General features: G+C 42.4%; 76 protein-coding genes and 1 pseudogene. 43 read left to right on the plus strand and 34 right to left on the minus strand.

Annotation, left to right across the window (positions count from 1 at the left end; genetic code table 11):
• Positions 1 to 141: 141 nt before the first annotated feature.
• Genes DP117_RS16470 through DP117_RS16480 form a run of 3 tightly spaced genes read right to left on the minus strand, consistent with a single transcriptional unit; the run spans position 142 to position 7,945 of the window.
• Positions 142 to 5,019: a CHAT domain-containing protein gene (locus DP117_RS16470; protein ID WP_169219372.1), complete on the minus strand. Its 4,878-nt coding sequence runs from the start codon at positions 5,017 to 5,019 to the stop codon at positions 142 to 144.
• A 20-nt stretch (positions 5,020 to 5,039) separates the two neighbouring features.
• Positions 5,040 to 6,269: a DUF1822 family protein gene (locus DP117_RS16475; RefSeq protein ID WP_169219373.1), complete on the minus strand. Its 1,230-nt coding sequence runs from the start codon at positions 6,267 to 6,269 to the stop codon at positions 5,040 to 5,042.
• A 26-nt stretch (positions 6,270 to 6,295) separates the two neighbouring features.
• Positions 6,296 to 7,945: a sigma-70 family RNA polymerase sigma factor gene (locus tag DP117_RS16480; protein WP_169219374.1), complete on the minus strand. Its 1,650-nt coding sequence runs from the start codon at positions 7,943 to 7,945 to the stop codon at positions 6,296 to 6,298.
• A 995-nt stretch (positions 7,946 to 8,940) separates the two neighbouring features.
• Between DP117_RS16480 and aroF the strand changes: the two genes are divergently transcribed.
• The 12 genes from aroF (at position 8,941) to DP117_RS16540 (ending at position 25,716) form a co-directional block, all read left to right on the plus strand.
• Positions 8,941 to 10,041: a 3-deoxy-7-phosphoheptulonate synthase gene (aroF, locus tag DP117_RS16485; protein ID WP_169219375.1), complete on the plus strand. Its 1,101-nt coding sequence runs from the start codon at positions 8,941 to 8,943 to the stop codon at positions 10,039 to 10,041.
• Positions 10,042 to 10,096: 55 nt separating this feature from the next.
• Positions 10,097 to 11,800, plus strand: coding sequence for an aromatic amino acid ammonia-lyase (locus DP117_RS16490; protein WP_169219376.1), 1,704 nt, complete (start codon positions 10,097 to 10,099; stop codon positions 11,798 to 11,800).
• Positions 11,801 to 11,813: 13 nt separating this feature from the next.
• A complete protein-coding gene (locus DP117_RS16495) occupies positions 11,814 to 13,343 on the plus strand; it encodes a long-chain fatty acid--CoA ligase (protein WP_169219377.1) in 1,530 nt (509 codons plus the stop codon).
• Positions 13,344 to 13,390: 47 nt separating this feature from the next.
• The gene (locus tag DP117_RS16500) at positions 13,391 to 14,425 is read left to right on the plus strand and encodes a methyltransferase (protein WP_169219378.1); all 1,035 of its coding nucleotides are present in this window, start codon (positions 13,391 to 13,393) and stop codon (positions 14,423 to 14,425) included.
• A 156-nt stretch (positions 14,426 to 14,581) separates the two neighbouring features.
• Positions 14,582 to 16,453 carry a ScyA-related TPP-binding enzyme gene (locus DP117_RS16505; RefSeq protein ID WP_169219379.1) on the plus strand — a complete coding sequence of 624 codons (1,872 nt, stop codon included), beginning with the start codon at positions 14,582 to 14,584 and terminating at the stop codon, positions 16,451 to 16,453.
• Positions 16,454 to 16,466: 13 nt separating this feature from the next.
• Complete coding sequence (locus DP117_RS16510; RefSeq protein WP_169219380.1) at positions 16,467 to 17,600, plus strand: 3-oxoacyl-ACP synthase III family protein; 1,134 nt, start codon at positions 16,467 to 16,469, stop codon at positions 17,598 to 17,600.
• A gap of 171 nt (positions 17,601 to 17,771) precedes the next feature.
• Positions 17,772 to 18,713: an SDR family oxidoreductase gene (locus DP117_RS16515; protein ID WP_169219381.1), complete on the plus strand. Its 942-nt coding sequence runs from the start codon at positions 17,772 to 17,774 to the stop codon at positions 18,711 to 18,713.
• A 112-nt stretch (positions 18,714 to 18,825) separates the two neighbouring features.
• Positions 18,826 to 19,896, plus strand: coding sequence for an aromatic ring-hydroxylating dioxygenase subunit alpha (locus DP117_RS16520; protein ID WP_169219382.1), 1,071 nt, complete (start codon positions 18,826 to 18,828; stop codon positions 19,894 to 19,896).
• Between the two features lie 333 nt (positions 19,897 to 20,229).
• Positions 20,230 to 21,300 carry an aromatic ring-hydroxylating dioxygenase subunit alpha gene (locus tag DP117_RS16525; RefSeq protein ID WP_169219383.1) on the plus strand — a complete coding sequence of 357 codons (1,071 nt, stop codon included), beginning with the start codon at positions 20,230 to 20,232 and terminating at the stop codon, positions 21,298 to 21,300.
• Positions 21,301 to 21,534: 234 nt separating this feature from the next.
• Complete coding sequence (locus DP117_RS16530) at positions 21,535 to 23,016, plus strand: NAD(P)/FAD-dependent oxidoreductase (protein WP_169219384.1); 1,482 nt, start codon at positions 21,535 to 21,537, stop codon at positions 23,014 to 23,016.
• A gap of 582 nt (positions 23,017 to 23,598) precedes the next feature.
• Positions 23,599 to 24,150 (plus strand): Uma2 family endonuclease, encoded by a 552-nt coding sequence (locus DP117_RS16535; RefSeq protein ID WP_169219385.1) that lies wholly within the window; start codon positions 23,599 to 23,601, stop codon positions 24,148 to 24,150.
• 276 nt (positions 24,151 to 24,426) lie between these two features.
• Positions 24,427 to 25,716 (plus strand): Glu/Leu/Phe/Val dehydrogenase, encoded by a 1,290-nt coding sequence (locus DP117_RS16540; protein ID WP_169219386.1) that lies wholly within the window; start codon positions 24,427 to 24,429, stop codon positions 25,714 to 25,716.
• 194 nt (positions 25,717 to 25,910) lie between these two features.
• Here the strand turns inward: DP117_RS16540 and DP117_RS16545 are convergent, their stop codons facing one another.
• Complete coding sequence (locus tag DP117_RS16545) at positions 25,911 to 28,043, minus strand: serine/threonine-protein kinase (RefSeq protein WP_248277687.1); 2,133 nt, start codon at positions 28,041 to 28,043, stop codon at positions 25,911 to 25,913.
• Positions 28,044 to 28,441: 398 nt separating this feature from the next.
• Between DP117_RS16545 and DP117_RS16550 the strand changes: the two genes are divergently transcribed.
• Positions 28,442 to 30,319, plus strand: coding sequence for a ShlB/FhaC/HecB family hemolysin secretion/activation protein (locus tag DP117_RS16550; RefSeq protein WP_169219387.1), 1,878 nt, complete (start codon positions 28,442 to 28,444; stop codon positions 30,317 to 30,319).
• Positions 30,320 to 31,140: 821 nt separating this feature from the next.
• Here DP117_RS16550 and DP117_RS16555 read toward each other — a convergent pair.
• Entirely contained in the window at positions 31,141 to 33,222 is a 2,082-nt protein-coding gene (locus tag DP117_RS16555) for a DUF1565 domain-containing protein (RefSeq protein ID WP_339381276.1), read from the minus strand.
• 134 nt (positions 33,223 to 33,356) lie between these two features.
• Between DP117_RS16555 and DP117_RS16560 the strand changes: the two genes are divergently transcribed.
• Positions 33,357 to 34,499 (plus strand): thiamine phosphate synthase, encoded by a 1,143-nt coding sequence (locus DP117_RS16560; protein WP_169219388.1) that lies wholly within the window; start codon positions 33,357 to 33,359, stop codon positions 34,497 to 34,499.
• Positions 34,492 to 34,704 carry a sulfur carrier protein ThiS gene (gene thiS, locus DP117_RS16565; protein ID WP_169219389.1) on the plus strand — a complete coding sequence of 71 codons (213 nt, stop codon included), beginning with the start codon at positions 34,492 to 34,494 and terminating at the stop codon, positions 34,702 to 34,704. Before DP117_RS16560 ends, thiS begins: the two co-directional genes overlap by 8 nt.
• Here thiS and DP117_RS16570 read toward each other — a convergent pair.
• The gene (locus DP117_RS16570; RefSeq protein WP_169219390.1) at positions 34,701 to 35,939 is read right to left on the minus strand and encodes a glycosyltransferase family 4 protein; all 1,239 of its coding nucleotides are present in this window, start codon (positions 35,937 to 35,939) and stop codon (positions 34,701 to 34,703) included. The genes thiS and DP117_RS16570 overlap by 4 nt on opposite strands.
• 824 nt (positions 35,940 to 36,763) lie before the next feature.
• On the opposite strand from DP117_RS16570, the gene DP117_RS16575 reads away from it, so the two are divergent.
• Positions 36,764 to 37,747, plus strand: coding sequence for a DUF1517 domain-containing protein (locus DP117_RS16575; protein WP_169219391.1), 984 nt, complete (start codon positions 36,764 to 36,766; stop codon positions 37,745 to 37,747).
• 274 nt (positions 37,748 to 38,021) lie between these two features.
• Here the strand turns inward: DP117_RS16575 and DP117_RS16580 are convergent, their stop codons facing one another.
• From DP117_RS16580 to DP117_RS16620, 9 genes and pseudogenes are all read right to left on the minus strand, one after another.
• Positions 38,022 to 39,890 carry a bifunctional serine/threonine-protein kinase/formylglycine-generating enzyme family protein gene (locus DP117_RS16580; protein WP_169219392.1) on the minus strand — a complete coding sequence of 623 codons (1,869 nt, stop codon included), beginning with the start codon at positions 39,888 to 39,890 and terminating at the stop codon, positions 38,022 to 38,024.
• Positions 39,891 to 40,372: 482 nt separating this feature from the next.
• Entirely contained in the window at positions 40,373 to 41,185 is an 813-nt protein-coding gene (locus DP117_RS16585) for an ABC transporter permease (RefSeq protein ID WP_169219393.1), read from the minus strand.
• A gap of 770 nt (positions 41,186 to 41,955) precedes the next feature.
• Positions 41,956 to 42,132 (minus strand): annotated as a pseudogene (locus DP117_RS16590) (3' terminal RNA ribose 2'-O-methyltransferase Hen1); the annotation flags it as partial.
• Between the two features lie 1,068 nt (positions 42,133 to 43,200).
• Positions 43,201 to 44,811 (minus strand): MFS transporter, encoded by a 1,611-nt coding sequence (locus DP117_RS16595; protein ID WP_248277688.1) that lies wholly within the window; start codon positions 44,809 to 44,811, stop codon positions 43,201 to 43,203.
• A gap of 142 nt (positions 44,812 to 44,953) precedes the next feature.
• Complete coding sequence (locus tag DP117_RS16600) at positions 44,954 to 45,658, minus strand: phosphorylase (RefSeq protein ID WP_169219394.1); 705 nt, start codon at positions 45,656 to 45,658, stop codon at positions 44,954 to 44,956.
• 47 nt (positions 45,659 to 45,705) lie between these two features.
• Positions 45,706 to 47,274 carry an FAD-dependent oxidoreductase gene (locus DP117_RS16605; RefSeq protein WP_169219395.1) on the minus strand — a complete coding sequence of 523 codons (1,569 nt, stop codon included), beginning with the start codon at positions 47,272 to 47,274 and terminating at the stop codon, positions 45,706 to 45,708.
• A 565-nt stretch (positions 47,275 to 47,839) separates the two neighbouring features.
• A complete protein-coding gene (locus tag DP117_RS16610; RefSeq protein ID WP_169219396.1) occupies positions 47,840 to 48,385 on the minus strand; it encodes a pentapeptide repeat-containing protein in 546 nt (181 codons plus the stop codon).
• Positions 48,386 to 48,758: 373 nt separating this feature from the next.
• Entirely contained in the window at positions 48,759 to 49,472 is a 714-nt protein-coding gene (locus DP117_RS16615) for a pentapeptide repeat-containing protein (protein ID WP_169219397.1), read from the minus strand.
• Positions 49,473 to 49,588: 116 nt separating this feature from the next.
• The gene (locus DP117_RS16620; protein ID WP_169219398.1) at positions 49,589 to 50,542 is read right to left on the minus strand and encodes an SGNH/GDSL hydrolase family protein; all 954 of its coding nucleotides are present in this window, start codon (positions 50,540 to 50,542) and stop codon (positions 49,589 to 49,591) included.
• A gap of 368 nt (positions 50,543 to 50,910) precedes the next feature.
• Between DP117_RS16620 and DP117_RS16625 the strand changes: the two genes are divergently transcribed.
• The 7 genes from DP117_RS16625 (at position 50,911) to DP117_RS16655 (ending at position 60,809) form a co-directional block, all read left to right on the plus strand.
• Positions 50,911 to 51,051, plus strand: a complete 141-nt coding sequence (locus tag DP117_RS16625; protein ID WP_169219399.1) for a hypothetical protein — start codon at positions 50,911 to 50,913, stop codon at positions 51,049 to 51,051.
• 299 nt (positions 51,052 to 51,350) lie between these two features.
• The gene (locus tag DP117_RS16630; protein WP_169219400.1) at positions 51,351 to 54,242 is read left to right on the plus strand and encodes a glycerol-3-phosphate acyltransferase; all 2,892 of its coding nucleotides are present in this window, start codon (positions 51,351 to 51,353) and stop codon (positions 54,240 to 54,242) included.
• A gap of 478 nt (positions 54,243 to 54,720) precedes the next feature.
• Positions 54,721 to 55,500, plus strand: coding sequence for an FHA domain-containing protein (locus DP117_RS16635; protein WP_169219401.1), 780 nt, complete (start codon positions 54,721 to 54,723; stop codon positions 55,498 to 55,500).
• Positions 55,501 to 55,795: 295 nt separating this feature from the next.
• Positions 55,796 to 56,674 (plus strand): lipid kinase, encoded by an 879-nt coding sequence (locus DP117_RS16640; protein WP_169219402.1) that lies wholly within the window; start codon positions 55,796 to 55,798, stop codon positions 56,672 to 56,674.
• Between the two features lie 79 nt (positions 56,675 to 56,753).
• Entirely contained in the window at positions 56,754 to 57,365 is a 612-nt protein-coding gene (locus DP117_RS16645; protein WP_169219403.1) for an exopolysaccharide biosynthesis protein, read from the plus strand.
• Positions 57,366 to 58,017: 652 nt separating this feature from the next.
• Complete coding sequence (locus DP117_RS35395) at positions 58,018 to 58,770, plus strand: DUF6174 domain-containing protein (RefSeq protein ID WP_211176153.1); 753 nt, start codon at positions 58,018 to 58,020, stop codon at positions 58,768 to 58,770.
• A gap of 650 nt (positions 58,771 to 59,420) precedes the next feature.
• Positions 59,421 to 60,809 (plus strand): D-alanyl-D-alanine carboxypeptidase, encoded by a 1,389-nt coding sequence (locus DP117_RS16655; RefSeq protein ID WP_169219404.1) that lies wholly within the window; start codon positions 59,421 to 59,423, stop codon positions 60,807 to 60,809.
• Positions 60,810 to 60,897: 88 nt separating this feature from the next.
• Here the strand turns inward: DP117_RS16655 and DP117_RS16660 are convergent, their stop codons facing one another.
• Both DP117_RS16660 and smc read right to left on the minus strand, forming a co-directional pair.
• Positions 60,898 to 61,893, minus strand: coding sequence for a PRC-barrel domain-containing protein (locus DP117_RS16660; RefSeq protein WP_169219405.1), 996 nt, complete (start codon positions 61,891 to 61,893; stop codon positions 60,898 to 60,900).
• A 58-nt stretch (positions 61,894 to 61,951) separates the two neighbouring features.
• The gene (gene smc, locus DP117_RS16665) at positions 61,952 to 65,623 is read right to left on the minus strand and encodes a chromosome segregation protein SMC (protein WP_169219406.1); all 3,672 of its coding nucleotides are present in this window, start codon (positions 65,621 to 65,623) and stop codon (positions 61,952 to 61,954) included.
• A 266-nt stretch (positions 65,624 to 65,889) separates the two neighbouring features.
• Here smc and DP117_RS16670 point away from each other — a divergent pair, with 266 nt between their 5' ends.
• The 12 genes from DP117_RS16670 to DP117_RS16730 all read left to right on the plus strand — a co-directional run bounded on the left by DP117_RS16670 (position 65,890) and on the right by DP117_RS16730 (position 76,951).
• On the plus strand, positions 65,890 to 66,066 hold the full coding sequence (locus DP117_RS16670; RefSeq protein WP_169219407.1) for a hypothetical protein: 177 nt from the start codon (positions 65,890 to 65,892) through the stop codon (positions 66,064 to 66,066).
• 360 nt (positions 66,067 to 66,426) lie between these two features.
• On the plus strand, positions 66,427 to 67,206 hold the full coding sequence (locus DP117_RS16675; protein WP_282440292.1) for a DUF4058 family protein: 780 nt from the start codon (positions 66,427 to 66,429) through the stop codon (positions 67,204 to 67,206).
• A gap of 18 nt (positions 67,207 to 67,224) precedes the next feature.
• Positions 67,225 to 67,341, plus strand: a complete 117-nt coding sequence (locus DP117_RS16680; protein ID WP_248277689.1) for a DUF4058 family protein — start codon at positions 67,225 to 67,227, stop codon at positions 67,339 to 67,341.
• Positions 67,328 to 67,813, plus strand: a complete 486-nt coding sequence (locus tag DP117_RS16685) for a hypothetical protein (RefSeq protein ID WP_169219409.1) — start codon at positions 67,328 to 67,330, stop codon at positions 67,811 to 67,813. Before DP117_RS16680 ends, DP117_RS16685 begins: the two co-directional genes overlap by 14 nt.
• Before the next feature lie 142 nt (positions 67,814 to 67,955).
• Positions 67,956 to 68,141, plus strand: coding sequence for a hypothetical protein (locus tag DP117_RS16695; RefSeq protein ID WP_169219410.1), 186 nt, complete (start codon positions 67,956 to 67,958; stop codon positions 68,139 to 68,141).
• Positions 68,142 to 68,510: 369 nt separating this feature from the next.
• Positions 68,511 to 68,864 carry a DUF433 domain-containing protein gene (locus DP117_RS16700; RefSeq protein ID WP_169219411.1) on the plus strand — a complete coding sequence of 118 codons (354 nt, stop codon included), beginning with the start codon at positions 68,511 to 68,513 and terminating at the stop codon, positions 68,862 to 68,864.
• A complete protein-coding gene (locus DP117_RS16705; RefSeq protein WP_169219412.1) occupies positions 68,839 to 69,201 on the plus strand; it encodes a DUF5615 family PIN-like protein in 363 nt (120 codons plus the stop codon). The genes DP117_RS16700 and DP117_RS16705 overlap by 26 nt, the downstream gene beginning before the upstream one ends.
• A gap of 18 nt (positions 69,202 to 69,219) precedes the next feature.
• Positions 69,220 to 69,870, plus strand: a complete 651-nt coding sequence (locus DP117_RS16710; RefSeq protein WP_169219413.1) for a restriction endonuclease subunit R — start codon at positions 69,220 to 69,222, stop codon at positions 69,868 to 69,870.
• Between the two features lie 174 nt (positions 69,871 to 70,044).
• Positions 70,045 to 73,029: an L-glutamate gamma-semialdehyde dehydrogenase gene (pruA, locus tag DP117_RS16715; RefSeq protein WP_169219414.1), complete on the plus strand. Its 2,985-nt coding sequence runs from the start codon at positions 70,045 to 70,047 to the stop codon at positions 73,027 to 73,029.
• Between the two features lie 132 nt (positions 73,030 to 73,161).
• Positions 73,162 to 73,602: a GNAT family N-acetyltransferase gene (locus tag DP117_RS16720; RefSeq protein WP_169219415.1), complete on the plus strand. Its 441-nt coding sequence runs from the start codon at positions 73,162 to 73,164 to the stop codon at positions 73,600 to 73,602.
• Between the two features lie 28 nt (positions 73,603 to 73,630).
• A complete protein-coding gene (locus DP117_RS16725; protein ID WP_169219416.1) occupies positions 73,631 to 74,293 on the plus strand; it encodes a glutathione S-transferase family protein in 663 nt (220 codons plus the stop codon).
• Positions 74,294 to 74,377: 84 nt separating this feature from the next.
• Positions 74,378 to 76,951, plus strand: a complete 2,574-nt coding sequence (locus tag DP117_RS16730) for a glycosyltransferase family 39 protein (protein ID WP_169219417.1) — start codon at positions 74,378 to 74,380, stop codon at positions 76,949 to 76,951.
• Positions 76,952 to 77,076: 125 nt separating this feature from the next.
• Here the strand turns inward: DP117_RS16730 and DP117_RS16735 are convergent, their stop codons facing one another.
• Positions 77,077 to 78,291 carry an HlyD family secretion protein gene (locus tag DP117_RS16735; protein WP_169219418.1) on the minus strand — a complete coding sequence of 405 codons (1,215 nt, stop codon included), beginning with the start codon at positions 78,289 to 78,291 and terminating at the stop codon, positions 77,077 to 77,079.
• Between the two features lie 173 nt (positions 78,292 to 78,464).
• Complete coding sequence (locus tag DP117_RS16740; RefSeq protein ID WP_169219419.1) at positions 78,465 to 80,120, minus strand: ATP-binding protein; 1,656 nt, start codon at positions 80,118 to 80,120, stop codon at positions 78,465 to 78,467.
• 382 nt (positions 80,121 to 80,502) lie between these two features.
• Here DP117_RS16740 and DP117_RS16745 point away from each other — a divergent pair, with 382 nt between their 5' ends.
• On the plus strand, positions 80,503 to 81,432 hold the full coding sequence (locus tag DP117_RS16745; RefSeq protein ID WP_169219420.1) for a cobalamin-binding protein: 930 nt from the start codon (positions 80,503 to 80,505) through the stop codon (positions 81,430 to 81,432).
• A gap of 112 nt (positions 81,433 to 81,544) precedes the next feature.
• Here DP117_RS16745 and DP117_RS16750 read toward each other — a convergent pair whose 3' ends face one another.
• The 6 genes from DP117_RS16750 to DP117_RS16775 all read right to left on the minus strand — a co-directional run bounded on the left by DP117_RS16750 (position 81,545) and on the right by DP117_RS16775 (position 89,394).
• Positions 81,545 to 81,832 carry a protealysin inhibitor emfourin gene (locus DP117_RS16750; RefSeq protein ID WP_169219421.1) on the minus strand — a complete coding sequence of 96 codons (288 nt, stop codon included), beginning with the start codon at positions 81,830 to 81,832 and terminating at the stop codon, positions 81,545 to 81,547.
• 212 nt (positions 81,833 to 82,044) lie between these two features.
• A complete protein-coding gene (locus DP117_RS16755; RefSeq protein WP_169219422.1) occupies positions 82,045 to 83,124 on the minus strand; it encodes a M4 family metallopeptidase in 1,080 nt (359 codons plus the stop codon).
• A gap of 210 nt (positions 83,125 to 83,334) precedes the next feature.
• Entirely contained in the window at positions 83,335 to 84,066 is a 732-nt protein-coding gene (locus DP117_RS16760) for a class I SAM-dependent methyltransferase (protein WP_169219423.1), read from the minus strand.
• A gap of 334 nt (positions 84,067 to 84,400) precedes the next feature.
• A complete protein-coding gene (locus DP117_RS16765) occupies positions 84,401 to 85,456 on the minus strand; it encodes a peptidoglycan recognition family protein (protein WP_169219424.1) in 1,056 nt (351 codons plus the stop codon).
• A 510-nt stretch (positions 85,457 to 85,966) separates the two neighbouring features.
• On the minus strand, positions 85,967 to 86,602 hold the full coding sequence (locus DP117_RS16770) for a hypothetical protein (protein WP_169219425.1): 636 nt from the start codon (positions 86,600 to 86,602) through the stop codon (positions 85,967 to 85,969).
• Between the two features lie 512 nt (positions 86,603 to 87,114).
• Complete coding sequence (locus DP117_RS16775) at positions 87,115 to 89,394, minus strand: bifunctional (p)ppGpp synthetase/guanosine-3',5'-bis(diphosphate) 3'-pyrophosphohydrolase (protein ID WP_169219445.1); 2,280 nt, start codon at positions 89,392 to 89,394, stop codon at positions 87,115 to 87,117.
• Positions 89,395 to 89,711: 317 nt separating this feature from the next.
• On the opposite strand from DP117_RS16775, the gene patD reads away from it, so the two are divergent.
• The 3 genes from patD (at position 89,712) to DP117_RS16790 (ending at position 93,267) form a co-directional block, all read left to right on the plus strand.
• Positions 89,712 to 90,062: a heterocyst frequency control protein PatD gene (gene patD / locus DP117_RS16780; protein WP_169219426.1), complete on the plus strand. Its 351-nt coding sequence runs from the start codon at positions 89,712 to 89,714 to the stop codon at positions 90,060 to 90,062.
• A gap of 929 nt (positions 90,063 to 90,991) precedes the next feature.
• Positions 90,992 to 92,671, plus strand: coding sequence for an ABC transporter ATP-binding protein (locus DP117_RS16785; RefSeq protein ID WP_169219427.1), 1,680 nt, complete (start codon positions 90,992 to 90,994; stop codon positions 92,669 to 92,671).
• Positions 92,672 to 92,913: 242 nt separating this feature from the next.
• Positions 92,914 to 93,267, plus strand: coding sequence for a Spy/CpxP family protein refolding chaperone (locus DP117_RS16790; protein WP_211176154.1), 354 nt, complete (start codon positions 92,914 to 92,916; stop codon positions 93,265 to 93,267).
• Positions 93,268 to 93,469: 202 nt separating this feature from the next.
• Here DP117_RS16790 and DP117_RS16795 read toward each other — a convergent pair whose 3' ends face one another.
• The 4 genes from DP117_RS16795 to DP117_RS16810 form a co-directional block, all read right to left on the minus strand.
• Positions 93,470 to 94,438 (minus strand): hypothetical protein, encoded by a 969-nt coding sequence (locus tag DP117_RS16795; RefSeq protein ID WP_169219428.1) that lies wholly within the window; start codon positions 94,436 to 94,438, stop codon positions 93,470 to 93,472.
• A 236-nt stretch (positions 94,439 to 94,674) separates the two neighbouring features.
• Positions 94,675 to 95,457 carry a class I SAM-dependent methyltransferase gene (locus DP117_RS16800; protein WP_169219429.1) on the minus strand — a complete coding sequence of 261 codons (783 nt, stop codon included), beginning with the start codon at positions 95,455 to 95,457 and terminating at the stop codon, positions 94,675 to 94,677.
• Between the two features lie 49 nt (positions 95,458 to 95,506).
• Positions 95,507 to 96,151, minus strand: a complete 645-nt coding sequence (locus tag DP117_RS16805; protein WP_169219430.1) for a Uma2 family endonuclease — start codon at positions 96,149 to 96,151, stop codon at positions 95,507 to 95,509.
• 177 nt (positions 96,152 to 96,328) lie between these two features.
• Positions 96,329 to 97,099 (minus strand): SDR family NAD(P)-dependent oxidoreductase, encoded by a 771-nt coding sequence (locus DP117_RS16810; protein ID WP_169219431.1) that lies wholly within the window; start codon positions 97,097 to 97,099, stop codon positions 96,329 to 96,331.
• 258 nt (positions 97,100 to 97,357) lie between these two features.
• Here DP117_RS16810 and DP117_RS16815 point away from each other — a divergent pair, with 258 nt between their 5' ends.
• The 3 genes from DP117_RS16815 to DP117_RS16825 all read left to right on the plus strand — a co-directional run bounded on the left by DP117_RS16815 (position 97,358) and on the right by DP117_RS16825 (position 98,690).
• Entirely contained in the window at positions 97,358 to 97,564 is a 207-nt protein-coding gene (locus DP117_RS16815; protein ID WP_339381280.1) for a BrnT family toxin, read from the plus strand.
• Positions 97,545 to 97,769 carry a CopG family transcriptional regulator gene (locus tag DP117_RS16820; protein WP_169219433.1) on the plus strand — a complete coding sequence of 75 codons (225 nt, stop codon included), beginning with the start codon at positions 97,545 to 97,547 and terminating at the stop codon, positions 97,767 to 97,769. The genes DP117_RS16815 and DP117_RS16820 overlap by 20 nt, the downstream gene beginning before the upstream one ends.
• A 72-nt stretch (positions 97,770 to 97,841) precedes the next feature.
• Complete coding sequence (locus DP117_RS16825; protein ID WP_169219434.1) at positions 97,842 to 98,690, plus strand: alpha/beta hydrolase; 849 nt, start codon at positions 97,842 to 97,844, stop codon at positions 98,688 to 98,690.
• Positions 98,691 to 98,710: 20 nt separating this feature from the next.
• Here the strand turns inward: DP117_RS16825 and DP117_RS16830 are convergent, their stop codons facing one another.
• Positions 98,711 to 100,657 (minus strand): GTPase family protein, encoded by a 1,947-nt coding sequence (locus DP117_RS16830; protein ID WP_169219435.1) that lies wholly within the window; start codon positions 100,655 to 100,657, stop codon positions 98,711 to 98,713.
• Positions 100,658 to 101,173: 516 nt separating this feature from the next.
• Here DP117_RS16830 and DP117_RS16835 point away from each other — a divergent pair.
• Entirely contained in the window at positions 101,174 to 101,764 is a 591-nt protein-coding gene (locus tag DP117_RS16835; protein WP_248277690.1) for a PrsW family intramembrane metalloprotease, read from the plus strand.
• Positions 101,765 to 102,098: 334 nt separating this feature from the next.
• Here DP117_RS16835 and DP117_RS16840 read toward each other — a convergent pair whose 3' ends face one another.
• The 4 genes from DP117_RS16840 to DP117_RS16855 all read right to left on the minus strand — a co-directional run bounded on the left by DP117_RS16840 (position 102,099) and on the right by DP117_RS16855 (position 105,663).
• On the minus strand, positions 102,099 to 103,637 hold the full coding sequence (locus tag DP117_RS16840; protein WP_169219437.1) for a formylglycine-generating enzyme family protein: 1,539 nt from the start codon (positions 103,635 to 103,637) through the stop codon (positions 102,099 to 102,101).
• A 100-nt stretch (positions 103,638 to 103,737) separates the two neighbouring features.
• Positions 103,738 to 104,229, minus strand: coding sequence for a DUF3368 domain-containing protein (locus DP117_RS16845; protein ID WP_169219438.1), 492 nt, complete (start codon positions 104,227 to 104,229; stop codon positions 103,738 to 103,740).
• On the minus strand, positions 104,219 to 104,473 hold the full coding sequence (locus DP117_RS16850) for a UPF0175 family protein (RefSeq protein ID WP_169219439.1): 255 nt from the start codon (positions 104,471 to 104,473) through the stop codon (positions 104,219 to 104,221). The genes DP117_RS16845 and DP117_RS16850 overlap by 11 nt, the downstream gene beginning before the upstream one ends.
• Before the next feature lie 119 nt (positions 104,474 to 104,592).
• Entirely contained in the window at positions 104,593 to 105,663 is a 1,071-nt protein-coding gene (locus DP117_RS16855; RefSeq protein WP_169219440.1) for a hypothetical protein, read from the minus strand.
• Positions 105,664 to 105,735: the final 72 nt, after the last annotated feature.

Here is a 105,735-nt window from a genome sequence, read left to right on the forward strand (position 1 = left end):
GCTTTGGGTAGGTTTTATGTAACGGTTATCTGTAGCGATCCCAGGGCAAACGCATTTTGTCAATAAGAATACTTTAATCTCAATAAAGGCGGAATGAATTGCATTAGTGAAGTAGCACCGCATGGCGGATCAAGCGTAGTTTCAATTGATGTCATCACAAATCCGCCGCTGGGGGTCATCTTTACTCATACCGTTGTTAGGGTTTTTCAGGTACTCACGCGCCCAATAGCAACCGCGCTTTAACAAATCATCAAGATTGAAATTCCACAGAATCACTTTTCCGTCTGCACCTGCAGAAGCAAGCATCTGACCATTGGGACTGAAACTGACGCCAACAACCGGAGCGTTATGTCCAGTGAGGGTTGCAATCAAACTACCATCCCGCCTCCAGAGTTTGATAGTATTGTCAAGACTTGCAGAAGCGATGGTTTGCCCACCTGGGCTGAAACTGACGCCAATCACTGGAGCGTTATGCCCAGTGAGGGTGGTGAGCAATCTGCCATCTCGCCTCCAGAGTTTAACAGTTGTGTCCTGACTTGCAGAAGCGATGGTTTGCCCATCCGGGCTGAAACTCACACTATTAACCCAATCGCTATGCCCAGTGTTAGCGTAGCGTTCCGCAGGAAGGGTGTTAATTAAGCTGCCATCTTGCCTCCAGAGTTTCACGGTTTTGTCATAGCTTGCAGAAGCGATGGTTTGTCCATCGGGACTAAAACTAACGCTATTAACCCAATCGCTATGCCCAGTGAGAGTGGTGAGCAATGTGCCATCTCGCCTCCAGAGTTTGACGGTTTTGTCATAGCTAGCAGAAGCAATGGTTTGCCCATCTGGACTGAAACTGACGCCAATCACCTGAGCGTTATGCCCAGTGAAGGTGGTGATTAATGTGCCATTCCGCCTCCAGAGTTTGACAGTTTTGTCAAAACTTGTAGAAGCGATGGTCTGCCCATCCCGGCTGAAACTAACGCCAATCACCGGAGCTTTATGCCCAGTGAGGGTGGTGAGCAATCTGCCATCTCGCCTCCAGAGTTTCACGGTATTGTCAACACTTGCAGAAGCAATAGTCTGCCCATCTGGACTGAAACTGACGCCAATCACGTGAGCGTTATGCCCAGTGAAGGTGGTTAGAACGCGCTCATTCCACTTCCAGGGTTTGACGGTATTGTCAACACTTACAGAAGTCATTAACTGTCCATCTGGGCTGAAACTAATGCCAATCACCGGAGCTTTCTGACCAGTGAGGGTGGTCAGAAAGCTGGCATCGTGCCTCCAGAGTTTGACGGTATGGTCCCAACTTGCAGAAGCGATAGTTCGTCCATCTGGGCTGAAACTAACGCCACTCACTGGAGCTTTATGTCCAGTGAGAGTGGTAATCAAGCGACTATCTCGCCTCCAGAGTTTGACGGTATGGTCTGAACTTGTAGAAGCGATGGTTTGCCCATCCGGGCTGAAACTGACGCCAGCCATCGGAGCATGCCCAGTGAGGGTGGTGAGCAAGCTTCCATCCCGCCTCCAGAGTTTGACGGTTTTGTCATAGCTTGCAGAAGCGATAGTCTGCCCATCTGGACTGAAACTAACGTTCATCACCGGACCTTTATGCCCAGTGAAGGTGGTGAGCAAGCTGCCATCTCGCCTCCAAAGTTTCACGGTATTATCAAGGCTTGCAGAAGCGATGGTTTGTCCATCTGGACTGAAACTAACGCCAGTCACTGGAGCTTTATGTCCAGTGAGGGTGGCAATCAAGTTGCCATCCTGCTTCCAGAGTTTGACGGTTTTGTCATAGCTTGCAGAAGCGATGGTTTGCCTATCTGGGCTGAAACTGACGCTACTAACCGCAGCTTGATGCCCAGTCAGGGTGGTGAGCAAGCTGCCATCTCGCCTCCAGAGTTTGACGGTTTTGTCAAGACTTGCAGAAGCAATGGTCTGCCCATCAGGACTGAAACTAACGTTAATCACCCAAGCTTGATGCCCAGTCAGGGTGGTGAGCAAGCTGCCATCTCGCCTCCAGAGTTTCACGGTGTGGTCAAAACCTGCAGAAGCAATGGTCTGCCCATCTGGGCTGAAACTAACGTTAATCACTGGAGCACTATGCCCAATAAAGCGGTTTTGCTCTCTCACATCGTAAACGACTTTTAGCAACCCCGTCACGACCTGCATCTGGGTATAGGGTTCTGCTTCACCTGAGTTTATCAACTGGCGCAGTTTTTTCCCTGCCTTGATGTTCTCTATCAACCCGTCAAGTTGTAAAATTTCACTAGCAGTCTTACTTTCTGCTTGGAGTGCCGCATTTTTGTACTGCTTTTGCACTTGATTCCACTGGTTAATGGCAAAAATAGCTGCTGTACTCACAAGTATAGTAGAAGTAATGGCAACTGTAGTTCTGGTTTGAGCTGCTTTTCGCGCTTTCCTTTCTTGCTCTAGCTCTCTTTGTCTACGTTCTTCCTCTTCTCGCCGCAAGCGATCGCGTAACCCCAAACTCAACTCAATAAACACCCGCTCAGATGGACTAATCTCCTCGCGTCGCTGTTGCAACCAATCCTCAGCTTCCGCTAAAGGTATACCATGCAACAGAGCTCCCTCATCATTATTGGTAACCTCCCATTGACGAATTGCTCCGCGTAACCGCTCTTGCCAAGTGCGAAAAGTGCGATCGCTCTTCATCCACTCCCTCAAGCGTCCCCAACCCAGAATCAAAGCCTCATGCACCACCTCCACTGTTTCTTCAGAGGTTGCTTCGTCATAACCAATCACCACCAGACGCATATCCTCACTGTTGAGGCGCGTCACCAACTCCCAGTTTTCTTCTCCTATCTCTTGGCGCGTGGCTAGACGACGGGTATCTTCCGTCCCCGTTGTTTCCCCTGGATGCACCAGTTGTGTGAACACTCGCCGTATCTGCTTTGGATGATACTCTTGAGCTATCTTGTCGTATACTTCTTCTGCGTATTTCCCTAGTGCCTCTTGGATACCGCCAATTTCATCGTAAGCTTGATTCGTCAGTTGGCGAGTTCTGTGTTTTATTGCTTCTGTCCAAAGCTGTTTTAGGGCAAATTCCAGTAAAGGCAGTTTGTCTGGTGGCGATTTATGTTGCGAGTTTTCCGCTTGATTATGTGTTTTTTTACCAACATCATTGAGAATCCGCTCTATCAGTCCTGTCTCTAGTGTGACACCTAAGGAACATGCAGGATGTGCGATCGCTTCCCCTAATTCCTGCTCATTCATCGGTCCCAGGTTCAAACAGTTATTTTCCAAGGCATCGTTAAAAGCGCGGTAGGATTGAGCATAGCCATAAAAGTCCGACCGCAGCGTTAACACCAGTTTGAAACAAGGCGCATTATACACCGCCCCCAACACACAATCCAGAAAACTCTCGCGTTCCTCAAAATCTGGGCAGAGTGTGTAGAGTTCCTCAAATTGGTCAGCCACCAACACAATCGATTTGGGATTGGTTGATGATATCCTAACTATAAATTGAGTTAAAGCATTCTTGTTTGAGCGCAGTTCCGTTGCCAGTTGGTGAATTTGAAAGAGGCGATGCTCCATCTCTGAGCTGCCCAAAGGGCGATGATCTCGGTTTATCTGAAGTTCAGCCTCATGATCACCACCCGCCTGAGTTGATTGCAAAGTTAAAAGTGCCGCAGCTAGGGCATCCAACGGACGCTTCCCAGGACGGAAATGGGCAATTTGCCAGTTATCCGATTCCTTAAGCAGATAGGGAATCAGTCCAGCAAACACTACCGAAGACTTACCCCTACCGCTTGGTCCAATCACCGCCACGAGTGGCTTTTTTTTCACCGCCTCTAATAGCCGCTGTGTAAAAGCTTCCCGCCCAAAAAACACCGACTTATCTTCTTGTCGGAAAGCGGATAATCCTTTGTACGGGGAACGAGGAGTACCTCCCAAATCTATCCATCTTGGTGGTAATTCTGCGGGATTCTGGCAAATCACAGGTAACCAGCTTGCACCAGGAAATTCATTTTCCAAACCCTGCAACTGTTCTCGCGCTTCCCGCACTGCTAAATAAAACGACTTACCATCAGCAAACCCCTTAAGAAAGCGCTTCAAAAACTCTTGTGCCACTTTATCTGGCACTGGTTCCCGCATGACAATCATTTGGGGAATATGCAAATCATCCAGCTGCTGTGCTAATCCCAAGCCATCACAAGAGTTAAAAATTGCCAACTGCAACCCGCGTTCTATCGCTTTTTGAAGGGCATTTTTAAACTGGGGAATTGTTAAATTTTCGGTAGGATTTATATATATGTGACCTGTTTGTCCATCATTTCTGCTAGAACTATGTCCAGCAAAAAACAAAATATCCCATCCCCGCTTATCCCAAAGTTGTTCGTCTAATTCATGACGTTTTGGCTCTACCAAAAATACTGTCTCTACGTCGTCTGATAAGCTTGACAATAACTTTTTGTCAGCATCAGTGTCAATTCCCGTGCTGTCCCCCAAGATTGCCAAAATTCTCACTTTTAGGGCAGAACTTTTTGTTTGACTTTCAGGCTGAAATTCTATAGGACTTAAAGCTACTTCCGCCAAACGGTAATCCCTAAAAAAACGCCAAATATGCCAGGGCAGTTTTCGGAGTAAATTATCCTCAGTTTGAATAATGACTCGGATTTCATCATCATGAGATAATCGCATCCGCAGTTGGCAGTCGATGTTACGAAATGCCTCGGTATCCAACCAATTATCTATTTGATTTTGTAATTCTTCACATACGTTAGAAAAATCAGCATCAGAAACGTGAGTCACGTCAGCTTCATCAATTTTGATATCTTCATCGGTTAACGCAGAGAGACGTAAACCTATATTTATAGAGCGAGCCGAATAGATTAAATCATACAACAATTGCCAACGACGGTAGAGGTCGATAATATTTGGAGCCGCAGGTAAACTACCCTGAAATTGCCTCCAGTGAGAATTTCCATCCGACTGTAGCACAACCGTAACCAGAGGAAAACCTGACTGCAATGTACCCCTTCCCAAGTTTAAAATAACTAACTTACTCATTTTTCTAATCGCGCAAGTCGTTAAGCCACAAAATCTTCCGTAATACTGAAATTATCGATAGACACTTGGATTTTGAATATTTTTCCTTTCGGGCAAGTAAATCGTTTCAGTTGAACAAAGTTATCTTGAGTGCGGGATTGAAATTCTTGGAGAGTTGCTCCTGAAGAAGAAAGTAAAGCAAGTCTAATATTTGGTGGTAGATAAATTTCTCCATGACATGGATGTAGCTGGACGCGGATACCCACTTTCTGCTCATCGTCTTGTGTCAAACCAATCAGCAGTGCGACAGAATGATTCCCTAATTGCATTCCCAAATCAATCAACTTGACTCCCTGAACAGACACTCTTCCAACAGCAATTTCATGTTGTCTGAAAGCAAAAGCTAAATTTCCTAATTCTGTATTTATAATTGTATTAAGAGACTGCCAACCAGTATCAAAAATATTGTGAAACCAATTGCTCAAATTATTAATTGACACCATGTTTTTGGCAACAGCTAAGCGACCGATTCGTCGATGATACAACTGAGTGCGCCATTCATCATTATCCAGCAGTGCTGCCCATTGCTCAAATGGTACATCAACTTGTAAACGGGGAAAATAAATAGATGAATCGCCTAAGCGTTGCAACAATTTTTGCGCCTCCGCTTCAGATAAACTTGGTAATTCTGAGATTTCCTCTTGTACAGGTAGTCCTAGTGTCATCAACATAACGGTGAGATTTGTTGTTAAATTTTCTGCTGCTAATACATAGGTGCGCTCATTTGAGTTATATTTGCCAAAATTCTTAAGTAGCCGATGAGTGGTAAATCCGCGCACTCCCAAAAAACACTCATCCTGATTCGCCTCTAGATTGACTTGCACTGCTAAGTAATAATCACCCGCAAGCGTAGGGATGTCTACCCACTCTTGAGGTACGGATAACTCTTCTAAATCCATTGTTTCACTGGGAATTAGTACTATTCGCCTTTCTGCCAGTGTAATTATTGCACCATTGACCACTTCCCAAATACTAGGTAAGCTATCTTCACTTGGGAAAATAGAGGGTTTAGGGATAGATTCTTCTGCTACCCACTCTATCAGCCAGTTCAAGAAAATATACAATGAAAGGTAATTGAGATAGGCGTTGTAGCGTGCAAGGGTATTAGAATAGCACTGAGCTTGCTCCCAAGCTGTCTTTTTGTCTGCTGATGAAATATTTAACCACAACTGATTACTAAAAGCCATTGCTAAATCATTATAAGGAAACATTAGTTAGCCCTCATCATTTTGCCTCATTACTTTTCGGAATGCCAAAGTTTTAACGATTCTTCTAAGACTGTATTGATTGTTGGTAAATCTGCTAGTTGATATTGCAAAATACCCAACTTTTCACAACATGATTTAACGACAGATTTAGCCACCTTCGTCAACCAAAGTTGTAAAAAATTATTAATCATAGTATCGATACTATTGATTAAAGCAGCCTCTAATTTAGCTTTTGTTTTCCGCAATACGTCTATACTTCCTGGTAAGGTTATGCCAAGCTGCTTGGCAATTTCTTGTTCCTGCAGTTTTTGTCCATAAACAAGTCGCAAAACCTCTTGCTCTTGTGGTTGAAGTTTCTTAACAGCCTCAACCAAAGCAACATGAATCAAATCTGTGTAGACAGGAGTTTCGTAATTACGATCTAACCATACTGCAACATATTGAGAAACCCACTCAGGAGGTTGGCTTAACCCATATAAAGTTTTCAGCAATTTGATTTCTATCGTCTTCATGCGATGAGCAATTGCACCCTGAGTGACTTTAAATCTGTCTGCTATCTGTTTTTGATTTAGCCCAAGCCCATAATAAAGGAGTAGAATTTCCTTTTGCTCGACTTTCAAAGAAAACAACTGAAGAAGCAAAGCTGGCTCAGTTCGCTTTACTATACTTCCTTTCTCTCCGATAGAATCTTCTACCTCTGAAGAAGTCAGAAAATTGTGTTCTAAAATTTCTAGAGACTCATGAGATGCAACTTGACGACCAGTTTCTACGAGTGCTTCAAGAGAAAAGTGTGGTGTGATTGATTTGGGGTAATTTTGTAATGCAACAATGCAAACTTCCATACTTGTTTGAAGTTGTTCGCCTGTGATGTTGCCACCTACAGCCACTTCATGAGATGTACAAGGAAGTAAAATTTGTCCATTGTAGTAATTAGCTGCTTCTGCAAAATCTACATTATCAGGTTCTTGCCACTTTTGTCCTGTAATTTTAGCAGGGTTTTGAATTTTGTTCATCTGATAAACTTGTTTAAAACACTTCCGAGCTAAGAGAAACCTAGAAATTTCCGGTTCATACCTTCCAGCTCTACCAAGTGCTTCTTTCAGTTCTTTATCACTCTTTTTATGCAACAACCGCCACTTAGAGAACTTAGCAACAGCAGCTTCATCTTTAATATTTTTGATCAAGACGCCTGTCACATAAGTATCGATAGAAGAATCATTTGAGTTATATTTAGCTAATATTTGTCTAAACTTGGTAGCTTCATAAAGCAGACATCTAGAAAGAAATATATATTCTTCCCAAGATTTAGATGTGTCATCTTTCCATACCTGAACAGCCGCCCTGTAGCAACTTTCCTCACAGTAAGCGCTCAGGTGTTCCCAAGCCTTTTGAACTCGTTTTTCTGGCTCCCAATCTTCCTTTGGTGGTTTGTCATTGAAAGCCATATCTATCCAAAACTGCACTAGCCCCCTACCGTTCTCATCCTGACTAACTAGCGATGCAAACTTCTTGTGTCTGCTTTTGTATAATTCAATATTGCTTAACAAATGAGGTTCTGTTTTCCATTTAATAGTTAAGTAACCCTGATGATTCTCCACAGTCATATACATAGAAAATTTATCAATAGGATTTTGACGGCTGGGCAGTTTGGGTATGCTGGTAAAATGCTTGGTGAACATCCTGACCTCTTCTCCTGACCTCTTCTATATAAAGCCAAAACTGTGTACTTCTACAGAAAACACAAGTGTAAAAACTTTGCTTTCCTAATAGTAGCGATCAGGATAGACTTGTTCTAGAGCGAGATATCTTGACTCAAGTGTAATATTTATTACCCCTTTGCCAAGTTAGTTCAGAAGATATGCGATTTTTGTCTGCTGGTATGATTTTCTAAAGAGAGGGTATCAGTTATGCTGTTACTGAATTAGAGATGACATGTAACTTGTTGGGCATGGTTAGTATGAGGTTGTTTGTATTAAGTGTACTACTGACTTATTGGTGCTGCTTGAGGCGTTTTATGAGGGTTTTTTACGGATTAGGGAAAATAATTCTCCTTCGCGTTCGCGATCGCACCCCGGCGGGGCTTTCCCAATGCCCTTTGGACACGCTACGTGTTGGCACAAGCCTCCGCAGGACTTACGCGCAAGGGTTTGGCTCCCTTTGGGAGCATCGTCTAAAAATCGTCGAAAAATCAAGCTTGAAAGCCGAAAACATAACTCATATTTTGTACTTTCTGTCAAGATTTAAGCTTGGAAATTTTTGCAGAACACCTGAGTTGATTGTAGAGAGCCTGTTTTACAGCCGAAAGTGAAAAAAGATCAAAAAAAAATACAGACACCCTAATATTTCCTCAAAGCTCCTCCCAATATAATAGACAGCAAGCTAATTCTTTAAATGTCATCAGGAAACTTTTTTGTGATTGCTATAGCGCTTCTCGTGTGAATGAAGTACAGAATTATCAGTGGTCTTTTGCTTATTCATGTTTTTTGCTTATTAATGTACTGCACTCAGACGATCAGTGCTTTTGTTGCAAACCTTGTCAATCGTAAAAATTCTCAGCACTAAGCACTAATCTAGTGTGACGCCAAACCAGACAAGCAATGAGCGAACAGCGATGACTATATGTTAGTCATCAGCATCATTATTATCTACAAGATTTGTAAGAGGATTTTAGCTCATGATCATAGTCATGCAATCCAGCGCTTCAACAACAGAAATTGAACGAATTTGCAAAGAACTCAGCCGTTGGAACGTTACACCAGAAAAAACGGAAGGCACGCACAAAGTCGTAATTGGTTTGATAGGTGATACAGCGGAAATTGATCCCCAACAAATCCAAAACTTAAGCCCCTGCATTGAGCAGGTTCTACGCGTGAAAAAGCCTTTTAAGCGGGCTTCAAAAGAGTTTCGTCATGGTAATCCTACTAATGTCGCTGTACCAACACCGAATGGACCTGTGACCTTTGGACAAAATCATCCTCTAGTCGTTGTTGCAGGACCTTGTTCTGTAGAAAACGAAGAGATGATTGTTGAGACCGCCTTAGCAGTTAAAGCAGCAGGAGCACAATTTCTACGAGGCGGAGCATATAAACCCCGGACTTCTCCTTACGCTTTCCAAGGTCACGGTGAGAGTGCCCTTAGCTTGTTGGCAAAAGCTCGTGAAGTCACTGGTTTGGGGATTATTACTGAAGTCATGGATACAGCAGACCTGGATAAGGTGGCAGATGTGGCAGATGTAGTGCAAGTTGGTGCCCGCAATATGCAGAATTTCTCCCTACTGAAGAAGGTGGGAGCTGCAGGTAAGCCAGTGTTGTTGAAGCGAGGACTGTCAGCGACGATTGAAGAATGGTTGATGTCAGCCGAGTATATACTGGCAGCAGGTAATCCAAATGTTATTCTATGCGAACGGGGAATTCGCACTTTTGACAAGCAGTACACCCGCAATACCCTAGATATATCTACAATTCCAGTATTGCGTACACTGACTCACTTGCCTGTTATGATTGACCCAAGTCATGCCACTGGCAAATCAGAGTTTGTACCAACAATGACAATGGCGGCGATCGCAGCTGGTGCAGATTCTTTAATGATTGAGGTTCACCCCAACCCAGCGAAAGCGCTTTCAGATGGACCTCAATCTCTCACACTGGAAGCATTTGAGCAACTCATGCAAGAAATGGCTCCCTTGGGCAAATTCTTTGGTCGTTGGACTCAAGGTGCAATTTCTACGGCAATGTCAAAGTTTGCTCTACAAGTTTCCTCCACTGCTCTCAAGTAAACAAGTCAATTATCTCTGCAATAAATAAATGCCATTAAGGAGAAACAAACCTCCAATGAATACAGTATCTCAAGTCTTGAACACGACTTCTCGTTTTTCATCACCCTTATTTGAAAATTCAGACAAAATCGTAGTTGTGGGCAACCACAACCTGACAATAGACGAAGTCGTTAGTGTGGCACGTTATGGCGCACAAGTATGCATAACCGATAACTATGATGTGTTGCAGGGTGTACAGGCGTCCTGTGACTACATTCAGAATGCTGTCGAATCGGGAACGCCTATTTACGGAGTGACAACTGGTTTTGGCGGTATGGCCAATGTTGCGATCGCCCGTGAATGTGCCGCTGTGCTGCAAAACAACTTGATATGGTATCACAAGGTAGGGGCAGGAAAAAGATTACCCCTTACTGATGTCCGCGCTGCCATGCTCTTGCGAGCCAACTCTCACATTATTGGTGCATCCGGGATTCGCTTTGAACTCATTGAGCGCATGAAGACGTTTTTGAATGCTGGTGTCACACCTTGTGTGTATGAATTTGGCTCGATTGGTGCCAGTGGCGATTTGACGCCTTTAGCCTACATCACTGGGGCGTTGATTGGTCTAGCTCCAAGTTATACCGTTGACTTTAACGGCGAAGAAATGGACGCACCAACAGCGCTCTCCAAACTGGGTTTAGATAAACTACAACTACTTCCAAAAGAAGGGTTGGCGATGATGAATGGCACCTCAGTTATGACTGCCATTGCTGCGAACTGCGTACATGACACCAAAATTCTATTCGCACTGTCGATGGGAGCACACGCTTTAGCTATCCAAGGTTTAAATGGCACCAATCAATCATTCCACCCGTTTATCCATAAGCTCAAACCACATTCAGGGCAAAAAAAGGCGGCAGCCCAAATGCTCAAGCTGCTTGCAGGTTCACGCTTAGTACGTGAAGAGTTAGATGGTTCTCATGATTATCGCGGTGAACATCCAATTCAGGATCGTTATTCATTGCGTTGCTTGCCACAGTATATGGGACCTATCTTAGATGGGATTGAGCAGATTGCCAGACAAATTGAAATAGAAATTAATTCTGTTACCGACAACCCACTTATCGACGTGGAGAATCAAGCAAGCTATCATGGCGGCAATTTTCTAGGACAGTACATTGGTGTAGGAATGGATCAACTTCGCTACTACATTGGGTTGTTGGCTAAACACCTTGATGTACAAATAGCTTATTTAGTAGCACCAGAATTTAACAACGGACTGTCACCGTCTTTAGTTGGTAACCAACAGCGTAGTGTCAATATGGGGTTGAAGGGGTTGCAAATAACCGGAAACTCGATTATGCCTCTGTTAACCTTCTATGGAAATTCCATAGCTGACAGATTTCCTACCCATGCCGAACAGTTTAACCAAAATATCAACTCTCAAGGTTTTGCTTCCGCAAATTTAGCGCGGGCAAGCGTAGAAATTTTTCAACAATATATGGCGATCGCCCTAATGTTTGGAGTCCAAGCTGTTGACCTACGCACGTATGTGATGGCTGGTCATTACGACGCACGTGCGTGTCTATCGCCTGCAACCGCAAAGTTGTACACCGCCGTGCGCGAAGTAGTAGGACAGCCACCGAATACAAACCGACCGTATATCTGGAACGATTACGAGCAACCTTTAGACCAACATATTGCACTTATCGCGGCTGATATTAGTGCTGGCGGTCAAATTGTGCAAGCTGTTAACGATATTTTATCCAGCTTGAAGTAACTCTTCAAAAATTATGAATATTGCACACAATGTAGAGCGCGGTCGTCGATATTTTCCCAATAAAACAGCTCTGATTTTTGAGGGAAAATCTTTTACTTACAAACAACTTGATGAGATGGCTAATCGCGTTGCCAATACTTTACGCGGATTAGGTATTGAACGCGGACAGCGAGTGGCATTGTTTTTGCCAAATATTCCGGAATTTGTCATTTCTTATCTTGGCATTTTAAAAATTGGTGCTATAGCAGTCTCATTAAATGTTATGCTAAAAAAGAATGAAGTCAAATTCATTCTTGATGATTGCTCTGCCAAAGCACTAATTACAACAGATTCCCTGAGTGAAAATGTGCCTGATTCAGAATTACCTGAACTCAAACACATTTTGATTGCAGAAGGTGAAGCCAGAAAGGGAATTAGTCTAGAGCAGCTCATGTCTAGTGCTTCACCTAACGCGCTTGCCATTGAAATGGAGCGCGACGAACCCGCCGCCATTGTCTACACCTCAGGTACAACAGGGTTTCCAAAGGGTGCTACGCTATCCCACGGTAATGTGATTTCAAACATCTACTCCAAGAACCGCTGTTGTAGGATGCAGCCTGAGGACCGATTCCTGCTTTACCTGCCCCTATTTCATTGCTTTGGTCAAAACGCGATTCTCAACGCTGGACTAAACGCTTGTGCAACCATCATCCTGCAACGCCGTTTTGAGCCGGAGCAAGTACTCAAAACCATAGCCACTCATGGCGTCACGATGTTCTTTGGTGTGCCGACTGTTTTCATTAAACTACTGAATACAAACACATCAGACTATGACTTGAGTTCAGTACGTTATTATTTTAGCGCTGCAGCACCCATGCCAGTGGAAGTGATTCAAAGATGGCAGTCAAAGCATGGCATGATTATCTATGAAGGATACGGTCTGACTGAAACTTCTCCGTTTTCCAGCTATAACCACGACTTGAAATATAAGCTCGGTTCAATTGGTAGTCCAATTGAAAATGTGGAAATGAAGATTGTCAATCTTGATGGTGAGTCAGTACAACCAGGAGAAATTGGCGAGATAGTTGTTCGCGGTCCGAACGTCATGCTTGGATATTGGAATCGCCCTAATGAAACTGCTCAAGTTATCAAAAATGGTTGGTTTCATACTGGGGACATTGGACGGATGGACGAAGATGGCTACTTCTATATTATTGACCGGCTAAAAGACATGATTAATGTCTCTGGCTTTAAGGTGTATCCAACTGAAGTAGAAAATGTCATTTATCAACATCCAGCAGTTGCTGAATGTGCTGTCTACGGTGTTCCCCATCCAGTAAAAGGTGAGATAGTTAAAGCTAACATCCTCCTCAAACCTGGTGAAGCACTTGCACAAGAACAAATCATTGCTTTCTGTGCTCAGAGGATAGCAGCTTATAAAATTCCACATAGTGTGGAGTTTATCGATTCGCTTCCAAAGAACCGAACTGGCAAAGTTCTTAAGAAGCTCCTACGTGAAGAGGCTAAGCAAAGTTTTCGCTCAACCGAGATGACCCCTCGCTAAGTGGTTTTACTTTTTCCCATCTCACTCACAAACTTCAGGAGGTTGATATGAGTCAAACTGCGTCTTTTACCATTGAGAAACCAAAAACAAATGTACAGCTGCTGTGGAACATTATCTACGGCGATATCCCAAAAAAAGTCCTCCTCGTTACTCATAACCTCAAGCTTTTCCCTTTTCTTGCTTCACAACCGCGCACCCTTGCAGAAATTTGTCATGCGATTTCAATTGAGCAACGTCCGGCGGAAACCCTTTTGGCGGTACTTGCATCTATTGAACTGGTGCAATTAAAAGATGGCTTTTATTCACTCACCTCGCTTGCAGAAGACTATCTTCTCGAAAGCAGCCCAGCGTATTTCGGCCATGTTTTAAATATGTTCATTGCTCAAGATCATATGTTCTCGTTTGAGAACCTACAAAAGACAATTCTTAGCAATTCACCCCAAATTTACGGTCACGGCGAATTATTCAAGTCACATCAAGAGCAAGCAGACCTTGCACGCACCTTCACCTACAGTATGCATAGTGCCAGTATGGTATCTGCATTGGTTTGGCCAGACGTCATTGATCTGTCAGGACACAAACTGCTGCTCGATATTGGTGGAGGTTCAGGTGCTCATGCCATCGGTGCGACGTTAAGATGGTCAAACTTGCAAGCCAATATCCTTGACCTACCTCTGGTATGTGAGGTAGCACAAGAGTTTGTGACTCGCTATGGCTTGCAGAATCGTATAAAGACCCACACCAGCGATATGTGGAACGATCCCTTTCCAGAAGCTGATCTTCACTTTTATGGCAATATATATCACGATTGGTCACCAGAAAAGTGCCGTTTTCTTACCCGGAAAAGCTTCGAGAGCTTGGAATCTGGAGGTCGCATCATCATCCACGAGGTGCTTTACAATGACCTCAAAACTGGTCCGTTTATGGCTGCTGCCACTGACGTTGGTATGCTTTTGTGGACGGAAGGTCAGCAATATTCAGGTGATGAATTGTCAGTGATGCTGATGGAAGCTGGTTTCACCGACGTTGAAGTCAAGTCTAACTTTGGCTACTGCAGTATTGTCACTGGTCGTAAACCTTGACTAAGTTGGTTCCGTGGAAGAGGATTTATCTGCCCTACGACTCAAGTAGGGAGCCTCTCCTCAGGATGATTTGCACAGCTAGCTACAGTTGCCAGCAGAACATCGCATACACAATTGTGGGTGATTGTCAAGATTCATGCATTTAATAGGTGGATTATGAGCGCTAAAATCTATACTCAAAATGGGAGTACGGCAGAACAGTTGGAACGAGAGACTTATCTCGAACTCGCGTCATCTGAATCTCCTAATTCTTCGCCATCAAAGTCACCTGTACATCGCTCACCTCTAGTAGAGGATCAGCGAAACGCCCACTCAGACAGTTTGCCGAGTTCCAGCAGCCAGCAATCTGCACCTCTTTCAATCGCCGAGGCTGTGATTAAGATGCTGCAAGATATGGGAGTGACTCATGCATTTGGCGTTTCGGGAGGCGGGATTGCAACGCTGTGGACAATGCTTGAGCGTAGTCCAATCCAAGTGTTTCACTTCCGTCATGAAGCAGGAGCAGCTTTTGCAGCCACCGAGTCTTATCTTGCAAGTGGTCGCCCCGTAGTCGTGTTCACCACGACTGGTCCTGGTCTCACCAATGCGCTGACTGGTCTATTTGCAGCACGCTCGGAGGGAGCGAAGGTGATTTTGCTGTCGGGTTATACTCCGGTAGCGCAACGAGGACGGTGGGCGTTGCAAGAAACTAGCAGCTACACAATGCCTATTTCAGGTATTTTTACTTCAGGTTCGCTGTTCCATTACGCTACTATCTTAGAGAGTGACGCCGAACTGCCCGAGATTGCTCGCAGGCTTGCTCTGGGTCTAGGACAACCTGGGGGCTTCGTAGCCCACATTAGTATCCCGACAGGTGTTCAGGGTATCCCAAGCAAGATATCGGTACCACAAGTGGCTTTCTCTCGAACTATTGCAACTGTCAGTAAGGACGCGATCGCCAAATGTGTACAGCTGCTCAATGAAGGGCCATTTGCGATCTGGGTCGGCTTCGGTGCTAGGTCTGCTGCCCAGGAGATCCGCCAGCTTGCTGAAAAAACAGGGGCGGCAGTAATGTGTTCCCCGCGTAGCAAAGGCATTTTTCCGGAAGATCATCCTCAGTTTATAGGTGTCACAGGCTTTGCCGGACATCCTTCCGTCCTGACCTATATGTGGGCGCAATGTCCTCGGCGCGTGCTAGTGCTGGGAACGCGTCTGGGAGAATTCACTTCGTTTTGGCGTCCTGAGATGGTTCCTGCGCGTGGGTTCATCCATGTTGATATCGATCCAGAAGTGCCAGGAACCGCCTATCCATCTGCCGAGACGTTCGCTATCCATTCCGACGTGGGAATGTTTGTCAAGGCGTTGCTGGAGGATATGCCAGAACGTCGTCAGAGATCAGATGTGTTGTCGCTGCCTCGTCCATACCGCGAGACCATCAATCCCCGTCCAGAGGGACTAGTGCGACCTGAAGTACTGATGAATGCAATTCAACAGGTGATTGTTGAGGGTAGCGATGCCTTAGTCATGGCTGAGGGAGGGAACTCATTTGCTTGGGCAATTCACCTCCTAAAATTTACTCAACCAGAGCGTTTTCGGATCAGCACTTTTTTTGCATCTATGGGTCATTTTGTTACGGGCGTTGTGGGTGGTGCCTTGGGGCACAATGGTAAGGCTGTCGCCATTGTCGGGGATGGAGCCATGCTGATGAACAACGAAGTCAGCACGGCTGTGAAATTCCAGATTCCCGCTGTTTGGATCGTACTCAACGACGCACGTTACAATATGTGCGACCAGGGCAATACGGCACAGGGACTGATAGGCGTAGATACAGAAATTCCGCCTACTCATTTTGTTAAACTTGCTACTAGTATGGGAGCGAATGGCATCCGCGTGGAGAGCGAGTCCGACTTAGAAGCAGCGTTGGAGATGGCACTTGCCTCAACAGACCCGTTCGTGGTTGACGTCATTATTGACCCGACCAGACCAGCACCTATTGGCGGTCGCATTCAGGGTTTGATTTCCCAAAGAACACAAGAACTAGAGAATTAAATGGAGAGATGTCATGATCTTGCAACCAGTAGGTATTCGCTCACTTGCAGTTAGCTTTCCTAGCGTCATCCGCACCAATGACTATTACAGAGAGAATTACCCTGAGTTAATTGCTCAGGTCGAGCAAAAAACATTATCCAAGGTGTTTTCACCAGCGGATTCCACTCTTAGGAATGAGTTTGAACTTGAGATGGCATCCTATCTTCACGATCCCTTTCGCGGTAGCGTCGAGCGACGAGTGCTTGGTCCTGGTGAAACATCGTTAACACTATCTTGTCGTGCTGCTAAGGACGCCCTTGAGGCAGCAAATCTCTCTGTCAACGAAATCGATTTGATGCTCGTTGCCACAATCTTTCCTGAGCAAATCGTACCTGGCAATGCTGCCTTTGTTGCTAGAGAACTCGGATTTCAGGGTGCTGCGTGGAATCTTGATTCCACCTGCTCAAGTGCTGTAGCTGCACTCCAGACTGCTTCTGCGCTGGTGCGTGCCGGAGAGTACCGCAATGTGCTAGTGATTATCTGTACTAACTACTCTCCTTTTACTGACGAAAACGATACTCTCTCATTTTTCTTAGGTGATGGAGCGGGAGCCTTTGTGGTTAGTTCGCTCAAACCAAACCAGGGCGTCCTCGGTACAAAAATTATTAACACTGCCTCTACCTGTGGAACCTTCTTTAATGAACTGACGACGGATGCTCAGGGTAACCCACGGATGTATATCCGGGCAGCTAAAGGTACGAATAAGATACTCAGCGATACTGCTGCCCCGCTCCTCCGGCAATGCTGCATGGGTGCTCTGGAAGCTGCTGGCCTGACCCTCGATGAGATTAACTTTTTTGCCTTCAATACACCTACTGCTTGGTATGCTAGCCTCTGTATCCGCGCACTGGGTATCAATCCTGAGCGTACAATCGATCTCCACAAACGTTATGCCAACATTGGACCGATGCTCCCACTCGCCAATCTGTATCATGGTGCAGAATCAAGCAAGATTCGTGAAAATGACTTGGTTCTGGTTTACAACATTGGTTCTGTATCTAACGCTGGAGCAACTTTGATGCGCTGGGGTGATGTTGCACTAGGTCCTGCTCCTGCTCCCTCAGTGAGCCTTAATTTGCAAGAGGATAAGGTTTTATCTCTTCGCTAGATGGCACTTTCGAGTTAACTAGGTGTGTAATTTATTCTTGCAAAGTTGTTTACTGTTCACCATTGACTGTTGACTATCAACCATCAACAGTCAGCACAAGGATTAGGTAATTTTGGTGCCAGTTTTCTACTGTGGCAAAAACAGAAGTAAGCGTTTCCCAAAGGCATTGTCATGACACAACAAACAAAAGATATGTCTTCTCAACCCATAATTGTTGTTAGCGGAGCAACTGGAAACACTGGTAAACACGTAGTTAAACTACTTTCTCAAGTCAAGGATGTAAAGGTACGCGCTGCAGTCCACTCTCTAGAAAAGGCTAGAGAACTACCTGAGAATGTCGAAGTCGTGCAGATGGATTATGCACAACCAGAAACAGTAGTGTCCGCTTTTGCAGGCGCTACCAAGCTCTATCTCGTACCTCCTAGCGATCCAAATCGAGTTCGGTCTGAGATAGCACCCATAATGGTGGAGGCGGCAAAGAAAGCGGGAATCCAGTACATTGTTCTTATTAGTGGGCTTGGAATTGACCGAGAGCCAATTACGCCCACGGATCGAGAATTCTATCTCCAAGTTGAAGGAATAGTGGTTGACTCTGGCATAACGCATACCATCCTGCGCTGTAGCTGGTTTCATCAAAACTTCATTTCTCCCGTATTTTTTGGCCCACAGGTTCAGCAAGGTGTCGTCCGTCTACCAGTTGGAGAAGGAAGAACTGGATGGATAGACGCTAGGGACATTGCTGCTGTGGCTGCAACAGTTCTCACCCAGACGGGTCATGAAAACAAAATCTACAATCTGACTGGTCCAGAAGCACTAACTACGAGTGAGTTAACCACTATTCTTTCCAAGGCTGCAGCCAGAGAAATAAAATTCATGGACGTTTCTGAAGAGTCTTTTGCTCAAATGTTGAGGAATTTTGGTACGCGTGAGCTGTTGATACAAGGGATGATTGACATCATGGGAAAGTGGAAAATTGGGGCTCACGACATTGTCACACCAGATGTTGAAAAAGTGACAGGTAAAAAACCAATTTCCTTTGAACAATTTGCCATAGACCAGGCTCACTTACTACGGCAATCAGACAGCAGTGGACATGAAGTCCTCGCAACGTGACTATCTGAAAATTTGCGTAAATTCAGTTGCAAGTTTCATCTTGTAGTTTGGGTCATTTCTTATAAAGTTAAAAGAAGCTGCACATAGCATTGAAGTATTCAAGGAGGATTCAATGACTACCATATCTGAGAAAGTTCAACAGCCAAAGTCAACTCAATCGAAAACGCAAGTTAACAAACGAGCGATGAATTTTCCTGCTAGTTGGTATATCGCCATGCACTCCAAGGACTTGGGGAAAAAGCCAATAGCAATAGAGTTATTTGGTCAGTCCTTAGTAGCTTGGCGAGATCAAAATAATCATCCAGTGATTATGGACCCTTACTGCTCGCACAAGGGTGCTAGTCTAGCAATTGGTAAGGTAGTAGATGGTTGTATTCAATGTCCTTTTCATCACTGGCGCTATGACTCCTCTGGGAAATGTGTTTACATACCTGATGTAGAGAACATTCCTCCAATGGCTCGTCAGACTACTTATGTCACCGCCGAAAGATATGGTTGTATCTGGGTATGGTATGGTACTCAAACTCCCCTATTCTCTTTGCCTGAGTTTCCATCAGCTGAGGATGAGAGAGATAACTATATGCCTGTACGTGAAGTCACAAAAGTCAACACGCCGCTGCAGGAAGCTATAGAAAACGCTTTTGATTATTGTCATTTAACCACAGTACATAAGATGCAGTTTTCTGGTCCTCTTCAATTCACTCTACTTCACGAGCAGCACTCAGTAGAACAGAGCGAACCACCTATTCAAAAAGATGCTTGGTTTGGATATGTTTGTAAGCTACCGCTTTACAGGAGAAAGGGGATAATAGGTGCATTCAGTCGAGCTTTAGGGTTTAGTGCTGAGTTCTCGACAGTACGAGTGGATTTATGGCCAAATGGATTTATATTTACAAATGGTACAGACGACAAAGTGATATATAAGGAGCTGGCTTCTGCGACTCCGGTGGCGGAAAACAAGATAAACCTGATGAGATTGGTATTGTATAAGAAACCTGGCAATTTCTTGCTAGATAGACCTTATATTTCTCTTATTCATTGGCGAATCCAAGCTACTATAGCTGAGGATCTACCAATTTGGAATACCATCAAGCCGAGTGCGGGCAAGGTTCATGTTAAGAACGACTGGTTGATCTTGAAGTTCAGAAAATTCTATCAAAATTGGGTTGATAAAGTTGAGTAATGCAGTTTACAAACTGGGTCTTGCACTATCAGTAAGTTAGCACTGTCAAACGTCAAACTGTCAAACTCACTATGAATGCGTGTATATTCATCAACAGCTACTTACTTAAGATAGACAAACTTCAGTATAGAGCTTCAACTAAAATACTACAGCATACAATTTGTACCTGTAGATACTACGTGAAAAATGATGTTTATCAACGAGAGAAATTTTTTAACTGCTTAGGAAACACAACAGTAGCTAAGGGTGTTCTCTCTGCCTTAAGCAGGGTAAATGAACCAGGTCAACAATGTGAATTGAACTGAAAATATAAAAGTATTCAAGGAGAAATAAATGAGCAGCATAACTGAGAAAGTTCAACAGCTAAAGTCAACTCAACTGAAAACGGAAGTTGAAAAAGGAGCGATGAATTTTCCTGCTAGTTGGTATATCGCTATGCACTCTAAGGACTTGGGTAAAAAGCCAATGGCAATAGAGTTATTTGGTCAGTCCTTGGTCGCTTGGCGAGATCAAGATAATCATCCAGTGATTATGGACCCTTACTGCTCGCACAAGGGTGCAAGTCTGGCGATTGGTAAGGTAGTAGATGGTTGTATTCAATGTCCTTTTCATCACTGGCGCTATGACTCCTCTGGGAAATGTGTTTACATACCTGATGTAGAGCACATTCCCCCATTGGCTCGCCAGGCTACTTATATCACCGTCGAAAGATATGGTTATATCTGGGTGTGGTATGGTACTCAAACTCCCCTGTTCCCTTTACCTGAGTTTCCATCAGCTGAGGATGAGAGGGATAACTATATGCCTGTGCGTATAGTAACAAAAGTCAATACGCAGCTGCAGGAAGCGATGGAAAACACCTTTGATTATTGCCATTTAAGCAGACTACATAAAATGCAGTTTTCTGCTCCTCTTCAAATCACTTTGCTTCACGAGCAGCACTCAGTAGAACAGAGCGAACCACCTATTCAAAAAGATGCTTGGTTTGGATATATTTGTAAATTTCCGCTTTACAGGAGAAAGGCGATAATAGATGCATTCAGTCGAGCTTTAGGGCTTCGTGCTGAATTCTCGACAGCACGTGTAGATGTTTGGCCAAATGGATTTATACTCACAAATATTCTAGATGACAAGGTGATGTCTCAGGAGCTGGTTTGCTACACTCCAGTGGCTGAAGACAAGACAAATCTGTTGTCATTGGTAATGCATAAGAAAACTGGCAACTTTTTACTAGATAGATTTTATGATGCTCTTATTTATTGGCGATATAAAGCTGGTATAGCTGAGGATGTAGCAATTTGGAATACCATCAAGCCAAGTGCGGGCAAGGCTCATGTCAAGGACGACTGGTTAATCTTGAAGTACAGAAGTTTTTATCAAAGTTGGGTTGATAAGGTCGAGTAATGTGGTTCAAAAACTAGGGCTTGCACTATTCACTAAGCTAACACTACATCTGGGATAAACTTTGCAAATATGCTCAAGGCTGTTTCATTAGACTCTCGTAGCCCACCTGTCTAGGAAGAATTTTTAGGCTCAACGAATCAGAAATTTTCCCCAAAGACTAGCAATTTTAAGAGAGTTTTGCTTTTCTTGATTTCTTTTCCTCAAAGCAAACACAATTTAATGGAGAAACTATCAATGTCTACTCTACCCAAATCTACACAAGTGCTTGTTATTGGTGGTGGTCCGGCTGGATCTACTGCTGCAACTCTTCTAGCTCGTGAAGGTTTCGATGTGACTCTGGTAGAGAAAGCTGTAGGACCACGCTACCACATTGGTGAATCTCTCTTGCCCTCGTCTATGGAGGTCTTAGAACTCATAGGTGCAAAAGAGAAGGTGGATGCCTATGGTTTCCAGCGCAAGGACGGAGCGTACCTGGAGTGGGGATCTGAGACGTGGAGTTTCCAGTTTGCACAACTCAATGGCAAGCAAAAGCATAGCTATCAAGTTCGTCGCGCTGATTTTGATAAACTCCTTTTGGACCACGCTAGCAGCCAAGGAGTGAAAGTCTTCGAGGGAATCGAGGTGCGTGAGCTTTCCTTTAATGGAACTCGACCACAGAGTGCTATCTGGTCACAAACTTCTGGAGGCAATAGTTCTGGAGAGTTGTCTTTTGACTTCGTAATTGATGCATCAGGTCGTGCAGGTCTGATGGCGACACGCTACCTCAAAAACCGTCGGCAGAATAACATTTTCCAAAACGTAGCTGTTTGGGGATACTGGAAGGGTGCAAGCAAACTGACGAAGGGTCCAGAGGGTGCCATTGGTGTCGGCTCTATCCCAGAGGGCTGGTTATGGGCAATCCCACTACATGATGGCACGCTGAGTGTGGGTGTAGTGCTTCATAGAGAAGCTTATAAGGCGCAACGCTCTGCGAACTTGAAAGAATTTTACCTGAACGCCATTGCTGAGTGTCCATTGGTGGCGGAGCTTCTTACCCAAGCTGAATTGGTATCCTCAGTGGAGGCTGAGCAAGACTACTCTTACACTGCCGAAAGCTTCTGTGGACCTGGCTACTTCCTAGTAGGAGATGCTGCCTGTTTTCTAGATCCCCTGCTCTCGACTGGAGTACACCTTGCCAACTTTAGTGCAATGTTGGCATCGGCAAGTATAGCAAGTGTGCTACGTAACGAGGTCACAGAGGATCAAGCACTATCTTTTTACGAGAAGAGCTACCGACAAGCTTATCTGCGCTTCTTAATGATGGTATCATTCCTCTATGACCAAAAACGTGGTCAAAAAGCGTACTACCAGGAAGCCCAAGATCTAACTCATAACGATTATAAAGCCGATGCTGCTAACGCTGCGTTCGTGAATATAGTCTCGGGCATGGAGGATCTGACAGAAGTTCAAGACGGCATTGATAATCAGGTCACGGAAAAGATATCGCAACGAGTTGCGAAAAATTTGTCTATGGACGATGTTAGGGAAAACTACGACCCAGAAGCGCTTGATCCTCAGATCATGCAGGCAATGGAGGGAACGTTCTCGTTTTCAAAAGATTTGTCAGTTGAAGCCGCTATTGACGGTTTTTATGTTGTAACGCAACCACGGCTAGGGTTAGGTCGCGTTCAGCATAAAGCTGAAGAACTTTTGTCATCAGAGCTTGTTCATTCATAGGTGCTTAAGTAGCTAGGACTTACGCATCTAGTTCCTTAGGACTTACGCAGAATCTGTCACCAAACCCGGTTTCTTTGTTCGTATTTGGTTGCAAAACAGACGATTTTTGGTAGAAACCGGGTTTCTTTGCGTAAGTCCTGTTCCTAATATCCGCTACATGTGGAGGTGGGATTGCCCTGCCTCTGCAAGAGCATAAGCGGAAAAATGTATAAGTCCTGGTCATTTCAGACTATCGGGTGTGCCATTGGGAATAGACACTCTAACAAGTTTTTACTACATCTGCCGTGGAAAAATTCGGTAAAAAACGGAGTCAGCACGCCAGGTCTCTCAACGCGCTTAACCCGCGCACGAGACTGGCTCCTTTGTCTAGTTTCACTGTCGGCACCCACGAGTACTCGTTCTAATAAGGCTGACTCCGTTTTTTATGGATTCATGCGTCCCCGGACCGCAAACCCGGTTTCTAAAAGAAACCGGGTTTTTACGCATGCAAACTACCTTTAACCGAACCGTCATATTACTTTTATCCGATAACACTTTTAGGATAAAAATATAAAAACACATCATTAGGAGGAGTCACTCGCCATGACCATTATGATTGCCAAGTGGACGATTGACGAGTATCACCGCATGATTGCTGCTGGGATTTTGAGCGATCGCAAAGTTGAACTACTCAAAGGAGAAATTGTAGAAATGTCGCCGGAAGGGAAACCTCATGCTTATTCTAGTCATGAAGCGGGTGAATATCTAACCCAGTTGTTAGGCAACCGTGCCACATTACGTCAAGCCAAACCAATTACCCTACCCAACGACTCGGAACCTGAACCAGATATTGCCATTGTTCAACGCTTAGGGCGCGAGTATCGAGAGCATCACCCATATCCAGAAAATATCTTCTGGTTAATTGAGTATGCTAACTCTAGTTTAGAGAAAGATTTAGAGACAAAAAGCAAAATCTATGCAGAAGTCGGTATCCCAGAATATTGGGTTGTCAACCTCAAAAAGCTACACTTGGTGGTGTTTCGAGAACCTTTAGACGGAGAGTATGCGACAAAACTCACACTGACTGCGGGAACAATTCAACCGCTTGCGTTCCCAGATGTTTCTGTGTCGGTAGAGCAGATTATTAATAGTTGAGAACATCACTGAACAAGTAAAAAGTTAGAGGTCTATTTGCCCGGTAACCTCGCCCACCGCATTGTTTGCGGAAATTTTGCGGAATGGCGGTACAATAATAAGCTTTTTCCGTTATTTTTCTGTAACGAAATATACAAAATCCTATTTTTTTGACAAAATAAGGCTAGGCTAGTACTACAACGGCGCGGAAATCATCAGACCGTTAAAATACTGTAAATCAGAAAAATTCCAAGCAATTTACAGTCTTCTTTGATTATCCTAAGAGGAGAAAATTTTATGCTTTCATCATCTCTATCTCAGTTGGAGAAAGAGTCTCCAGCTTATATTTGCCCTTATGACCAAGCTTGTAGCTACTTAGAAGAAGCAGCAAAAGAACTAAAGCTAGACCAAAGTATATTAGAAGTTCTCAGTCATCCGCGTAAAGTCGTTACGGTTTCCATTCCTGTAAAACGGGATAACTCACAAGTGCAAGTTCTGGCTGGACATCGGGTACAGCACTGCGATATTTTAGGTCCTTATAAAGGTGGTACTCGTTACCACCCAGCGGTGACACTGCGAGAAGTTTCAGCTTTAGCAATGCTTATGACTTGGAAATGTGCTCTGTTGGGAATTCCCTACGGTGGTGCTAAGGGAGGTATTGCTATAGATCCAAAATTCTACAGCGTTGGTGAACTAGAACGGATCACTCGTCGTTATACTAGCGAATTGATTAAAGATATTGGTCCTGCAGTAGACATCCCAGCACCAGATATGGGAACTTCCGCTCGTGAAATGGCATGGATGATGGATACTTATTCAGTGAATGTCGGTCATGCTGTACCTGGGGTTGTAACAGGTAAACCGATTTCCATTGGTGGTTCACGAGGACGGGAAATGGCGACTGGGCGCGGTGTGATGTTTATTATCCGCGAGGCGCTAGCAGACAAAGGTCAATCATTAGCAGGAGCTAGAATAGCTATCCAAGGTTTTGGTAATGTTGGGAGTGCAGCAGCTTTATTACTACATGAAGCTGGAGCAAAAGTGATAGCTGTTTCGACTGGTTCTGGAGGAATCTTTTGTGAAGATGGTTTAGATATTCCAGCGTTAAAAGCTTATGTTGCAGAGAACCGCAAAGGTGTTGTTGGGTTCGAGCACACAACACCAATAAGCAACGCAGACTTACTAACTTTACCGTGCGATGTTTTAATTCCCGCAGCTTTGGAGAACCAGATAACTGAAGATAATGTGAATCAGATACAAGCCAAAATAGTTGCAGAAGCAGCTAATGGTCCAGTGACTCTCGTTGCAAATCAAGTACTTGAGTCAAAAGGTGTGACGGTGTTACCAGATATCTTGGCAAATGCTGGCGGTGTTGTCGTGAGTTATCTGGAGTGGGTACAAGGTCTTTCCTATGTATTTTGGGATGAAGAACGCGTCAATAAGGAATTAGAAAACTTGATGGTGCAAGCATACCGTCAAGTTATGCAACAATCTAAGATACGGCAAATTCCTCTGAGGTTAGCAGCTTACACGTTGGGTGTTGGTCGTGTGGCTCAAGCGCTAAGCGATCGCGGTCTTTATCCGTAACATTCTCCCCATTACTCGCGCTTCCCTTATAGGCGTTAGCTCCGGCCCCCTATGCCTAACGACATAGGGGGCGCACTCAAAGGACGCTGTCTACGTCCCGCTACGCTAACAAAATTCGCTCATTAATAATTCTTTTTTTGAATTTTGAATGAGCGAATGCGTGAATTCCTCCGCAGGAGGTCTCCCCATCTCCCCTAACGGCGAGATTCTACATTAGTTTGTCCTAACTCCTCGCGTAATTGTTCGGGGGGAAATCCTAGTTCAATGGCTTTATTGTATGAATCGCGTGCTTCTGTTTTTCTTGCCAAATTATCTAAAGCAAACCCTCGGTTAGCCCAAAGAAATGGGTCTTTTGGATTAAGTTCTTTTGCTCTTTCTAATGCAGTCAATGCCTCATTGTAGCGTTTTAAATCTAACAGTGCTAATCCTTTGTGCAGCCAAGCAGGATAAAAGTCATGTCTTCTTTCAATTGCTTTTTCAAATGATTTTAAGGCTTCTTCATGGTTTTGCAAGTATTGTGATAGTATAATTCCACGGTTATACCAAACTTGATAATCATCTGGGCGAACTTTGCTAGCTTCATTAAAAGCTTGAAGAGCTTCTGGACGGTTACCCATAACATTAAGTGCATTGCCTTTACCCATAAGAGCTTCATAGAAATCTTTATCAATTTCAAGTGCTTTTTGATAAGAATCGAGTGCGTCTTGAGGACGATTTAACTTTTGCAACATATTGCCTCGATCCGTCAAAGCAATAGGATCTTTCGGATTTCTTTTGATAGAATAATCATATGCTCCCACCGCTTCTTCAAAGTATGGTCTGGCTGCTTGTGGTCCTTGAAGCCGTTCTGTTGCCAAACCAATTTCATACCAAATACTTGGTATATCTGGTCTGATTTGCTTCACTTTATCGAAAGCCTCGGATGCTTTTTTGTACTGTCGTAAGCCAAGATAAGCTATTCCTTTACCACTCCAGCCATCAGCATCATCAGAGTTCAAATTAAGTACCTTTTCATGAGTTTCTAAGGCTTCTTGATATCTGTCTAATCTATATAAAACTTTACCTTTATTATTTAATGTTTTGGTGTCATCTGGTTTGATAATAAGCGCTTTATTATAAGATTCCAAGGCTCCCGGAAGACGTCCTAAGCTCAAAAGAGCATCTCCTCGTCCTTGCCAAGCTTCAGCAGAATTTGGTTTGATTGCGATCAGGTCTTGAAATGTGTCAAGAGCTTTTCCTGGTTCACGTACACTCAGAAAATTATTTCCTTGATAGAGGTAATACAGAGGGCGGAGAAACGGGTGAGCAAATTCTATGTAAATTAGAATAGCTCCTGTTACTCCTAAAACAACGAAAATGTACCAAAGTTTAAACATCTGAAATTCAGATGGTCTCGTTGTCATCTCAGATATGTGTGGCGAACTTATTTCAGTTTCCTCTGGAAAATCATTTAGATTGATAACGAGATCAAGTACTGTTATTTCATCTAGCTCTTTTAAAATATCGTCTACAGATTGATATCGATGGTCTGGGTTTGAATAAACCATTTTTGTTAAAATAGAAGCTAACAAATCATCGATATCAACATTGTTAGGCCATATTATCTTATCTCTTTCATCACGTTCTAAACTTCTTGGGTGTATTCCGGTCAACAGCTGAATTGCTGTCATCCCTAAACCATATATATCACTGTTATAAGCTGGTCTTCCTGCCAATTGTTCTTGTGGAGCATATCCAGGAGTGCCAATCATGGTTTGAGTATACAACTGTTGCTGCTGATATGAATGTCTAGGGTCTAATTGTTTGACTGCACCAAAATCAATTAAGACAAATTTTCTATCCTCCTTCCTCATCATGATGTTAGAAGGTTTGACATCACGATGAATAATATTTATTTGATGCAGATATTGCAAAATTTTTAGTATTTCTCGTAAAAAAAGAATGACTTTGTGCTTTGACCATTTTTTGTAAAGCAGATTCTGTAATGTTTTACCTTCTATATATTCTTGAACTAAGTAATAACTTTGATCTTGTTCAAAGTAATCAAAATATCTTGGTATTTGTTGGTTCTGTTGTAAATGAAAAAGAGCACTTGCCTCTCTTTTAAATAAGATTTTTGCTGTTTCAATGTCAGCATTTTGAGGGTCGAGTTTTTTGATGACACAAGGAGAATGGGATGTATGAGTATCTTCGGCAAGATAAGTTATACCAAAGCCTCCTCTAGCTAATTCTCTGACAATTTTATAGCGTCCACCCAGTAGTCTTTTTCCCCTTGTTGTCTTCATATTCATTGAATCTTGAGTTTTAGAGTAATGTTCTGTAACCAAACTAGGTAGACAGAATCAAAAGTATGTGCTAAGAAATAATAATCTTATGAGAATGATAATTTTTTTAATTTTGATTGATGTTTTTATAACTCCAGAATAGACACAACAACACTTAGACTCTCTTGTTCAAACAGTTATCACTTGTTGAATAACTATTGACTATTGACTGTTGACTGTTTTCATCTCTACAAACAAAGGAAATTTGAAAATTTCATTTTATACCTTATGGGTCATACAAAGATTCTCTCAAAGACTTAGTAAAATTTTATTATGACTTTAGCAGGAACAAACAAGATATGTGATAAATATTTGTTTAAATAATCAAAATTAATTTCTCAACTTCCGGTGCTAGATAGTAAAACTTTAGCAACGGAAACTTCGTTAGAGGAGCAAATAATATGAATCGAAGCGGACAGCTTGGGTTTGGGAATCTCAATGTAGCTGTTGCGTTGATAATAAATATGTCTTTGTTTTACCCTCATTATAAAGCTTTCGCCCAGAACTGGCTGAGTGAGGGTTTAATGAGTGAAATTGTACCTCCTAAATTTCCAAGTTTGACTCCTAGTCCTAGACAAACAATCTCACCTGCTATTCTATCTCAGGTTCCTAATCAGGTTCCTAATCAGGTTCCTAACCCGATTACTCCAGCACCACCGGTACCACCACCACAACCCCTACCGACTCCACAACCATCACCAGAACCTCCACTTGATGTGACTCCATCAACACCTCCTTCTGGAGAATCGCGTCCTGCTATTCCTGGAACTATTATCGTTAAAAAGTTTGAATTTGTAAGTAACACAAAAAAAGTATTTAGTAACAAAAAGTTAAGTGAACTGACTGCGCCATTTACCAATAAACCAATCACCTTCGCTGAACTATTGCGAGTAGAGACTTTGATCACTAAGCTTTACACTGATGCTGGATATGTCAATTCTGCTGCTGTAATTGCTGCTGACCAAACTTTTCCTCAGGAGGGAGCAGTCGTCAAAGTTCAGATTATTGAAGGTGGAATCGAAGAGATTAAAGTTAGAGGTACGCGACGCTTGAACCCAGACTACGTACGCAGTCGCATTAGACTCGGTACCTCTAGACCTTTGAACCGATTTCGCCTACTAGAAGCATTGCAACTGTTGCAACTCAACCCTTTGATTGAAAATCTTTCTGCTGAATTGTCTACGGGATCACGTCCAGAACTGAGTTTACTGGAAATCACAGTCACAGAAGCAGATTCATTTCAGACAGAATTGTTTGTGGATAATGGTCGTGCGCCCAGTGTTGGAAGTTTCCGGCGGGGTATTCGTCTGATCGAAGGGAATGTTTTTGGTTTAGGCGATCGCTTTGCTGCAACATACACAAATACCGATGGAAGTAACGCCCTTGACCTCAGCTATGCTTTACCTGTGAATCCCCGCAATGGTACTATCAACATCGCAGGCGGATTTACAGAAACCACCGTCATTGAACCGCCCTTTGACGAGGTTGATATTATAGGTGACTCTTTTTACATAGATGTCGGTTTTCGTCAGCCAGTCATTCAATCTTCGACTCAAGAATTAGCATTAGGTTTAAACTTTTCTCGACAGCAAAGTCAGACAACTCTTCTGGGAAGAGGTGATTTATTTCAGAATACAGGCGCGGACGAGAACGGGGAAACCCGTATATCTGCGATACGATTCTTTCAAGAATATACACAACGTAGCTCGCAACAAGTCTTAGCCTTTCGCTCTCAATTTAGTTTGGGGATCGGGGAGTTTGATGCCACTGTTAACGGTCGAACCCCTGATAGTCGGTTTTTCTCCTGGCGAGGACAAGGACAGTATGTGCGACTTTTAGCAAGGGACACCTTAATGGTACTTCGTTCGGACATACAGTTAACAACAAGACCATTAGTACCCCTAGAACAATTGAGCGTTGGAGGTATACAAAGTGTCCGGGGTTATAGACAAGATGAGTTTTTGGTCGATAATGGCCTTTTTGCTTCCGCAGAAGTGAGGTTGCCCATTTTGCGGGTAGAAGAAGTCAGAGGAGTTTTACACATCGTACCATTTATTGATTTTGGCGTTGGCTGGAATAATTCCAGCAAAGGTCGTAATAATCCAGATCTAGATCCCAATACTTTGATTGGTTTGGGTTTGGGTTTGCAATGGGAGATGGGCGATACATTAACAGCCCGCCTTGACTACGGTTTTCCTCTGACTAAGGTTGATTCGAGAGAGGATAGAACCTGGCAAGAGCAAGGTTTATATTTTTCAATCAATTACAGTCCGTTTTAGCCTGGCTGCGCCACCCCTCTGTGAGTTTGCTGCGCTACCGTGTCACACCGAAGCGCTCAAAACCTCACCCTCGCTTTTAGCTTCGCTAAAATCTTTCCCTCTGGTGAACTCGCACAGAGGGATGCCCGACAGGGCAGGGTGAGGTTTGGAGGAAATTTTGGGTAATTCGATGACTGCTTCCCAGTGATTATATTGAGGCAGAGCCTCAAGTTATGCATTCCCGCTCAGTGCCGGGGAACGAAAAAGTAAAAAATTCTTTACAATCAAACGTATCTCCTATGAAAAAGATATCGCTCTTTTTACTCACCTTACCTTTATGTACCATTTAGTGGCAGCCCTTTCAATGCGAACAAATGAACTAATTGCTGTACGGAGGCTCCTGCTTGTGAGAGTGGGAGGAATTAATGCAAGACTTGGTAAGGAAAAAACCATTATCAGGATCTGATTGTAGTGATACCATGTAATACTTGGAAAATGCCTTGGGAGATTAACGGTGTATTACATGGAGAAAAAGAAATCCCAGGGAGAGCGTGTATTACAACGCGATCGCCTGGAAGCTACTAGGACTTACGCATCATACATATGTACTATACGAAATCTAGGCTTTTGAGCCATATATAACACCCAACACAGTCAATATGCGACCAAATCAGGGTTGTATTCAGCGCCGGAAACGTTGATTTGGCATAATGCATATTATGGTTAATTTGTGAGCGTGCGTAAGTCCTAAAATAAATAACAAGATCACCCTAAAGCCGTGGAGTGGTAGTATTACCCTCGACTTATCTGTCGCAGTGTGATGACTACCACAACAAAAATGTTCAATTTACCGGCTCAACCACAGCTTTTAAACCGTTGTTATCCAGTATTTTGATGATGCTATCTGCGTTATTGCGAGTACTGAAGACACCGATTTGCATCACTCCTTTACCGCGCCAGACAGTGCGAAAAGCATTCGGGGCAAGGAACTTAATTAACTCTTGCTCTTTTTCATTTTGAACTTCAACTACGACACGGTAACGTAAATTCATTTGATTATTTCTTGCAGCCGATGGGGATAAACTGCCAATAGATGCTGTCGTTGAAGAACTTTGAGGTACTGCCACTTTGCGCATGTTACTAGTGTTGCCCAAGGGGATATTAGAATTGGGAACGGGCAAAAGAGCTGCATCACCGACGGGCGCAGCTTCTAATGTTGGTAATGAAGACTGTCGTTGACTCTGCACTCTTTGAACGGGTGCTGATGCAACGCCGGTTAACGAAGTTGTATTGAGTGGTGGTACTTGACGCCCAGATGGGGAGAGGGGAGAACGTGCTGTCATCTGTTGTAAATTCACTGCGTCACGGCTTTGTTGTATTTGCGTATCAGCAGTGTTACTTGCTGTTTGGGGTGCTGTGAATTCTACAACATTAGGAGAAACACGCACGTCGTTTGCTTGTCGTGATACATTAGATGTATTTGCTAGTGGTTGAATCCCCGTTACTGGGGTCAGTTGACGAGTTGGAAGTATTCTCCCAGAAGATTGTCCGCTAGACCTTCTTAAGCTATTTGGAATTGGCAAGCCGGGATTTTGAGGGTAAGACCGTTTTCGATCGGTTGCAGTTGCAGCAAGGGGTGAATTGGCAGGCACTAATGGCTGCAATTGATTGTTCAATTGTCCAGAAGCGTTGCTGGAAGATACGGGGAGAGGGAAACGGGGTGATGCACTCAGGTTTGCTGGAGTGTTATCACGCGCCTGGGTTCCCGAATTCTCTGTTCCTGCATTTGCAACTGCTGTTGTTCCAGAGAAGTCTACCTGCCCACTAATGCGGTTGCGCTCAAGTGTGTTGCCAAAAGCAGGAAAGATTTGCTTGGCGGTGCTAGCATTGATATCGTAACGAGCGTTGTTGCGAAATTCATTACCGCCTGGTTCAGAGGCGATGCCTAAATTGGGGATGGCTTGAGAAATGGCTACTAATCCATCTTCTTTACTGCCTTGAATGAGATTTTTCCGTAGTATTGGGCGAGCATTGGCTTGTACAATAATACCGCTTCTGTTGTCTTGAATAGAATTGCCAAGGACAATTGGCTGGGCATTTTGGGTAATATTAATGCCAAAGCCTGTTTGTTGAAAAATGTTTTCCCGAATTTCAGGTTGGGAATTGCCAGAGATGGTAATTCCATTCGCTCCATTTTGGTAAAATACATTGTCGCGAATTATGGCTGTACTGTTTCCCGTGACGGCAATTCCATCTTGGGTACTACCAGTAAAGGTATTTTCTACAATGACTGGATTACTGTATTCAATCCATAAACCGTAACCACGAGGGTTAGGATTAGTCAGTGTTACACCAGTTACCTTTGCTTGGTTTGCGCCCACAATAGTGACGTTTTTTCCGCCAAAGGTGCGACTGAGGTACGTATCTCCTCCTTTGATGACAATACCACGACCTTTACTGCGAGAGTCGCCTTGAAGAGAAATATTTGGTTTGAGGATCAAAGGAAAGTTCTCTCCAGTTTCAGCACTGTAAGTGCCACTTGAGAGCATAATGACTGTATTGGGACCAGCAATTTGTAGCGCTTGGGTGATGGTTTTAAGAGGAGTCCCTTCACTACCATTGCCTGACTTGTTATCTCCCAGACTTGGGTTGACAAAAAGGACGTTAACCTGAGACATTGTTTTGACGCCCGGCTGTCTTCCATCTGTTGTTCTGGGTATTTGAGCACTGACAACATCAAGGCATGCACCAAGTATTGCCATGTATGCCACTCCCATGCTAATGGTGAAACACAAAATTAAGAAACGAAACACTGATAGTACACCTACACTGAGGAAAACATATGGTTTGTGAGCTTTGGCAACTCGCTTTGCTGGTACGTCATTTACGGTATAAGATTTAGAAAAAACGTGGGGGTGAATCACTTTTACAGCACTCCTTCAACCAAAAAAACTTTTTATACTCTTATAGACGTCGTAAATCAGCCGATATGGTTATTTATATATTGACCTGCTCGCTCTTTTTGATACAAATTTAAGTTAGTTAAGAATCAATAGAGATGCGAAGCACATTGCCAATATGCAAAGAGGCTGACTGTTACGATGAAAGCACTAATGGGGTTGTTGTAATGGTCGAGCCATACAGCCAAACAGAGCAAATACAGCAAGTTGTTTACCGCATTTTAGATGCAAATTTAGATCGCGCTCGTGAGGGTTTGCGAATCATTGAGGAATGGTGTCGCTTTGGGTTGAACAACGCTCAATTAGCTGCGGAATGCAAAAAAGAGCGACAAGAAATAGCTCGTTGGCATACCGCTCAACTGCGGGCGGCGCGAAATACACCTGGTGATCCTGGGACTGATATAACTCATCCTCAAGAAGAGCAACGTACGGGCATCAAATCTTTGTTGCAAGCTAACTTCTGCCGAGTGCAAGAAGCCCTGCGGGTACTGGAAGAATACAGCAAGCTTTACAACCCAAATATGGGAAAAGCTTTTAAACAGATGCGCTATCGTATTTATACCTTAGAAAGTCATTTGATCGGACATCATCGACAGCAACTGTTGTTGCGATCGCGTCTGTATCTTGTCACCTCCCCTGGTGATCGGTTGGTGGAAACTGTCGAAGCTGCCCTCAAAGGAGGGTTAACGCTGGTACAGTATCGCGACAAAACAGCCGATGATACTGTGCGCTTAGAACAGGCTAGAAAACTGCGGCAACTCTGCCACGACTACGGTGCTATTTTTATTGTCAATGATCGCTTAGATTTAGCTCTAGCGGTAGATGCTGATGGAGTACATTTAGGACAACAAGATTTGCCGATTGCGATCGCCCGAGAATTACTTGGTCCTCACCGTCTGATAGGTCGTTCTACCACGAAAGCCGCAGAAATGCAAGCAGCAATTGCTGAAGGTGCAGATTATGTTGGTGTGGGACCAGTTTACGAAACTCCTACGAAAGAGGGGAAAGCACCAGCTGGCTTAGAGTATGTCAGTTATGCAGCTAAACATTGTTCAATACCTTGGTTTGCCATTGGGGGAATAGATCCAAATAATATTAATGAGGTGATCAACGCGGGAGCAAACCGTGTCGCTGTGGTGCGTAGTCTCATGCAAGCCGAACAACCTACCCTAGTGACACAATTTTTTCTCTCACAGCTTATCAGTCGCATAAAACCAGAACTGGGTATGTCTTATGTCTAATAAGATTACACTTGTTGTGAATGGGGAAACTCGTAGCTGCCTACACCAAACACCTTTACCCGACTTACTCGGGCAACTGGGTTTTAATCCTCGCTTGGTAGCGCTAGAGTATAACGGCGAAATTTTACACCGTCAGTTTTGGTCAGACACAAAAGTACAGCAAGGCGATCGCCTGGAAATAGTTACCATAGTTGGTGGTGGTTAAGTAAACAAACATGAGTAGCCAGACTCAGGAACGTAAATAGAACGGTGTAAAGTTTTGCTTTGAGCTAATTGTTTTCCTCTACGACCAAGTTGTTCGCGCAGCTTTTGGTCTTGACACAAACGCTTGAAAGCATGAAAAACTTCATTGCCGGAATTGGGATTCACTAGTATGCCATTTTCCTCGTGGTGAACTGTATCTGTTATACTTCCCAAACCAGAAGCAATCACAGGTTTCCCAAAGTAACCTGCTTCTAAACAAACAATACCAAAACCCCCAACTCTGGGGGTCTTATTATCTTCCTGAGTCAGCATTGCAAGTATGTCGGATGCTGCATAGTATGAGGTTAACTCCCGGTCAGGTACATATCCAGCAAAATGGACTCGCCCCTGCACTCGTAAACGACTGGCTAAATTTCTAAGTGCAGACTCATAAGGACCTTGACCACAAAGTATATAGTGAACATCCATCCCAAAAGTCAGTAGGAGTGTTAAATTCTCAATCACCCGATCAAAACCTTTACGCTTGAGTAGCCGTCCTACCGAGAGAATGACAACTGCTGTTTCTGGAATCCTGTATCCATTCCGCACCCGAACACGTAAATCATTCAAATCGTCTTGATAAGGTGAAACACCAAATTTTTCTACTCTGACAGCAGGATTAATAATATAGGTTGGTGTCGCAACATGAAAATGGCTAGTCAGGTAATTTTGAGTATAGGAACTGTTACAAACAATTCCTTGAGCTCGTTTTAACGTCAATTCAAAAAGAGAATGCAGTATGGGGTTACGTAACGGCTCAAGAATATCCTTTCCGTGTACGTAGATAAAAAAGCGAATCGGTAAGAGGTAACTTAATAACAAAAGAGAAAGAAAATGATAGCCATGACCCCACTCAATGTAGCGATAGTGATAACGAAAATAGAGTTTAATGGCTAGTACAAATGACCAAATAGAGTTGAGACAAGCTTGCAGCAGACTTCCCAGAAAATGACTACGCCAGTTTTGATAAATAGGCCACCGGTATACTGGAAACTTTTGTGCTTTGTCAAATGACTTATCTCCCGAACAACTAGCTGTCAAAACAATCACCCGTTCGGGATCTTGCAAGCAACGATGATAAATATACTCTTCAATTCCACCTTCTTTTGGTTGGAAACTACGAGATATGACGAGGATGTCTCGATATGACGTAGTTTTGTCTTGGATAATTGTTCTTATGCGTGAAATGTTTTCCATCAGATATTTGATTAGTAAAAGTCAACACAGCATAAACAATCTACATGTTTTGTTGTCACCTTTGTGATTCACTAATTAAAATAAAATGAATCAACATCAGAGAACTTTGTTCCAGTGATTTTGATTTTTAAAATGAAATTCTATTTATATTAAAGACTAAATCAAGAGCCATTTGTCTTGAAAAAAGTTTTGCTCATCAATAATGATATGTCAACTATTTTAGTTGATAAAACTGGTTGTGTTGATGACATATAAAATATTTATAATTTCGCTGCCAAAGCATTTTAAGATGTTTTTTGAATCTATCTACTGTCAGTAGAATATCTGAATATGAGTCCAAATGTTCTGCCAAAATGCCAAAAAGCTATTTTTTTTAATTATCCTTTTTCAAAAGTGGAAAATTAACTTTTATCTCAAAAATAAATTATTTGGTTAAAAAAAATACAGAAAATTAGAGATTTTTTTCTAAGATGTAAAATCACCATGAAAAAACTATTAAAAATTGCTTTGCAAAAATAAAAGCTAAGTAAAATAGAAGCTTGTGCAAACACCAGTTTTGTCATAACCCAGAAGAACTGGCGAAGGTAAATGTTGAATTGAAAAGTTTTAATAACTTTTGAGGTACGGTTATCTACTCCAGAAATCCGCCCAAAGCGTGCTACCCGTCAAATACAACAGACGGTAAATTGGAATGGTAGTCTGTTACTAGAGAACTTACGTAACGACTTTGTGAGGTTACAGGCTGGCGTCATTGATTAAGCACAAGACTCCTACCAGCATGGGGAAAGTAAAGATAACCAATACTGTTTTCAAGCAACTGTGTTATGGGTAAAAAACTACAACAAGCTATCAAACCCCTTTTTAAATCCCTATTCCTCCTATGCCTTGTTTTTGCATTGGCATTTGGTCACACTGATGGAGCGCTAGCCGCCAGTGGGGGTAGAATCGGAGGTGGTTCTTTCAGAATGCCTTCAAGCCGCCCTTACTCATCCCCTCGTACCTACGCACCTGGTGGTGGTTATGGTGGGGGTTACGCTCCCTACCCTGGTGGTGGTTTCGGTTTTCCGTTCCTAATTCCTTTCTGGGGTATTGGAGGAGGATTTGGCGGTTTATTTAGCATTTTAATTTTTATTGCGATCGCCAACTTCTTAGTGCAAAGCTTCCGTCGTGTTGCTTCTGGCGACAGTGAACAAGTGGGCTACAACAGCAACCCTTCTGTTTCCGTAACTCGTTTACAAGTAGGCTTGTTAGCAAGCGCCCGTGGTTTGCAAACCGAACTAAACCGCATTGCTGAAACTGCTGATACAAACTCGCCACAAGGTAGAGCAGAAGTTCTGCAAGAAGCTAGCCTAGCTTTGCTCCGCCATCCAGAATACTGGGTTTACGCAGGTGGTGGTACACAACAAGCGCGTTTAAACGCAGCTGAATCTCAATTCAACCGTTTATCATTGGCAGAACGCAGCAAATTCACAGAAGAAACTCTTTCCAATGTGAACAACCAGCTCAAAGGATCTACTCCCAAAGATACTTTACCAGCAGCAGCAGGTGAGCTGGATAACCCAACTCGTCTTATCAGTGAAGGACCTGGAGAATACCTTATTGTAACTTTACTAGCTGCAACCTTGGGTAAATTCCAGCTAGGCGACATCAACAGCGCTGACGACTTGCGTCAAGCTCTACGTCAATTTGGTAGTATGCCTGGAGACCAACTGCTTGCGATCGAAGTTCTTTGGACTCCACAAGCTGAAGGTGATACTCTAACTTCTGATGATGTATTGGCAGAGTATCCAGATTTGAAGCTGGTTTAAAGATGTTGCACAGTAAAAAGATAATCTTTGTGGGGTGGGCAAGATGCTTACCCTACTTTTTCATTTGTTGATATTTTTCCACTTCTTCGCTTCAGTAAAACGTTCCATATGTTTGACATTTGTAGTGGCGATGACGATGTATCGACCGGGATATTCTTCTTTAAGAAGTTTCCATTGAGCAGCTCTGACCCATATGCTTTAAAAATGGCATTAAAGAATTTTTGATCTCTTTTAATTTTTTCACTGTCATAGATACTTCCTTTTAGATAACACTTTAAACAGACCAACTCGTCACCACTCGAAACCCACATATCCTTAATCCGCCATCCGGTTCATTCCAGCTACGACTCGCGCTACGACAAAGCGCAGAACTAAAACTCCAAGAACCACCGCGAAGCACGCGACGATTTTCATCGCCACCAACTTCCCAAACTGAACCATCTGTGGGTGCGCCTTCGTAATTTTTGTGCCAAGGATCAGCACACCATTCCCAAACTAACCCATGCATATCATACAAGCCAAAGGCATTCGCCACTTGAAAACTACCTACAGGTGTTGTTTCTTTTCGGTGTTTGGCTTTTTGTTCCCAAGTGTGAGTTTTACTTTCACTACAATTTGCTAATTCAGTGGTGATTGTTTCGCCAAAATGGAACGGTGTTGAGGTTGTGGCGCGACAAGCATATTCCCATTCGGCTTCACTAGGTAAACGATACTGTCGTCCAGTTTTTACAAACAGCCTTGCACAGAATTCTACAGCTTCGTGCCAAGAAACATTTTCAACTGGTCGATTTGCACCTTTAAATTTTGAGGGATAAGGATTCAAAGATTGTTTGACTTTGGGTAAAGCTGCGACTGCTTTCCATTGTGCTTGAGTGACGGGATATTTACCCATAAAAAAAGGTTTGATATTCACCTCATGTTGTGGATGTTCGTCCGCATCCCCATCATTATCTTTAGAACCCATCATAAAAGTACCGCCAGAAATTCCTACCATTTCCAACGTGACTTGGTTCCCCAAGTTTTCTGCATAAAATTTTGCACTTCTACACTCACGGCTGATTTCATGGCCTTGTGCATCTACTGTCACCACGTCAAATTTAAAAGTCTGTAAGGAATCAGATTCTGAAAAAGTTTTTAGTTCAGAAATTGACGTTGTAACTTTTTGTTGTTGAGGTGGTAATTGAGGTTGAGAAATCGCTTCAAGTGTTTGCGCGAAAAATATTTTTGCATTCAAATCTACCAAAACTTCTGTTGCTGATTGATACCTATCTTTTGCCAAATGTTTCAGCAATTTATCCAGAATTTCTCCCAGGTCGTTATCAATAGTAATTCCTTTTTTCTGTAAATGCTCTCGCCATAACCATTTACCATTCATGGGATCATAAAGAGTATCTTGAATCTGTCCACCATGAGGGTTTTGTATGGGTAAACATTGAGTGAGAAGACGCGCACAAGTCACTCCTAAAGCGTATAAATCACTTGCTTGACAGGCAAATCCAGCCATTTGCTCGCTTGGTGCATAACCGATTGTATATAATACTGTCGCTTGTCTTGATAAACTGGTTTGCGTCACCTGTTTCGCACCACCAAAGTCAATTAAAACGAGTTTGTTATCACTTTCGCGGCGGATGATGTTTTCTGGTTTAATATCCCGATGAATAACATTACGTTCATGAATGAATTGGATAACAGGCAATAAATCTGCTAGAAGTTCTCGAATTTTCTCCTCACTAAAAGGTTGTTGTTGAAGTTCTTGTAACAGAGTCTGTCCTTGGATAAATTCTTGCACCAGATAGAGACTAGAACCTTGTTCAAAGTAAGCAAGCAATCTGGGAATTTGCCAGTGATTTTCTCCCAGTTCATAAAGTCGCTTCGCCTCTTCCTTAAACAATTCTGCTGCTTTTGTACGTTCTGAAGTCCCTTGGACTTGTGGAAAGAATTGTTTGATCACGCATGGAGTATCTAGTCTATCAACGTCTTGGGCTGCATATGTTCTGCTAAACCCGCCTTCGCCCAACAATCTCAAGACATGGTAGCGATTCCTGAGGAGGTTGCCAAAGTTGCTTTGTCCACAACTCGTGCAAAATCTATTGCTGTTAAGGTTGAAGGGATTGGAGCAATTGGGATTTTGACAAATTCGCATAGTGAGCCATGTATCGCATCTTGTCCAAAGTTGGCTCTAACTTAAGCTATTTAAATACAGATATATATATTTACATACATATTTCTGCCTGTCTGCCCACACCCACCACACGAAAGTAGACAGATGAAAGTGTTTTGTGTATGTGGTTATGTGTGGTAGAAGTTTCTAAGTTAGAAGTTTCTAAATAGAAATATATATGAGCGCACGGATTCCCATTCTATAAATAACAATATGATGAAGCTGCTAATATTGTCAAGTGCTTTGGAAAGGTGAAGTCGTAAGAGGTGGGGAGACCTCCTGCGGAGGAATTCAAAATTCAAAATGTGCTGCGCACCGCTGCGCTAACAAAATTCAAAAAAAGAATTCTTAATGAGCGAATTTTGAATTTGTTAGCGTAGCGTGCCGTAGGCAGCGCAGCGAGTGGGGAGGTGGGGAGAATAATTATTGATTCCTGAGTTTGATTTCTGACTCCTGAGTTCTGATTAATGACTATTTGTTCTCTGTCCGGAAGCGCGAATTAGCTCAGCTATAAAAGCTACAATTGCAGAAACTAAAATCAGGATAACACTCAGAGCATTGATATCAGGTTTAACTCCTGTCCTGATGCGACTAAAAATTTCCATTGGTAGGGTGTTGGAACCACTACCAGCAGTAAAACTGGCAATCAAAAAGTCGTCTAAACTGAGGACAAAAGCCAGTAAACAACCAGCAACAATACCGGGCATTAACTGAGGTAATAAAACTTTGAGAAAAGCTTGTACTGGTGTTGCTCCTAAATCTAGTGCTGCTTCTTCTAAGTGGGAATCTAAGCTAGTCAGTTGAGAAGATACAACAAGACAAATATAGGCAAGACAAAATACGACATGAGCTGCAACAATTGTCCAGATGCTCAGGGGAATAGCAAATGCTGCTAGAAAAACTAGGGTAGCTACGGCGATCGCAATATCAGGAATAATCAATGGTAAGTAAGAAATACCGCGATACAAGGTCTTACCTAAAAACTGATAACGCGCCAATCCTACAGCCATCAATGTTCCCAGTATTGCAGAAATTCCCACTGAACAAAAAGCTACAATCAAACTGTTTTGTAAAGCTGATAAAATACGCTCATCGCTAAACAACTTGCCATACCATTCCAAGGTCAACCCTTGCCAACCTGCACTGTAGGATGACTGATTGAAACTATAAAGGGTAAGTACCAGGATAGGTAGGTACATAAAAACAAACATGAGCATTGAGAAAACTGCTTGCCATGTCAAGACGCGCAGCTTGTTACCAGATGGATTGATCTTCATGTTTTGTTTTTTTCATCATCGCGCCATACTAACACTTTTAAGACTTTTAGTCAATCAAATAGTCTCTTGTTTTTAGGCTTTGCATTTGATTGAAGAAAGGTAGAGGGCTGCGGAAACTGAACGGATGAAGAATTTTACGGAAACGCGCACAGAACGTATAAGATGAGCTGACGACTGAGACAAGTACACTTGATTTTTACTAACCTATTTAGTTACAGCATATTGCAAGTAAATGAAGTACAACGCTGTTATCTAAAAGCCTGAAAGCTTTTTTACTTCTGACTAGATCTCTGGAGTAGGCAGTGGGAACTCTCAGGGACTGCTGCTGTATGTTGTACTTCTTTTCCTACTTTTCTAACTTCTGAGAGTAGAAAAATTGGATATAAATCCTACTTTTTTCACCTAGTATAATTCGCATTTTTTCTGATATAAAATAGATACTTGAGAGTTCAAATGGGGATATAAGCAGTGAAGCCGCAATCTAGAAAGTTTCTGAGTGCGGCTTTTTATTTTTTTAAATAATTTTAAAAATAGATTTCATCTGGTTTCCCCTCTGCAACCCAAGCGCTTTCCTGGCTTCCCTCGACAGATAAATTTCTTCACCAAGCTGTGTTAAGGTCAGTGTAGGATGGCAATCCCAAAAGGAGCGCGATTGCTACCGCTAAGGGTACGCCTAATGCAGTCCCCTGTGTCGGAAAACCTGACAACATGCCCGCTGTCTCACCGCTACGCGTCTATACTCCGCAGCTTAGCTACTGTGCTGCAAAGCAGATTGCCACACTTAAAAATGAAGAAGCGACATAAGGGCGATAGCTCACGTATTGTTCCAGATTTGCACCACGTCCACGCACCAACTTCACTGGATCAACATTCAAAAGTAGTGTTGCAGTGCATTGTTGCTCATTTGCTTCTGGATAAAAGACGTGTACTTGTCCAAAAGAAAGAGCATTCACAATAGAGATTCACTATTGGGAGAATAATCATGACTACCGCTTGAGAGCTAGTGATTACGGAAAAGATTTACTTAATGCTGCCATAGCGTTCATATATTGATATTTATTGCCAAATTCTTTTTAAAAGAAGAATATTTTGGCTGGCTTAATATTTATGATAATCTAGATAATTTTCCTGTTTCTCTTTCTAGAAATTGTATATAGAATTAAAATACTCTAGATCATTAGGGAGCATCTTGTGAACATCGAAACTGATCGCGGTAGTGGTAGGTTTTTCCTACAAGATTTCAGTTAATCTTGAACCTACCCACCAAATTTTTTGTTAAGACTGGAATTGAGGAGTGGAATGTGTAGTTGTAATGAGGATTGTAGTACTTTCTCTACACCCGTACGGGCGCAAGCTATTGCACCTCAACCCTACACTTTATGTCTTTAAAAGACCTTATATCTTGCACTCTTGTCAAAAAGCGCGGGTTTCTTGAGAATGAAGACAGTTAAAAACCTTAATTTTTCGTTCATAAACCCGGTTTTTTAGGTCTTGTTGAGAATGCTGCAAGATGTCAGAAGACTTAATTTTTTCTTTTGCTGCGTAAATCTTGTTCATCTAATACCAAGTTGCATTCTAAGGTGTCATTCTGACGGAGGGAAGAATCTCGCGAGATATAAACCCTACCTAACTACCAATTAGGTGAGAGTTATTGTTTAGACTGATAAAAGTTCTTCTAGAACACCGATTTACTAATCTCAAAAACCCGGTTTCTGTTACCGAGAAAACCAAAATTTCCTTGGTTCAACTAGAAGAAACCGGGTTTTTTAGTCACAATTATGAATACTGAATTAGCGTTCTAGAAATTCAGCACTCAGGCGGAGTCACGCCTATGCTCTTGGAGCGCGGAGCGGGACGCAGCGGAGCCGGAGCCCTTCGGGTTCACAGTCGCCTGCGGAGGGAAACCCTCCCGCAGCGCTGCTTCACCGCTCCGCCTCCGGTCCATTCTGGCTCCTGAATTCTTACCATTTTGAATGAGCGAATGTTAGCGTAGCGTGCCGTAGGCAGCGAATTGCCTAACATGGACGCCTGTCAGGGTTTGAATAAATCATCTGCGAAATTTTGGGCGGTTCATCACCAATGTGAAAGGCGCGGACTCGTTCTTCAATCACTTTATCTGTATTTGTTACCCGCGCAAATTGCCTTTTGTGTTCTGCCCAAGATTCTACAAGCGCTGTTTCGACAAAGCGACCAGGATCAGACAAATCTTGATACAAACCCCATTGAATCGCACCATCGCGCCGACGAATTCGACAAAGTGCTTGCATCACCTTGGTAAATTCTTCGGTGTTTGCTGGGTCAATGCGATACTCTAGGGTAATTAAGACAGGACCATCATTTGGGCAAGGTTCAAAAGCGATGGGTGGTTGATCCCAGTGTAGAGACGCTCGCAAGTCCAATTTTTCCGCACAGCGAAGACGATAACGCACTGTCAGCAGAACACACACTATTAATCCCACAGCAGCGCTAGCAAGGGCAATTGAGAGACTTGTATATTGAGCTAAGGTACCCCACAAAAGACTACCCAGCACCATATTTCCTTGGAAGACAAGTAATTGTACAGATAAAGCTCTAGCACGTACCCAGGTTGGGACTGCTGTTTGTGCTGTGACATTGAGACTAACCATAACGCTGAGAGACGAAATTCCTACTAGCAGCATGACTGCCCACACCAGTGGTACGATGCGGAAAAATGCTAGCGCCAGCATCATCACGCCCATCAGTAAGGATGACATCGCTACCAGTTTGTCAACTGAAAACTGCTGTCGTGCTTTGGGTAGAATGAACGCTCCTATTAAGCCACCAATACCCCAAAAGCCAAGAACGACACCGTACCCAAACGCATCCAGCCCCAACTCTTTACGCCCCAACAATGGTAACAAGGCAAACAAAGCACTGGCAAAAAAAATGTAGGCTATTGTTCTAATAAGCACAGACTGAAAAACTGGAGCATAACGGATGTAACGTATCCCTGCTTGCATTGCTCCCACAACGCGTTCTGTGGGTAAGGCACTTTTTTCATACGTGCGTCGCCAGCGAGAAATCACAAATATCACGCTCACAAATGAAGCAGCGTTCAGCAGGAAAACAACACCCGTTCCAGCTGTTGCAATAACGATCCCTGCTATAGCTGGACCAATTGAGCGAGATAAATTAACAACAATACCACTGAGAGTGACAGCTTGCGGCAGTTCTTCTCTGGGTACTAATTCAGGTGTTATGGCTTGCCAAACCGGCATATTCATGGAACTACCAATACTCAAAGCAAAGGTGAGTGCTAAGAGTATCCACGGAGTTGTTATGTTATTTATTGTCAAAAATCCTAATAAAGCAGCGACAGCTAACATCCAACTCTGTGTCCACAGCAGCATTTTGCGGCGATCTACAACGTCGGCGATCGCCCCGGCAGGTACAGCTAGCAAAAAAAACGGCAAGCTTGACGCCGCCTGCATCAGCGCTACTAACAATGGTGAATTAGGTGCAAGAGTTGTCATCAACCATGCTGCGCCTACATCATGCATCCAAGTCCCTATGCTTGACACCGCTGATGCTACCCACAAGGCACGAAACACTGGCTGACGCAGGGGAGTCCACATGGAAAGAGCAACTGCTGATGGTGATGTCATATTAGAAGTATTAACTGGGTAAAGTACCGACCACTAAAAATGCACAATTTTGTCTAGAAGGATGAGTTCTGGGATTAGAAAAGCGAAGTTTTTGCGTAAGAACCTCAATTGTAGAAGCTTGTTTAATAGACAGTTCACATGTCTACCTGCTGCTAAACAAAAAAGTTGTTAAATTTTGTAAGATACGTAATCCCCTAAGAGAACCAGAAACTAGGCGAGTTGCAGCAATTGGTTGTCTAAGAAGTCCCATTGCTAAAGGAAATGCCCGCAAAGAACCATCAGAGTGAAATGCATTGGTAAGGTTAGGAATATTGTGATGTGCATCGTCGCTGATGACTCGCAGCATTGCTACAGCAATTCCCAACCGACTCAAAAGTTCTAATGCGACATATCCCTCCATATCTACAACGTCAGCAGCATATGCTTGACCTAATTGCAGTTTTTCACTTGCAGAATAAATTAGGCGATCGCTTGTCAAGCCAATCCCAGTGAAAACTCTGTCTTGTAATTTCTCTTGCAGTCTCTTTGATAACTCGCAATCGCAAAAAAGCTCAGTAGTATTTTTCTTCTCTTCTGCACCAGGATAAATGCAACTTTGATACAGTACAGCCTTTCCAACGCTGTATTTGGGCGACAAACTTCCACATAACCCCATCAACAAAACTCTAGGTTGCTGATGTTGCGAAAGATGTCCAGCTTGTAACCATTGTTCTAAAAACTTGGTGAATGCTGATGGTCCCATAGGAATGGGAAAAACAGGCGGTGTGGAAATTGTAAGGCGGTTTAATCCTTTGCAAACAGATTTATACTCTGGTCCTTGAGCAACCAGAATGGCATCAACAAGCATTGTTAGCGCTCAATCATGACTAACTTTCATTGTATTGTCGAGCAAGTTTAAGCAATCATTTGATTCTCAAAATTGCCTAGCTGACTTGCGAGTGCTGTATTGCTCGTACCATAGACTTGAGAGAGTCGTCCTGTTTGTGCCAAGATGGTTCGCACTTGTGTGTTAGAGATGTCAGCGAGGTTACGCGCAGCAGCGATAGCAATTCCTGCTGCAATTCCAACTCCCTGTCCAACACCACAATTGAATTCCACAATTCTCCCAGCGGAAGAAGCATAACCAACAAATCCAGAAGCTGGACTAATAACCGCCAAGTTGGGTACATTTTTCATCAGAGCGTGCTGGATGCCGATATTGAACAAGGGCGGGTTCAGATATGCGAGATTGTTAAAACCTTTGAAGGCAGCTCTTTCATCTAAACCATTGATACCACCACGTATATCAAAATGGTAACCAAAGGTTCCCAAAGCTTCAGTTGGTGGTACACCGCCTGTAAGCATTTGCGATCCACTCAGGGGGTTTACAGCTCCTGTAATATTACCAGCATGACGAATATAAAGTTCCTCTGCAGGCTTCACCTGACTCGCGCCAATGCTTTCAAACCACTTTCTCACAAAGAGCATCTCACGCAGCATTTCTGGTGTTGGCTTAGCTTTGGCCCGTGCTAAAGCTTCTGCTTGGTCAGCATTAACTTTATACAACACTGCATTCCAAGACAACCTCCCCTGAGATAGAACTGCTACATTACCATTGTCAAGGATAGTACCACTAGACTCTAGAGACAAAGCAGTACCTCGAAAAGCGTGATAGGCAATAGAAAAAGCTTTGCTGCGAACGTCGATATAATCTTTGCCTGCGAACATTGTTTTGAGATTGCCTTTGGAATCAACCAGATCTTTTCTTAGCTGATCTGCTTTTGCTGTGTTTCCTCCTGCGGCAACATTTAACCATTTTTGAGCTTCTGTATCTGTGACTTTGGTGAAGCGTTTAAGATATAAATACTCTACATTTTTAAGTCTTTCAATACTCAACCCATGAGTTTCAAAGACTAAAGTCACTGCTAATTCTGAGTCAGGTAAGCCAAAAGTTTCAAACCCTTTAAGTTTTTTTACTCCAGCGGCTTGTGCCAATTCTGCATTTACAGTGCAGTCAATAAACTGTTTGCCTGCATAAGTTTCACCTTTAGTCAGTTCAATAGCAGTTATTTTCTGTCCTTCTTTGATAACAGACTTAATTTCAATATCGCTAATAATATCTGCACGTACCTCTTGCAACATCGCTCGCAAAGCGCTATCAGCCTTAACCGGATCAAGAGCAATTAGCGCGACTCCAGCTCGTTGCAAAAATTCTTTGTAGATAGCAGGTGGATCACCAAAGGTGTCCAAATTATTTGATTGACGAATTGCAGGGGGAACTGTAGAGCGGTCAAGATAAGATAATCCACCGCGCACTAAATGACCTCCAATTCCTAGTTTGGAATTTCCCTTCAACAGTAGCAAAGTTTGTGGGTATTGATTCTTTTGACGGTAGTATTCGCGTCCCGCACAAACCAGAGCAAGAATACCGGGAACTTCGTCTCCGAAGCAAATAATGTCATACGTGCGAGTTATGGTAGGCATAAGTTTTCTGCTTGACCCTCATTTTTTTTCATTTAATTCTCTAGATAATGTCAACAAGATAAGCTTTTGTCATTCCAGAGATGAAACGGTACCCTCACAGGTACTTTTTGAAGAACTGGACGCCAGTACTACCGCATTATCTACGTACTTTTAACAATTGTCAGTAGTTCAAGATATATACAGTTGTTCTCAGTTGCATACACTAGTACAGCGCGGCAGAAATAACTAGACAGTTAGGAATAACTTATAACTCTGATTCTGTAAGTATTTTTCTCTCCTGACTTCTGACTTCTGACTTCTGACTCCTTGCACTAGTCGTAACGGTTAAGGCGAGTTCACGTGCGTAAAAACCCGGTTTCTTGAAGAAACCGGGTTTCTGCCCGAGTGCTTATCCGAACTGTATTCGGGGCACGAAATATTGTACTCCCACAAATAACACTAATGACTCACAATGACCGCTTAGGGGAGACCGTAAAAATAAAATCAAGCGCCGTGTTTTACGTTAACGGGTTGGTGACGAAGGATCTAGATTTGACGGCTGGGATTTTATTTCAAGGCAAGTGCCTTAGCAACCACCAGCCCAAGTCACCCATTTGTGGGATAACCCTATGTGTACAGCCCCACTCATTTCGTATTCGATGATGGTTGCATCGGTGAAATCAGCGCCACTGAGTTCAGCTTCATTCAAGTTACTACCAATCAAATTTGCCTGACTTAAGTTAGCGCCACTTAAATCAGCACCACTAAGTTCTGCTTCAGTGAGGTTTGCCCATACTAAGTTTGCCCGAACTAGATTTGCACTCCGTAAATCTGCACGACTAAGGTTTGTTTTGTATAGATTGACATTAACTAAATCTGCGCCAATTAAGTTTATCTCACTTAAGTTAGCACCCATGAGGTTTGCGCCACTTAAGTCCGCATCTGTCAGGTTTGCGCGGCTTAAATCGCATCCACTCAAATTAGCTTGACTCAAGTTAGCTCCACTTAAATCTGCTCCACCAAAATTTGCACCACTTAAGTCAGTATCACTAAGGTTAGCTTGATGCAAATTAGCTCCATTAAAATTGCGTTCTCCTACTGCATATCGACTTAGGATTTGATGAATATCCATATTATCCCCTCGCAATTTCTAAAAATCAGAAGGTTTATTTGTTCAGTTGCACTTCACCCAAACCACACTGTATACTGTTTTTTATTGCTAGCAACCAGGATTTGATACCGGCGTTGCATTCTAGTATGTCATTATGATCGCAGCGTCAGCGCAAAATGCACGCTTGAGTACGTTACGACTAATCATGACAAGTTAGCTTTCTGATTGCAGCTTGGTATTAGCTATTGTTTGGAATATTATTTTATTTTCCTAGAGTTTCTATTTCTTGGAGCGTTTGCTTAACGGAAATATACTTCTAGATGTTCAAGAGTTCCGAAACAGTTGCCCCTCAAACATTACTCTCTACTGCTTGAACTAGAACACAAACACTTTGTTATCCTAAACTGCTTTTATGATCAAATTTCGTTGAGTCGTTAATTTTAGCACCATAAAGGTTAGTAAGCTTTAGATAAGCATTGCTGAGATTGCAACTGCGGAGGTCAGCATTACTAAGGTTTGCACTATTGAGGTTAGAAAAGTTGAGGTTTGCACCACTGAGGTTTGCACCACTGAGGTTTGCACCACTAAGATTTGCACCACTCAGGTCAGCATCACTAAAATTTGCACTTTTGAGATTAGCACTGTTGAGATTAGCTAGGCTCAAGTTAGCATTTTTGAAGTCAGTACCACTGAGATTTGCACTACTAAGGTTTGCACCACTCAGGTCAGCACCACTCAGGTTTGCACTACTGAGGTTTGCACCACTCAGGTCAGCACCACTAAGATTGGCAAGGCTGAGGTTTGCACCGCTGAGGTCAGCACCACTAAGATTGGCAAGGCTGAGGTTTGCACCGCTGAGGTTGGTACCGCTAAGATTCGCCTCTCTAAGGTCAGCGCTACCTAGCTTGGCGCTATTGAGGTTAGTACTGTCAAGCTTGGCATGATTAAGGTTCGCGCCATTGAGGTCAGCATTGAATAGGTTGGTACCACTCAGGTTTGCCCCTGTGAGATCAGCTCCTGCAAAGTTTTGGGCTGACAAGTTATCAGTTTGTGCTTCGTCAACGCGCTGGTTCAGGTTTGGAAGTTCTTGCAAAGATTCTTTAGCCATAGCGCAACTTTGACCAATTTAGATAGACTCTTGTTTGACTTGACAAGATATTCCTTGAGGGTCATATCTGTACTTTTAGCATTATTATTTATTTGCTAAAAATTGTAAAGCATGAGTTATTTTTGTCTCAGTAGCTCAAGCAAAGCTTGCTTAATCACCTCACTCACCAACTGATTTCCTTGAAAGTTAAGATGAATATGGTCTTGATACAAGGCTTTGGGGTTTTGGTTTGAGTTGAATATTGGTAGAAAATCTACGTAAGTGATTTGTTGCGTTTGACAAAATTTAGTCAGACGCTGACGCGCGATGACTTCATAATCGCGGGAGCCAGGCTCACCAATTTCTCGGAGTAAGGGAGTCATGACAACAAGGAATTGACTATTTTCCTGACGCACAAGTGCTTGGATTTTGCCAATTGCTTCTAGATTCAAGCCAACTCTATCGCTTTCTTCATTTTGCACTGCTTCTATGCCTGCTATTGGCGTTGGCTTAAATACATAACGTTGAAAAACTTCTATCAATGCTAAAGGCGGTTTTTTCTCTGGGTAGTTATGATTGCGTCCTACGGGTAAAGAGGTCGGAACTGTAGCAAACAAGTCATCGGTGTTAATGAGTAGCACAACTGCTTGAGCATTGAAATTGCTAAATTTTTGCAAATAAGCTAATTCATTTCTCGGTCCCCAAGAATTAGCTGAAGCATTCATCACTTCTACTTGTTGAAATAAACTAGCAACTGCTGAAGTTAGGGAACGCTGCATTAAGCTAGAAATCGTATTATTCTGGTCTGTCCACCAGCCGCCATTAGCTATCGAATCTCCTAAAAGTAGCACCCGTAAAGTAGATGGTAAAGGCGTCTTGGATATCGGTTCACTCCGCATTGAATACTGATTAATCTCAATGCGATGAGCAAAGCGACGGGTACGTTGGTTAGGAGCTAACAAATAACCAATCTGCTCATCACGAATGTATGTTAGGGGATTGCCAAACCCGAATACCAATCTTAATCCCACCTCTATGACTACAAACAATCCGAGCACAACCATTAAACTGATGAGCAGCACCAATTTCACTTGTTGAGTCCTAAATTTTGAGTTTTGAGTTCTGTATATTCTACCTTGGTCAACAGAGATTCTTCTTATATGGTACTGACTTAGTACAGACGCAAGGCATTACGTTATACATAATTTCACTGAGGAAATTTTTTTCAGAAAAATGCTTGACAATTTTCATGTCCTAAATAGCACCATTATTATAAGCAAATCTATGGATAAACTCGTATAAAATCAGATGATGTATCTATAAATATAAGTATTTGTAACGATGAAAATATTGCAAAGCTTAAACAAAATCATAATAGAAACTTTGCATAAAATGCAAACAAAAAGACTAAAATCAAAACGGACTGACTAGCACTGTAACAAAGGAGGATTACAAAGCTATGTCCGACTTAAACCGAGGAATTATGAAATTTGAGGGCGCTGATTCCCCAAAAGTCGTCACCATCTCTTCCGTGCTGCTTTTAGGGTCAATCATTGCACTGATCATTTGGGCGCTGCAAGCAGCCTACGCAGTGTACTAAGTATGATGATAGAACTCCCAACTTAGGGAGAGCTTGATGTATCATAGATGTCATCCTACGTATCAGAACTGCACTTCGAGTGCGAATGTTCTACTTAAGTATGACATCAAGTGTGAGTATTGTTGAGTACTCAAAAGCAAAGAAAGCTTCATTGAGCAAATGAGATAAGACACTGGCGAAGACAGTTTCTGTCACAGCCAAGTGTCTATTGTTATGCTTTAATGACGATTAGCAATCATTATTTAGAATTAGTATTTGAGATTTTAGATTGAAAACACATCTAAAATCCGAAAGCGAAGATGCTAGAACTTTGGGGTATTGTAATTGTTTTTATTGTCTGCCCTCTGTTAGGTGCGCTACCACTCATAGCTTGGCTGACTCAAGCCATGACAGGACGGCAAATAGCACAAATGGGTACAGGAAATATTAGTGTTTCATCTGCTTTTTACCACGGTGGTACGCTAGTTGGAATTCTGGCAGTTTTCTCTGAAGCGATCAAAGGTATCGCGGCAGTTTTACTGACTCGTGCTTTCTTTGGAGAGGGATCTGCCTGGGAATTGGTTGCTTTGATTGGTTTAGTATTAGGTAGATACTTGGCAGGAAAAGGAGCTGGCACGACTAATACTGTTTGGGGATTTACTGTACATGATCCTCTGGCAGCAGTGTTTGTCTTGTTACTTGCCAGTGCAAGTTTTACGATTGTGCGCTCTAGGCAACTGGCAAAATTTGGAATTTTAATTCTGTTTCCTTTGATTGTAGCGCTTCTGCATTATGAAGAGCCAGCCAGAATCATGGCTGCTGTTGCTCTTGCTGCGTTACTCGCTTGGATTTACAAACAAATTCCTGATGACTTGAATCTTCCTATTGAAGAAGCACAACTAGAATCACAAGCAGCGTTTAAATTTTTTCGAGGGAACCAAAATATTCTCACTTTAGATGACGAGTTGGATGCTGTTTTTGTAGGACAAAAGGCAAGTCGGTTAGCGGAAGTGAAACGATGGGGTTATCCAGTACCAAAAGGGTGGATCATTGCTCCGTATGATAACCCTGAACCGTTGATAGAAATGCTTCAGCCTTCAGACCTGTTACCATTTGTAGTGCGTTCCTCAGCAATAGGAGAAGATACAGAACTTGCTTCCGGTGCAGGACAGTATGAAACAGTTTTGAATGTGACTAGTAAACAGGAGTTGCGAGATGCGATCGCCCGCACTCGAGCTTCATACAATAGTCAAAGCGCAGTACAGTACCGACGGGATCGCTCGTTATTAGATGCAGCAATGGCGGTACTGATTCAACAACAAGTTCAAGGAGTCTATTCTGGGGTTGCTTTTACTCGCGATCCGATTACCAAGCAAGGAGATGCGATCGTCATTGAAGCTTTGCCAGGAAATGCTGTAAGTGTGGTTTCCGGACGAGTGACGCCTGAACAGTATCGCGCTTATGTGATTGAAACAGATAATTTCACTTCTATTCAATTAGAGGGTGAAGGAAACATACCACCGGCATTAATCAAACAAGTGGCATATCTGTCTCGACATCTGGAAGAACGTTACCACGGTATTCCCCAAGATATTGAGTGGACATATGACGGTCAAACTCTTTGGGTATTGCAAACTCGACCCATAACTACCCTACTGCCTATATGGACACGCAAAATTGCCGCCGAGGTAATTCCTGGATTGATTCGCCCATTAACTTGGTCGATTAATCGTCCTTTAACTTGTGGCGTCTGGGGAGGAATTTTTGCTTTAGTGTTAGGTCAACGCTCTGTCGGGTTGGATTTTAATCAGACGGCGACACTACACTATTCAAGATCCTACTTTAATGCCACCCTACTAGGAGAAATTTTCCGCCGCATGGGTTTACCCCCTGAAAGCTTGGAGTTTTTAACTAGGGGAGCAAAAATGAGTAAGCCTCCCATACAAACCACATTGCGGAATGTGCCCGGTTTGTTGCGTTTGCTGTCGCGGGAGTTTTTTCTGACGATGAGTTTTAACTGGGATAATCGCAGGCGTTTTGTTCCAGCGTTGTCTAGCTTAAGTCAAGAACCTGTAGAAAACCTCGATCCAGTAAAGCTGTTGGCAAGAATTAACTTTATTTTGGAGTTACTTCGCCATGCAACCTACTACAGTATATTAGCTCCATTGAGTGCGGCATTGCGACAAGCGATATTTCGGGTGAAAGATGGGGAGATTGATAACAGTCGGACGCCAGAGATCGGGGCATTACGAGCAATTCAAGATTTAGCTGTAGATGCTAGACAGATCTTACCTAAGTTTCACCCAGATAGAGTGTTTGAGCAGTTGGCACAAATCCCCCAAGGGCAAGAAATTTTAAAAAAGTTTGACAAATTGCTTCAACGTTACGGTTATTTGAGCGAAGTGGGAACTGATATTGCTGTTCCTACCTGGAAAGAAGAACCACAGGTGGTTAAGCAGTTGTTTGTACAATTCATGCAGACAAATGAACCTCCAAAACATAAAAGGCGTCAAAGGAAAAGGAAAAGAGGGTTTGTTCAAAAGCGTGTTCATCTTAAGGGACGAGTGACAGAGGTTTATTCTCAGCTTTTAGCCCAGTTACGCTGGTGTTTTGTAGTGTTGGAACAAGTTTGGTTAAAGTCGGGCTTACTTGAACAACCAGGAGATATCTTTTTCTTAGAGTTTGAAGAAGTGCGGCGTCTTGTTGAAAATTTTGAACCCGATTTTGTCGAACACTTGCGGGATTTAGTACAACTGAGGCGTACACAACTTGCACACGATCATCAACTCAATCCAGTACCTGTTTTAGTTTACGGCAATAATCCTCCCGCATTCCCTTTCCGAACAGCAATTCCTCACCCTGATCATGTTTTACAAGGTATTCCTGCTAGCCCTGGACAAGCAGAAGGACGGGTTAAGGTGTTGCGGAATATCCAGGATATTACAGATATTAACCAAGACATTATTTTGGTCGTACCTTACACAGATTCTGGTTGGGCACCTTTGCTTGTGAGAGCTGGAGGATTGATTGCTGAGGCGGGTGGACGACTTTCTCACGGGGCAATCATCGCTCGCGAGTATGGTATCCCTGCTATCATGGATGTTAAAGGCGCTACATGGTTATTGCAAGATGGTCAGAAAGTGCGGATTGATGGTTATAGAGGTATTGTGGAAATATCCAATGACTTGAGACCCGACTGGAAACCAGAGTAAACTACCTACCACTCTCCCGGAATACCGCCACAATGGTCAGGATTGTTGCATTTTCCGGGGATGAATGAGAAATCCACTATTGAAAGTTATTTCTAATATTGTAGAAAACTGTACAAACTAAAAAATGTCCAAGAAAGCTACATGATTTTTCTTGGCATTTTTTGTTAAATAAGGGACTTTTGGTTTCATACTGAGTCATCAAAAGTTATCAAATTGTATTGGTACAAGATGTGACTATCGCTACACTTTCTGAAACCCCTGCTAGATAAGCGTTATGAAAGTACATCTTGATAGTTAATAAATTGTTATGAATTTACCGTCTAGAAGACGGTAAAGGTTTAACGACTGAATATAATATGGTACATATTATATAAGTATTACAATTAAGACAATAAATAAAGAGTTATCATCTCACGCATCTTCACGACCAAACAAGGGTTAATAAACTAATAGAGAAATTGCTCCCCAAAGACAAGGCATGGAAAACCCAGGCAGATCACAGACAACAGGGCTGAGTTTAGAGCTTTTTCATGTTCAAACCGACACTCCTCTTGAGTTGCCGCCCAATTTTACGGCTATTCGGATTGGCAAACCGAAAGATAAAATCGTGCCCGATATCAATGTTGCAGGCTTCCCAGATGCGACTTTTGTTTCTCGACTTCATGCGGAGATTCAGGTAGAAAAAAAGACTTACTATGTCGTAGATCTGGGTAGCGTTAATGGTACATATCTCAACAATATTAAGCTAGATCCAAACAAGCGCTATCCACTTAAGTTTGGAGACAAAATAGACTTAGGTCATGGGGGTAAAGTCACATTCATATTTCTACAGAAACAAGAAATCGTTACTCAATCAGAAAACACCACACTGAACAATCCACCGACGGTGATTCAGATTGAATTACTTGAGAATACAAAACCATCTAAAATGGAGCGTTTTACCAAGTTTATGGGCTTGGTGTTGATGATTGCAGGAATTTTGATTTTAACAGTGAATACTCAGATTAGTTCTTCTGTACGTATTCCAGGTGTGCTTTTATGTGTTGCAGGAGTTGTCGTCCTCACCTGGCGTCGTACGTACCGTAATGTCGCATGGTTTTTGATGGCGTTAGGAATTACAATTATGTTTTTTAGTAGTAATGCCTTCTCGCCAGTATCTCTTTTGGCTATCCTCGCATCTTGCGCCTTATTAGTCGTTGGATGTCAACTATTGACTACTGGGAAAATCTTAAACTATGGTTTGAACAGAAATTACTAGTACTGCTGCCGAGTCAGTCAAAATTAGCTCCTGATTTTGAATTCTGCAAGAGCGGTACTAGTCATGCACAATTCTTCTCTAAAAAGAGAAGAGTTTTGTTATATTTTAGTTATTAAATAAAGATTTCATTATAAGAAATAATGTATAAAAGCAAGCATAAGAAAATCTTTAAAAGCAAATAGAGCTAGCACTTGGTTGCAATTACTGTCACACTAAAGAAGTAAAAAAGTTTTTTATCGTCAAGTATATGCCAGAAGTAGAACCTTCGAGGTATGTACTACAAAAAATACGACTAATGAGACATCGCGCACTACTACTCATAAATCGTCAAGCCCGCCGGGGACAAAACTGCTCACCAGAAGTCGTTAACTGTCTCAAGGAACTAGGCTTTGATTTGATTGAGAAGGAGACTCAACAACCGCAACATTTATACGAAGTCATTATCCGCTATCAACATGAAGTTGATTTAGTTATAGTTGGTGGTGGGGATGGCACTCTTAATGCTGCAGTCGATGCTTTAGTAGAAACGCAGTTACCTTTAGGAATTCTCCCTCTAGGAACTGCCAACGACTTAGCTAGAACTTTGGGAATTCCGAATTCTATTCCCGAAGCTTGCAAAATTATTGCCAATAATAAAACACGACGTATTGATTTGGGTTGGGTAAATGGTAAGCACTTTTTCAACGTAGCAAGTTGTGGGCTGAGTGTGAAAATTACGCAGCGACTCACTAAACAAGTTAAGCGTCGTTGGGGAATACTTGCTTACGCGATCACTGCGTTGCAAGTGATTTGGAAATCTCGACCTTTTACTACAGAGATTTGTATCAACGACACATGTGTCAGGGCAAAAACTGTGCAAATTGCTGTCGGTAATGGTCGATATTATGGTGGTGGTATGGCAGTCGTTCATGATGCCACAATTGATGACCAAAGGTTGGATCTCTACAGTGTGGAAATTCAACACTGGTGGCAAATTATCCCCTTGTTACCTGCTATGCGAAAAGGACGACATATTTTTTCGCCTTGTGTCCGTACTGTCAGTGGTCAAGAAATTGAGATTCGGACACGCAAACCACGCCCAATTAATACAGATGGTGAAATTACAACCTACACTCCTGCTCACTTTCGTGTGATTCCCAATGCTTTAGATGTGTTGGTACCATCAAAGATGTAAATCATGAATACGGAATTATGACTGATGAATGAGTAAGTTAGAAGAGAGGACATTTCACATCTCATAATTCATCATTACAATGCAGCTAAAATTTTCTCAAGATATTAAATTCCTGCTGCAAAGGTTAGCCGAACAACCCCTCAGTCTTGGCGATGTTCTGGCAGAAACCTCAGAACGTGGTTTTAGCGTAGTCATTACATTATTAGTTTTACCATTTTTATTTCCTGTTCCACCTGGACTAACTGGACCGTTTGGTGGTGCTTGCTTGATATTATCAGTACAAATGGCTTTTGGAAGGCGATCGCCTTGGCTGCCTAAAAAAATTGCTACATATCAATTTCCCCGTTCTTTTACTCAAATAATTTTAAAAAACCTACAAAGACTCACCAGAATTTTAGAAAAAATTACGCGTCCTCGCTTGGCAAAAATAGCAGAAAATCCTTTGGCTTGGCGATTCAATGGATTTTGTATTTCTTGGTTAGCAATTTTACTCATTTTGCCAATTCCTCTGACCAATCCCATTCCTCCAGTAGGAATACTACTCTTAGCAGTATCTACTATAGAATCTGATGGTTTATTGATGTGTGTTGGTTACATTTTCACGGTTTTGACAACTCTACTATTTGGATTTATCTTTTATGCTTTGTGGATGGCTCCCAGTTTATTGCCAACATTTTTCCAGTCATTTTAGGACTTACCAGAGGAGTCAAAACAATTCAAAATTCAAAATGTGCTGCGCACCGCTGCGCTAACAAAATTCAAAATTAAGCACGACCAGGCAGGATGAATCCGGGGGCTTGAAGCAAGGATGCTAGCCCCGTGCGGGGGCGCTCTTGCAAACGCTTTTTACTTTTTCCATATCTGAAGAAAGGGAAGATTTAATTTTTTTAGGACTTACGCACGCTTTCAAAAAGACCGCATTATGCATAACGTGCGCGCTCGTCAAGGAAGCATTGTCTGTATCTGCGGATCAATTGCACTGCGGCTGCAAAATTTTTCAGCTATCTACAATCCACGTTCCATCTTCTGCAAGTGCATAAGTTGATTTTACTGACACCGATATAAGAAGTAGAAGAAGGGCTTATATCCTCAGCTAGTTCAAAACCCCACTAAGTTGAGGTGATTTCTGTCTACTATGGCAGAATTTACACAATCAAAATTTTGTCAATGCGTAAGTCCTTCTTTGTAGCGATAGCTAGCCCCTTAGGGGGCCTGCGCTAACGCTGCTGCGCAGTCAGTTTAGAGACTTTGAACCAAGGTACAAATTCAAGGAGAAAATGATGAAAAAGCGACTCTGTCTAATCCTGCTTTTGGGAGTTTTTGTTGTAAACAGTTTCTTATTTATGCCCCAACCAGCATTTGCACAAGTCAGTAAGTTTTCTACAGCACAACAGCAAGCGCAGGTGGAAACCAGAGAATTGATTGATTTTGACGAAGCAGAGATTCGTCCTGGTACAGTTAGCGGAACCCTTGTCTTAGTTGTCAATGGAACCAAACCAGCGAGTATGCGAGTCAGTCTTGAACCACTTGTGTACGTGCGTCAACCTGAATATTGGGGGATTGAAGTCGCTGGGTATTTGCCTGAGATTAATCTACCAGCCATAGTCCCCTACAGTGTGAGTATTCCACTAGAAGGTATTCGAGGAACCAAAGGTGTTGAAGTTATTGGCGCAACGCGGTCTAAGCTATTATCTTTTGATAATGAGGACACAGATGAGTCACAGCAATTAAAGATTAATCGTGATTTGTGGAATCAGCAAAATCTCTCTAACTATCGTTATACACTAACGAACAGTTGCTTCTGTATACCCGAAGCTAGAGGACCAGTAGTCATTGAAGTGCGTAAAGGCAAAATGACTTCTATCACAAATGCAGAAACTAATCAGCCAGTCAATCCAGAACTATTCCAAGAATACGATACTATTCCCAAGCTTTTTGATTTGATTGGTGATGCCATTGCCCAGCAAGTAGCCAGCCTCACTGTACAGTACAATCCTACACTTGGCTACCCAACCCAAATTAACATTGATTTCAACAGCCAAATAGCCGATGAAGAAGTATTTCTCACAATTGAAAATCTGCAAAAGGTTAACTAAATTTGTGACGAGCAAATAAGACATTTTTGACGAAAACACAAAGCCTCAAATCATTACGAAAGAGGAAGTACGTTACAGTAAAAATGCTAATGTTGTCTACACAGAAGTACAAATTCTGCCTGACAACATCAAGGTTCCTGTCCAACAAGTTAGCCCAAAAGCGTTCAATTCAACCAAGTTGAACTGATTAAAGTCTTTGAAGGTGCAGTAGAAAACATATTCAGAGTGGTAAGAAAGCACCCTGTTAGCTAGCTTCACTTAAACAAATTTCTCTGCACCTTTTACTCATAATTGAGTCAAGTCATACAGCAGCAATTCCTGAGTCAGGAGTCAGAAGTCAGGAGTAAAACAGCCTTCATAGCTAGCTTTTAAGTCTAGGTTCTGTACCTCACGCACGAACAAACTGCTGTAAGGTATGGCATCAACAAGGGTTCAAGACGGAGGGTTTCAAAATTATTTCTTTTTTTTGAATCTTGTTAGCGCAGCGGGACGCAGCGGAGCCGGAGCCGCTCCGCCTGCGGTCCATTTTGAATTTTGAATTTGAGCGGAGCGAGGGTCAATACGTAATAGGCGGTGGGGTGCATTTATTTCAAGCATTGAGTGAATTGCTATAAGCCTTATATTCTATTTAACACAATTCAATTTATCAGATGACATTTCATTTTAAAAACTACGCTGTACTATCTTGTACTCTGCTAGCATTGGTCAGCGGATGTTCCATTAACAAATTATTTGCCGTACCTCAAGCAAGTCATTCTAATGATTCTGCAACAAAATTTGAGCTAACAAAAGTAGAGACACAGCCAAAACTAAGTCTAACTCCAAATCATTTAGACAAAGCCATTAACGCCCAAGTTCAGCAATATGTTAAATTGCTGGCAAAAAAAGGATTTCCTAGCAAATTTCAAGGAGTATGGATTCAATCTGACACTCAGCTTTTAGCTCATCATCAGGGTACAGTACCTTTAAGAGCTGCTTCGCTCTCCAAAGTCGCAACAACTCTTGTAGCTTTGGAAACTTTGGGAGCGGAACATCAGTTTGTCACACGGATTGGGACAACCGGATCAATTCAGAACGGAGTGTTAAACGGTGACTTGATTATTGAGGGAGCAGAAGATCCGTTTTTTGTATGGGAAGAAGCCTTTAAAATTGGTCATCTTTTAAATCAACTGGGCATCAAACGAGTCACTGGTAATCTGCTCATTGTGGGTAAATTCTATATGAATTTTAAAGATGATCCACTGACAACAGGAAACTTGCTCAAAGTGGGTTTGAATTCTTCGATTTGGTCAGAAGAAGCGAGAACCCAGTATTTCAGTTTACCAGCAAGTACGCCAAAACCCCAAGTCAGAATTGATGGTACAGTGCAAACTTTGTCTGCATCTCCTAGTAACTTCCAGCCTCTGGTGCGTCATTTTTCTTACCCACTAACTGAACTTCTCAAGAAGATGAATCTCTACAGTAACAATTTCATGGCTGATAAGTTAGCTGATGCGGTTGGTGGAGCTAAAGTAGTCGCACAAAAAGCGGCGCTGACAACAGGCGTGCCAACAACAGAAATTCAACTAGTTAATGGCTCTGGTTTAGCTATAGAAAATCGGATTTCTCCTCGTGCTGTCTGTGCTATGTTCAGGGCTATTGAAAAATATCTCCAGCCTCATAACATGACAGTTGCTGATGTGTTCACCGTTGCAGGACAAGATCAAGGAATTTTAGACAAGCGCCCACTTCCCAAATTTGCGGTGGTGAAGTCGGGGAGCTTTAATAATCTTAGTAACTTAGCAGGAGCTTTACCAACGCAAGAACAGAAAACAGTTTGGTTTGTTATTATGAATGCACAAGGAGAGTCAGACAATCTTAACGCTCAGAGTGAAGCTTCAGGAAAAAACTTGGAGTATTTCCGCACTCAGCAAGATTATCTTTTGCAGAGTTTTGTAGACAAGTGGGGAGCTGTCGAAGCTCAAAGGCGCGAGTTAACACCTAACCCGACAAGAAATAGCAAAACTTCTTATAGTGAAATAGTAATGGGTAAGTCCTAACTCACTATTAGTGTGTAAGAGCGATTGTTCTGTTGTCATTTCTCCCCCTTCCAAAGAAAATGGCAGCAATCGCTCTTTTTCGGTCAAATTAATAACCCCCCTCTTCTTCGTACTCTGGCTGTCTCTCTTTAACTTTTTTGGGAATATTCACTGGCTTTGGTGCCTCATCATCATCCCAGGCATCACGGGCTAAATCATCGTCGTAATCGTCGTATTGGTCAGAGTACGATTTTTTGTTGTAGGAACCGGAGTCATATTTTGGTTGTGCTTGATACTTATCTTTACCTGTTGCCTCACTCCAGTTGTCTTCTTCGTCTTCTTCGTACTGCACAGGCTCATACTGCCGTGCTTTCATAACCTGACGTTCTTGACGTTCTTCTTCGTAGTAGTCCTCATCCCATTCTTGTGCAACAGGTTCGGGTGTACGAATGATTTTTGGCTTGGGTTGTTCTAATGGCACTCCGCTTGGCAGTTGTTTGTCTGGTGTGACTGTACGAGGAGTGTAGGTGGAGTATTCTTCGTCACCATCGCGTTCCCAGGGTGCTCTACCGATACCCAAGCGCTCTAGTAAACCAACTGTTAATTGGGTAACTCGTTCTTCAGCTCCCTCAAAGACTATCAATCTTTTAGGCCCTGTGCTGACGATTTCGTCTACTGAAAATTCATAGGTACTTAAGAATTGGTCGGGAATTTGTGGTAGTCCCAAAGAGGCGATGACAATTGAGTAAAGCTTCCCTGTTTCGGCATCAAACTTGAAGCCCCGCACTTTGCCTAAGACTTCACCAGTTTCTGTAATCACTTCCCAGTTTATCAGGTCGCTATAGATATCAACCTCAACATCGTCAATGACATCCTCGTTATCCACCAGGATGACATCACCGATTTGATTGATGCTGTTGAGGTACATATAGCGTGGTACGCCAGAAATAGAGATCAGGCTGTCTCGCATGCCAAGCGCTACAACCTCTCGCTGATCTACATCAACCCACACCTGACTCACGATTCCTAATCGCTTGCCGTTGTCGCGAGTGATTACCTGGGTGTTTAAAATATCGGAACGTCTAATACTTTGTTCAGAGGTCATTATATACCGAGTCCTGATCTCGAATCCGGTTTATCTATACACTATTATTAACAAAAACTCAAGCTGTTGTTTGGTCAGATTGTAGCTTAATACCCAAAACTTGGGTATGAGCTCCTCTTGCTTGAGTGACGCCTATTGTGCGTTCGGCTGATTCTATCATCGGACGACGCAAACTGACAACAATAAATTGTGCTTGTTGCGCCTGCTGTTTAATCATTTTAGCTAATCGTTCTACGTTTGCCCCATCCAAAAACATATCCACTTCGTCAAATGCATAAAATGGCGACGGACGATAGCGTTGTAAAGCAAAAATAAAGCTCAATGCAGTCAGAGATTTTTCTCCTCCCGACATGGAAGCGAGTCGCTGCACAGGTTTACCTTTGGGATGTGCAACCAAATTTAATCCGCTGTTGAATGGATCTTCTGGATCGTCAAGTTGTAGATATCCATCCCCCTCAGAAAGAACAGCGAAAATTGATTGAAAGTTTTCATTGACAGCATCAAAAGCTTCTTTAAATGCGCGTTGACGCAAGGTAGTAAAGTTCTCAATTCTTAACAGTAATTCAGTGCGCTCTCCTTCTAAAGTTTGCAACTTTTGACTGAGTTCTTCAAGACGTTTTTGGGTGCGCTCATATTGTTCTAATGCCAGCATATTCACAGGTTCCATTGCTTGCAGGCGTTTGGCAAGAGAGCGCAATTCTTTTTGCAATTCTTCTAGATTGACTTTATCTGGTACTTCTGGTAAAGGTGATGGTAATTCCGCTGACATAGTTTGTAATTGAGTTTGCTGTGCTGCGAGTTCCTCGCGACGCGTCTGTTGTGTTTCTTGCAGTTTTTGGAGTTCCCATTCTAATTGTTGCTGACGCGTTGTGTGCGATCGCAATTCTTGTTCTGTTACATCCCGTCTTTGCTTTTCCTCTCCCAAATTTTGTTCCATTTGACTCAAAGCAGCGCGAGTTTCAGAAATCGCAGTGCTGAGTGCTGAATGCTGAGATTGAAGTGCTGTACGTTGATTTTGCTGATTGATTTGCTGTTGATGATATTCTTGAATACGCTGCTCATCTACAGCAATTCTTTCTTGCAAGCGCTGTTGCTGATTTTCCAAATCTTTGAGTCTTTGTTCTGCTTCCCTTAACGCTGTCTCTCTCTGTTGCAATTGTTGCTCTTGAATTTTGATTCTTGCTTGGATTTGTTGCCATTCTTGGGGAGTTTGCGACTGTTCCAACTCAGTCAAGGCGTGACGTAGTTGTTGCAATTGCTGCTCTTGAGGTGGTAATTCCCGAATCAAAATTTCTAAGCGAGATTGGACGGTGGTTAATTTTTCGGTGTTTTGCGAAAGCTGCGATCGCGTTGTTTCCAATTGCGCTGTCAAACTTTTGATCTCTTTGTGCGACTGTTCCAAGCGCAGTTGTTGTTCTCGGCGCGTTTGTCGTGCTTCTGTCACTTCTTGTGTCAGTTGTTTTGTTCTGGAAGAAAGAGAAGAAATTGCCAAACTACAACGTTCCAAAATTCTTTCTATATCCATCAACCGACTTTTTAAAGAAGAAACCTCCTCAGATTCCCCAGATTCCACCGTACCAAACCGTAACGATGAACGCTGGTTCGTACTACCACCAGTCATAGCACCGCTGGTTTCCAATAATTCCCCATCTAAAGTGACAATCCGATAAAGTCCCAAATGCTGACGCGCGTCAGCGAGATTTGCAAAGACGACTGTGTTCCCAAAAACGTAGTTGAACACATCCCGATAGCGGCGATCGCACTCAATCAAATTCACAGCATAATTTACAAAACCATTCGCATATCGCAGCGTAAAATCTTGAGTAAATTTGGGAGCTTGAATTTTATTCAGCGGTAAAAAAGTCGCTCGTCCACCGCGTTTTTGTTTCAGCAGTTCAATTCCTGCGGCGGCGATGCTGTCATCTTCGACAACAATATGCCCCAAACGCGCCCCAGCAGAAGTTTCCAAAGCTAATTGATAGCGGGGTTCCACACGTCCTAACTGCACGACTAATCCACAAACTCCGGGCATACCTGATTGTAGAATAATCTTGCTTGCTTGGGTTCCTTGGACTTCCTGCTGTGCTGCTTGTTGCGCCTCTAGTTTATCTAATTGGCGTTGTTTCTCTCGTTGTTCTTGCAAGAGGCGCTTTTGAGTTTCCTGTTGAATATGTAGTTCTTGTTCAGTTGCGGACAGAGTTTGAGCTAAATTTTGAATTGGTTCATCAGACGTGTTAAATTCTGTTTCAACTTGTGTACACTCAGCTTGTTTTTCTGCTAGCTGAGGTTCTAAAGTTTGAACAAGTTCGGTTTGTTCTTGAATTTGCTGCTGGAGTTGGTTGTTACGTTCTCGCAGTTGTGCTTGTTCAGTACGCTGAGGTTCAACAGTTTGCAGCAAAGTTTCAATTTGGCGATTCAATGCTGTTTGTTGCTGTACCCAAGCTTCTGAGGCGGAAGCAATTTGAGCTGCGGCTTCACGGGAGTTTTCTAATTCTTGTTGCGTTTCATCTCGTTCGATTCGTCGTAAGGTGATGAATTGCGTTTGTTCAACTTGTTGTTGTGCGAGTTGTTCTAAAGAATGTTGATGCTGTTGAATTTCTTCTTGAGTGTGTTGGAGGCGTTTGAGTGTTTCTTGTGCGGCTGTTTCTAATTCTTTTTGCTGACGTTGCAGCTGCTTACGTTCTGCTTCTTGGGTGGCTAGGGTAGATTGTACCGCTAAAAGTTCTTCTTCTCCCAAGGCTTTGACATGGGCGTTGAGTTGTTCAAGTTCGGCAGTTTTTTGGGTGATTTGTGAGTTGAGAGTGGTGAGTTGAGTTGTGAGTTCAGCACAAGTGCGATCGCCAATTTGAATTTGTGTCGCTAATTTTTCATGCTGTGCTTGTAGGGAACGCCATGATAAAACAGCTTCCCATTGTTGTTTATCTTGAAATTCACTGCGGAGTCTTTGGTATTTTTCAGCTTTGGCGCGATCTTGAGATAGGCGATCGCGTTGTGAGATTAATTCTGTCTCAACAATACGACAGCTGTCTTCCTTTTCCTTGACTTGATCTAAAGTTTCTTTCGCCTGGTTGATTTTGCGATCAAACGCCGCCACCCCTGCTAATTCATCAATAATTTCTCGTCTTTCGCGGGGGTTCATTGAGATAATGCTGGTGACGTCTCCTTGCAGGACAACGTTGTACCCTTCCGGATAAACACGTAAATTTTCTAATTCTTCGTGTAACTCACTGAGAGTGCAGGAGACACCATTAATGTAGTAATTCGATGTATAAGTTCCTTGCTGGGTAACTCGAAGCCTTCTAGTGACACTCCACTCACTACCTGGTTTTGCCCGTATATTTTCTTTATGATTTCTTTTATCTTCACTTTCGTCTGGTGCTTCCTCTGTTTCCTCTGTTTCTTCATCTTCAACAATGGAGACGACAGGAGAGATATCCTCAAACTCATCATCAAGCTTATGGTCTGACAAATCAAACGTGACTGTGACAGAAGCTTCGACAGCGGAACGAGATTTGCCCCTTTGAGTCGTGTTGACTAAATCAGGGAGGCGATCGGCACGCATTCCCTTAGAACTCGCAAGCCCCAAGCAAAACAGCAATGAGTCTAGAATATTCGATTTACCGGAACCATTAGGTCCAGAAATGACAGTAAACTCCGGCATTAAGGGGACAGAGGTTGTACCGCCGAAGGATTTGAAATTCGTGAGTTCTACGCGCTTTATATGAACCATCGCGCTGTTTTACTGGGCCTTTAGAAGTTCAAGTGTATCAATAAAAGCTCTCAACAGGTTAGCATAGACGGACTCGCAACTTTATGTTAAGTTTCCTGGGTGCTGATATGCTTTTGTTCATCGAACGTTTTTGGAATATTTTTGCGCTTGATTCTTCAAATTTAGCAAAACGAGATATTTCTTTTCATCCACGAGATTTAGATCCCCGACTTCGCAGAAGTTGTCGGGGATGTTGTTTTTTACGAATGATTTAGGAATGTCAGCGAGTGTTTGGAACTCGTCAGCGAGTGTTTATAACTCGTCAGCGAGTGTTTGGAACTCGTCAGCGAGTGTTTGGAACTCGTCAGCGAGTGTTTGAGTTACATCCAGAAATAGCGGCGATGGTTGATATCCTTGAAGGAGAGGGAAAGATTTTAGCTATGCTAAAAGCGAGAGTGAGGTGAAAAGCGACGATGTACACTACCGTAGAGTTACGGTGAAGCTACTGTATATAATTGCTTTGTGAGAACTTTTATGCCTTCGCCATTTCCAGGGTTGGGCTTTTACCTAGAAAAATCTGCCAGCCTCCGGAAAAATCGCCCCATGAAAAGTTATTCTTTTTGTATACCAGTTGACGAGGTCTTACACGTAAGAAATGGAGCCAGCCTTATTACTTCGAGTATTCGTGACGCCAACACAGATAAACATTACAAAGGCTGGCTCCATTTCTAGGGGACAAATGCGTGACAATTGGGGCGATTTTTCCGCTTCAACGTTGGCTCTAAACCCGTTACTTGTAATGAGGCACCGCAGTTTTTCCGGGTTTGATGAAACGGATGAACCCGTATTTAGAAAATCCTGCATTATGGCAGAAAGTCCATAAGCGCTTGATAGTTGCAATTTCAGATTTTCTTTCTCCCCAACTACGTCCTAAATATATAGTGGACATCGAAGAACGAGTTTATCAAACAAGTGGAGAAGATTCTTTGTTAGTGGGTATTCCTGATGTCACAGTGCAACGTCAGTTAAAGACAACTAGCCCACAAACAACTAATGTCGTCGCCTCACCTCCAGCCCAAGTTATAACTGTGACAATTCCCACACCTGAAACTGTTAGGGAAAGTTATTTGGAAGTGCGAGAAGTGACGACGCGAGAAGTGGTGACAGTCATTGAAGTTCTTTCTCCTAAAAATAAACGTTCAGGAGAAGGACGTAAAGCATATGAAAGAAAGCGTCAGAGAGTGCTGGGAAGTTTCACCAACTTAGTTGAGATTGACTTGCTGCGAGATGGCAAACCCATGTTGATTTTCAACAATGATATTCAAAGTGATTATCGAATTTTAATAAGTCGGGGAGAATATCGCCCCAAAGCTGATTTATATGCTTTTAACTTACAAAATATGATTCCTTCTTTTCCCCTACCATTGCGTTCAGAAGATATTGAACCATCGCTTAATTTACAAAATTTAATAAGTGAAATCTATGACCGTGCCAGTTATGATTTAGTCATAGATTATAGCAAAGAACCAGTACCACCACTATCAGAAGCAAATGTTGTATGGAATGATGCTTGGTTACGTCAGCAAGGACTTCGAGAAAAATGAAAATGAAGAGTTACAACAATGGCATCTCCATTTCTTGGAATGAACCCTGATTTAGAACATCCTGAATTATTTCCAGCATTTCACCACTGGTTAATTATTGAAAAAGCAACCAGGTGTCAATATGCAAGCACTTGACTCCCGTCTGATATGGCTATTTGTTATCGGTTTCTTGACTGTACTGGTTAATAATTGTCTGAGTTTTATTCTCAATCAATTATCTGACATATATAAATGGAAAGATGTTATCCCGAATCATTTCATCTGGCTGTTGGCGTTAGTATTATCTTTACTGTTTGCTTATCTGACTTGGCTGGCTATTAAACTCCAGGCTAATCCCAGCAGTGGAACAACATCAAGCAAGACAGTTTCTCCTCAAGTGCTACAAGATTGGCGACGTAAGTTGTTGAGGGTTGTGAAAGGCGATGTTGATGAACGCTTAGAAAAATCATTATACAATCAAGTCCTAATTCCTCTGGACATGGATGAACAGGGAAGGCAGTCACTGATTTCCCAAGCGGGAAATACAAATAAGCAAGTCAGTTCGCAATCAGGTGCTGGTAAAGGTGGTTTTTTAAAACTTAACTTTTTTAACTTTAATTTGATTTAGAGAAGAAACGGACAAAATACTCAGCTACCTCCAGAGACAAAAATTGTTGATGTTTTTCATCAGGAAGATGGGAAATTGTTGATTCTGGGTGCGCCAGGTTCAGGCAAAACTACGCTACTGCTGCAACTGGCGCAAGATTTAATTGACGACGCCCAAAAAGCAGACAGAATTTTTGATTGAAAAGATGCAGCCCACTTGGTTAGAAAATACTCGTCATAAATGGCTATATAGAGTTGCTGTAGGGCTGATTTCAGGGCTGATTTTTGGGCTGATTTCTGGGCTAAAAACTGATATTAAAAATAGAAAAATTCCCAATCAAGGTGTTTGACAGTCAGCGAAAAATGGAGTCATTATTACTCTGATTGTCACCCTAGTATTTGCATTCGTTACTGTACTACTTTCGCTAACACTAGGAAGAACATTAGAACCAGTCATAATAATTTATGGACTTGTTTTAGGGTTAACTTTTGGCTTTATTTTTGGTGGTATTCCTGTCATCCAACATTGCATTCTGCGCTTCATTCTCTGGCAAAGTGGCTCTAGTCCTCGCAGCTATAAACACTTCCTTGGTTATGCAGCTGAACGAGGGTTTATCCTACAAAATGGTGGACGCTATCGCTTCATTCACGACTTGCTACGAGAGCATTTTGCGAAGATGTAAGATTGTGTTATGAGTAGATAAATAATAAGGTAAATTATGCAACTAGAAGATTACTTTGACTTTCAACGCCCCGATGATATCCGCGTCAAAGGTACAAGGGTAGGAATTGAAACTATTCTTTACGAGTACATTCATCGCGCTCGAACTCCAGAGGAGATTGCAAACATTTACACATCATTAACTTTAGAACAAGTTTATGCAACAATTCTTTACTACCTGCATAATAAAGAAGCGGTAAGCGCTTATATAGCTGATTGGTTGGAGTGGAGTCATAGGGCGCGGGAAGAACAGCGACGTAATCCTCCACCAGTTGTCGTCAAACTGATGAAGTTAAAAGCCGAAAGAGAAGCAATGAAAAAAGCAAATGACTCTCAAATATCTGCTGGATGAAAATGTTGCTCCTCTTTATCAGGTTCAACTTCGACGACAAAAACCTGATTTAGTTATCTGGGTAATTGGAGAACCTGGTACTCTTCCTAAAAGCACCTTAGATCCAGAGATATTATGCTGGTGTGAGGAGCATGACTTCCTGCTGGTTACAAATAACCGTAAATCTATGCCTGTACATTTGGTTGAACATATAAATCAAGGTCGTCATATACCAGGCATTTTTATTTTAAATGATAAATTAACTATCGAGCAGAACATTGATGAGTTAATTTTAATTGCGGAAGCGTCTTTTGATGGTGAATATCAAGACCAAATTGTTCATCTACCGCTACCCTAATTCTAGAATCATAAACGAATGCTTACAAATCTAAACGCAAGCGAGCTAAGATTGAAAGACGTTCAACAGCTTTTTAAATTTGAAGAGCAGTTCAATGACTTATTTACGTCCTTACTATTCTTAGAAAATCTTACAGAATTTGAACAGCAAGAATTACAGACAATTCGCAACCTTTTTCGCGAATACTACTCAGAGGGTAAAATTTCAGAAGGACAAATCAAATTTCTCTTTCTTGCTCCTTTGCTGAAATTAGCTGGCTTTTATCATCCCAGTATAAAGATAACTCTGGAAGAAAATATTGCTGATATCTCTGTTGAAGATGAAGACACTCTCATCAAAGGACGGATGGATATTTTGGCTGTTAACAAGACGCAGGGAAGAACAATATCGACACCATTTTGGATATTGGTAATTGAATCTAAAAATAGTAGTCTGAACGCCTCGGAGGGGTTGCCACAATTGCTCACTTATGCACATACAAGTTTAGAGCATCAAACCTCCGTTTGGGGATTGACTAGCAATGGTATGGATTATCAGTTTGTTTATATCCAGCAAGGCAATCCACCGACTTATCAAGTATTGCCAAAATTAGATATAACTCGCGCTGAATCGTCAAGTAAATTGCTGCAAGTCCTAAAAGCAATTTGTTTACAGTATAACGCCCAGTAATGCTTCAGATTGCTTTGTCAATGGAGTGATAGCTCATATCTTTAGATTTGCTTGTTCATTAAAGTTTTTGTCTCTCCATACTGAAGAACTGGTAGTGACACAATGAAAAAGTCACAATAGAAGATACAGGCTGTATATAATGAAGCCTTGCCTTAAATATGGAGTTGGTTATCAGTGGTATTACAAGTACAAACAAGTACCTACGAAGCGAAAACTCAAGAAATTGCTAAACAGCTTCTAGCCGCGACACAGGAAAATCGTTCGTTCTTTGGTGCGTTGCGGGAACAAATGCGCTGGGATGACAAGTTACTTGCTTGGGCGATGAGTAATCCTGGATTGCGGGTGCAATTGTTTCGCTTTATTGATACTCTTCCGGCTTTACGCAGTAAACCAGAAATTGCAGCTCATTTACAAGAATATTTGGGTGATGAGTCGGTAGAATTACCTGCAGCCCTCAAGGGAATGTTGGGCTTTGCTAATCCTGATTCTATGCCTGGACAAGTCGCTGCGACAACTGTTTCCACAGGTGTAGAAACTTTAGCTCATAAATATATTTCGGGAGAAAATATTAAACAGGCGCTGAAGACTATTGAGCGACTGCGTAAGGAAAAAATGGCTTTCACTGTAGATTTATTAGGTGAGGCTGTGATTACTGAAGCAGAAGCGCAATCTTATTTGGAACGCTATCTAGATTTGATGCAACAATTGGTGGAAGCGTCGAAGAGTTGGACGCCAGTTCCTTTGATTGATGAAGCTGATGGACAAAGTTTGCCAAAAGTCCAGGTTTCTGTGAAGTTAACGGCTTTTTATTCTCAGTTTGACCCGTTGGATGCTAAAGGTAGTGAAGAACGGGTGAGCGATCGCATTCGCACTCTGTTACGTCGTGCGAAAGAACTAGGTGCTGCTGTTCATTTTGACATGGAACAGTATGCTTACAAAGATATCACTTTCAGCATTCTCAAAAAACTTTTAATAGAAGATGAGTTTCGCTCTCGTACAGATATTGGTATGACAATCCAAGCTTATCTACGTGATAGCGAGCAAGATGCACAAAAGTTGATTGATTGGGCAAAACAGCGCGGTTATCCGATAACAATTCGTTTGGTGAAAGGCGCGTATTGGGATCAAGAAACTATTAAAGCAGAGCAGAAGCATTGGCAACAGCCTGTTTATAATGATAAAGCTGCGACGGATGCAAATTTTGAGACGATAACTCAGTTATTGCTAGAGAATTATCAATATGTGTATGCTGCGATTGGTAGTCATAACGTGCGATCGCAAGCTCATGCAATTGCAATAGCGCAAAGTTTAAATGTCCCTCGCCGTTGCTTTGAGATGCAAGTTCTCTATGGTATGGGGGATAAATTAGCAAAGGCGTTGGTTGATAGAGGTTATCGGGTTCGAGTTTATTGTCCTTATGGGGAACTGCTTCCAGGAATGGCGTATCTGATTCGCCGGTTGTTAGAGAATACGGCGAATAGTTCGTTTTTGCGACAAAATCTGGAGAATCGTCCGATTGAGGAGTTATTAGCGCCGCCTGTGGTGGAACAAGCAGACAAGCAAACAAACAGACAAGAAGAAAATCCTTCATTCTTCCTTGGCGCTGCGGATACTGATTATGCTGAAGAGGAGGAGAGGAAAGAGGCTAATCAAGCTTTCCAAAAGGTTCGTCAGCAACTTGGAAAAACTTATCTCCCTCTTATCAACGGTGAGTATGTTCAGACGCAGCAAGTTGTAGATTCTGTGAATCCCTCGAATTTTAGTGAGGTGGTTGGTAAGGTTGGACTCCTCAGTGTAGAACAAGCGCAACAAGCGATGCAAGCTGCAAAGGCTGCATTTCCTGCTTGGCGCAAAACACCTGTAAGAGAACGTGCTGGAATTTTACGAAAAGCGGCTGATTTGATGGAACAACGCCGCGCTGAACTTTCAGTTTGGATAGTTTTGGAAGTCGGGAAGCCAGTGCGGGAGGCAGATGCTGAGGTTTCGGAGGCGATAGATTTTTGTCGCTACTATGCCTCGGAGATGGAACGGTTGGAGCAGGGGTACAATTATGATGTTGCTGGTGAAACTAATCGTTATGTTTACCAGCCTCGGGGAATTGCTGTGGTGATTTCTCCTTGGAATTTCCCTCTGGCGATCGCAACAGGAATGACAGTTGCTGCTTTGGTTACAGGAAATTGTACTTTGCTCAAACCTGCGGAAACATCTTCTGTGATTGCCGCGAAGCTAACAGAAGTTCTGGTTGATGCTGGAATTCCTAAAGGTGTTTTTCAATATGTTCCTGGTAAGGGTTCCCAGGTTGGTTCTTATCTGGTGAATCACAAAGATACTCATGTGATTGCTTTTACTGGTTCACAAGAGGTGGGGTGTCGAATTTACGCAGAGGCGGCAGTTGTTCAACCTGGTCAAAAGCATATGAAACGGGTCATTGCTGAGATGGGTGGAAAGAACGCCATCATTGTAGATGAAAGTGCTGATTTAGACCAAGCTGTTGTTGGGGTGGTGCAGTCGGCGTTTGGTTATAGCGGACAAAAATGTTCTGCTTGTTCGCGAGTGGTGGTGTTGGAACCGATATATGATACTTTTGTCGAGCGGTTCGTGGAAGCAACGAAATCGCTCAATATTGGGGAGACAGAGTTACCGAGTACTCAAGTTGGACCAGTGATTGATGCTAATGCACGCTCGCGCATTCGTGAGTATATCGAAAAAGGTAAGGCAGAAGCAAAAGTCGCTTTGGAAATGTCAGCACCAGATAACGGGTATTTTATCGGTCCTGTTATTTTTAAAAACGTACCACCAAATGGAACTATTGCTCAAGAAGAAATTTTTGGTCCTGTGGTGGCGGTGATTAAGGTGAAGAATTTTAATGAGGCGCTGGAAGTTGCTAACGGAACTAACTATGCTTTGACTGGGGGAGTTTATTCTAGAACTCCTTCGCACATCCAGAAGGCGCAAGATGAGTTTGAAGTTGGGAATTTGTACATCAACCGCAATATTACGGGTGCTATAGTCGCACGACAACCGTTTGGTGGTTTTAAACTTTCTGGTGTTGGTTCTAAGGCGGGAGGACCGGATTACCTGCTACAATTCACCGAACCGCGTACGATAACGGAGAATATTCAACGTCAAGGTTTTGCGCCGATTGAGGGAGCAGAGTAATAATTCAAAATTCAAAATTCAAAATTCAAAATTAAAGACAACAGGAGTAGAGTAAGTTAGTAGGGTGGGCAAGATTGCCCACCTTATTTTATTATCGAACCGCGAAGACGCAAAGAGCGCGAAGGAATTTCAATGAAGGATATCATTGTTAGAGTTGCTGATTGGTATGAGGAGTTGTCAGCAATTCAAGCAATCAGGAAGTCTGTTTTTCAGGAGGAACAAGGAGTAGAACCTGATTTAGATTTTGATGGGGAAGATGAAACATCCCAGCAGTTGATTGCTTGTTTGAATGGGGAGTATGTGGGAACTGCTAGGATTAGATATTTGGATGGAAACATCGCGAAGATTGAAAGGCTTGCTGTTTTACCCGTGGCTAGAAGGTATGGTGTTGGGAGGAAACTTATGGAAAAGGCAATGGAAGTTATAGCTGATAAAAATATTCCGGAAGTTGTGATTCATGCACAGGAATATGTGAAAGGTTTATATCAACAGTTGGGTTTTCAGCAAGAAGGAGAGGTTTTTGAAGAGGGTGGCATTCGCCATGTGAAAATGAGGAAGAAATTTAATCCGTGAACTGGGAAGTACCTTAATCCACAATCGTATGACTTCACTGACTTTGGTCATTGGTAACAAAAACTATTCTTCTTGGTCGCTGCGCCCGTGGCTAGCGATGAAGCAGATGGGGCTGGAGTTTACAGAAATTCGCATTCCGCTTTATCAAGTTGGTTCCTCGGCGCAAGTGCGGCGTTATTCACCATCCGGTAAGGTACCCGTGTTACTCCACGACGAAATCACGGTTTGGGATTCGCTAGCGATTTTAGAGTACTTAATTGAACAGTTTCCAGCTTTGCCTTGGTTACCCCTTGCAGCAAGACCGAGGGCGATCGCTCGTTCCATTTCTGCACAGATGCACTCCAGCTTTGCCGATTTGCGCCACCATATGCCAATGAACATTCGCGCCTACGTTCCAGGTGGCACAGTACCTGCCTCCGTGCAAGCCGATATTACCAGTATTACAACCATTTGGCGCGAATGTCGAGAAGCATTTGGCATGGGCGGAAGTTTTTTGTTTGGCGCATTCACAATTGCAGATGCCATGTATGCCCCTGTGGTGACTCGGTTTATGACCTATGGTGTGCAGCTTGACTCGGTTTGCAGCACCTATGCAGAAGCAATTCTGGCACTTCCTGCCATGCAAGATTGGATGACTGCTGCCAAACACGAAACGGAAACTAATGAAAGCTATACAAACCCACCCAATTGATTAACTTGGTACTGTAAAAAGAATCTGTCTCGGTTGCCCTTTCAAGATCAGCTGTTCCACATCTAATTTGCATAAAATGTAAAGATGATTGCTAAAGACAAGCACAATAGGTTTAACAGCTTACTGATACTTGGGATAATTTGGTTATTAGGGGCGTTGTGCGATCGCCTTTGGTTCGCCTTAGACCATTCTATCCCCGCTTGGGATCAGGCAGACTATTTAACTGGTACTTTAAATTATTGGCGAGTCTTACAAAATCCTCAGTGGTGGAACCAAGAGTGGTGGCAAAGTTTTTGGCTACTTTCTTCCAAAATACCGCCATTAACTTACATCGTGACAGCTGTTGTTCAGAATATCTTTGGAACTGGACCAGATCAAGCAACTCTGGTTATGTTGTTGTTTAGTGCAATTTTACTCGGTTCTGTGTATGGATTGGGCGCAGCGCTGTTTAGTCAGACTGTCGGTTTGTGGGCTGCTGCACTATGTCAAGTTTTACCTGCTTTGTATCAGCTTCGTTTAGAATTTCTTTTGGATTATCCTCTTGCAGCAGTTGTGACTTTGAGTTTCTTTTGCCTCACCGTTTGGCGGAATTTTGGAACCGCAGAGGCAACAGAGACGCAGAGGAGGATTTTTGACTGGTTTTGGGCTGCAGCCTTTGGCTTAACGTTAGGGTTGGCGTTGATGGTAAAGCAAACGGCGTTGTTTTTTCTGTTGACACCGATTATCTGGGTTGGGGTGGGTACGTTACGTCATCGGCGTTGGGGACAGTTGGTACAATTACTAGGCGCTTTGTGTTTATCGGTGTTGGTTTTTGGTTCCTGGTATCGCACGAATTGGCTTCTCATCCTCACTTCTGGTAAGCGGGCGACGATTGATTCTGCGATCGCTGAAGGTGAAGCACCCCTTAACACCCTAAAAGCCTGGACTTATTATTGGCATCAATTACCTCATCAAGTCTCTGTTCCTTTGTTGTTGGTGCCTATATTGGCGTTACTCCTATATTGGGGTTACTCAGGATTTGAAAAACAGGACACGCGAACAACTAAGATGAGGAAGATGAGAGAGAAATTTTTTACTTCCTCATCTCCCTCATCTCCCCCTGAAGCATCTTCACTCAAATGGTTGATAATTTTCTTCGTTGGTGCTTATTTGCTGTCATCATTAAATATGAACAAAGATGACCGCTATGTGTTGCCATATTTACCGGTTGTATCAATACTTTTATCGTATGGGTTGACGCGTTTTTCTAGTCTTATCGGACGTCGTGTTTTGGTGGGTACTTTTAGTTTGGCAGTCGTCTTAATGTTGCTCAATCTGTTTCCGGTAGGAGGTTTTGTTGGTGGTTGGGTGACACAAGTCTTGAGTCCTAATGCTCAACATTTTCCTTATATGAAACCAGAGTTACCTCATCGACAGGTGATTGCCCAAATTATCCAAACAGAACCGTACTTGCGTTCTACTCTGGGAGTTTTACCATCAACGGCAGAAATTAACCAACACAATTTCAATTATTACGGAGCGCTACAAAACTTTCAAGTTTACGGTCGTCAGGTGGGAACCAGGAAGAAGTATGTTGAACAAGATGCGCGATCGCTCTCGTGGTTCCTCACGAAAACTCTTGAACAAGGACCAGTCAAAGACGCTCAAGCTGCTATAGTTAAGACTGTTGAGCAAGGTGCTGATTTTCAACTCAATAAGTCTTGGAATTTACCTGATGGCAGTCTTCTCAAGCTTTATCATCAGAAAACCCCAACGGTAGAGGTAAAACACACTTCACAAAACAACTCACAAACCAGAATTGCCCTCTCACAAGTCATAGTACCAGAAAAAGTTCCGCCAGGAGTCCCAGTACCTGTAAACTATCAGTGGTCTGGTTCTTGGGATGAATTACAACACGGTTTAGTGCTACTGACTTGGCATAGAAACGCTCAGTTAATACCTAACACTAATAGTTGGATACATGATCATGGTATCGCGATGGGAGCTTTGCATTCTGGTGCAAAAAAACCTGAAGGGACATTTCAAGTGATTGAAAAGATGGCGATGCTACCTCCTTCTACCGTAACACCAGGAATTTATACGCTTGAGGCGATTTACCTCAATAGACTATCTGGAAAAAGTTATCCTGTGTCGGTACCGAAAGTCACACTGCAAATCGAGCCTCAAGCCACTGCCATACAAGCACCAGAATTAGATTTAGTGACTCAGCTAGAGACTTTAGGCGCTCAATTACCCAAAGGAACTGAAGCTGTCAGTCAAGTGTTTGAGGAAGTAGGACGTATTAACCAATACGACCCTATTCAGGATTATTTGGTACAAGCAAGACTCACTTTAGAATATCGATTGCAACACTTCACCCCAAACCGGGATTGGGCATATGCTTTGGCTTTAGCAAATGTGTTGCAGCGCCGGGTGGATGGAGCTGTTGCATCTCTCAAACTCCTGACTCAGTTAGATCCAGAAAACCCTTATGCTCACGCTTATCTCGCATTTGTCCAACTCTACAACTGGCAGCCACTAGCAGCCCAAAAGTCCCTCGAACCGAGTTTAGCCAAAAACCCCAATTTACCAGAATTCAGAGCTCTTTCAGGGGTTGCTGCTCTTATGCAAGGCGATTTTGTCAAAGCATGGAAAGACTTGTCAATCTTGACAAAGTAGGCAATCCGTGGTGTGCGTAAGCACGCTTGACAAAAACCCGGCTTCGCAGGAGAAACCGGGTTTCTCTGATGACAATTATGTTAAGTGAACCTGTCTCAAACGTAATTTGTTGACTACGGAGTATGTTACAGCCTTCCCGGTTGCCCTTCCTGTTTAAGATTACTATCTTCTTTTTTTTCTTCCTTCGTGCTCTTCGCGTCTATGTCCTTCGGACACGCTTCGCCAACGCAGTTCGTTACATTCGGTGTTTTTTGGGCGGGAAGGGAATCATTCGTTTCTACAACCGCAACCGCTGACATTCCAGGAGTCATGCGAGATTCATAACCTTGAATACTCTCAGGCTCAAACACAATTTTGACTGGAATTCGTTGCACGTCTTGAGTCAGTGTAGAAGAACTCGTGGCGTTATCTTGCGGGGGAAGAGCAACCTTACCAAAAGAAGTGGCAGACATACTATCCACCTTACCGCGAAACTTACGATTCGGGAAGGCAGCGATTTTAATTGTCACATTTTGCCCTGGCTGGATTTTTTCTAATTGGGTTTCTTTAAAGTTGGCAATAATCCAAGGATTTGGCTGCACTATGGTAATCAGAGTTTGTCCTGGTTGTACCTGCTGCCCTACAGAAATGTTTTTGTTACCAACTTTTCCAGGAACTAGCGCAGTAATATTGGTGTAGGATAGCTGGAGTTCAGCTTTTTTGACGTCTGCCTGCTTTTGAGCAACTGTAGCCAGCGCTGTTTTGTACTGTTGCTGTCTTTGCCGACTAAGAGTAGATACCTGTAGTATTTTATCTGTGTTAACAGTTTGTTTTGCTTGGTTATTCTTGTTAACGACTCGAGGTGGCTTCAATTCAGAAGCACTAATCAGATTTTCCCGTGCTAATTCTGCTTGCTGCTTGGCTAATTCTAGAGATGCTTTTGCCTGTGTCAGAGAAACTTGGTAGTCGCCGTTGTCGAGCTTCACCAATATATCCTTTGGAGATACGATTTGGTTATCATTGACTGCAACTTCGGTGACGATTCCCGATACTCGCGAAGTGATAGAGGAAATATTGGCTGTGACGTAGGCGTTATCGGTTTGCTGAAACTTTGTCGCGTACTGCTGGTTATAATTCCACCAGCGGTAGGCGTAAGTTCCGGAGGCGATCGCCCCTGAAGCTAACAACACTCCTAACACCAGTTTCGGTAACCGATGGCGCTTGGACGGCGCTACAGTTTTTTTGGTATCTCTATTAGAGTTTGTGGGAGTGATGGCTGTCACATTTTCCTCTGAGAGTGGTTTTTGTCCCTCTAATCCTGCAACGCTTTGGCTTTGTTGTGAAGAATGTAGGTGTTCCATCAGCGACTTTCGTTATGACAAATTATTAATAGTATGACTTCACGCACGGTAGTGATACATTTATTTGTTGCTCGTTTTGATTGATGCTCTTATTGTATAAACTGTTCCCTGCGTACTCGCAAAGGCACACTCTATACGGAATTCAAAAGTTCCCATACATCGCTCTTAACTCATCAACTCAAATATTGCATCAGTATAGATTCTATCTGGACGGTGCCAATTGGTTTACACAGACAGTCGTTAGCCCCTGCTTGCTTGAAATGTTCACACTCGTTTCCTATTGTTGTTGGCATTATTATTATCATCGGTACGTGTTGTAAATCAGGATGTTGTCGCACTCTATTTAATAAATCCCATCCAATATCTTTGACTAACTCCACATCCAATAACATTAAATCTGGCTGCTGATATCGCACCCTCTCCCAAAAGTCATTCCCGTTACCGATACACTCAACTTGGTAACCAATGCTTTGAAGATAATTTTGCAGCAGTTTAGCCGTGCGTTCCTCAGGTTCTGCTAGCACAATGCGTTTGGTTCTGGAGGAACCACCAGTGCTGTGAAAAGCCGTGTCATCTTCATTGTCAACGTCACAAGAAGGATTCAACAAAGACTCACAAGTGGTGTGTGACACAGGAGGTGAAGATGAGAAAGAAATTTCCCACTCTCTACTTTCTACATAAGGTTCGTTTGGAAGAAATAAAGTAAATCGACTTCCTTGTCCCAACTTTGATTCTACTAGAACGTCTCCACCATGCAAACGGGCTAACTTGCGTGTTAAAGCTAATCCTAAACCTGTACCCTCAAACTGACGATTCAGCCTGCTATCAAGTTGTTTAAAAGGTTCAAATAAAAATTGAAACTGACTTGGATCAATACCAATACCAGTATCTGTTACTATAAAGGTAATACCTTGTGGGATTTTTTTCACTTCTAGTGACACCTGACCTGCAGTGGTAAATTTGATGGCATTGCTCAGCAAATTGAGGAGTATCTGCTTGATTCTCCGCTCGTCAGCAATACAAATATCTGCTTGTTCGTCAACTTTTGTTGTGAGTTTCAAGCCCTTTTCAGTAGCGCGATCGCGGACTGTCAACATAGCATAATGGCATAACTGTTGCACTGACGAAGGAGATAACAAAAGTTCTTCTTTGCCCTCTTCTATTTTAGATAAGTCAAGGATGTCGTTGATCAGTGCCAGCAAATGTTCGCCACTATCGTAAATACAATCAATATATTCCCTCTGTTTTTCATTAACAGAGCCTACCATTTCTTGTTGCAGCAACTGTGACAAACCCATAATTGCGTTTAGAGGTGTTCGCAATTCGTGGCTCATAGTTGCTAAAAATTCGCTTTTTGTTTTATTCCCAGCTTCAGCCGCTTCTTTACTTTCACGTAGTTTTGACTCTGTTTGCTTACGTTCTGTGATATCCCTAATTGCGACAACCTGCATTCGTTGTTCTTGGAAAAGGATAACTTTTCCTTGGAGTTCAACTGGAAAAGTGGAACCGTCTTTTCTGATGACAACTCCTTCGTAAGATTTTTCATAACCAGAAAGAATATTTTGTCTCATCAACTCTTGTGATTCTGGAGTGATAAGTGTCAAGCCGTTTTTACCAATCAATTGTGCAACTTCATAACCTGTCATTTTAGCTAAAGTCTGGTTAGCTTCCAAAATAATTCCATCATCGTCTTGCAGCATGATTCCTTCAAAAGTTGCTTCAGACAAATAATGCAATCGAGCTTCTTGAGATAATAAGGAAGATGAAGAAGGAGATTTGAGTGATGGTTCCAGCTTCTGAGAATTTTCTTCCTGTTTAGCAAAACCCATTTCTTGGTTTTTACACACTGCTTTCTACTGAATCCGTTCTTTTTTTTTAAGGTTGATGCTGCTGTTTATCTACTACAATATGGCAAGATAAAATGTAATACCAATTTTGGACTCAACTTACACTTTCATTCAAGTGCATTCTATGCGCGAAGGCGTGCCGCAGGCATAGGTGTCTATGTCCTCTTGTCCACGCTTCCTTAAGGCGGTGAATTTAAGAAACATTAAGTACACATCATAAAGAATGAGTCTGAATAACGCCAATAGCCGATTATTCCATAACCTTATTGCCCCAATAGCGCCTATGCATTGACCTAGAGAAAGATTACTCAAGTGTAGAATTTTGCGAAAATTGAAGTGACGGTAGCTGTAGCGGAGGCTGATAATGACAGATAGCAGTGTAAGAATTGTCTCCCTCATTCCTGGTGGGACAGAAACCTTAGCAGCTTTAGGACTGACAGATGCAATTGTTGGGCGATCGCACGAATGTGATTATCCTCCAGAAATTCAAAACCGCCCTGTTTGCACTCAAGCACGTATCAATAGCAATGCCTCAAGTAGCGAAATTCATGATAAAGTTGACAATCTGTTGCAATCTGCTCTGAGTATTTATCAAATTAACACAGATGTTTTAGAGAAATTACAGCCCACTCACATTGTCACCCAAGACCAATGTGATGTCTGTGCTGTAAGCCTCAAAGATGTGGAAGAAGCTGTTAGCACTCTCACCAACAGTTCACCTAAGATTATTTCTTTACAACCAAATGTTCTTAAAGATATTTGGGAAGATATTCAGCGAGTCGCTAACGTTTTTGGGGTAGACTCACTAAAGTTGATAGAAAACCTAGAAGCCCGAGTCAAAATAGTCTCTCAAAAAACAAAAGGTCTTTCTCAAACAGAACACCTTCCGACTGTTGCTTGCGTTGAGTGGATAGATCCTTTAATGGTTGCTGCGAATTGGATTCCTGAACTCGTAACCTTAGCAGGAGGACAACCACTACTAAGTATGACAGGTCAGTCTTCTACCACTTTGAACTGGGAAACACTCGTTTCTAGCAATCCAGATATTATCATCTTTATGCCATGTGGCTTTGATTTAAATCGCACACGTCAAGAAGCCCAAATACTCAGTCAACGTCCAGAATGGGAAAAATTGCACGCTGTCCAAACTAGCAGAGTTTACATCACTGATGGCAATTCCTACTTCAATCGTCCTGGACCACGACTTGTAGATTCATTGGAAATTTTAGCAGAAATTCTGCATCCAGAAATCTTCCAGTATGGATATAAAGAAAAGGCTTGGGAACTTTTGTAAGAAAATGTAAGAAAAAAGAACTACGGAAAGAGACATTTTTTTATGCCTTTTTATTTCATTTTTCTACAAGATAAATGAAATTTTTTCTATTTCCTTTTTATTCTTCTTAATTTTATTTTTTCTGTAGCCATTCAATCAAGGGTCTTAACGTTCCTGGAAGAGCAGCCTCACTCACAATCACAGTGTGTTCTCTTCCCTCGTTTTCTACAGTCAGCTTATACTGAAAGCGGTCAGGTTGCGTCGCAGAATCTGTGATATGTTCGGGTAGATTGAAGAAATCTGCAGCTTCTACTAATACAGGCAATTGCTTAGCTTCATTTGCCGCAATATTCGCTGTATCTACAGTTTTTTTTCTGCTGATTCCTGCAAAACCACCTGTGCGTTCAAATGATATCCGCATTTTCTTGTTTTTTGTCTTGCTATCTTTGGCAAAAAATAGTAAAAACTGGGAGTGTGATCACATATCTCCCAGTTTATCAACAAACAACAACATTTAGAAGAACACAGGGTATCCTCATAAATCAAACAAAATGAGGAGTTAATTCTGTTAGCGTAGCGGGGCGCTAGCCCATTCTGACGATTGACGCCTCTATTCTGTTGTGATTCATTCTTTTAAAGAACTCCTACCTTTTGCCAAGCATTCTGCACTGCTTTTTGTTCTTTACTTCCTTGACCGTAAAGTTCTCCAGCCACTTTAATAGTTGTATTGGCAGCTTGTTTAAAATTGGCTTTAGATTTCAGGCGATCGCGTAAAGTCACGTACCAAATTTTCCCAGCTTTTTCCCACGCATAGCCTCCAATTTCCGTTGCTGCTAGATAAAACGCATGATTGGGGATACCCGAGTTAATATGTACTCCAGCGTTATCTTCCATACCAGTGTATTTCTGTTTCATATGCGCTGGTTGGGGGTCTTTACCCAGTGTTGGGTCATCATACGCTGTCCCAGGTGCTTTCATTGAGCGAATGCCAACGCCTTTCACCTTTGATGTCAATAAGCCTTGTCCAATGATCCAGTCTGCCTGTTCAGCAGTCTGATTTTTGACTCGCTGTTTGACAAGAGAGCCGAAAACATCAGAGAATGACTCATTGAGTGCTCCAGGTTCTCCATGATAGATGAGACCAGCTTCATACTGAGTGATTCCATGAGTTAACTCATGCCCAATAACATCTACAGATTTGGTAAAACAGTGAAATATTTCTCCGTCACCATCTCCATAGACCATCTGGTCACCATTCCAAAAGGCGTTGTCATACTTAACGTTATAATGCACAGTAGAATCTAAACGCAGTCCCTTGTCATCAATGGAATTGCGCTCAAAAATCTCTTTGAAAAAGTCATAAGTTGCACCGGCTGCATCGTAGGCTTCGTTAACCGCTGTATCTTGGCTTGGGGGATCGCCTTCTCCACGTACGATCACACCTGGGAGTTGTTCACTATTTTTGGCATCATAGATAGTGCGGCGCTTTTGACCTGGAGAAACCGCAAAATTCACAGCACCGATGACATTTCGCCGTCCGCGAAATTGCGCCGAAACGTTTAATGTGCGAAATGCCCACTCACGCTGTTGTTGGTTACCATTCACTGCTACATGTTCCAGCATGTGAGGTGGGATAATACAACAAATAGGGCATCTGGAGTAAAGTTGATGCTCACATTCAGATATCACAGATTTTTTCTTTTTTCGAGCCATCTTCAAGATGTTCTCCTTTTTCAGACAAAATGATGACGAACAATGCTTCTTACTCTCTACAACAAGAGGCAAAGTTATAATTCCAAAGCTAAATCCCTGGTATTTTCTACCCCTTCATTTTTACGGGCGGTAAATCCGGGCAAATGTATCAAAAATCTCTGCATTGCACAAGTTCGTAGCGTGAGCGCAACTACAACCCCTGATTGCAATTTATAATTCATTGCAGTGAGTCCAGCCGCCAAAAACGGCCAAACCGTAATATTTCCAAGGAACAGCCACCGTTTCAAAACCAGCTTTTGTTAGCATTTGCAAATGAGCATCTAAGGTAGCAAGCTGATCCTGATTGGAATGTCCGTAAGTACTTGTGTTACCAATTTTAGTACGAATCTGTGCGAGGCTTGTCCCTTGTTGGCTTGCCCATTCCTCTCGTACTGCTTTGTAAACTTCTGCGAAGTGAGGTGACTCTGGCAAAATGGGATCCGCATTCCAAAAACAACCGCCCTCCTTCAGACTGTCACAAATGCGCTGAAATAATTTCAATTTCATCTCATCCTTAAGATGGTGAATTGCCAACGATGACACACAGGCGTCAAATTCCCTATCAATGTCTAATTCTTCTGAATGATTTGCCCAGTCACCAAAATCCACTTCTACACCAGTCCATCTTTCCCCATATCCAGCAGCGATGATTTTTTCTTGGGCAAATTGCAACATTCGCGGTGAGTAATCTATGGCAACGACTTGAGTATCTGGGCAACGGTTCAGTATCCTGAGACTGAGTTCGCCTGTACCACAGCCTAATTCCAAGATACGATGAACTTCATGAGGCAGACAGTGAGTGATCACAGAAAGTATTTCATCATATCGCGGTAACAACTGGCGAATACCAGTGTCAAAATCAGCAGTGTTGGTGAACACTTCTCCTGGAAATAACTGTTGCATAAGAATTTGCACTGATAAACTCACTTAACAATCATGCCTGATTTAAGACTTGATCGTCTTTATTCTTAAGTTATACAAATTCCTATCAATAAAAAAATGTAGATCACAAATATCAGCAGTAAAAATCTAGACCAAAACCGTAAGATTGTTTAACATAGTAACAGACCCCACTCAAATTGTGTGTGGTTGTGTGTTGTAAAACTTGGTTAATCCATGGTCAGGGGGTGAGACACCTCATGACCGTTTTGTTTTTTGTTGAATTGTTTTGTTGAATTGTTTTGTTGAGTTGTCATTTAGCGAAGTCTCCGCACCCTGCAAATACTAAGCTTACTGATTAATTAATAGAAACTACCCCACGGAAGGAATGCAGTACATTCCAAAATTTATTGAAATCAAAACTTCTGGGGTCAATTCTTTGTCCTGAACGATCAACATCTCGATGGGTTGTAATCCTTTGATCAGGAACATTACTTTGAGCAATCAGCCAAGCTAGAGATTGGTATTGAGCTTCTGTATAGCCAGTGTGAGTCGGTTCATTATTCATAACACCAGATGGTGGTGTTTCTAAACTGACGTGATAAGCAAAGTTATTTACAGACGGAGCTAAATGAGGATTTGTCTGCACAGTTTCTGAACCAAGCGGTCCATCAAACACTGAATTAGCTGCACCAAACGCTCGCTTTTCTGGCGGAACTGTGTAAACAACGGTTCCATCTAATTTAATCATAGTATGGTAGCTTGCTTGAATATTCTCATCGTTGTGAGGAGTTTGAAAAAAATTAATGGTACTAGACGCAGGTGCAGCGGTTTCATGAATGACTATGATTGGTAAATTGTTGACAGGCGTACCGTTCGCGTCTTGTGCAAATCGCTCTCCAAAGTTAGTTGGATTTGCCCAAGCAATCTCATATCTGGGTTTGTAAGCTCTAAAAGCCGCTGTGGTTTTAATTGGGGAAATTCGAGTCTTTTGGAGTTTGCTCTTTTGGTTTATTTTCTGTTGAGGTTGAGATGAAGTTGAATTCTGAGTAGAGAGAGCGGTTTTTGGATTTGGCGTTTTTGTTTTGACTGCTGGTTGGTTGTTTTGGTTTATTTTCTGTTGAGGTTGAGATTTCGGAGTTTGACGAGAGAGAGCCATTTCCGGAATTGTCGTTGGAGTCTTAACTTCCGGCTGTGGTTGTGCATTTTTATTCGGGAGATTCGTCTGTCGATTTGCTGTTACTGCTTTGACATCAGGTTGAAAGTTGGAATACTGACTAGAGATAGTGTCTTGTGGATTTGAAGTTGTGTTCTGGTGCAAAAACTCCACTTTTCCAATAAGCAGCCCCAATCCCATACCAACAAATACCAGAAGAACGACGTGCCATCTAGCTGCTCTGATCTTGAATTTCATTTTTCTAATGATTTTGATAAATATTTTTTATTTCAATTGGCCATTATTCTGAATGGCTATATAAATAAGTTTTGAAGAAGAATACAGAATCCGGGATATGTTCTACGGGTAGGTGCTTTGTCATTCGTCGCTCCTCCTTTGAGGAGAAACACAACCTCATCACATGGGGATTCAAACTGGCACCTGATAAACCTCCTAATCATAGATTTGGAGGACAGAGCCTTACCCTCTTAGTGATCCCAGTGTTGCCCAGAATCCATTTTGGCTTCTGGCTCCTGACTTCCTAGTTCTTCTTTCTTAATATGTTTCATAAATACACAATGACACACTCAATATTTATCTGTCTATAGGTTTTTTTGATGAATATGCTGTTTGTGTGTCTTTTGTCTTTTTGATGACGATGCTTATGAAAAGCGCTGTATCTTGCATCCCAAAACGCAAGAATCCTCCAGCTTCAAGCCATGTAGAGTGTCCAAGCATGAACAGTTGTCGAGTCTTCCATAACCAAATCTATCGTAGAGCAAGACGTTTCTCCAAGCTTTTGAGCTTAGAATCTATAGAAGACAGAGTTGAAGATGTAGAGGAGTCTTGAGTTGCTTGCAAGGAACGCTCTGCCTTAAGTTCCACAATCTTGGCTTTGATAGCTTCAGAGATAGCATGCTTGACGGCTACTTGATTGTTTGGCTGTATTTGTGCAATGCGTTGGTGCAAGCTTTTCAATTGAGATTCGATTTTTTGCATCAGTGGGGCTTCTGGAATGAATACAGGCTCTAGCAACGCTCGTTTAACTTCTAATTCTGCAATCTTAGCTTTGATACCTTCAAAGACAGCATGATTAACAGCTTTGTGATCATTTAACGGTATTTGTGAAAAGCGTTGGCGCAAGCTTTTCAACTGAGATTCGATTTTTTGCATCAGTGGGGCTTCTGTTGTAAATACAGGCTCTAGCATTGCGTGCTGTATCTCCAATTCCACAATCTCCTGGGTTATTGTTTTTAAAAAATCTTTGGCTTTGGAAGTCGATTTATCAGTGGTACCACTAGAAGGTGTCTGAGTTGACGGTTGCACTAAAACTACGCCTATTGTCGCTAGCCCAGAAACTATGACAGTAGTTAGCATAGAGAACACAAGCCAATTATGTCTCATAAGAGATTCCTCCAGAGGTCAAGAAGAAAGGTAGCTATGCAGAAGGAAAGAATACTTATTCCATTATGGTTTGGCAGTTTTTTAACAACTCTTGTTATTTCCATTTCCGCTGTACTAAACTTAACTCTTGAGAAGTTTTTGCCTAGGGTTTAGCTTACCTTGTATACTGTTATGTGTGTATTTTGATTTAGCAGATAATACTTAATCTTAAAGACTATTGTAGGCAGTAAAAGGTTGCGAATATTTACTGAATTCGTAATTCGTAATCTATGTTAATAACGCAAGCTGCTAGTTAGTATCCCTAAACAGTATCTCTAAGATACAAAAACTTGGTTTTCAAGTATTAGCAGTTACAAAAAACTAAAGTTTTGTACTTAAAAAAGGGCGCTTTTTGAGAACTAGGAACTAGAGTTAATACGAATTACGAATAAATGTCATAAAACAAGAATACAGAGGCTGTGAATCTAGAAGTTTACACTGACTCGGAGTACTGAGTCAGTGTGAATAGTTGACTATTCCTCAATTTGACCGATACGACGAATGTTAATAATGTCGCTCAGTTTTTTGATTTGAGTAAATATCTGTTCTAGTTGTGGTCGATCGCGTATCTCTATCCCCAAGTCAATCAATGCTGGTTGACTATTGGCTGTTTTGACTTGAGCATGACGTACGTTGATTCCGTGGTCACTCAAGCGTGAGAGAATATCCTTTAAGACTCCTACGCGGTCGAGAGCCTCAATCTGAATATTCACAGGGTAAGTCGCAGGACGAGAGTAGATTTCGCCGACTGAGTTCCAATGGACTGGGACTAGGCGATCGCACTCTACATTCTCTAAATTCTGACATCCTTGGCGATGAATCGAAATGCCTCTACCTCGCGTCACAACACCAATAATCGGTTCTCCAGGAAGAGGAGTACAGCACTTAGCAAGATAATGCACTAACCCTTCTACCCCGACTATCGGTGAGTCAGTGGTGCGTGAGGTTGCTGGAGTCACATCTCGTAAACCTTTGGTTGTTGAGGCTGACTCTTTCGTAGAAACTGGAGGTGCATCTGTAACAGGTTGTTGCGCCTTGACGACTTCTCGCCAACGGTTAAGCACTAAATTCAATGTCACTTCACCGTAACCCAAAGCTGCGAGTAAATCTTCTACAGAGTGATAATTACATCGTTCTGCAACTATCTGCATGGGTTGAGACTTAATTAAATTTTCAACACCTGTTCTCCCTAATTCTTTTTCCAACAATTCTCGACCACGGGCAATGTTTTCTTCCCGGCGCGATCGCTTGTACCACTGCTTAATCCGATTCTTCGCTGCTGAAGTCCTGACAAAATTTAACCAGTCCAAACTCGGATGACCGTTCTTTTGCGTCAGAATCTCTACAATATCACCATTTTGCAGTCGTGTTGAAAGTGGTACCATCCGCCCATTGACCTTTGATCCCGCGCAGTGGTTCCCAACTTCTGTATGAATGCGATAGGCAAAATCTATGGTTGTGGAACCTGGATTTAAAGCAACCAAATCTCCTTTGGGTGTGAAAACATAAACATCATCTTCAAACAAGTTATCTTTGATGTTTTCCAGATATTCTTGAGCATCCTTTAGGTCACTCTGCCATTCCAGCAATTGCCGCAACCAGGTAAACTTCTCATCTGATGGCGTCCAGTGGAGACTGTTAGAGCCTCCTGTTTCTTTATACTTCCAGTGAGCTGCAATTCCATACTCGGCAACGTGGTGCATTTCCAATGTCCGAATTTGCACTTCTAAAGGACGACCCCACGGACCCATAACCCCAGTATGCAACGATTGGTAGCGGTTCGGTTTAGGCAAGCCTATGTAATCTTTAAATCTACCAGGTATTGGACGGCAAGCATCATGAACAATTGCTAGAGCACGGTAACATTCCTCATTAGTGTTGACAATAATCCGTAGTGCTGCCAAATCGTAAATTTCGTGAAACTCTTTGTTTTGTCTGTGCATCTTGAGGTAAATGCTGTAGAGGTGCTTTGGACGTCCACTCAGATCAAGACACTTGATCCCCGCTTCCTCTAGTCGAGTCCGTAAAACTTGAGCAACTTTCGTCAATCTCTCTTCTCGCGCCGTCCGTTTTTCAGCTACATACTCTTGGATTTGCCGGTAAGCCTCTGGTTCTAGGTACTTGAAAGCGAAATCTTCCAATTCCCATTTTATGCTCCAGATTCCCAAGCGATTCGCTAAGGGAGCAAAAATTTCTCGTGTTTCCAAAGCAATCCGGCGGCGTTTTTCATCGGGAAGGTATTCCAGAGTCCGCATATTGTGCAGACGATCTGCTAACTTTACGACAATAACCCGAATATCTTGCGCCATTGCCAGAAACATTCTGCGAAAGTTTTCTGCTTGGCTTTCAGTCTTACTTTTGAAATTAATCTTTGAAAGCTTTGTCACACCTTCAACCAAGAGGCGTACCTCTTTCCCAAAGCGTTGCTCTATCTCTTCAATGGTGACATCTGTATCTTCCACTACATCATGGAGGAATCCAGCTGCTATCATATCAGCACTGCCCCCCAACTCTTTCAATATTCCAGCAACAGCGACAGGATGACAAATATATGGTTCTCCTGACTTACGGTACTGACCCTGGTGCAACTGATAAGCAAATTCAAATGCTCGACGAATTAAAGCCATATCGTTTTGCCTTCGGTCATCTTCAGCTTCTGCGCTTACTATATATGACCCATTTAGACAAATCTGTAGCCATTCTGGAAGAGTAAGATCAATATCAATTCTGGAAGTTAGTACAGTGCTGCTCATAGGATAGGCGGGGCTAGATGATTGATAGTAAAGTGAGAAAGTCGATGATGTTAACGGCATTGCCGTCAAAAGAGACTATTACAGGCACTTGCATCCTTTGTGCTTCTGTGCGGAGTGGATTCTCCAAGTCAAAGAGTGCAAATATCAGCGTGTAAGCGTCTACCATCAGAAAAGTTGGGAAAATCAATTTATGGCAAATTACGCCCCACATTTCATATGAGGCAGGAAATTCGAAAATAAAATTTAAGAAAGTTTAGTCTATCAGAAAAGTTTCTTGACATTATCTTGACTTTAATAGTATCTCAAGAAGAACTTAGATGTCTCTAACTCGCGATAAATATCACGCATTGAAGATATTGCTGAAACAACTGGATTCGGATCTCACCACAACCAAAGTAGATGCATCCGAACTAGGGCAGCGTGTGAGATCCTTGCAACAATTTTTTCAGCAACAGATTGTGCCTTTAGTTAATCTCGACACAGACAGCAACGATCAGAGTCGGTTACAGTCAAATCAAACGGAAATGAATAAGCAGCTGCGCCTATTGGAAATAGATGTCATGTTTTTCCAAGGAGCGCGGCAAGCTTCCACTGCCAAAAGTAGACTTGATGCCATAGGCGATCGCCTGACAACTCTCATCGAATACTGTAATGTCATATTGCAATAAAAAGTACCAGAAGAGCAAGCGGTAACGCATGAAAAAATGACAAATAAAAATTTAAAATGAAAATTGAAAAAAATTGAAGTTTTTTTGAAACTCTTTTCCTTGAAGTTTCTCTAAAATCTGTAGTCATTTTTACAAACTTTTTGTCACAAGTTGTTGTCAAAGGAAGCTCCAAAAAAATACATCAAAGCGCCTCATGAAAAGGAAGAACCGACTACACCCACAGTGAAACCACCAAGACGCTTTGATTTATCTAAGCTTAAGTGCCAAAGCTGCCGAAAGTCAAGAATTCTTGAAATTCAAACTTTTGACCTTTGAAAGCAGTCAAAAGCCAAGAGCGTTCCCCCTGCCTACACCAGAATGGCGAGTGGCAAAACGGCGGATGACTTGGGGGTTCAACCCCTCACTGATTGCATTCTGACTGCTGTATTACCGGATTCTGAATTCTTCTTTTGACTGATAAAAAACTTAAAACTGACCAATCAGAATTCAGTATAAATTCTTGCTATAGCAATCCGGAATCATTTGTTAGAAAATACGAGTCTTAAAAACCCGGTATCTCCCAGATACCGGGTTTCTTTATCTCACAAATCCTGCGCGGATTGCTATAGCTAAGTGGAGAATTCAAATGACAAACATATTGACTCGTAGATTTTTGGAGCGATAGTCTTTCTCATTTCTATATTCTCTATATTCTTTTCAAAAAATACCCAGAAAAAATATGTGTAAAAATGCACTAAAATTTAGCACTGTTAAACTCTTATAGGGTTTGTGCTATAAAGACAAGGGTAATTGACATAAGCTTAATATGAAGCTCATACTTAGAGAAAAATAGTATTAAGCAATAACCCTGAGATATGTTATGTGATAGAGTATCCTAATTTTAAAACTTAGAAGCTGATAGCAAAAGAGCTGATGGCTGATAGCTAATTATGAGTGAAACCTTATTTTGTATTGAAAATTTGCGAGTCGCTTACCCTCGTCGTAGTGATGAAGAAGTTCAGTGGGCGGTAGATGGTGTCTGTTTCACCTTGCAACCAGGAGAAAGAATGGGATTGGTTGGAGAGTCAGGCTGTGGTAAGTCAACTTTAGGACGAGCTGCAATGCGGTTACTACCGCCCTCAACACAAATTGGGGGACGAGTGATGTTTCAAGGGCGTTCGGTGTTTGATATGACGCCTGAACAGTTGCGTAAATTCCGGGGAGAAGCAGTCGCGCTGATATTCCAAGATCCGATGACGCGCCTCGATCCGCTGATGACTATCGGCAATCACTGTTTAGAAACATTGAAGGCTCACTCTTCTCAATTATCGAGCAAACAAGCCAAGGAAAGAGCAATTGCGACTTTGGAAAAAGTTAAAATTCCTGCTAGTCGTTGGAGTCAGTATCCTCACGAGTTTAGCGGTGGAATGCGTCAGAGAGTGGCGATCGCCCTGGCTTTACTTCTTAACCCCAAGTTAATAGTTGCTGACGAACCCACCACAAGTTTGGATGTCACAGTCTCCGCGCAGATTTTGCAAGAACTCACACGGCTGTGCGCCCAAGAAAACATGGCGCTGTTATTAATCTCCCACGATTTGGCTCTTGTTGCCGAGTATTGCGATCGCATTGGCGTCATGTACAACGGCAAAATGGTTGAGACGGGTTCTTCTCAATCTGTGTTCCAAAACCCCCAACACGAATATACTCAGTCTCTCCTAAAAGCAGCTTTGCATATTCAAACAGTGGATGGGAATGGAGTTGGGGGAGAAAATACTCCTTTCTCATCTCCCTCAATGCCTGTTTCCCCGTCACAAGCAAAATCTCCTATTTTACGTGTCTTAGAATTACAACAGCATTACACCTTAGAACCCAACTTTATAGAGCGATTGTTAAAACGGCAAAATCAGACTATTAAAGCGGTGGATGGAATCAATCTAGAACTTTATCCAGGAGAAATTCTGGGGTTAGTTGGAGAGTCGGGTTGTGGAAAGAGCACACTATCACGGACAATTTTGCAACTGATTCGTCCGAGTGCAGGTACAGTCGAGTTTCTAGGACAGGATTTAACAAAGTTATCGCGTCAACAAGTCCGTGCTTCTAGACGACAAATGCAAATGGTGTTTCAAGATCCTCATGCTTGCTTAAATCCAGCGATGACGGTCGGAGAAAGTATAGCAGACCCCTTGCTGATTCACAAGCTAGCCGATGCAGCGAAGGCAAAACAAGAGGTGCTATCGATGCTGGAAAAAGTAGGGTTAAAGCCACCACAAATGTATTATCAGCGTTATCCATCAGATTTATCTGGGGGACAACAGCAAAGAGTGGCGATCGCTCGTGCTTTGATTACTCGTCCTAAACTACTCATCTGTGATGAACCAGTGAGTATGTTAGATGCTAGCGTGCAATCGCAAGTTTTAGATTTGATGCTGGAGTTGAAAGAGGAATTTGAGTTAACGTATTTGTTTATCACTCATGACTTGTGGTTAGCGCGGTTTTTGTGTGATCGGATTGCTGTCATGAATAGTGGGAAAATAGTAGAAATTGGTCCTACTAAGCAGATTTTTGCGAATCCGCAACATCCTTATACAAAAACATTACTTGCAGCAGCCCCTCTATTAGCGCGAGCATAACTGAGGGTTTGCCCAACCCTGCCTCCTTCTTGAAGGTCTTTAATTGGCAGGCCTTAGAATCCTCTTCCAATTTCTTATTCTAACTCCTTGGCAAAGCGGCGCAGCTCCTGAATTCTTCTTCAAGTAGATTCTAGTGAACTATTCTCATCTTTGGTCGGTCTAACTAATGAACAATGTGAAAAAATTGACTTTTACCTATGAAGATGAGAGCTTTGCTTTTGGTCCCTGGAGCAATCATGATCATGTTTGCGACTTCCCCAGTCATTTTCCCCCATGCTGCTGTTGCCGCTCCAGATCAGAGCGCGGACGGTTGGAAAGCTAAATTGAACCTAAACGCCGACCAAAAAGCGAAAATAAAACAAATCCACGAGGATACTAAAAAACAAATTGATGCGCTGCTCACCCCAGAGCAACGGACGCAAAAGCAGCAAGCTAGACAACAACGTCAAAAGCCGAACTTGAATCTAAACGCTGATCAAAAAGCGAAAATGAAGGAAATTAGGCAAAAGGCTAATAGTCAGATACAAGCGGTTTTAACTCCTGAACAACAGCAACAATGGAAGCAATTGCGCCAGCAAAGACGCCAAAAGTATTAACAGTAAACGCTTCTCAGTATTATTTTTGAGCAGTCAATCTTTTTAGTTGAATAGCCAATAAAAACTCCTCGAAGTGCCGAGGAGTTTTACTTTTGATCACTTTTGCTTTCTCGGTGCTTTTCGTTCGCAATCCAACATTTTATTTCCGATTCCTGAGTTTTCTCATCTTACTCACTGACTTTTCACGGAATGTGAAAATGAGTCAGCACTCATTGTTCTGGACTCTTTTCATTGGTTTTTTCAATTCTAATTTGGGTATTTCTACACTCGAACCGTGTAACTCAACAAATCTATTAAAAAGCCACATGGTTTCGTGGTTTGAAACTCTATTTTTGTTGACTATATAGCTTACGTTTTTCTTCGCTAGTTTATGTAAATAAGGCAAATCCTCAATTAAAGTCAAATAAGAAGCAGTGTGTAGTAGAATTTGCATTATTGGTTTTGGCCAATCTAGCTCACTGTAGATATCAATAAAGAAATGATGAGTATCCTCTGTTAACGGGTAAGCATTAAACATAACCGTTATTTTTTTCTCTCTATAAACTGGAATACTCAGTTCTACAGTGTATGGAGTATGCAATATCAAATCCACTTCAACGATTGGTTGTCTCCAGATTCTTAAAATATTGACTGGAGAGTCTAAGAGCGTTTGGAATGTGATAATTCCACCAATCGATGTCGATTGAACATTACTCACTTTAATCACCCTCAAGTTATTGAGACTGAATTTGTGAATAGTTTCTAAATGCTTTAAATTCAAGAGATGGTAGATTTGGCAGACATAGGGAAAGGGTAAAATATATTCCTGGCTGATGATATGTCGCTTCCTCAGCTCAAAGTTGCTGGCTTTAGCAAGACATAAATAGGATTGATTTAGATAACTCTGAATACTCTCTACATCATCAACATCAAAACTTTGCTCTGGTTTTAAGTACAGCCAAGTCAAGAAAAAGAATGAGGCTGTAAATATATGTATGACTTCTATCGCAGATAAATATCCATCAGCAAAAGCAGCTATGCTTCTATCGGTGACACCAAAAAGAAAAGATGGTATCCCAAATAGCCAAATCCCGTTTTTGAGCCTTAATATGAAAAGAGCAACATCTATTTGTATGCTACGATGATTTTTCTGCGTTTGAGAACTATCATCTTGAATAAGATTAGCAGACATAGTAATTCAACAACTGGATATCCACTATATGGAGTGAACAAAATTTGGTCTTACTAACAGCTTATTAATTTCAATATAACTTACCTCATCCTTAAGTTGCAAATCTTAATACAGATATTTTGTTTCAATTCCATGAAATTGATGACAGTTGAATTCTTGTTTGTGATGACATAACAAAAGCAAAATGATACATCTTTCTACTTTGGTTTGGAATCAGGGTTGTATTCAAAGCCACGTCATGGTTTGATTGCAATGACTCGAATCCGTTTATAATCTGCAAACCAAGTATCGTTTTTGTATAAAGTTGGACGTAACTGATTCTCTATATCAGCCAAGGTACTTATCTGAACGGTAGTAGGTAATCCATTAAAAAAGCTATTTGCAAACATTTTGATCCAGTTTTGCATACCCTGTTCTCCATCCTCCAAAGGTGTGAGACGTTCAAAAAGAGTTGCATAAGTTAGCTCAAAACCATGTTTTTCTAGCAAGCTTCCATATTCACCAATGCTAGGAAAGTACCAAGGATTTAATGCAACATCAGCCGGATAACCAGATTTTTCTAAGGCGTTGTAAATTGCACTAACAATGGCTTTGACATTACCCTTACCACCAAATTCAGCGACAAATCGCCCACCAGGTTTTAGTGCTCTATTTATACCAATCACAACTTCCTCAGCTTCTTTTATCCAATGAAGTACAGCATTAGAAAAAATAGCATCAAATTTTTCTGTAAACGGTAATTTTTTGGCGTCTAACACCTCAAAATCTAACTGAGGATAGTTCTTACGAGCTTGTTCAATCATACTGAGAGCACTATCGATTCCGATAACTTCTGCTCCCAAACTCGCAATTTTATGAGTTAAGTAACCTGTACCGCAACCTAAGTCAAGAATACATTCTCCTGGTTTTGGAGATAATAGTTCTACTAAATTAGCAGCAAGTTCAGAGACAAAAGAATGCTTACTATCATAGAGTTCTGCATTCCACTGGTTTTTAAAATCAGTTGCTGTGTTATCCATGAAAACTTGAGTACTATGCATCAATTTGGAAAGATTTCTTTGGAAAGGCTTAGATACGTGAACGCACCCAGACTCTAAATTCTCTCATTCTAGCGTTCTCACCTTTTTGAGAATCTAGCTGGATAAATTGTGTTAATTCTTTGACGGGGAATGAGCCAAAAGCCAAGCTTGTTTCAGATTCGATATAACCAACTTCTGTCAAAATATGAATTGTGAGTTGACCATTTGCGAAACGCCAAACTTCCGGTACTTTCAGTTCAGTATAAACAGCCATCTTGTCGATGGATGAATGAGTGACATCAATCTCAAGCGCTAAGTCTGGTGGTGGATCAACTTTTAAGTCAATTTTTATCTTTCCTCGCATGACAGCTTCATTTTGAATGTAAAAACATTCATCAGCTTCTTTACCAGCAGCCTTTGGTTTGGAACGCCAAGTTGTCGATTTGAAACCCAAAATTTCTAGTCCAAGTTCCTCACAGAGGATAGTTATTAATCTTCCGAAAGTCCAACCATACCTTTCATGTTCTGGTAAAGGCGTTATCAATTCTAGAGTTCCTTGATAGTAAGTCATGCGGGGTGTTGGACGTTGGGCGAAAATTTCCAACAGCTGCTCATACATCTCCCAACTGACGTCATATAAAATGAGATGCGAACCTTCAATCGGTGGTGTGGTTGGGGTTAACGTTTGAGTCATGTTTCACTTGGTGCGTTCATCTGTAGCAGAAGTCAGTAGTCAGTCGTCAGTCGTCAAATACGCTTTGTATCTGGCGTGCAAATTTTAGATTCTGTAGTTCATCCATTTGAAATCCGCTATGAATACAAATATAGTACAAATGCACGCTTCTTGGTTCTACTTCACGAGATGTTACAGCTATATAGCAGTATAACCACCATCAACAAAAAGTATACTACCTGTTACGTATGATGATGCATCTGATGCTAAAAACACGACGGGACCAATGAGTTCTTCCGGCTTACCACGACGAGCCATTGGTGTAAATGTAACAATCTGCTGCTGTTTTTCAAGTTGGGTGTGTTCTGTATTTGCCCCACTCATGATATTCTCAAAATAACCAGGGGCTATTGCATTAACACGGATATTCTTCGATGCCCATTCTACTGCCATAACGCGAGTCAGTTGATTGATTCCTGCTTTTGCTGCACTGTACGCAACAAGTCCTTGAATACCAATAACAGATGCAATTGAGGAAATGTTGATAATTGAACCACCATTACCTTGTTCCATCATTTGGATTGCAGCAAGCCCAGAACAATTGAAACATCCTTTGAGATTGACATCTATAATTTTATCCCACTCATTTTCTTGCAAAGCTTCGGCTGGTTTGATAATATCAATACCTGCATTATTGACGAGGACATCAACCCGTCCAAATTCTTTGACTGTAAACTTGATTAAGTCAATGCAGCTTTGACGTACAGAAATATCAACATAAGTCGCAGCAGCAGTACCAGTGGTATTGATTTCCTCAGCAGTTTGCTGTGCTTCCTCAACTGTGCGATCGCCTACAACGACTTTTGCACCAAAATCAGCTAACCCTTTAGCCATGCATTTTCCCAAACCTCGTCCAGAACCTGTGACAATAACGACTTTCTCTGTGAGGTTGAAGAGATTGGGATTCATAAGTATTAGCCTTAAGGTGAGTGAATTGTTTAGTGAGTTTCGTGAAATGGTATGAGAATATGTTTTTAAGTGTATTCAAGCGGTTTTACTGCGTAAAGCGCAATAGCAGTCTGATGGGCAGAGTTGCCAAAACACACCAGAAAAAGTATATTTAATATACATTGAAGCGTAGAACGCTGCATTGCCGTTAGCTGCATGGAATTTGAGTTCGACGAGCACAAAAGCGTCTCGAACAAGGTAAAACACGGCATCGACTTTATCGAGGCGCAAAGGCTGTGGCTCGATACCGACCGGGTAGAGGTTGCTGCTCGTACTGAAGGAGAGCCGAGGTTGATCGTGATTGGGCGGTTGAATGGAAAGCATTGGGCTGCTGTCATCACGTACAGAGGGGAACGGGTGCGGATTATTTCGGTACGACGAGCACGAAATGAGGAAGTGGAGCTATATGAAGACACAAGAATTTGACGAAAAGTTCGACAATGGCGAGGACGTAACCCCGTACCTTGACCTTTCCACTGTTCGCCGTCCGGGTCATGAGCAGCGGCGGGTCAATGTCGATTTCCCGATATGGATGATTCAAGCACTCGACCGTGAAGCGACGCGGCTCGGTGTCACTCGACAGTCCATCATTAAGGTATGGATTGCTGAGCGTCTTGAGCGGCATACTTAACTCATCCCGCCTCGTGAAACTATATATGTCATGTTCGGTTGAAGACTTATCATCACCGCTATCGATGAGAATATGTTTTTAAAAGGTTATGTGTATTCAAGCGGTTTTAAGCTCCAGTATATTATTGAGGGTAACGGAACTCCTACCATCGTGGTTGGAAGCTCACTGTATTACTCAAGAACGTTTTCTAAAAATCTTCGTAACAGTCTAAAGTTGGTCTTTGTCGATCATCGAGGTTTTTCACCTCCTTATGATTGTAAAGACACATCTATGTTCCAGTTAGACTTACTGGTTGATGATATTGAACTCGTGAGGAAAGAGTTAGGATTTGATAAGGTTATTGTGATTGGTCATTCAGGTCATGCATTTATGGCACTGGAGTATGCCAAGAAATATCCTGCCAATGTGTCTGGTGTGGTCATGATGTGTGTATCACCAGATTACTCGCGTAAAGGACATCTTGCTTCAGAACGATATCTGAATGACTCTGTTTGTCCTGAACGTAAAGCAGCCTTGGCTAAAAACCTGGCTAAGTTGCCTCAAGAAATGGAAGCCGCACCTGAGAAAGCCTTTATTACGTATTGCCTGCTCATGGGACCTAAAAGTTGGTTTGACTACACCTATGACGCGACAAAGCTTTGGGAAGGTGTAGAAGTCAATATGACTATGTTTGATTATGTCTGGGGCGAGGTTTTTCGGGACATAGATCTTACTGAGAACTTAGATAAGTTGCAAGCGCCAGTGCTCCTTGCTCTGGGTCGCTATGATTACTTCGTTCCACCAGCATATCTATGGGAATCTGTAAGAGACAAGTTCAGTAATCTTACTATCCGTATATTTGAGAAGAGCGGTCATGCGCCTCACTTTGAAGAGCCAGAGTTATTTGATAAAGAGTTGCTTGAGTGGCTTTTCAATAGCTAACCCAAAGTTTCATGAGGATGTCAAGAGTCTGAAGTCGGTATTTTTATTTCATGAAGATAGTAGTCAAATCGCTGCTGTAGTTGTTCAACCGTCAAATTCTTGGTCCAATACTCTACCAAAGCATGACCAAAAGCCCAAGCGTTGCGATCTGGTGTCGCAGAGTTTTCTAGCAACAGTGGCCAGATAGAAACCAGGTCAAAGTTGAGCGTGTTAGAATTATCAGGATTCAACAGCGAGAAAAGTTCATATGCCATCTGTAGCTTACCAATAACAATAGGCGTTTGTTCCACTGGAATTTTCTCTGCAAGCACATATGCTAAAGTCGGCGCTCCGGTTGATAAAGTGGAAATAAACTGAAGAACAGGACTTTTAAGGAGTGCAGCCAATCCTTGAGTTGTTGTCATTTGGAAGGTATAATGGTCGATGATTTTGGCAGCAGCGACGGTACGGGCTTCTTGAGCGCGCAAAAAACGAGCGAGACGGAGTTGCTTTGCAGGTGCGATCGCCTGCATTAATCCCAACGATAGCCCGTCTGTTCCCCAAGCAGCTCGATTTGTTTTGGTGTCACTTGTCACGACAGGTAAAACGACATTGCTAAATTCCCCCAGAATTTGAGCACGATACTCGGTGGCTTCTCGAATTGAAATTTCCTTAGGGCGATCGCCCCATTCCCAATCATAAGGAGGATTCCACTCACGTATAGGACGCAGACGATCCACCTGAGTCACAATCGTAATTGTCGGTAAGTCTGTAATCTGCGCCTTCATGTCTGTAAGAAAATCTACATCCATTTGTAGGGCGGGATCAAGAGCAGGTGTCACTAACAGTAATAAATCGGCATTTTTGGCATAATCTAGCACTTGCTGACGGAAATCTCCACGATTGACTTGTTCGTAACCTGGTGTATCCCAAAGCGTCAGCGCTTCTCCCGTTTGATTTTGCCAGTGATAATTCTGAATTTTATCGGTATTAGGCAATACATCAACAGCTGCTTGCTCTGCTTGAAATAACGTGTTAATCAGGCTGCTTTTCCCAGAACCTGTTCGCCCGACGAGCAGAATATTGACGGGTTTTTGCTCAACTGTAGTAGCGGGTTCTGCTTGGGCAAGAATGTCTTGGAGTGTTTGAGTTTTCGCCTTGGGTGGAGTTGGTGTGGAAACAGAGGATTGTGATATTGGCAGTGTGGTACCACTGTAGAGGGCGATCGCCTGCCCTGATAAGTTCGTCAAAGCAGCTTGTCGTAAAAGCTGGCTAAAATTCACCAGCAGTTGTTCAGTTGCCCGGTTACTAGAACGCTGACTCGCAAGTCTTGCCACCGCCGCCACAGGATTCAACAGCCACTGCGCCCAGTTCCAAACTTGCAAAAGTTTACGAGCAGATGGTTCCAGTTTCTGGTATACTTCATATGCTTCATATGCTTGTCCAACAGTAACTTGATTGAGGACAGGTGATAACTTTTGCATCCACTGGTCGAGGTCATCGACTGTTCCCCGAATCAATGCGTAAGCTTGGGGAATGTAAATGTTGAGCAGGGGATACTTGACTTGGGGATAATAGATGTGGGCGATCGCATCAACAAGTTCCTGACACCGCTGCCAAAAAGTTAGCCAGTCTTCCCAAATTGGTGGATCATTCTGTGCTGTTTTCAGAATGTCTTGGAGTACTACTTCTGCTTGATTGGTGGCGTCACTTCCCCCTGGCAAAACTGTTGTCTCGTCTGATGTATTGTCTGAAAATTCCAGTTCTTTGCTGACTTGTGCGACAACCGCTTCCATTTGCGTGACAACAGGTTGAGTCCATCGAACCAGTAGCCAACGCCAGCCAACGAAGACGAGGATGAACACACCCCAAATCCAATTAATGCGCCACTCGTGGATTTGCAACCCTGCGGATACCAGCAAGAAGCTGATGATTGTTACCAGCGGTGTTGCTAAGACGATCCACTGCCATAGTTTTAACCGTATCATTGCCCCATGCCCTCTTTGAAGGAAGAATGTAAAATGTCATTGCGTTAGCGCAGCGTGCCCGGAGGGCAGTGAAACGCAGTGGGTGAGCCGAAGCCGCGAGCCGCAGGCGTGGCGGGAAGCAATCGCAAAGACTCTATTTTATGTTTTTTAATGTTGACTTTAATGTTGACCTACTTACCACGCACCTGGGTGCGGTAATGAACTATTTTATCCATTTGGCAATCACCTGAGTTTCAATAGCCTTCAATCAGCATATCTGATTTAATTAGCATGGATGAGGTTGCCTAAATTAATACTGATTTTCATCATTTCAATATGGGTTTTATCAAACGCAAGTGGTTTCAAATATTCATTTGTGGGCTTTTCCTCCTGTACGCAATGGAAAAAACGCTCCATACAACCAATAACCTCAACTTTGTCCCTAGCGTCATTTTGCTTGGGTCTTTTTTAATACCTATTACTTTTGTAACTTACCTCTACGAAACTCTACCAAATTGGGAAGTGTCTCTTCCGGCAATGGCTATCTGTTTTCTCTGGGGGGGAGCAGTAGGAACACTGGTAGCAGGAACCCTTGAGTACAATGTTCTAGAAACACTGGGGTTTTTACCAATGCTTGGTGTGGGACTAATTGAGGAAAGTGCTAAGTTAATTTTTCCTTTAGGATTTTATCTCAAAGGTCGTCTGCGTTCTGAGGCAACGGGAATACTTTTAGGAACTGCTTGTGCAATGGGTTTTGCTGCACTGGAAACGATGGGTTATGCCTTCGTTACACTTTTGCGATCGCAAGGGAATCTACTTGTCCTTGATGGAGTATTATTTGCTCGCGGACTGTTATCTCCTGCTGGACACGCAGCTTGGACTGGGCTTGTCTGCGCCGTACTGTGGAGGGAACGAGAGAAAGCAGGACGTGCCGTATTAAATTGGCAGGTATTAGGAGCTTTTTTAACAGCTGTTTTACTCCATGCTTTGTGGGATATATTTAATAGTCTCAGAGGTGTTACATTTATTGCATCTATTAAGTTAGAGTTGCTGAGTATGCTTGTTGCTTACACCAGTTTGACATTGCTCAACAGGCGGGTTAGTGAGGCAAAGTCTCCTCATATATAGCCTCATATATAGTTTGTGTTGCATTCGTTTCAAAAAAACTATGATTATGGTATGATTATCGATAATGAGCTAGAATAAAAAAAATTGGCGTTGCTGAATCAGCGTATGAATTGTCATTCTGAGCGTAACGAAGTGAAGCGTTAGCGCAGCGTGTCCGCAGGACATAGAATCTCTGCAGATGCTTCATTTCGCTTCGCTACATTCAGCATGACAAAACTAGATTCATACTTCAAATCAGCAACGCCAAAAAATTAGATCGCTCCGCTCCGCTTCGCTAACAAAGGGAAAAGAAAAAAGAGTAATCAGAGGACAAAAGTATAAAGGGCTACTAAACCTATGCGGCGGAACACGCAACACGGAAACCGACATCGTTGATAAACCTGTCGCCCGCAACGACGAAGTAGCGATACGTCGAGCGGCAGTAGTCAGGATTGACGAACCAAGTACCACCACGCAGCAGAGACAAACGATTATCATTCTCACTCCACACGCTTCCATCTGCTGGTGCTCCATGATAATTTTCATGCCAGTTATCAGCGCACCAGTCCCAGACATTCCCGTGCATGTCGTATAAACCAAAGGCGTTGGGAGAAAAAGTTCCTACTGGTATGGTTTCCTTTCGATATTCTCCTTTTGGTTCGTCCGCAAAAATGTAGCTAGCATTGTAATTTGCTAACTTATCTGTAATTGTCTCACCAAAGTGAAATGGTGTTGTTGTTCCTGCGCGACAGGCATATTCCCACTCCGCTTCGCTCGGAAGTCGATAATTTTTTCCTGTCCTATTAGACAATCTATCACAAAACTCTACTACATCATACCAGGAAACGCGTTCTACAGGATAGTCATCACCTTTAAAACGAGATGGATCTGGATTTAGTTCTCGGTTGACTTGGGGTAATGCGGCTACTGCGCGCCATTGTGCTTGTGTGATCGGATATTTGCCCATGAAGAAAGGTTGAACACTGACTTCATGCTGAGGTTTTTCGCTTTTATATCCTTCCCCTTCTGGAGAACCCATCATAAATTTACCACCGGGGATGGCCACCATGTCTAGGGTGATACCTTTGCCTAAATCTTCAGTGAAGTATCTCGCTTGTTTGGTTTCTCGTTTGATGATTTCGCCGCGACGGTTAACGGTGACAACTTCAAACTCAAAACTCAGCAGTTCATTAACCTTATCTGCTGAGGGAATTTCAAATCTCACTTCCCCAACTTCAATTTCTTCCCCATATTCTTGTCGTAACTTTTCAAACTCAGCGGCGGCTTCTTCCTCTTCTCCTCGTGCTTTCGCATCCCAACCACGAGATAACACCAACAACGGTTCAAAACCTGAGTCAATGAGTGGGTTAATATAAGCGTAGCTTTCTATTAACGAAGTTAACTGCACCCACTCTGCAGGGTTTTCCTGTTCTAATGCTTTTTTCAGTGCTTGTGCAATATCATCAACAGCTTGTTGAGGTTTGATGTAAGCTAATGCTGTCCATTGAGGGGCTGCACCCAAATCTTGTGAAGCGCGATCATTAGTTTTGAGTTGCTGTCGAATATAAGCGACCATAAAATCAGATAAATCATACAATCGCTTTTCATGAAAACGATTTTTCAGGTGAACAAGTAACTCGTTGCGTACTTCCCCTTCCAGTTCATAAAGTTGAAAACCTACAGGATCGCACAAAAACAGCAAAATATCAGCAACAGCTATCCAGGGAGAACGAGGTAAGAAATTCTCGCGCAGGCAGTACAATAGTTCTGGTGTAAGTGCCAAAGGGAAAGCTGCATGACAGGCTAAATCAACGTGTGCTTCCTCAAAGCGTTTGGCAAAGGCTAAGAGACGCGGGTGGTGAAATGTCTGGCTGGATTTTGTGAGAGAAGTCATAAGAAATTCAAAATTCAAAATTCAAAATTCAAAATTCAAAATGAAGAAAACAGTAGCGCGGGTGGGATAGTGTACTTCATGCAAATCAAAAGCGCTATATTTATTCTCCGGCTTGTTGTTTGAGCAGATTCACCACATTATCAGATAACCATAAACCTGCATCGCGTAAAGCTTCAATTCCTTGTGATACGCTTTTAATCAGTCCGCGTCGTTTCGCTTTTATGAGTATGCCTCCCGTACCAATGGTAGTGATGCCCAAGACTTGACCGCAACGCCGCGCTGCTCTATCGTCAACAATAGCTGCACTGTTGCCTAAAGTTTTTAAAGCTAGACTCAATACTTGTGATTCTCCATTGCCTAAATCCCAAGCAGCAACTTCAGGAGCAATCGTGGTAATTTCTACTCGTTGTATCCAAGAGACTCTAGGTAGTTGTTTTGATGCAGCATCATCTTCACCTGCGATCGTCACTTCTGCAAATACACCTTCTGGAACTAAGATTTGGGCGAACAATTGCGGTAGTAATTCTGCTTGCTGACTTTTAAAGAGGACAATAAGAGGTGAAGAGTTAATGATGACGCGATTAATCGACATTCCTGATTTCCTCGGTTAATTCTTCAGCAGTATATTGCATAAAATCTACTCGATAACGAGACAAAGCATTAATAAATTCTGTTCGAGTGAGTCCAGCAATTTCTGCCGCTTTTCCTTGAGAGATTTCGCCTAATTCATACCATTTTACTGCGGCCGCAATCCGCATTTCTTGGACGAATTCTTCAGGATTTTTGCGGAGAGCAGAAAATACGGTTTCCGGTAATTGGATTGGAACTGTTCTCATCGAAGACTCCTTTTTTTATTACTAGTTGAACCATTCACAATTATGCATCCCTAACAGTACGGGAAGAAATGAGAAAACTTTGATAACTGTTCACTGATAACTGTCCACTGTGTACTGATTCAACCTTTGCGCGAACGGATAGCAGCTTTTAATCCAAAGGGATTGAGTTCAAACATTTGTACCATTTGGGAAATTGCTTGAGCTGTTGTGTTTCGCCAGCGTTCTTCTGGTATAGGATTGAGCCAAGCAATGTGACGAACGCATGGAACTAAATCTTGGAGAAAATCAGCGGTGAGAGATATGCGTTCTCGATTAATGCCTCCACGGGCAGCACCTCCATCACTGATAATTAAAGCAATAGTCCGGTTACTATGCAATTTGGGCAGTAGTTCATCAATAGGTTTAGCATCAGGACGTTGGGGATGGAAGTATAAATAATCTTTGGGACAGTTGCGAAAGTAGTAGGTATCAGCTTTACCCAAACGCCCACTCTGTAAGTTCTCAACCAATTTCTGAGAAAGCAGATGAAAGGGTACCATTGAAAGAGAAACATCTATCAACAAAAGTAATTCCGCCCGATTCATACGACTTTGAATCAGCACTGGTTCCAGAAAAACTCCGTCTTGGCTAATTTGTTGAACTGTCGCTTCTATATCTACTTCGGTAAATGATCCTTCTCGAATCGAACGACGGAGGTAACGCCAATTTTGCTGAATTTGTCGTTCTGTGACCGGAAAATCTTTTACACTCAATTGATAGTGATTTTTTCCAAAAGGTTTTTCAGGAAGTAGTTCTCTGCGCATAGCGATGGGAATTTGTGGAGAACTTTGTGAGGGGCGAGGAGGTGTGAGTGAGGTTGGTGAACTGGTATCATTTGCAGAAGTTTGAGATGGTGCTGTGTCTGGTGAAGTTTCTTTTGTCGTGCGAGTTGACTTGTGCTTTGGGGCTTGAAGTTGTAATTGCTGGAAATATTCTTCAAAATATTGCTCAAATTTCTCTGCTTGGGGTGAGGATTTCGATTTCACCCACAACAACCGACAGATTTGCTTCAATTCATCACGACTGGCGATGCCAAATCCTCCTTTTAATGCTTGGAGTAGCATGTCATATTGATCGATAGTCAGAGGTAAGCCTGCTTTCTCTCGCAGTCTGATAAAAAGGTCAAATAAAGGTGGTTTTTGGGGATTCACTTCATGTTTGGGTAGTTATACGCGCGTTGCGTTCAAAGAGATAATTTCATAAACGAACCACGTTAGCGCAGC

This window comes from Brasilonema sp. UFV-L1 (assembly GCF_012912105.1).
GTDB lineage: Bacteria > Cyanobacteriota > Cyanobacteriia > Cyanobacteriales > Nostocaceae > Brasilonema.

Coding starts and splice junctions, on each gene's coding strand:
- DP117_RS16470 (WP_169219372.1), bottom strand. CDS start 5,019: ATGAGTAAGTTAGTTATTTTAAACTTGGGAAGGGGTACATTGCAGTCA.
- DP117_RS16475 (WP_169219373.1), bottom strand. CDS start 6,269: ATGTTTCCTTATAATGATTTAGCAATGGCTTTTAGTAATCAGTTGTGG.
- DP117_RS16480 (WP_169219374.1), bottom strand. CDS start 7,945: ATGTTCACCAAGCATTTTACCAGCATACCCAAACTGCCCAGCCGTCAA.
- aroF (WP_169219375.1), top strand. CDS start 8,941: ATGATCATAGTCATGCAATCCAGCGCTTCAACAACAGAAATTGAACGA.
- DP117_RS16490 (WP_169219376.1), top strand. CDS start 10,097: ATGAATACAGTATCTCAAGTCTTGAACACGACTTCTCGTTTTTCATCA.
- DP117_RS16495 (WP_169219377.1), top strand. CDS start 11,814: ATGAATATTGCACACAATGTAGAGCGCGGTCGTCGATATTTTCCCAAT.
- DP117_RS16500 (WP_169219378.1), top strand. CDS start 13,391: ATGAGTCAAACTGCGTCTTTTACCATTGAGAAACCAAAAACAAATGTA.
- DP117_RS16505 (WP_169219379.1), top strand. CDS start 14,582: ATGAGCGCTAAAATCTATACTCAAAATGGGAGTACGGCAGAACAGTTG.
- DP117_RS16510 (WP_169219380.1), top strand. CDS start 16,467: ATGATCTTGCAACCAGTAGGTATTCGCTCACTTGCAGTTAGCTTTCCT.
- DP117_RS16515 (WP_169219381.1), top strand. CDS start 17,772: ATGACACAACAAACAAAAGATATGTCTTCTCAACCCATAATTGTTGTT.
- DP117_RS16520 (WP_169219382.1), top strand. CDS start 18,826: ATGACTACCATATCTGAGAAAGTTCAACAGCCAAAGTCAACTCAATCG.
- DP117_RS16525 (WP_169219383.1), top strand. CDS start 20,230: ATGAGCAGCATAACTGAGAAAGTTCAACAGCTAAAGTCAACTCAACTG.
- DP117_RS16530 (WP_169219384.1), top strand. CDS start 21,535: ATGTCTACTCTACCCAAATCTACACAAGTGCTTGTTATTGGTGGTGGT.
- DP117_RS16535 (WP_169219385.1), top strand. CDS start 23,599: ATGACCATTATGATTGCCAAGTGGACGATTGACGAGTATCACCGCATG.
- DP117_RS16540 (WP_169219386.1), top strand. CDS start 24,427: ATGCTTTCATCATCTCTATCTCAGTTGGAGAAAGAGTCTCCAGCTTAT.
- DP117_RS16550 (WP_169219387.1), top strand. CDS start 28,442: ATGAATCGAAGCGGACAGCTTGGGTTTGGGAATCTCAATGTAGCTGTT.
- DP117_RS16560 (WP_169219388.1), top strand. CDS start 33,357: ATGCGAAGCACATTGCCAATATGCAAAGAGGCTGACTGTTACGATGAA.
- thiS (WP_169219389.1), top strand. CDS start 34,492: ATGTCTAATAAGATTACACTTGTTGTGAATGGGGAAACTCGTAGCTGC.
- DP117_RS16570 (WP_169219390.1), bottom strand. CDS start 35,939: ATGGAAAACATTTCACGCATAAGAACAATTATCCAAGACAAAACTACG.
- DP117_RS16575 (WP_169219391.1), top strand. CDS start 36,764: ATGGGTAAAAAACTACAACAAGCTATCAAACCCCTTTTTAAATCCCTA.
- DP117_RS16580 (WP_169219392.1), bottom strand. CDS start 39,890: ATGCGAATTTGTCAAAATCCCAATTGCTCCAATCCCTTCAACCTTAAC.
- DP117_RS16585 (WP_169219393.1), bottom strand. CDS start 41,185: ATGAAGATCAATCCATCTGGTAACAAGCTGCGCGTCTTGACATGGCAA.
- DP117_RS16595 (WP_248277688.1), bottom strand. CDS start 44,811: ATGACATCACCATCAGCAGTTGCTCTTTCCATGTGGACTCCCCTGCGT.
- DP117_RS16600 (WP_169219394.1), bottom strand. CDS start 45,658: ATGCTTGTTGATGCCATTCTGGTTGCTCAAGGACCAGAGTATAAATCT.
- DP117_RS16605 (WP_169219395.1), bottom strand. CDS start 47,274: ATGCCTACCATAACTCGCACGTATGACATTATTTGCTTCGGAGACGAA.
- DP117_RS16610 (WP_169219396.1), bottom strand. CDS start 48,385: ATGGATATTCATCAAATCCTAAGTCGATATGCAGTAGGAGAACGCAAT.
- DP117_RS16615 (WP_169219397.1), bottom strand. CDS start 49,472: ATGGCTAAAGAATCTTTGCAAGAACTTCCAAACCTGAACCAGCGCGTT.
- DP117_RS16625 (WP_169219399.1), top strand. CDS start 50,911: ATGTCCGACTTAAACCGAGGAATTATGAAATTTGAGGGCGCTGATTCC.
- DP117_RS16630 (WP_169219400.1), top strand. CDS start 51,351: ATGCTAGAACTTTGGGGTATTGTAATTGTTTTTATTGTCTGCCCTCTG.
- DP117_RS16635 (WP_169219401.1), top strand. CDS start 54,721: ATGGAAAACCCAGGCAGATCACAGACAACAGGGCTGAGTTTAGAGCTT.
- DP117_RS16640 (WP_169219402.1), top strand. CDS start 55,796: ATGAGACATCGCGCACTACTACTCATAAATCGTCAAGCCCGCCGGGGA.
- DP117_RS16645 (WP_169219403.1), top strand. CDS start 56,754: ATGCAGCTAAAATTTTCTCAAGATATTAAATTCCTGCTGCAAAGGTTA.
- DP117_RS35395 (WP_211176153.1), top strand. CDS start 58,018: ATGCCCCAACCAGCATTTGCACAAGTCAGTAAGTTTTCTACAGCACAA.
- DP117_RS16655 (WP_169219404.1), top strand. CDS start 59,421: ATGACATTTCATTTTAAAAACTACGCTGTACTATCTTGTACTCTGCTA.
- DP117_RS16660 (WP_169219405.1), bottom strand. CDS start 61,893: ATGACCTCTGAACAAAGTATTAGACGTTCCGATATTTTAAACACCCAG.
- smc (WP_169219406.1), bottom strand. CDS start 65,623: ATGGTTCATATAAAGCGCGTAGAACTCACGAATTTCAAATCCTTCGGC.
- DP117_RS16680 (WP_248277689.1), top strand. CDS start 67,225: ATGGCATCTCCATTTCTTGGAATGAACCCTGATTTAGAACATCCTGAA.
- DP117_RS16685 (WP_169219409.1), top strand. CDS start 67,328: ATGCAAGCACTTGACTCCCGTCTGATATGGCTATTTGTTATCGGTTTC.
- DP117_RS16700 (WP_169219411.1), top strand. CDS start 68,511: ATGCAACTAGAAGATTACTTTGACTTTCAACGCCCCGATGATATCCGC.
- DP117_RS16705 (WP_169219412.1), top strand. CDS start 68,839: ATGACTCTCAAATATCTGCTGGATGAAAATGTTGCTCCTCTTTATCAG.
- DP117_RS16710 (WP_169219413.1), top strand. CDS start 69,220: ATGCTTACAAATCTAAACGCAAGCGAGCTAAGATTGAAAGACGTTCAA.
- DP117_RS16720 (WP_169219415.1), top strand. CDS start 73,162: ATGAAGGATATCATTGTTAGAGTTGCTGATTGGTATGAGGAGTTGTCA.
- DP117_RS16725 (WP_169219416.1), top strand. CDS start 73,631: ATGACTTCACTGACTTTGGTCATTGGTAACAAAAACTATTCTTCTTGG.
- DP117_RS16730 (WP_169219417.1), top strand. CDS start 74,378: ATGATTGCTAAAGACAAGCACAATAGGTTTAACAGCTTACTGATACTT.
- DP117_RS16735 (WP_169219418.1), bottom strand. CDS start 78,291: ATGGAACACCTACATTCTTCACAACAAAGCCAAAGCGTTGCAGGATTA.
- DP117_RS16740 (WP_169219419.1), bottom strand. CDS start 80,120: ATGGGTTTTGCTAAACAGGAAGAAAATTCTCAGAAGCTGGAACCATCA.
- DP117_RS16745 (WP_169219420.1), top strand. CDS start 80,503: ATGACAGATAGCAGTGTAAGAATTGTCTCCCTCATTCCTGGTGGGACA.
- DP117_RS16750 (WP_169219421.1), bottom strand. CDS start 81,832: ATGCGGATATCATTTGAACGCACAGGTGGTTTTGCAGGAATCAGCAGA.
- DP117_RS16755 (WP_169219422.1), bottom strand. CDS start 83,124: ATGGCTCGAAAAAAGAAAAAATCTGTGATATCTGAATGTGAGCATCAA.
- DP117_RS16760 (WP_169219423.1), bottom strand. CDS start 84,066: ATGCAACAGTTATTTCCAGGAGAAGTGTTCACCAACACTGCTGATTTT.
- DP117_RS16765 (WP_169219424.1), bottom strand. CDS start 85,456: ATGAAATTCAAGATCAGAGCAGCTAGATGGCACGTCGTTCTTCTGGTA.
- DP117_RS16770 (WP_169219425.1), bottom strand. CDS start 86,602: ATGAGACATAATTGGCTTGTGTTCTCTATGCTAACTACTGTCATAGTT.
- DP117_RS16775 (WP_169219445.1), bottom strand. CDS start 89,394: ATGAGCAGCACTGTACTAACTTCCAGAATTGATATTGATCTTACTCTT.
- patD (WP_169219426.1), top strand. CDS start 89,712: ATGTCTCTAACTCGCGATAAATATCACGCATTGAAGATATTGCTGAAA.
- DP117_RS16785 (WP_169219427.1), top strand. CDS start 90,992: ATGAGTGAAACCTTATTTTGTATTGAAAATTTGCGAGTCGCTTACCCT.
- DP117_RS16790 (WP_211176154.1), top strand. CDS start 92,914: ATGTTTGCGACTTCCCCAGTCATTTTCCCCCATGCTGCTGTTGCCGCT.
- DP117_RS16795 (WP_169219428.1), bottom strand. CDS start 94,438: ATGTCTGCTAATCTTATTCAAGATGATAGTTCTCAAACGCAGAAAAAT.
- DP117_RS16800 (WP_169219429.1), bottom strand. CDS start 95,457: ATGGATAACACAGCAACTGATTTTAAAAACCAGTGGAATGCAGAACTC.
- DP117_RS16805 (WP_169219430.1), bottom strand. CDS start 96,151: ATGACTCAAACGTTAACCCCAACCACACCACCGATTGAAGGTTCGCAT.
- DP117_RS16810 (WP_169219431.1), bottom strand. CDS start 97,099: ATGAATCCCAATCTCTTCAACCTCACAGAGAAAGTCGTTATTGTCACA.
- DP117_RS16820 (WP_169219433.1), top strand. CDS start 97,545: ATGAAGACACAAGAATTTGACGAAAAGTTCGACAATGGCGAGGACGTA.
- DP117_RS16825 (WP_169219434.1), top strand. CDS start 97,842: ATGTTTTTAAAAGGTTATGTGTATTCAAGCGGTTTTAAGCTCCAGTAT.
- DP117_RS16830 (WP_169219435.1), bottom strand. CDS start 100,657: ATGATACGGTTAAAACTATGGCAGTGGATCGTCTTAGCAACACCGCTG.
- DP117_RS16835 (WP_248277690.1), top strand. CDS start 101,174: ATGGCTATCTGTTTTCTCTGGGGGGGAGCAGTAGGAACACTGGTAGCA.
- DP117_RS16840 (WP_169219437.1), bottom strand. CDS start 103,637: ATGACTTCTCTCACAAAATCCAGCCAGACATTTCACCACCCGCGTCTC.
- DP117_RS16845 (WP_169219438.1), bottom strand. CDS start 104,229: ATGTCGATTAATCGCGTCATCATTAACTCTTCACCTCTTATTGTCCTC.
- DP117_RS16850 (WP_169219439.1), bottom strand. CDS start 104,473: ATGAGAACAGTTCCAATCCAATTACCGGAAACCGTATTTTCTGCTCTC.